Annotated in this window: 110 protein-coding genes and 1 pseudogene (2 of these 111 running past the window's edge); 57 read left to right on the top strand and 54 right to left on the bottom strand. The window is 64.3% G+C overall.

Annotation, left to right across the window (positions count from 1 at the left end):
* Together B4393_RS09095 and B4393_RS09090 are read left to right on the top strand one after the other, a co-directional pair.
* Positions 1-2634, top strand: partial view of a bifunctional cytochrome P450/NADPH--P450 reductase gene (locus B4393_RS09095; RefSeq protein WP_078333828.1) — the 3' portion only. Its footprint begins 552 nt before the window's first position; the window shows 2634 of its 3186 coding nt (coding positions 553-3186); its start codon lies off the left edge, out of view; it ends in the stop codon at positions 2632-2634.
* Positions 2635-2722: 88 nt separating this feature from the next.
* Entirely contained in the window at positions 2723-3451 is a 729-nt protein-coding gene (locus B4393_RS09090) for an isochorismatase family protein (RefSeq protein ID WP_078333827.1), read from the top strand.
* 59 nt (positions 3452-3510) lie between these two features.
* Here the strand turns inward: B4393_RS09090 and B4393_RS09085 are convergent, their stop codons facing one another.
* Both B4393_RS09085 and B4393_RS09080 read right to left on the bottom strand, forming a co-directional pair.
* Positions 3511-4038: a carboxymuconolactone decarboxylase family protein gene (locus tag B4393_RS09085; RefSeq protein ID WP_078333826.1), complete on the bottom strand. Its 528-nt coding sequence runs from the start codon at positions 4036-4038 to the stop codon at positions 3511-3513.
* 1 nt (position 4039) lies between these two features.
* Positions 4040-4627, bottom strand: coding sequence for a peroxiredoxin (locus tag B4393_RS09080; protein WP_070938088.1), 588 nt, complete (start codon positions 4625-4627; stop codon positions 4040-4042).
* A gap of 108 nt (positions 4628-4735) precedes the next feature.
* On the opposite strand from B4393_RS09080, the gene B4393_RS09075 reads away from it, so the two are divergent.
* Complete coding sequence (locus B4393_RS09075) at positions 4736-5674, top strand: hydrogen peroxide-inducible genes activator (RefSeq protein ID WP_078333825.1); 939 nt, start codon at positions 4736-4738, stop codon at positions 5672-5674.
* On the opposite strand, the gene B4393_RS09070 is transcribed toward B4393_RS09075, so the two are convergent.
* Genes B4393_RS09070 through B4393_RS09055 form a run of 4 tightly spaced genes read right to left on the bottom strand, consistent with a single transcriptional unit; the run spans position 5671 to position 8633 of the window.
* On the bottom strand, positions 5671-6426 hold the full coding sequence (locus B4393_RS09070; RefSeq protein WP_078333824.1) for an isocitrate lyase/PEP mutase family protein: 756 nt from the start codon (positions 6424-6426) through the stop codon (positions 5671-5673). The genes B4393_RS09075 and B4393_RS09070 overlap by 4 nt on opposite strands.
* Before the next feature lie 29 nt (positions 6427-6455).
* A complete protein-coding gene (locus B4393_RS09065; RefSeq protein ID WP_078333823.1) occupies positions 6456-7148 on the bottom strand; it encodes a GntR family transcriptional regulator in 693 nt (230 codons plus the stop codon).
* Complete coding sequence (locus tag B4393_RS09060) at positions 7129-7878, bottom strand: maleate cis-trans isomerase family protein (protein ID WP_078333822.1); 750 nt, start codon at positions 7876-7878, stop codon at positions 7129-7131. The genes B4393_RS09065 and B4393_RS09060 overlap by 20 nt, the downstream gene beginning before the upstream one ends.
* Entirely contained in the window at positions 7878-8633 is a 756-nt protein-coding gene (locus B4393_RS09055; RefSeq protein ID WP_070938083.1) for a maleate cis-trans isomerase family protein, read from the bottom strand. Before B4393_RS09055 ends, B4393_RS09060 begins: the two co-directional genes overlap by 1 nt.
* A gap of 186 nt (positions 8634-8819) precedes the next feature.
* Between B4393_RS09055 and B4393_RS09050 the strand changes: the two genes are divergently transcribed.
* Positions 8820-9764: a D-2-hydroxyacid dehydrogenase gene (locus B4393_RS09050; protein WP_078333821.1), complete on the top strand. Its 945-nt coding sequence runs from the start codon at positions 8820-8822 to the stop codon at positions 9762-9764.
* Positions 9757-11148, top strand: a complete 1392-nt coding sequence (locus B4393_RS09045; protein ID WP_078333820.1) for an amidase — start codon at positions 9757-9759, stop codon at positions 11146-11148. The genes B4393_RS09050 and B4393_RS09045 overlap by 8 nt, the downstream gene beginning before the upstream one ends.
* Here the strand turns inward: B4393_RS09045 and B4393_RS09040 are convergent.
* Together B4393_RS09040 and B4393_RS09035 are read right to left on the bottom strand one after the other, a co-directional pair.
* Entirely contained in the window at positions 11145-11639 is a 495-nt protein-coding gene (locus tag B4393_RS09040) for a DUF3830 family protein (protein WP_070938080.1), read from the bottom strand. The two genes, B4393_RS09045 and B4393_RS09040, sit on opposite strands and share 4 nt — an antisense overlap.
* The gene (locus B4393_RS09035) at positions 11639-12916 is read right to left on the bottom strand and encodes an aspartate aminotransferase family protein (RefSeq protein WP_078333819.1); all 1278 of its coding nucleotides are present in this window, start codon (positions 12914-12916) and stop codon (positions 11639-11641) included. The genes B4393_RS09040 and B4393_RS09035 overlap by 1 nt, the downstream gene beginning before the upstream one ends.
* Positions 12917-13026: 110 nt before the next feature.
* On the opposite strand from B4393_RS09035, the gene B4393_RS09030 reads away from it, so the two are divergent.
* The 11 genes from B4393_RS09030 to B4393_RS08985 all read left to right on the top strand — a co-directional run bounded on the left by B4393_RS09030 (position 13027) and on the right by B4393_RS08985 (position 21782).
* A complete protein-coding gene (locus B4393_RS09030) occupies positions 13027-14442 on the top strand; it encodes an NAD-dependent succinate-semialdehyde dehydrogenase (RefSeq protein ID WP_191988860.1) in 1416 nt (471 codons plus the stop codon).
* The gene (locus tag B4393_RS09025) at positions 14439-15491 is read left to right on the top strand and encodes an isocitrate/isopropylmalate dehydrogenase family protein (RefSeq protein ID WP_078333817.1); all 1053 of its coding nucleotides are present in this window, start codon (positions 14439-14441) and stop codon (positions 15489-15491) included. Before B4393_RS09030 ends, B4393_RS09025 begins: the two co-directional genes overlap by 4 nt.
* Before the next feature lie 110 nt (positions 15492-15601).
* Positions 15602-15874: a hypothetical protein gene (locus B4393_RS09020; RefSeq protein ID WP_078281168.1), complete on the top strand. Its 273-nt coding sequence runs from the start codon at positions 15602-15604 to the stop codon at positions 15872-15874.
* A complete protein-coding gene (locus B4393_RS09015; protein ID WP_070938076.1) occupies positions 15871-16680 on the top strand; it encodes a hypothetical protein in 810 nt (269 codons plus the stop codon). Before B4393_RS09020 ends, B4393_RS09015 begins: the two co-directional genes overlap by 4 nt.
* A 45-nt stretch (positions 16681-16725) precedes the next feature.
* Entirely contained in the window at positions 16726-18651 is a 1926-nt protein-coding gene (locus B4393_RS09010; RefSeq protein WP_078333816.1) for a fumarate reductase/succinate dehydrogenase flavoprotein subunit, read from the top strand.
* A gap of 1 nt (position 18652) precedes the next feature.
* Positions 18653-19399 carry a succinate dehydrogenase/fumarate reductase iron-sulfur subunit gene (locus B4393_RS09005; protein ID WP_078333815.1) on the top strand — a complete coding sequence of 249 codons (747 nt, stop codon included), beginning with the start codon at positions 18653-18655 and terminating at the stop codon, positions 19397-19399.
* A 13-nt stretch (positions 19400-19412) separates the two neighbouring features.
* Positions 19413-20021, top strand: coding sequence for an SRPBCC family protein (locus B4393_RS09000; RefSeq protein ID WP_078333814.1), 609 nt, complete (start codon positions 19413-19415; stop codon positions 20019-20021).
* Between the two features lie 74 nt (positions 20022-20095).
* Complete coding sequence (locus B4393_RS27170) at positions 20096-20251, top strand: hypothetical protein (protein ID WP_109420726.1); 156 nt, start codon at positions 20096-20098, stop codon at positions 20249-20251.
* Positions 20252-20332: 81 nt separating this feature from the next.
* Positions 20333-20665: an ArsR/SmtB family transcription factor gene (locus B4393_RS08995; protein WP_070938070.1), complete on the top strand. Its 333-nt coding sequence runs from the start codon at positions 20333-20335 to the stop codon at positions 20663-20665.
* Entirely contained in the window at positions 20662-21168 is a 507-nt protein-coding gene (locus B4393_RS08990; protein ID WP_078333813.1) for an SRPBCC family protein, read from the top strand. Before B4393_RS08995 ends, B4393_RS08990 begins: the two co-directional genes overlap by 4 nt.
* 11 nt (positions 21169-21179) lie before the next feature.
* Positions 21180-21782, top strand: a complete 603-nt coding sequence (locus B4393_RS08985; RefSeq protein WP_109558272.1) for a flavodoxin family protein — start codon at positions 21180-21182, stop codon at positions 21780-21782.
* On the opposite strand, the gene B4393_RS08980 is transcribed toward B4393_RS08985, so the two are convergent.
* Entirely contained in the window at positions 21779-22246 is a 468-nt protein-coding gene (locus B4393_RS08980; RefSeq protein ID WP_078281161.1) for a winged helix-turn-helix transcriptional regulator, read from the bottom strand. The genes B4393_RS08985 and B4393_RS08980 overlap by 4 nt on opposite strands.
* Before the next feature lie 89 nt (positions 22247-22335).
* Here B4393_RS08980 and B4393_RS08975 point away from each other — a divergent pair, with 89 nt between their 5' ends.
* Positions 22336-23031: an SDR family oxidoreductase gene (locus tag B4393_RS08975; RefSeq protein WP_078333812.1), complete on the top strand. Its 696-nt coding sequence runs from the start codon at positions 22336-22338 to the stop codon at positions 23029-23031.
* 34 nt (positions 23032-23065) lie between these two features.
* A complete protein-coding gene (locus tag B4393_RS08970; protein WP_078333811.1) occupies positions 23066-23500 on the top strand; it encodes a tautomerase family protein in 435 nt (144 codons plus the stop codon).
* On the opposite strand, the gene B4393_RS08965 is transcribed toward B4393_RS08970, so the two are convergent.
* The gene (locus B4393_RS08965; protein ID WP_078333810.1) at positions 23497-23985 is read right to left on the bottom strand and encodes a flavin reductase family protein; all 489 of its coding nucleotides are present in this window, start codon (positions 23983-23985) and stop codon (positions 23497-23499) included. The genes B4393_RS08970 and B4393_RS08965 overlap by 4 nt on opposite strands.
* Before the next feature lie 28 nt (positions 23986-24013).
* Here B4393_RS08965 and B4393_RS08960 point away from each other — a divergent pair, with 28 nt between their 5' ends.
* Positions 24014-24811 (top strand): crotonase/enoyl-CoA hydratase family protein, encoded by a 798-nt coding sequence (locus tag B4393_RS08960; protein ID WP_078333809.1) that lies wholly within the window; start codon positions 24014-24016, stop codon positions 24809-24811.
* Between the two features lie 92 nt (positions 24812-24903).
* On the opposite strand, the gene B4393_RS08955 is transcribed toward B4393_RS08960, so the two are convergent.
* Positions 24904-25215, bottom strand: coding sequence for a hypothetical protein (locus tag B4393_RS08955; protein WP_078333808.1), 312 nt, complete (start codon positions 25213-25215; stop codon positions 24904-24906).
* A gap of 87 nt (positions 25216-25302) precedes the next feature.
* Entirely contained in the window at positions 25303-26268 is a 966-nt protein-coding gene (locus B4393_RS08950; RefSeq protein WP_078333990.1) for an isopenicillin N synthase family dioxygenase, read from the bottom strand.
* Between the two features lie 108 nt (positions 26269-26376).
* Here B4393_RS08950 and B4393_RS08945 point away from each other — a divergent pair, with 108 nt between their 5' ends.
* Entirely contained in the window at positions 26377-28155 is a 1779-nt protein-coding gene (locus B4393_RS08945; protein ID WP_078333807.1) for a serine/threonine-protein kinase, read from the top strand.
* Here B4393_RS08945 and B4393_RS08940 read toward each other — a convergent pair.
* Positions 28152-28724 (bottom strand): DinB family protein, encoded by a 573-nt coding sequence (locus B4393_RS08940; RefSeq protein WP_078333806.1) that lies wholly within the window; start codon positions 28722-28724, stop codon positions 28152-28154. The genes B4393_RS08945 and B4393_RS08940 overlap by 4 nt on opposite strands.
* A 250-nt stretch (positions 28725-28974) precedes the next feature.
* Here B4393_RS08940 and B4393_RS08935 point away from each other — a divergent pair, with 250 nt between their 5' ends.
* From B4393_RS08935 to B4393_RS08920, 4 genes are all read left to right on the top strand, one after another.
* On the top strand, positions 28975-30810 hold the full coding sequence (locus tag B4393_RS08935; RefSeq protein WP_078333989.1) for an acyl-CoA dehydrogenase: 1836 nt from the start codon (positions 28975-28977) through the stop codon (positions 30808-30810).
* Between the two features lie 68 nt (positions 30811-30878).
* Positions 30879-31517: a DUF1361 domain-containing protein gene (locus B4393_RS08930; RefSeq protein ID WP_078333805.1), complete on the top strand. Its 639-nt coding sequence runs from the start codon at positions 30879-30881 to the stop codon at positions 31515-31517.
* Between the two features lie 94 nt (positions 31518-31611).
* Positions 31612-32565, top strand: coding sequence for an alpha/beta hydrolase (locus B4393_RS08925; RefSeq protein ID WP_078333804.1), 954 nt, complete (start codon positions 31612-31614; stop codon positions 32563-32565).
* A 32-nt stretch (positions 32566-32597) separates the two neighbouring features.
* Positions 32598-33281, top strand: a complete 684-nt coding sequence (locus tag B4393_RS08920; protein WP_078333803.1) for a DUF1361 domain-containing protein — start codon at positions 32598-32600, stop codon at positions 33279-33281.
* Between the two features lie 3 nt (positions 33282-33284).
* On the opposite strand, the gene B4393_RS08915 is transcribed toward B4393_RS08920, so the two are convergent.
* Positions 33285-33734, bottom strand: coding sequence for an AAA family ATPase (locus tag B4393_RS08915; RefSeq protein ID WP_078333802.1), 450 nt, complete (start codon positions 33732-33734; stop codon positions 33285-33287).
* Between the two features lie 67 nt (positions 33735-33801).
* On the opposite strand from B4393_RS08915, the gene B4393_RS08910 reads away from it, so the two are divergent.
* The gene (locus tag B4393_RS08910; RefSeq protein WP_078333988.1) at positions 33802-35295 is read left to right on the top strand and encodes a molybdopterin-dependent oxidoreductase; all 1494 of its coding nucleotides are present in this window, start codon (positions 33802-33804) and stop codon (positions 35293-35295) included.
* Positions 35296-35500: 205 nt separating this feature from the next.
* Here B4393_RS08910 and B4393_RS08905 read toward each other — a convergent pair whose 3' ends face one another.
* Positions 35501-36832, bottom strand: coding sequence for an acetyl-CoA C-acetyltransferase (locus B4393_RS08905; RefSeq protein ID WP_078333801.1), 1332 nt, complete (start codon positions 36830-36832; stop codon positions 35501-35503).
* A 122-nt stretch (positions 36833-36954) separates the two neighbouring features.
* On the opposite strand from B4393_RS08905, the gene B4393_RS08900 reads away from it, so the two are divergent.
* From B4393_RS08900 to B4393_RS08880, 5 genes are all read left to right on the top strand, one after another.
* Positions 36955-38313: a 3-oxoacyl-ACP reductase gene (locus B4393_RS08900; RefSeq protein ID WP_078333800.1), complete on the top strand. Its 1359-nt coding sequence runs from the start codon at positions 36955-36957 to the stop codon at positions 38311-38313.
* Between the two features lies 1 nt (position 38314).
* Positions 38315-39157, top strand: a complete 843-nt coding sequence (locus B4393_RS08895; protein ID WP_078281150.1) for a MaoC/PaaZ C-terminal domain-containing protein — start codon at positions 38315-38317, stop codon at positions 39155-39157.
* Positions 39158-39407: 250 nt separating this feature from the next.
* Positions 39408-39974, top strand: coding sequence for a TIGR03086 family metal-binding protein (locus B4393_RS08890; protein WP_078333799.1), 567 nt, complete (start codon positions 39408-39410; stop codon positions 39972-39974).
* 97 nt (positions 39975-40071) lie between these two features.
* On the top strand, positions 40072-41190 hold the full coding sequence (locus tag B4393_RS08885) for a sulfate ABC transporter substrate-binding protein (protein WP_078333798.1): 1119 nt from the start codon (positions 40072-40074) through the stop codon (positions 41188-41190).
* Complete coding sequence (locus B4393_RS08880) at positions 41191-42963, top strand: SulP family inorganic anion transporter (RefSeq protein WP_078333797.1); 1773 nt, start codon at positions 41191-41193, stop codon at positions 42961-42963. It abuts the gene before it with no gap.
* Between the two features lie 4 nt (positions 42964-42967).
* Here the strand turns inward: B4393_RS08880 and B4393_RS08875 are convergent, their stop codons facing one another.
* The gene (locus B4393_RS08875; RefSeq protein WP_070938050.1) at positions 42968-43585 is read right to left on the bottom strand and encodes a TetR/AcrR family transcriptional regulator; all 618 of its coding nucleotides are present in this window, start codon (positions 43583-43585) and stop codon (positions 42968-42970) included.
* Positions 43586-43770: 185 nt separating this feature from the next.
* On the opposite strand from B4393_RS08875, the gene B4393_RS08870 reads away from it, so the two are divergent.
* Complete coding sequence (locus B4393_RS08870) at positions 43771-44658, top strand: TerC family protein (RefSeq protein WP_078333987.1); 888 nt, start codon at positions 43771-43773, stop codon at positions 44656-44658.
* On the opposite strand, the gene B4393_RS08865 is transcribed toward B4393_RS08870, so the two are convergent.
* Positions 44655-45950 (bottom strand): cytochrome P450, encoded by a 1296-nt coding sequence (locus tag B4393_RS08865; RefSeq protein WP_236743135.1) that lies wholly within the window; start codon positions 45948-45950, stop codon positions 44655-44657. The two genes, B4393_RS08870 and B4393_RS08865, sit on opposite strands and share 4 nt — an antisense overlap.
* Positions 45947-46837: a metal-dependent hydrolase gene (locus tag B4393_RS08860; RefSeq protein ID WP_078333796.1), complete on the bottom strand. Its 891-nt coding sequence runs from the start codon at positions 46835-46837 to the stop codon at positions 45947-45949. The genes B4393_RS08865 and B4393_RS08860 overlap by 4 nt, the downstream gene beginning before the upstream one ends.
* An 80-nt stretch (positions 46838-46917) precedes the next feature.
* Here B4393_RS08860 and B4393_RS08855 point away from each other — a divergent pair, with 80 nt between their 5' ends.
* Complete coding sequence (locus tag B4393_RS08855; protein ID WP_078333795.1) at positions 46918-47658, top strand: MerR family transcriptional regulator; 741 nt, start codon at positions 46918-46920, stop codon at positions 47656-47658.
* Positions 47659-47660: 2 nt separating this feature from the next.
* On the opposite strand, the gene B4393_RS08850 is transcribed toward B4393_RS08855, so the two are convergent.
* The 3 genes from B4393_RS08850 to B4393_RS08840 form a co-directional block, all read right to left on the bottom strand.
* Positions 47661-48023, bottom strand: a complete 363-nt coding sequence (locus B4393_RS08850) for a YciI family protein (RefSeq protein ID WP_078333794.1) — start codon at positions 48021-48023, stop codon at positions 47661-47663.
* A 1-nt stretch (position 48024) separates the two neighbouring features.
* Positions 48025-48381, bottom strand: coding sequence for a YciI family protein (locus B4393_RS08845; protein ID WP_070938045.1), 357 nt, complete (start codon positions 48379-48381; stop codon positions 48025-48027).
* Positions 48382-48506: 125 nt separating this feature from the next.
* Positions 48507-50342: a fatty acyl-AMP ligase gene (locus tag B4393_RS08840; RefSeq protein WP_078333793.1), complete on the bottom strand. Its 1836-nt coding sequence runs from the start codon at positions 50340-50342 to the stop codon at positions 48507-48509.
* A gap of 302 nt (positions 50343-50644) precedes the next feature.
* On the opposite strand from B4393_RS08840, the gene B4393_RS08835 reads away from it, so the two are divergent.
* Together B4393_RS08835 and B4393_RS08830 are read left to right on the top strand one after the other, a co-directional pair.
* Complete coding sequence (locus B4393_RS08835) at positions 50645-51985, top strand: cytochrome P450 (protein ID WP_078333792.1); 1341 nt, start codon at positions 50645-50647, stop codon at positions 51983-51985.
* Positions 51986-52042: 57 nt separating this feature from the next.
* Positions 52043-53329: a cytochrome P450 gene (locus B4393_RS08830; protein WP_078333791.1), complete on the top strand. Its 1287-nt coding sequence runs from the start codon at positions 52043-52045 to the stop codon at positions 53327-53329.
* On the opposite strand, the gene B4393_RS08825 is transcribed toward B4393_RS08830, so the two are convergent.
* Together B4393_RS08825 and B4393_RS08820 are read right to left on the bottom strand one after the other, a co-directional pair.
* Entirely contained in the window at positions 53326-54456 is a 1131-nt protein-coding gene (locus tag B4393_RS08825; RefSeq protein ID WP_078333790.1) for a glycoside hydrolase family 3 N-terminal domain-containing protein, read from the bottom strand. The two genes, B4393_RS08830 and B4393_RS08825, sit on opposite strands and share 4 nt — an antisense overlap.
* Positions 54457-54474: 18 nt before the next feature.
* A complete protein-coding gene (locus tag B4393_RS08820) occupies positions 54475-55701 on the bottom strand; it encodes an RNA polymerase sigma factor (RefSeq protein WP_078333789.1) in 1227 nt (408 codons plus the stop codon).
* Between the two features lie 87 nt (positions 55702-55788).
* Between B4393_RS08820 and B4393_RS08815 the strand changes: the two genes are divergently transcribed.
* A complete protein-coding gene (locus tag B4393_RS08815) occupies positions 55789-56121 on the top strand; it encodes a TfoX/Sxy family protein (protein WP_078333788.1) in 333 nt (110 codons plus the stop codon).
* Between the two features lie 79 nt (positions 56122-56200).
* On the opposite strand, the gene B4393_RS08810 is transcribed toward B4393_RS08815, so the two are convergent.
* Together B4393_RS08810 and B4393_RS08805 are read right to left on the bottom strand one after the other, a co-directional pair.
* Positions 56201-57877, bottom strand: a complete 1677-nt coding sequence (locus tag B4393_RS08810) for a sulfatase-like hydrolase/transferase (RefSeq protein ID WP_078333787.1) — start codon at positions 57875-57877, stop codon at positions 56201-56203.
* Positions 57878-57943: 66 nt separating this feature from the next.
* Positions 57944-58975, bottom strand: coding sequence for an NADase-type glycan-binding domain-containing protein (locus tag B4393_RS08805; protein WP_078333786.1), 1032 nt, complete (start codon positions 58973-58975; stop codon positions 57944-57946).
* Positions 58976-59217: 242 nt separating this feature from the next.
* Between B4393_RS08805 and B4393_RS08800 the strand changes: the two genes are divergently transcribed.
* Both B4393_RS08800 and B4393_RS08795 read left to right on the top strand, forming a co-directional pair.
* A complete protein-coding gene (locus tag B4393_RS08800) occupies positions 59218-59391 on the top strand; it encodes a DUF2613 domain-containing protein (RefSeq protein WP_005063958.1) in 174 nt (57 codons plus the stop codon).
* Between the two features lie 43 nt (positions 59392-59434).
* Positions 59435-63667, top strand: a complete 4233-nt coding sequence (locus B4393_RS08795; protein ID WP_078333785.1) for an alpha-(1->3)-arabinofuranosyltransferase domain-containing protein — start codon at positions 59435-59437, stop codon at positions 63665-63667.
* On the opposite strand, the gene B4393_RS08790 is transcribed toward B4393_RS08795, so the two are convergent.
* On the bottom strand, positions 63550-64671 hold the full coding sequence (locus B4393_RS08790; protein ID WP_236743147.1) for an acyltransferase family protein: 1122 nt from the start codon (positions 64669-64671) through the stop codon (positions 63550-63552). The two genes, B4393_RS08795 and B4393_RS08790, sit on opposite strands and share 118 nt — an antisense overlap.
* A gap of 267 nt (positions 64672-64938) precedes the next feature.
* On the opposite strand from B4393_RS08790, the gene B4393_RS08785 reads away from it, so the two are divergent.
* Both B4393_RS08785 and B4393_RS08780 read left to right on the top strand, forming a co-directional pair.
* Entirely contained in the window at positions 64939-66120 is a 1182-nt protein-coding gene (locus tag B4393_RS08785) for a PorA family protein (protein WP_070938036.1), read from the top strand.
* Positions 66121-66172: 52 nt separating this feature from the next.
* Complete coding sequence (locus B4393_RS08780) at positions 66173-67858, top strand: hypothetical protein (protein ID WP_078333784.1); 1686 nt, start codon at positions 66173-66175, stop codon at positions 67856-67858.
* Positions 67859-68065: 207 nt separating this feature from the next.
* Here B4393_RS08780 and B4393_RS08775 read toward each other — a convergent pair whose 3' ends face one another.
* From B4393_RS08775 to B4393_RS08765, 3 genes are read right to left on the bottom strand one after another with little or no spacing between them, the layout of a single operon-like run.
* Positions 68066-69553, bottom strand: a complete 1488-nt coding sequence (locus tag B4393_RS08775) for a flavin-containing monooxygenase (RefSeq protein WP_078333783.1) — start codon at positions 69551-69553, stop codon at positions 68066-68068.
* A complete protein-coding gene (locus B4393_RS08770) occupies positions 69550-70473 on the bottom strand; it encodes a ferritin-like domain-containing protein (RefSeq protein ID WP_070938033.1) in 924 nt (307 codons plus the stop codon). Before B4393_RS08770 ends, B4393_RS08775 begins: the two co-directional genes overlap by 4 nt.
* 16 nt (positions 70474-70489) lie before the next feature.
* Positions 70490-71329: an SDR family NAD(P)-dependent oxidoreductase gene (locus B4393_RS08765; protein ID WP_078333985.1), complete on the bottom strand. Its 840-nt coding sequence runs from the start codon at positions 71327-71329 to the stop codon at positions 70490-70492.
* A gap of 98 nt (positions 71330-71427) precedes the next feature.
* Here B4393_RS08765 and B4393_RS08760 point away from each other — a divergent pair, with 98 nt between their 5' ends.
* Entirely contained in the window at positions 71428-72060 is a 633-nt protein-coding gene (locus B4393_RS08760; RefSeq protein WP_078333782.1) for a TetR/AcrR family transcriptional regulator, read from the top strand.
* 4 nt (positions 72061-72064) lie between these two features.
* On the opposite strand, the gene B4393_RS08755 is transcribed toward B4393_RS08760, so the two are convergent.
* Positions 72065-73246, bottom strand: coding sequence for a glycosyltransferase family 4 protein (locus B4393_RS08755; protein WP_078333781.1), 1182 nt, complete (start codon positions 73244-73246; stop codon positions 72065-72067).
* A 128-nt stretch (positions 73247-73374) separates the two neighbouring features.
* On the opposite strand from B4393_RS08755, the gene B4393_RS08750 reads away from it, so the two are divergent.
* The 6 genes from B4393_RS08750 to mmsB all read left to right on the top strand — a co-directional run bounded on the left by B4393_RS08750 (position 73375) and on the right by mmsB (position 80374).
* Entirely contained in the window at positions 73375-74154 is a 780-nt protein-coding gene (locus B4393_RS08750; protein ID WP_078333780.1) for a class I SAM-dependent methyltransferase, read from the top strand.
* Positions 74155-74249: 95 nt separating this feature from the next.
* Complete coding sequence (locus B4393_RS08745) at positions 74250-75398, top strand: phosphotransferase family protein (protein WP_078333779.1); 1149 nt, start codon at positions 74250-74252, stop codon at positions 75396-75398.
* Positions 75395-76531, top strand: a complete 1137-nt coding sequence (locus tag B4393_RS08740; protein WP_078333778.1) for a hypothetical protein — start codon at positions 75395-75397, stop codon at positions 76529-76531. The genes B4393_RS08745 and B4393_RS08740 overlap by 4 nt, the downstream gene beginning before the upstream one ends.
* Positions 76528-77994, top strand: coding sequence for an aldehyde dehydrogenase (locus B4393_RS08735; RefSeq protein ID WP_078333777.1), 1467 nt, complete (start codon positions 76528-76530; stop codon positions 77992-77994). The genes B4393_RS08740 and B4393_RS08735 overlap by 4 nt, the downstream gene beginning before the upstream one ends.
* Positions 77995-78070: 76 nt before the next feature.
* Entirely contained in the window at positions 78071-79447 is a 1377-nt protein-coding gene (locus B4393_RS08730) for an MFS transporter (RefSeq protein ID WP_078333776.1), read from the top strand.
* Between the two features lie 15 nt (positions 79448-79462).
* Positions 79463-80374, top strand: a complete 912-nt coding sequence (gene mmsB, locus B4393_RS08725) for a 3-hydroxyisobutyrate dehydrogenase (protein ID WP_078333775.1) — start codon at positions 79463-79465, stop codon at positions 80372-80374.
* On the opposite strand, the gene B4393_RS08720 is transcribed toward mmsB, so the two are convergent.
* Positions 80362-81330, bottom strand: coding sequence for a cytochrome c oxidase assembly protein (locus B4393_RS08720; RefSeq protein ID WP_078333774.1), 969 nt, complete (start codon positions 81328-81330; stop codon positions 80362-80364). The genes mmsB and B4393_RS08720 overlap by 13 nt on opposite strands.
* Positions 81331-81483: 153 nt before the next feature.
* Between B4393_RS08720 and B4393_RS08715 the strand changes: the two genes are divergently transcribed.
* Positions 81484-81708: a hypothetical protein gene (locus B4393_RS08715; protein WP_043076265.1), complete on the top strand. Its 225-nt coding sequence runs from the start codon at positions 81484-81486 to the stop codon at positions 81706-81708.
* Positions 81709-81759: 51 nt separating this feature from the next.
* On the opposite strand, the gene B4393_RS08710 is transcribed toward B4393_RS08715, so the two are convergent.
* Both B4393_RS08710 and B4393_RS28055 read right to left on the bottom strand, forming a co-directional pair.
* On the bottom strand, positions 81760-82593 hold the full coding sequence (locus B4393_RS08710; protein WP_070938022.1) for an LLM class F420-dependent oxidoreductase: 834 nt from the start codon (positions 82591-82593) through the stop codon (positions 81760-81762).
* A gap of 9 nt (positions 82594-82602) precedes the next feature.
* A complete protein-coding gene (locus tag B4393_RS28055; protein ID WP_236743150.1) occupies positions 82603-82770 on the bottom strand; it encodes a hypothetical protein in 168 nt (55 codons plus the stop codon).
* Between B4393_RS28055 and B4393_RS08705 the strand changes: the two genes are divergently transcribed.
* On the top strand, positions 82727-83035 hold the full coding sequence (locus B4393_RS08705; protein ID WP_236743146.1) for a hypothetical protein: 309 nt from the start codon (positions 82727-82729) through the stop codon (positions 83033-83035). The two genes, B4393_RS28055 and B4393_RS08705, sit on opposite strands and share 44 nt — an antisense overlap.
* A gap of 30 nt (positions 83036-83065) precedes the next feature.
* On the opposite strand, the gene B4393_RS08700 is transcribed toward B4393_RS08705, so the two are convergent.
* Positions 83066-83719: a response regulator transcription factor gene (locus B4393_RS08700; protein WP_078333772.1), complete on the bottom strand. Its 654-nt coding sequence runs from the start codon at positions 83717-83719 to the stop codon at positions 83066-83068.
* A gap of 157 nt (positions 83720-83876) precedes the next feature.
* Here B4393_RS08700 and B4393_RS08695 point away from each other — a divergent pair, with 157 nt between their 5' ends.
* Positions 83877-85370 (top strand): ATP-binding protein, encoded by a 1494-nt coding sequence (locus tag B4393_RS08695; protein WP_236743134.1) that lies wholly within the window; start codon positions 83877-83879, stop codon positions 85368-85370.
* Positions 85371-85392: 22 nt separating this feature from the next.
* Here B4393_RS08695 and B4393_RS08690 read toward each other — a convergent pair.
* Positions 85393-85786: pseudogene (locus B4393_RS08690) on the bottom strand (WhiB family transcriptional regulator).
* A 461-nt stretch (positions 85787-86247) separates the two neighbouring features.
* Here B4393_RS08690 and B4393_RS08685 point away from each other — a divergent pair.
* Complete coding sequence (locus B4393_RS08685; protein WP_413816141.1) at positions 86248-87636, top strand: MFS transporter; 1389 nt, start codon at positions 86248-86250, stop codon at positions 87634-87636.
* Here B4393_RS08685 and B4393_RS08680 read toward each other — a convergent pair.
* The 6 genes from B4393_RS08680 to B4393_RS08655 form a co-directional block, all read right to left on the bottom strand.
* Positions 87633-87971: a hypothetical protein gene (locus tag B4393_RS08680; RefSeq protein WP_413816136.1), complete on the bottom strand. Its 339-nt coding sequence runs from the start codon at positions 87969-87971 to the stop codon at positions 87633-87635. The two genes, B4393_RS08685 and B4393_RS08680, sit on opposite strands and share 4 nt — an antisense overlap.
* Before the next feature lie 213 nt (positions 87972-88184).
* Positions 88185-90008 (bottom strand): phosphoenolpyruvate carboxykinase (GTP), encoded by a 1824-nt coding sequence (locus tag B4393_RS08675; protein ID WP_078333983.1) that lies wholly within the window; start codon positions 90006-90008, stop codon positions 88185-88187.
* Between the two features lie 121 nt (positions 90009-90129).
* A complete protein-coding gene (locus B4393_RS27785; RefSeq protein ID WP_078333768.1) occupies positions 90130-90675 on the bottom strand; it encodes a DUF6199 family natural product biosynthesis protein in 546 nt (181 codons plus the stop codon).
* A 3-nt stretch (positions 90676-90678) separates the two neighbouring features.
* Positions 90679-91029 carry a DUF6802 family protein gene (locus tag B4393_RS08665; RefSeq protein WP_078333767.1) on the bottom strand — a complete coding sequence of 117 codons (351 nt, stop codon included), beginning with the start codon at positions 91027-91029 and terminating at the stop codon, positions 90679-90681.
* Positions 91026-92471 carry a hypothetical protein gene (locus B4393_RS08660; protein WP_078333982.1) on the bottom strand — a complete coding sequence of 482 codons (1446 nt, stop codon included), beginning with the start codon at positions 92469-92471 and terminating at the stop codon, positions 91026-91028. Before B4393_RS08660 ends, B4393_RS08665 begins: the two co-directional genes overlap by 4 nt.
* Complete coding sequence (locus B4393_RS08655; protein WP_078333766.1) at positions 92468-93544, bottom strand: ERA-like protein 1; 1077 nt, start codon at positions 93542-93544, stop codon at positions 92468-92470. The genes B4393_RS08660 and B4393_RS08655 overlap by 4 nt, the downstream gene beginning before the upstream one ends.
* 133 nt (positions 93545-93677) lie before the next feature.
* On the opposite strand from B4393_RS08655, the gene trmB reads away from it, so the two are divergent.
* From trmB to B4393_RS08620, 7 genes are all read left to right on the top strand, one after another.
* Positions 93678-94481, top strand: a complete 804-nt coding sequence (gene trmB, locus B4393_RS08650) for a tRNA (guanosine(46)-N7)-methyltransferase TrmB (RefSeq protein WP_078333765.1) — start codon at positions 93678-93680, stop codon at positions 94479-94481.
* Between the two features lie 110 nt (positions 94482-94591).
* The gene (locus tag B4393_RS08645; protein WP_165758458.1) at positions 94592-95170 is read left to right on the top strand and encodes an NYN domain-containing protein; all 579 of its coding nucleotides are present in this window, start codon (positions 94592-94594) and stop codon (positions 95168-95170) included.
* A gap of 47 nt (positions 95171-95217) precedes the next feature.
* On the top strand, positions 95218-98223 hold the full coding sequence (gene mmpL3 / locus B4393_RS08640; RefSeq protein WP_078333764.1) for a trehalose monomycolate exporter MmpL3: 3006 nt from the start codon (positions 95218-95220) through the stop codon (positions 98221-98223).
* 166 nt (positions 98224-98389) lie between these two features.
* Complete coding sequence (locus B4393_RS08635) at positions 98390-98692, top strand: WXG100 family type VII secretion target (RefSeq protein WP_078333763.1); 303 nt, start codon at positions 98390-98392, stop codon at positions 98690-98692.
* Positions 98689-98979 (top strand): WXG100 family type VII secretion target, encoded by a 291-nt coding sequence (locus B4393_RS08630; protein ID WP_078333762.1) that lies wholly within the window; start codon positions 98689-98691, stop codon positions 98977-98979. Before B4393_RS08635 ends, B4393_RS08630 begins: the two co-directional genes overlap by 4 nt.
* Positions 98979-100283, top strand: a complete 1305-nt coding sequence (locus tag B4393_RS08625) for a colicin D domain-containing protein (protein ID WP_078333761.1) — start codon at positions 98979-98981, stop codon at positions 100281-100283. Before B4393_RS08630 ends, B4393_RS08625 begins: the two co-directional genes overlap by 1 nt.
* A gap of 1 nt (position 100284) precedes the next feature.
* Positions 100285-100917 carry a hypothetical protein gene (locus B4393_RS08620; protein WP_078333760.1) on the top strand — a complete coding sequence of 211 codons (633 nt, stop codon included), beginning with the start codon at positions 100285-100287 and terminating at the stop codon, positions 100915-100917.
* Positions 100918-100972: 55 nt separating this feature from the next.
* Here the strand turns inward: B4393_RS08620 and B4393_RS08615 are convergent, their stop codons facing one another.
* From B4393_RS08615 to B4393_RS08555, 13 genes are all read right to left on the bottom strand, one after another.
* Positions 100973-102775, bottom strand: a complete 1803-nt coding sequence (locus tag B4393_RS08615; RefSeq protein ID WP_078333759.1) for a DUF2339 domain-containing protein — start codon at positions 102773-102775, stop codon at positions 100973-100975.
* Between the two features lie 86 nt (positions 102776-102861).
* Entirely contained in the window at positions 102862-103521 is a 660-nt protein-coding gene (locus B4393_RS08610; protein WP_078333758.1) for a TetR/AcrR family transcriptional regulator, read from the bottom strand.
* Positions 103522-103546: 25 nt separating this feature from the next.
* Positions 103547-104797, bottom strand: a complete 1251-nt coding sequence (locus B4393_RS08605; RefSeq protein WP_078333757.1) for an MlaD family protein — start codon at positions 104795-104797, stop codon at positions 103547-103549.
* The gene (locus tag B4393_RS08600; protein WP_078333756.1) at positions 104794-105999 is read right to left on the bottom strand and encodes an MlaD family protein; all 1206 of its coding nucleotides are present in this window, start codon (positions 105997-105999) and stop codon (positions 104794-104796) included. The genes B4393_RS08605 and B4393_RS08600 overlap by 4 nt, the downstream gene beginning before the upstream one ends.
* Positions 105999-107123: an MlaD family protein gene (locus B4393_RS08595; protein ID WP_078333980.1), complete on the bottom strand. Its 1125-nt coding sequence runs from the start codon at positions 107121-107123 to the stop codon at positions 105999-106001. The genes B4393_RS08600 and B4393_RS08595 overlap by 1 nt, the downstream gene beginning before the upstream one ends.
* Positions 107123-108169 carry an MlaD family protein gene (locus B4393_RS08590; protein ID WP_078333755.1) on the bottom strand — a complete coding sequence of 349 codons (1047 nt, stop codon included), beginning with the start codon at positions 108167-108169 and terminating at the stop codon, positions 107123-107125. The genes B4393_RS08595 and B4393_RS08590 overlap by 1 nt, the downstream gene beginning before the upstream one ends.
* On the bottom strand, positions 108162-109229 hold the full coding sequence (locus tag B4393_RS08585) for an MlaD family protein (protein ID WP_078333754.1): 1068 nt from the start codon (positions 109227-109229) through the stop codon (positions 108162-108164). The genes B4393_RS08590 and B4393_RS08585 overlap by 8 nt, the downstream gene beginning before the upstream one ends.
* Positions 109226-110797 carry an MlaD family protein gene (locus B4393_RS08580; RefSeq protein WP_078333753.1) on the bottom strand — a complete coding sequence of 524 codons (1572 nt, stop codon included), beginning with the start codon at positions 110795-110797 and terminating at the stop codon, positions 109226-109228. The genes B4393_RS08585 and B4393_RS08580 overlap by 4 nt, the downstream gene beginning before the upstream one ends.
* A complete protein-coding gene (locus B4393_RS08575) occupies positions 110798-111655 on the bottom strand; it encodes an MlaE family ABC transporter permease (RefSeq protein ID WP_078333752.1) in 858 nt (285 codons plus the stop codon).
* 1 nt (position 111656) lies between these two features.
* The gene (locus B4393_RS08570; protein WP_078333751.1) at positions 111657-112514 is read right to left on the bottom strand and encodes an MlaE family ABC transporter permease; all 858 of its coding nucleotides are present in this window, start codon (positions 112512-112514) and stop codon (positions 111657-111659) included.
* Positions 112515-112964: 450 nt separating this feature from the next.
* On the bottom strand, positions 112965-113597 hold the full coding sequence (locus B4393_RS08565) for a response regulator (protein ID WP_078333979.1): 633 nt from the start codon (positions 113595-113597) through the stop codon (positions 112965-112967).
* 32 nt (positions 113598-113629) lie between these two features.
* Positions 113630-114805, bottom strand: a complete 1176-nt coding sequence (gene macS / locus B4393_RS08560; RefSeq protein ID WP_078333750.1) for a MacS family sensor histidine kinase — start codon at positions 114803-114805, stop codon at positions 113630-113632.
* A gap of 9 nt (positions 114806-114814) precedes the next feature.
* Positions 114815-115011, bottom strand: the 3' end of a protein-coding gene (locus tag B4393_RS08555; RefSeq protein ID WP_078333749.1) for an AI-2E family transporter. Its footprint extends 1003 nt past the window's final position; only the last 197 of its 1200 coding nucleotides appear in the window; its start codon lies beyond the right edge, outside the window — the gene reads right to left on this strand; the stop codon is at positions 114815-114817.

The following is a 115011-nucleotide window of genomic DNA, read 5'->3' as shown; positions in this document are numbered from 1 at the left end:
CGAGAGGGGCTCGCGCCGGTCCCGCTGAGCTTCGCCCTTGCGCTGCAACAGATGCTGGCCCCGCGAGGCGGCGACCAGGATCTGTTCGCGGCGGAACAGCAGAAACTACATACCTTCATCGACGAGCTCATCGCCCAGCACGGCGACGGTGCCGCCGAGCATGAAAATCTGCTGGGGCTCATGCTCGCACCTGGTTCTGAGACAGGACCGGCACTGGAACTGAGCAGCATTCACTCTCAGGTCCTCACATTCTTGATCGCCGGGCAGGACACCACGTCCACCGTGATGCCCACCGCGCTCTACAGCCTGGTCAAGAACCCTGCCGTGCTTTATCGGGCCCAGGCGGAGGTTGACGGCCTTTTCGGGCCGGACGATGAACACACGCCCACGTTCGACGAGATTGGCAAGCTTCGCTACATCCGCCAAATCGTGGACGAGACGTTGAGGCTCTCGCCACCGGTCCGCGAATTCGACCGCATGGCCACGGAAGACACCATGCTCGCGGGGCGTTATCCGGTGCGGCAGGGCGAGGTTGTCACCGTCCTCACCACCTCGTTGCACCGGCAGCCGCAATGGGGTGACAACGTGGAGATCTTCGATCCTGACCGGTTCTCACCGGAAAGATCGGCCGGGCGGCCGGTAAACCTGTTCAAACCCTTCGGCACCGGAGCCCGGTCCTGTATCGGACGGCAGTTCGCACTGCACGAGGCGACCATGGCGATCGCCACACTGGTACACCGATACCGCTTCATCGACTCCGAGCATTACCAGCTGCGCACCCACAGCGATCTCATTCGGAAACCCGTCGGCTTCCGAGTTGGCTTGGCGCGACGCACTTCCCAGGACCGCCGGCATGAGTCAGCCGCCGCCGCTACCGTCGCACCGCACGAGACGCGCCAACCGACGGCCACCGCCGCGCCGGGATCGACACTGACCGTCTTCCATGGCTCAAATCTCGGCACCTGCCGGGCACTGGCACACCAACTGGCCGAGGAAGCCTCCGATCTTGGATACCGGACGACCGTCGCTCCCCTGGATGACGCGGTAGAAGCCCTACCCACCGAGGGCGCGATGGTCGTGGTCGCCGCGTCCTACAACGGTCAACCGACCGACGACGCCCGGCAGTTTCTCGCCTGGCTCGATAGCGTAAAACCTCACCCGGACAACGGGTTGCGCTACGCAGTCCTCGGAATCGGCGACCGGAACTGGGCTGAGACCTACCAAGCAATACCCAGGAGGATCGACGAAGGTCTCGCCGCATACGGCGGCGCACCGATCCTCCCTCGAGGTGAAGCAGACACTTCCGGCGATTTCGCGGGCACCGTCGAGGCATTTTCGCAAGCCCTGTGGACTTCGTTGGGCGGTGTCACCGGCGCGGATGCCTCCACCGTCCCGCTCGAGGCGCCCCTTTACGAACTGCGCGCCATCGACGGGCCCGTGACGGCGGCGATCGATGCCCGGTTCGAGGTGGTGCCGATGACCGTCCTGGACAACCGTGAATTAGTCAGCGCCGACAATTCTCTGGGGCAGGCGAAGCGGCTGGTACGTATCGCACTGCCCGCCGACATCGATTACCGCACAGGCGATCATCTCACCGTCCTCGCGGACAACCAGCCCGAGTTAGTGGACAAGGCCGCTGAACTCCTCGGTCTCGTACTCGACCGGCGGATATCGGTCAATGCCCGGCGCAGCACCCGTCGGGCCATCGCCCTGGATCGCGAGGTCAGCGTGCGGGAGTTACTGACCCATTTCCTGGAGCTACGCAAACCGGCCACGAGAACTCAACTGCTTCGACTGGCGGCGGCGAACCCTTGCCCACCGGAACGGGCCGCGCTGGAGGCGCTCGCCGCTCATCCGGAAACTCGCTCGCTCGGCATCGCAGGGTGTCTGCTGGAGTTCCCCGCCACCAAGTTGTCACGGGCCGAGCTGCTTGAACTGTTCGAACCGATGACCCCACGGCACTATTCGATAGCCTCCTCAAACCGGCAAAGTCCGAGAGTCGTCGAGCTGGTCGTCAGCGTGCTCGACGCCCCAGCGAGATCAGGGTTCGGAGATTTCCAGGGGGTCGCCTCCAACTATCTGGCCAACGTCTTACCGGGACAACATATCCGGGCCCGGGTTGACCAAGCCCGACAAGCGTTCCGGGCAGGGGCCGCCCCCTCCCGGAATGTCATCCTCGTCAGCGCCGGTACCGGGGTCGCACCGTTCCGTGGCTTTGTCGGTGACCGGCTGGCGGCGCTGGACGCCGGTGAGCCGTTCGCCCCGGCACTGTGCTTCTTCGGCATTCGACACCCCGAGGTGGACTATCTCTTCCGCGAGGAGTTCGAGGCCGCGGAGCGGTCCGGTGCGGTCCAGATGCGCCCGGCGTTCTCCCGCGTATCCGAGAACGGCGTCAAGTACGTACAAGACCGGATTGCCGCCGACGCGGACGACATCTGGGATCTGCTCGGCGATCCCGCCAAACAGACGCATGTATATGTCTGTGGCGATGGCGGCAAGATGGCCCCCGCCGTCCGAGATGCGTTCTTACACATCTACCGGGAACACACCGGCGCGGACGAGTCCCAGGCCCGAGACTGGCTCATCGAACTCGTCGAAGCCGATCGCTATGTCGAGGATGTCTGGACAGAGTGAGGCGTACGCCGGTCTCCTAGCCTCGCCCCGACCCGTCGTGTGTTCCTTGCCATTCCCACTACCCGCGTTCAAGTGGGAGAGTAGCCCGATGCGTAGACGCACCTTCCTTCGTTCGAGCTCTGTGGCATTACCGGCCGCAGCACTGGCTCTCGCCGTGCCCGGGAGCGCACATGCCGACGTCCGGCCTACCGGGTCAATCACATACCCGTTCAGCGCAATCCACGTGCCGGCCACCAGCGCGCCCTGGACGCTCGAACCGGATCGCGCAGTGCTGCTGGTCCACGACATGCAGCACTACTTCATCAAGGCGTATGCGCCGCAGTCTGATCCCATCGCGACAGTGCTCGAGAACATCAAGAGCCTGCTCGATACCGCGCATGCGCACCAGGTACCGGTGTACTACTCAGCACAACCCGGGGGCATGACGAAAGAGCAACGCGGGCTCTTCGGCCAGCTCTACGGTCCCGGCATGCCGGACGATGACGCCGAGCGGGCCATCGTCGATCCGCTCGGACCGACGGCCGCCGATACCGTTCTTACCAAATGGAAGTACAGCGAGTTCTTCCGTTCCGATCTCCTGGAGATCCTGCGCAACACCGACCGGGACCAACTGATCATCGTGGGCGTCTACGCCTTTTCGGGGATCACCGCTACGTCCACCGATGCCGTCCAGAACGACATCCAGGCATTCATCGTCTCCGACGCCGTCGCGGACTACACCTCCACGGGACACGACCAGGCGCTGGCCTGGTGCGCGGAGCGCACGGCGAGAATCCTGACCACACAGTCAGCGCTGAGTGCACTGAACAATTCGTAACCATCCCGGTACGACAAAGGCCGCCTGCACACTCATGCAGGCGGCCTTTGTGACGTTACTTAGACGAGCGCGGGCACCGTGGCCAGCGCCTGTGCGACACCGGCAACAATCGCCGCGATCTTGAGGGCCTCGAGCACCTGCTCGCGGGTCAGTCCGGCCTCACGCAGCACCTTCTCGTGCGAACCGACGCAGAAGTGGCAGCCGTTGATGGTCGACACCGCGAAGGACCACAGCTCGAACTCGGCCTTGTCAACACCGGGGTTACCGATAATGTTCATCCGCAGCCCCGGGCGCAGGTCGTCATAGGCGCCATCGAGGAAACCACGACCGCGGTAGAACACGTTGGTCATCGCCATGATGGACGCGGCGCCCAACGCCGCATCAAGGGCCTCGGGGGCCAGGATGCCCGCTGCCTCGTCGCGAATCTCCTTGAACACCTGCTCGTTCCGGGTGGCAGCCGCCGTGGCGACGAGGGTGCCCCAGAGCTGGCTCGGGGACAGCACGGTGCCACGGGCGACCGTACCCAGGTTGAGCTTGAGGTCCTTGGCGTACTCCGGCAGCGCTTCCTTCAGGTTGTCAATACCCATGTCAGACGCCCGCGCTCATCAGCTCGCCCGCATCGATGGTCGGGTCACCCTTGCGCCAGTTGCAGGCGCACAGCTCGTCGGACTGCAGTGCGTCCAGCACACGGAGTACCTCTTCGACATTGCGGCCCACAGAACCGGCTGTGACAGAGACGAACTGGATGATGTTGTCGGGGTCGACAATGAAGGTGGCGCGGTCGGCGACACCATCGGAGTTCAGCACGCCCGCGGCCTCGGCCAGCTCGCGCTTGAGGTCGCTGAGCATCGGGAACGGGAGCGTCTTGAGGTCTTCGTGCTGAGCGCGCCACTGGAAGTGCACGAACTCGTTGTCCACGGAGGCGCCCAGCACCTGGGTGTCGCGGTCGGCGAACTCGTCGTTCAGACGGCCGAACGCGGCGATCTCGGTGGGGCACACAAAGGTGAAGTCCTTGGGCCAGAAGAAGATCACACGCCACTTGCCGGGGTGGTCGTCGCTGGTGACAGTGGTGAAGTAGTCGTCGGGCTGCTGCGCGTTCACCTTCGACAGATCGCCGCCGATGACCGCAGTCAGGTTGTAGGCCGGGAATTCATCGCCGATGGTCCGCAGAGTCACGATTCTCCTTCATGTGTTCCGTCAAATATTCACTGAATGCTTACTGGCACCATCGTGCCGGAAACTCGTCCAAAACAAAACGTGATTGTTGGCACTATATTAATAGGTATGTCCGATCGTAGTTATCAGCCGACAGTGGTCGGTCTGCGCGCTTTTGTGGCTATCGCACGTAAACGCCATTTCGGCAGCGCGGCCGCCGAGCTTGGCGTGAGCCAGCCCTCGCTTTCGCAGGCCCTGTCCATGCTCGAAGAAGGGCTCGGCGTGCGGCTTGTTGAACGCAACACCCGCAAGGTGCTGCTCACCCCCGAGGGCGAGGCGCTCCTGGAGAAGGCCATCGCCGCGCTGACCGCGGTGGACGAATTCACCTCTGCGGCAAGCGGCGTGCGCGACCCTTTTGCGCAGACGCTGCGACTGGGCCTGATCCCCACAGTGGCGCCCTACGTGCTGCCCATGATGCTCAGCGGTCTGGCCCGCGAGTTCCCCGAGATGTCACTGCGGGTCACCGAGGACCAGACCGGACGGCTACTGCGATCCCTGGCCGACGGGTCACTGGACGTCGCGGTCATGGCCTTGCCCGCGCAAACTCCCGGGATGGCGGAGATTCCCATGTACCGGGAGGACTTCGTCCTCGCCCTGCCGTCCGGACATCCACTCGCAGGCAGCCGCGCCGTCGATCCCGCGGTGCTTGCCGACATGCCGTTGTTGTTGCTGGACGAGGGCCATTGTCTACGCGATCAGGCCCTGGAGGTGTGCCAGCTTGCCGGTGTGCGCCCCGATCTCGGCCACACGCGCGCCGCCTCCCTGGCCACTGCCGTGCAATGTGTCGAGGGCGGTCTCGGGGTCACCCTGATCCCCGGCACCGCCGTCACGGCGGAAACCGCGAGCGGCGGACTGGCCACGGCCACCTTCGCAGATCCGGTGCCTGGCCGCCGGATCGGTTTGGTGTACCGGGCGACCAGTGGGCGCGAAGACGCCTATCATCGCCTCGCGGAACTGCTCACACAGTTGGTCTCGGCGGTACACCCGGTGACGGCCGATATGGCCTAACGCCAGCGTCCGAGGATCTCCTCGGCCCGCGTCGACAGCGCTCGCTGAAGGAACGGTCCGAAGCTGATCCGGCCGACGCCCAGCGGGCCAAACGACGCCGGATCGTCAACGTCCGGGAGCGCGATGGCGTTCACCGGAAGAGGCAGTTCAGATGTCAAGCGCCGCTGCACATCCGGCTCATGGCGACCCACCGGATACAGGGAGTCGGCGCCCGCCTCAGCGGCCAGCTTCAGTCGCGCGATGGCCCGATCCACCCGATCCGACTCGTCGCCGATCTGCCGAAGGAGGATGTCGGTGCGCGCATTGATCACCACCGGGACACCCGCCTGGTCGGCCGCAACCCGAAGCGCGGCAACAAGATCCGCATGCTCTTGGGGCTCACGAATCCGTCCGCCCTCGCTGTGCACGGAGTCCTCGATGTTCAGGCCGACGGCGCCCGCTTCGATCAGTCCTTCGATGAGACGCTGCGGCGTCTGCGCATAGCCGGACTCGATATCCACCGACACCGGCAGATCCACCGCCGCCGTGATCTGCGAGACCCGCGCCACCACATCGTCGAACGACATGCCCTCCGCATCCGGCTTGCCCACGGAATCGGCCAGCGGATGCGAGCCCACCGTCAACGCAGCGAATCCGGCATCCGCGGCCAGCTTGGCCGACCACGCATCCCACACCGTCGGCAGAAATACCGGATCACCGGGAACATGCAGAGACTTCAGCAGGGCGGCCTTGGCAGCGAGATCGTTGGACATGCCTACATCCAACCTCGCCCGGCTCGGATTTACTCCACCGATCCGCTCGCGGAGCCGCGGCGTGCCATGAGATGCACGACCGCATCGCGCATGTGCTCCTCGATCAGCCGATAGGCGGCGGGTGCGTCCCCGGCACCGATCGCCGCGCAGAGCACCTCGTGCTCGCGAACCTGCTCGCCGAGGTCCGCATAGGTGCCCTGTAGCTCACCCAGCAGCATCCGCGTCTCCAACAGCAACGTGCGCATGGCGCGGCGCAGCCGCGGGCTCCCCGAGCAGTCCACCAGGACCTCGTGAAACTCCTGATCGGCGTCCGTGACGGCGACGACATCGCCACGAGCGGCGGCCTCGGTCATCACAGCCACCGGCACGAGCAGACGCCGGTACGCGGTGACGGTATCGCCGGACATAATGCACTCCAGCGCCGCGCGCTCGATAGCGGCCCGCGACCGGTAGACGTCGTGCACGTCTTCGTCGGTGAGCTCGATGACAAAGATGCCGCGATTGCGTTCACTGCGCAACAAACCCTCGGACACCAAGCGCTGCATCGCTTCGCGTAGCGGCCCACGAGACACCGCGAACTGCGCCGCCAGTGATGCCTCGCCTAATTGCGCGCCCGGCGCCAGGACACCGCGCATGATCGCGATCCGCAACCGCTCCGCGATCAGCTCCGCGGTCGACTGCCGTTCCAGGGGTGCGAACTCCTCAGGTACCAGCGTCGTCATGTCGTCTCCTGAAAAGCCGCCCCAAACCCGGGAAATCGGGCACCTCTTTGATTAATCGCAAACCTTCCCACACCGTCACCTGGTTCGCGGTCAATACCGCCTTGCCCAGCCGCGACTCGAGCCGCTCGACATGCGCGATGGTGTGCATGGCGGTGTCCGGGATCAGCAGCGCCTCCGCATCTGAATGATCGTTGGCATCGGCCAGCCCATCGACCTGGTCGGAGGTAAGCCGGCCCACCTCCGCGGCGGTGTCGATGCCCGCCTCGCCCATCGACACCACCTCGATATCGTGCGCGGCCAGAAATGCGACGAACAACTCGGCGATATCGCGCGGATAGCTCGCGGCCACAGCCACCCTCGAAACACCCAGCGCAGCTGCAGCATTGACAAAAGCAAAGGACGTGCTGGACGCCGGAGTGCCGCTGCACTCCGACAGACCCGCGACCTGCTCGGCCGCGCCTCGCGGGCCGTAGACAAAGCTTCCCGAGGTGCAGGCCCACACGACGGCGCCCGGATCGTGGGGGCGTAGCAACCGAGCCCCCTCGGCGAGCTTCTCGGGGCTACCCAGGTCGAGCAACTCGGGAACCGCGTGCAAATCGGTGCCATAGATGTGCACAACAGGGAAGTTCATATCGAGCTGCCGCGCCACCAGCGGGTAATCCGACTCGGCCGCGTGATCCGGATAGATGAACCCCACCGTCGGCGCGAGTGGCCGTCCCTCGGACAACATCAGGTACCTCCTCCGAATACGTCGCGGAGCCATCGTCCCGGCCCCATCATGGGAAGACTCATCCGGTCCAGACAGGCCCAGATGGTCAGTTGGTTGGCGGTCAGTACCGGCTTGCCCAGCAGCCGCTCCAGCGGATCGATCACGTCGTAGGTGCGCAGATTGGTACAGCTGACGAAGATCGCTTCGGCATCGGCGGTGTCGGCGGCCAGAATCCGTTCGGCAACGGTGCGATAGTTGACCTTCCAGATGCCCCCGCCCAAACCCAAATGGTCTGTGCGCACCACCGTTACTCCTAACTCCCCCAGGAACTTCGCCAGCAGTTCGGTCAGCTCTGCGTCATACGGGGTAATGACGCTGATCCTGTTGATGTTCAGCGCGGTCACCGCTTCGGCCAGCGCCCCCGAGGTGGTGACGGCGGACTTGGCACCCGCCGCCATGATGGCCTGGACCAGCTCACGCTCGTGCTCGACACCGCGGATGAAACTTCCCGAGGTGCACAGGTAGGCAACAACTTCGGGCTCCACATGCAATACATCGCGGGTGGCCGCCTGCAGGTGGGAGGTGTTCGACACCAGCTCGGCCATGGCGCGGCTCACCGGTACCGGCTCGTACGGCGTCCGGGCCAGGTGTAGTGACACCTCTGCCGGAACCCATCGCCACAGCTCACGTTCCAGTGCGAGATCGAAGGGGGCGATGATGCCGATACCGCGCTGATCAGCCGACTCCGCGAAGTCGGGAAGAGACGAGAAATCCACCGGCAGGACCTAACACTCGCAGCATCGCTCTACGCCTGAGCCAGACCTGGTCATTTCCGACGCTCTTCGCGTAAGCAGCTCATCGCAACTCAGATTGTTGACAATCATACGATATCTTCATACCGTGTCAACGTGAGCGCCCGACGGATTGTCGCGGATGAGCAGCTTGCGCGAAGACAGACAGCCATGGATGACCAGCCTGCGCATAAACCAGTAACAGCCGTGCAGTACGCCCCGAATTCGATTCCGGATCGTCTCGCACCCGTGGCCGAGGCCGCTGAGCTACGGCTGGTGGAATCCGACCATTTGGCGACGGCGCTCCCCGGCGCCGAGATTCTCTTCGTGTACGACTTCCGCTCGACCGCACTACGCGAAACATGGTCCGCCGCCGATTCACTGCGCTGGGTACACATCGCCTCGACAGGCGTCGATCCGGTGCTGTTCGATGAGCTCGTCGAAAGCGACGTGGTGCTCACCAATTCACGTGGCCTCTTCGAGCGCCCCATCGCCGAATACGTGCTGGCACAAATTCTGGCCTTCGCCAAGGATATTCGCCGTTCCACCCGAGCGCAGGCGGCACTGAGCTGGCGGCACTTCGGGTCGGAGTCCATCGACAGTGTACCGGTGGCGGTGCTCGGCACGGGACCGATCGGCCAGGCGATCGCCACACTCCTGACCTCCGTGGGAATGCAGGTCACGGTGCTCGGCCGCACCGAATCCGCCGACTTGCCTTCACATGTGGGCGATGTCGAATACCTGGTGCTTGCCGCACCCCTCACCACCCAAACACATGCCGTCGTCAACGCCCGCGTGCTCTCGGCGATGCGACCGACCGCCCGGCTGATCAACGTGGGCCGCGGTGAGCTGGTGGGTACCTGGGATCTGGTGTCCGCACTGAACCGGGGCACCATCGCCGGAGCCGCCCTGGATGTCACCGATCCTGAACCACTGCCGGTGGGACATCCGTTGTGGCGCACGCCGAACACCCACATCACCCCGCATAACAGTGGTGATGTCCACGGTTGGTCCGACCGCCTGCAGGACCAATTCGTCACCAACTTCGAGCGCTATCTCCGGGGCGAAAAACTTCTGAATATCGTCGACAAGAACAGGATGCGCGGCAATGCATAAACCGACCGACCCCACCGAGATGACGGCCCTGGAGCTGGTGGCCGCGTACACCTCGGGAGAGCTGTCTCCGGTGGAGGCCACGGCGGCGGTACTGTCCAAAATCGCCCAAACCGACAGCACCATCAATGCGTACTGCCTCGTTGACGAGGAAGCTGCCCTGGCGGCGGCCACCGAATCCGAGGAACGGTGGCGGGGCCACTACACCCGCGGCCTACTCGACGGTGTGCCGATTTCCATCAAGGACGTCTTTCTCACCCGGCGCTGGCCCACCCTGCGCGGCTCCGGGCTGATCGATCCGGCCGGGCCGTGGGATGTGGATAGCCCCGCGGTAGAACGTATCCGGGCCGACGGCATGGTCATGGTCGGCAAGACCACCACTCCCGAGTTCGCCTGGAAGGGCGTCACCGACAGCCATCAGCGCGGGGTCACCCACAATCCGGCAGATCCGCGCCGCACAGCCGGCGGCTCTTCCGGCGGCAGCGCGGCGGCGGTGGCCGCCGGCATGGCACCGATGTCCATCGGCACCGACGGCGGAGGCAGCGTCCGGATACCCGCCAGCTTCTGCGGTGTGGTGGGCTTCAAGCCCACCCACGGTCGCATCCCGATGTATCCGATCAGCCCGTTCGGTCCGCTCGCTCACGGTGGCCCGATTACCCGAACGGTGGAAGACGCTGCGCTGCTTATGGACATCATCAGCCTGCCCGACCATCGCGACCCCACGTCACTGTCGCCGACCCTCACCACCTACCGCTCACAGGTATATCGCGACATGACCGGTCTGGATATCGCCTACTCCCCCACACTCGGTTACGTCGATGTCGACCCCGAGGTCGCCGACCTGGTGGAGAACGCGGTGAACGCACTCGACGAGGCGGGCCTGCCGGTCACGCGCGCAGACCCGGGCTTCAGCGATCCGATCGATGAATTCGAAACCCTCTGGGCCGCAGGCGCGGCAGCCAGTCTGAATAACTATGGCGCCCTTGATGACGTGCGTGCGGATATCGACCCCGGGCTGGCTCAGATGTGGGACACCGGAACCGGCGCCTCGGCCACCGAGTACCTGGCAGCGCGTAACACGTGTGTGCAATTGGGTGTCACCATGGGCGCATTCCATGAAATGCACAATGTGCTGATCACCCCGACGGTGCCGATTCCCGCGTTCCCGCTGGGTGCCGACGTCCCGCCGAACTCCGGAATGCGCTGGTGGGCGCAGTGGACACCATTCACCTACCCGTTCAACATGACTCAGCAACCCGCCTTGTCGATTCCGGTCGGCAAAACCTCGCAGGGGCTACCGGTCGGCATGCAGATCGTAGGCCCGCGGCACAGCGACGACCTGGTGCTGGCGGTGGGCCATTTCGCCGAACGGGTGCTCGCGGGCTAGGCCCGCGCAAAGGCCAGCTGCTCGCCCTGAACTCCGGTCAGCCACAGATCCTGGCAGGCCGCGGCGATATCGCCCAGCCCCTCTTCGATGGTCGCGAAGACGTTTCCGGGCACCCAGCCGGCATCACCGTTGATCAGCAAGTTGTTCCGGCCGTAAAAGATCGCCAGATCCGTGGCGCCCTGTGCCGAATGAGCTTCCGATCCAGGCTCGTATCCGTAGGCCGGGTTGCCGATTTCCCACGGCTCGAAACCGAAGAAGCACACGTCACCGGGTATCGGCGTGATGGTCGGGTTTTCCCGTCCGGGTGCCGGGAGTAGCGGCGGCAGCAGCGTGTACACCTCGTTGCGCGCATACTTGGCGTGATAGGCCTGCCCCACGGCCGGGAGCGAATTCCACACCGTTTCACAGGTTCTCGGGGCCTCGGCGTCCAGCAGCCGGGCACGGCAGGTGACACCCCGCTTGGTCAGCGTGATGGAGATGTAGCGATCCATCACAGCCCCGCCACCACGGTGTTCCAGATGCCGAGTGCATCGGATATCTGGTCGGCCGTGACCACCAGCGGCGGAATCATCCGCACCACATTCATATGCGGACCGCACATGAGCAGCAGCAAGCCGTTTTCAGCGGCCGCTGCCTGCGCCCGCGCCGCGAGGTGTGGCGCCGGCCGGCCATCCTGGCTGAACTCCACACCGACCATCAATCCGAGTCCACGCACATCGCCGTCGATTCCCCTGTCAGCGGCAATCTTTCGCGCGCCGTCGAGAAGTTCCTGACCGCGCGCCCGCGCATTCTCGACAAGCCGTTCCTCCTCGATCACATCGAGGGTCGCCAGCGCAGCCGCACACGCGACGGCATTGGCTCCGTAGGTACCGCCCTGTGAACCGGGCCAGGCGCGCCCCATCAACTCGGCGGAGGCCGCGATGCCTGAGATGGGGAAACCGCTCGCGATTCCCTTGGCCATCACCAGAATGTCTGGGGTGACACCGAAATGCTGATGTCCGAAATACGCTCCGGTACGTCCGAATCCGGTTTGCACCTCATCGAGCACCACGAGGATGCCGTGCTCACGCGCCCGCTCGGCAATGCCGGTGAGGAACTCGGTGTTGGCGGGAATGTACCCGCCCTCGCCGAGTACCGGCTCGATGACCATCGCCGCCACCTGATTGGGGGCTGTAGCTGTCGCGAAGAGGTAGTCGAGCTCTTGCAATGCGAATCGAGTGGCCTCTGCCTCGCTCCAGCCGTAGCGGTACGCCGTCGGGAACGGGGCGCTGTAAACACCCGCCATCAGCGGGCCAATACCCGAGGAGAATCGCGGGCCCGACGTGGTCATGGTGGCGGCGGCAAGTGTGCGCCCGTGAAATCCACCCTGGAATACCACGATATTGGGGCGGCCAGTGGCTTGTCGTGCCAACCGCACGGCGGCCTCGATGGCCTCACTGCCGGAGTTGGCGAAGAACAGCGAGTCCAGGTTCGGGGGCAGTACATCGCCAAGGCGCCGCACCAGATTCTGCAGCGGGCGGTGCATCACGGTCGTGTATTGCCCGTGGATGAGCGTGGCCACCTGCCGCTGCGCGGCCTCGACCACCCGCGGATGACAGTGACCGGTGCTCACCACGCCGATACCCGCGGTGAAATCCAGGTATTCGCGGTCTCTTTCGTCGTACAGATAGCAACCCTGGCCTCGCGCTGCGACCACCGGGGTGGCCTGCTTGAGAACGGGCGATAACGCGGTTGCGGATGAGCCCCTTGCGCGAAGACCGACAGTCACGGCATCCCTCCATCGATACACTCGGAACTATTGTCGATTGTTGACAATCTCCCTAGCATGGTGGCATGCATCCCGGCGCAGTGTCTACCCCCCTGTCGGCCAGCTCTTCGGTGGTCGCCAATGCCCTTACCCACCAGGACGGCCACGGCCCCACGTTCCCCGTCGTGGATCCCGCTACCGAGGAAGTGCTGGCCGACGTCGCCGATATGAATGGCTCCGCAGCACTCAACGCACTGGACAATGCCGTTGCCGCCCAACAAACCTGGTCCGCCACCACACCGCAGCAGCGTTCCGATGTGCTGATGCGCGCGTACACCCTGATGATCCAGCGCACCGAAGACCTGGCCCTGCTCATGACCCTGGAAATGGGCAAGCCACTGGCCGAATCGCGCGGTGAGGTCGCCTACGCGGCAGAGTTCTTCCGCTGGTTCGCCGGCGAAGCCGTGCGCCTGGACGGCGGCGTGATGCTGGCACCCGACGGCCAGTCACGGTTGATCGTGACGCACCGCCCGGTAGGACCAAGCCTGCTGATCACCCCGTGGAATTTCCCACTGGCCATGGGGACCCGCAAGATCGGCCCCGCATTGGCCGCGGGCTGCACGTGCCTGGTCAAGCCGGCCGAGCAGACACCACTATCGATGCTCGCCCTCCTGGGCATCCTGCGCGAGGCCGGCGTACCCGAGGGGGTGGTCTCGGTCATCACCACCGCCGACCCCGGCACGACCATGGCGCCGCTGCTCGCCGATCCGCGGGTCCGCAAGCTCTCGTTCACCGGGTCCACCGAGGTGGGCCGCTATCTGCTCGCGCAGTGTGCCGCTACCGTCAGACGCACCTCGATGGAGCTGGGCGGAAACGCGCCCTTCATCGTCTTTGACGACGCCGACCCGGACGAGGCTGCCGCCGGCGCGCTGATCGCGAAGATGCGCAATATCGGGCAGGCCTGTACCGCCGCCAACCGCATTTACGTGCAGCGCGGTATCGCCGGGCCGTTCACCGAAGCGCTCACCGCGAGGATGTCGGCCCTGCGCATGGGTCGCGGTACCGAGCAGGGCGTGGAGGTGGGCCCGCTCATCGACCCCGATGCCGTGTCCAAGGCCGGTCGGCTGGTCACTGACGCCCGCAAGCGTGGTGCCACAGTGAGATTGGGCGGCGAGGCGCCCGGTGGTACCGGGTACTTCTATCCGCCGTCGGTATTGACCGATGTGCCCGATGACAGCGACATGATGCGCACGGAGATCTTCGCCCCCGTCGCCGCGATAGCGAGCTTCGATACCGAGGAGGAAGTGATCGCACGCGCCAACGATTCCGAATTTGGCTTAGTGGCATACCTTTACACCAATGACACCCGGCGCGGATGGCGCGTGTCCGAGGCACTGGAGACCGGTATGGTGGGTCTGAACCGACCCGTCGTGTCCACTCCTGCCGCACCGTTCGGGGGTGTGAAACAGTCCGGAATAGGACGCGAAGGGGGATTCGCGGGAATCGAGGAGTTCATGGAGACCAAATACATCGGCGCGGCCGTATGAGCGGCCGGATGCGAGTAGCCACCATCCCGGGCGACGGCATCGGCGTCGATGTCACCCGGGAGGCGGTCAAGGTGATGGATGCCGCCACCGGCGGCAGAATCGAATGGACCGAATTCGACTACTCCTGTGAGCGATACGCCAAGACCGGGGCGATGATGCCGGCCGACGCTCCGGCGACGCTGGCCTCGTTCGACGCGATTCTACTTGGCGCCGTGGGATACCCGGGCGTCCCCGATGACGTGTCATTGTGGGGCCTGCTGATCCCGCTGCGGCGCGCGTTCAACCAATACGTGAACCTGCGGCCAGTACGCCTACTGCCCGGAATCGCCTCGCCCCTGGCCGGAGTTTCCGCGGACGCCCTCTCGATGGTCATCGTCCGCGAGAACTCCGAGGGGGAATACTCCACCATCGGTGGAGTACACAATCGCGGCAATCAACACGAATTCGCTTTGCAGGAATCGGTTTTCACCCGCATCGGATGCGAGCGAATCATCCGGTACGCATTCGAACTGGCCGCCTCGGCGGGGTTCCGAGTCTGCTCGGCGACCAAGTCGAACGGCATCATTCATTCAATGCCATACTGGGACAGCATCTTCAATCAGATAGCCGCCGAGTATCCGCAGGTACCGTCCATGTCGATGCACGTCGACGCCCTCGCCGCGCGCATGGTGAGCGACCCCGGAAGCCTGGATGTCATCGTCGCGTCAAACCTCTTTGGCGATATCTTGTCTGATCTGGCGGCAGCGGTCACCGGAGGACTCGGGCTCGCGGCATCCGGAAACATCAACCCGGAACGCACGGCCATCTCCATGTTCGAATCGGTGCACGGCTCGGCCCCCGATATTGCCGGGCAAGGCATCGCGAATCCCGTCGCGCAGATACTCGCCGGCGCAATGCTCCTGGATCATCTCAACGAGTCCGGCACCGCCAACAAGATCCGCCGGGCCGTCGACCAGGTACTGGCAGAAGGTCGCGTCCGTACCCCCGATCTCGGCGGTACCGCCACCACCGAACAGCTCGGCACAGCAATCGCGGAATCCGCCCGGTGATCTTGAATTAACCAAAGACATCAGTGACTTGTGTCACTTCCCGTTCGGATGTCCTGGCAAGATGGGTGTCGTAGCCTGTGATCCACGACACCTTCAGCCCAAGGAGTCCGATGTCGACGAAGACGGAGCTCACCGAGCTCAACCAAGCACTTGGCAGCCTGCGCCGCTGCGTCCATTCCCTGGAGTCTCGGTACGGCGACCTGCCGGCCGTACGCCGCATCGTCAATGACGTAGAGCGGCTGGACATCGACGCCGCGGACCTGGACCTCTCGCCGCATGAACACCGCCATGGCAGCAACGAGAAGATTCAGATCCCCGACACCGAGTACGACCGGGAGTTCTGGGGCGATATCGACGACGAAGGAGTTGGTGGCTACAGATGAGTCAAGCCACCGGGGTCTTCTCGCCTTCGCGTGCCCACATTCCGGAGCGCACCCTGCGCACCGACAAATGGTGGCTCGCACCATTACTCACCAACCTCGGCCTGGCGACCTTCGTCATCTACGCCACCGTGCGGGCCTTCTGGGGCAGCGCGTACTGGGTGCCGCAGTACCACTACCTGACGCCGTTCTATTCGCCATGCGTCAGCACCGCCTGCGCGCCCGGGGCCAGCCATTTCGGCCATTGGGTGGGTGAGCTGCCGTGGTTCATCCCCATGGCGTTCATCTCGCTGCCGTTCCTGCTGGCCTTCCGGCTGACCTGCTATTACTACCGCAAGGCGTACTACCGGTCGGTCTGGCAGTCCCCGACAGCCTGCGCGGTCGCCGAACCTCACGCGAAGTACTCCGGTGAGACCAAGTTGCCGCTCATCATGCAGAACATCCACCGGTACTTCTTCTACGCCGCCGCGCTCATCTCCCTCGTCAACACCTACGACGCCATCGTCGCCTTTCATTCCGAGAAGACCGGCGGCTTCGGATTCGGCTTGGGCAACGTGATTCTGGTGACCAACGTCGTCCTGCTGTGGGTGTACACGGTGTCCTGCCACTCTTGCCGGCATGTCACTGGCGGCCGGCTCAAGCACTTCTCCAAACACCCTGTCCGATATTGGGTCTGGACACAGGTCAGCAAGCTCAACACCAGGCACATGTTGTTCGCCTGGATCACGCTGGGCACGCTGATCCTCACCGACCTGTACATCATGCTGGTGTCCAGCGGAACCATCTCGGACCTGAGATTCATTGGTTAGCAGCAAAATTCACATCCATACTCGTAAACAACCTGGGGTTAATTAATGGCTGAACTCGAACGGCACCAATACGACGTGGTCGTGATCGGTGCCGGTGGCGCCGGCCTGCGCGCCGTCATCGAGGCACGCGAACAGGGCTTCAAGGTCGCGGTGATCTGCAAGTCCTTGTTCGGCAAGGCGCACACCGTGATGGCCGAGGGCGGTTGCGCGGCATCGATGGGGAACGCCAACGACAAGGACAGCTGGCAGGTGCATTTCGGCGACACCATGCGCGGCGGCAAGTTCCTGAACAACTGGCGGATGGCAGAGCTGCACGCCAAGGAAGCACCGGATCGGGTCTGGGAGCTGGAAACCTACGGCGCGTTGTTCGACCGGACCAAGGACGGGCGCATCAGCCAGCGCAACTTCGGCGGCCACACCTATCCGCGACTGGCGCACGTCGGCGACCGCACCGGCCTGGAGATCATCCGCACCATGCAGCAGAAGATCGTCTCGCTGCAGCAGGAGGATTTCGCCGAGACCGGTGACTACGAGGCGCGTATCAAGATATTCGCCGAATGCACCATCACCGATCTGCTCTTGGACAGCACCGAAGGCGTTTCCAGAATCGCCGGCGCGTTCGGGTACTGGCGCGAGAGCGGCCGATTCATCCTGTTCGAAGCTCCCGCAGTGGTTTTGGCGACGGGCGGAATCGGCAAGTCATTCAAGGTCTCGTCGAACTCCTGGGAGTACACCGGCGATGGCCACGCGTTGGCGCTGCGCGCCGGCGGAACACTGATCAACATGGAGTTCATCCAGTTTCACCCGACCGGCATGGTCTGGCCGCCCTCGGTCAAGGGCATCCTGGTCACCGAGGGCGTGCGCGGCGATGGCGGCGTGCTGAAGAACTCCGAGGGCAAGCGCTTCATGTTCGACTACATCCCTTCGGTGTTCAAGGGGCAATACGCCGAAACCGAAGAAGAAGCCGATCAGTGGCTCAAGGACAACGACTCGGCACGGCGCACTCCTGACCTGCTGCCCCGCGACGAGGTCGCCCGGGCGATCAATGCCGAGGTCAAGTCCGGCCGCGGCACCCCGCACGGCGGCGTGTACCTGGACATCGCCTCGCGTATTCCCACCGAGGAGATCAAGAAGCGGCTGCCGTCGATGTATCACCAGTTCAAGGAGCTGGCCGAGGTCGACATCACCAAAGACGACATGGAAGTCGGACCGACCTGTCACTACGTGATGGGCGGTATCGAGGTCGATCCCGACAGCGGGGCCGCCACGGTGCCGGGCCTCTTCGCGGCCGGTGAATGTTCCGGCGGCATGCATGGCTCAAACCGGTTGGGCGGCAACTCCCTTTCCGACCTGCTGGTGTTCGGTCGGCGCGCCGGCCTCGGGGCCGCCGAGTACGTCAAGGGCATCACGTCTCGCCCACACATCACCGAGGCCGACGTCGACAGGGCCGCCACCCTGGCATTGGCACCCTTCGGCGATCCGGCAGCCCCAGGTGCGGAGAACCCGTACACCCTGCACACCGACTTGCAGCAGGCGATGAACGACCTGGTCGGCATCATCCGCAAGGAGGAGGAAGTCGAGCAGGCCCTGGTCAAGCTGAACGAACTCAAAGAACGCTTCAAACACGTTGCGGTGGAGGGTCATCGGCAGTTCAACCCGGGCTGGCACCTGGCGATCGATATGCGCAACATGCTGCTGGTGAGCGAATGCGTGGCCAAGGCGGCGCTGCTGCGCACCGAGAGCCGCGGCGGGCACACCCGCGACGACCACCCGAACATGGACGCCACCTGGCGCAAGACGCTGCTGGTGTGCAGCACCACCGGCGGCGATCCGGCCGTTCCCGACGTGCTCGTCACCCCCGAGCCGCAAACCCCCTTGCGCCCAGATCTTTTGGAGCTGTTCGAGATCGGGGAGCTGGAGAAGTACTTCACACCGGAAGAACTGGCAGAACATTCGGGAAGGAAATCCTGACGTGAGCTACGACGCACAACTCCGGGTCTGGCGAGGCGACGATGACGGCGGTGAGCTCGTCGACTACACCGTTTCGGTGAGCGAAGGCGAGGTGGTGCTCGACATCATCCATCGCATCCAGGCCACTCAGGCCTCGGACCTGGCGGTGCGCTGGAACTGCAAGGCCGGCAAGTGCGGCTCCTGCTCGGCCGAGATCAACGGCCGCCCCCGGCTGATGTGCATGACCCGGATGTCGACGTTCGACGAGTCCGAGACCGTCACGGTGACCCCCCTACGAGCCTTCCCGGTGATCCGCGACCTGGTCACCGATGTCTCGTTCAACTACCAAAAGGCCAGGGAAGTCCAGTCATTCACGCCGCCCAAAGGGCTGAAGCCCGGCGAATACCGGATGCAGCAGGAGGATGTGGAGCGGTCGCAGGAGTTCCGCAAGTGCATCGAATGCTTCCTGTGCCAAAACACCTGTCACGCGGTGCGTGACCACGAGGAGAACAAAAAAGCCTTCGCCGGGCCGCGTTATCTGATGCGCGTGGCCGAGCTCGAAATGCACCCGCTCGATGTCGCCGACCGCCGTGAGGCGGCGCAGGAGGAACTCGGCCTTGGCTATTGCAACATCACCAAGTGCTGCACCGAAGTGTGCCCGGAGGGCATCCACATCACCGACAACGCACTGATCCCCATGAAGGAACGCGTCGCCGACCGCAAGTACGATCCGATCGTGTGGTTGGGCAACAAGCTGTTCCGACGCTAGCGAGGTTGTGGCGATGGAAACCTGGCTGATCATCGTCATCGTGGTCGCGTGCCTGGCAGCCGCAGGTGCCGTCGCGGGCTTGATCCTGTTGGCGATTCTGGCCGCAGGCGGAATCTCGGCAGCCCGATTCAACCTCACCCCAGTCGCCGCCGATCAACTCCGCGAATATCTGCACTCCGAGGCATCTTTTGCGATTACCGTGCAGCGCGACTTCTTCTATCCGCCCGATCAGGTCTTCAAGGCCCTTCTCGACGAACGGTTCCTGAGCTGGACCCTCTTCACCAAGGGCGTGGACTACGCCGGCACCGCATTGCGCGACGTGGGAACCAAGCGCGCGTTGGTCAACACCTTCTGCGTACTGGCCGAACAGATCGTCGTCAACGAGCCCGGCCGTGTTCTGGGTGTCACCACCACCGCGTGTTCCGTTCCGTTGGTTCTCGATTCGGCCGCGGAGGTCTTTGAGGTGGCAGACAACGGCACCGGCGGCACTCGGCTGACCTGGCACCTCGGCGGCACACCCAAGTGGGTGGGCTGGCTACCGCTGCGTGTCGTCGCGCCCATCCTCCGACCCTTCGTGAAATGGCAGCTCGGCAAGCTCCGCTCGATCATCGGCCACCGCTGAGCTCCAAGTAGTCGGCCGGGACTTTGTGGCACCTCGCCAATGCCCATTGCTCGCGATGCGGGCAGCATCGGGATATGGGTGACACCGTGAGCGTCGCGGATCTTCGTACCGCGATCAAGGAACTCTCGCTACGTGCCGATCTCGCCGAGCGCGAAGGTCGGCCCGATGATGCCAGCGAGCTCCGTGATCGCGTCCGCGGCTACCAAGAAGAACTCGCCAAGCGTCCCTAGGCTGCCCCGCCCCGGGACGTCGTTGCCTCAGACGCCTTATATTCTATTGCGTCTATATAGATGGAATGCAATACTCGATGCATGGACGTCTTCGAAGCGGTCGCCGAGCCAAGCAGACGGATCCTGCTCGATGCCCTGGCGGGCGGCGAATGGACCGCCGGAGATCTCGTCGCAACACTGCCCGGCCTGACCCAACCCACCGTCTCGCGCCATCTTCGGGTGCTGCGCGACGTAGGACTGGTCGACGTCAGGCCGGATGCGCAACGCCGGATTTATGCGTTACGCGCGCACGGTCTGGCCGAGATCGACCAATGGATCGATCCGTACCGGCACTTCTGGAATGACCACCTGGACGCGCTGGAACGACACCTGGCCCGCACCCAGACCCGTCACGACATCAAGGACGCCGAATGAACGACCGCCTCGGTCGGCTCACCGTGCACGGTGACCGAGCCACCCTCACCTTCGAACGCCACCTGCCGTATCCCGTGGAGACGGTGTGGTCGGCCATCACCGACCCCGAACAACGCCGCGCGTGGATCGGTCGGACCACCCTGGAGTCCCGCGCAGGTGGGCAATTCGAGATGGTCCCGTCCGGCCCTCCACTGCCGCCGGAAGCAAAACGCGTGACCGGCCGCATCCTGGTCTGGGAGCCGCCACATGTTCTCGAGCACGAGTGGAAGCAGTCGATTGTCGACGACAGCGTGGTGCGGTATGAACTGAGTGCCGACGGCGCCGGAACCCTGCTTCGGTTCACCCACCGCGGCCTGAGCGTGCCGCACGCCAATGGTTTCCGGCCCGGTACCCACGCCATTCTCGACCGGCTCATCGCCTACCTTGCCGACCAGCCGATGCCGGAATGGGGGCAGCGCTACCAGGAAGTCGCTGACCTCATCGCTGCCACAAGCACGGACTGAGGGCAATCATCATGCCCCTCAATGGATTCAGCCCCCGTGTCATCATCGTGTACCACTCCGGTTTCGGACACACCGCCGCGTTGGCCCAGTCCGTCTTCGACGGGGCACGCGAAGGCGGCGCGGAGGTGACGGTGATTTCGGCCGCCGACATGACGGACGCCGATTGGGATGCCGTGGACAGCGCGGATGCCCTGGTCTTCGGCAGCGCCGTCTATATGGGCAATGTGGCGGCGGGCTTCCAGTCCTTCGCCGAGAAGACCGGAGCCCGTTGCATGGCCGGCACCTGGCGCGACAAGGTGGCCGCCGGATTCGTGAATTCCGGTGCGAAGTCGGGAGACAAGCTGCACGCGTTGAACTCACTGGCCATCTTCGCCGCTCAGCACCACATGCATTGGGTGAGCCTGGGCCTCACTGCCGGATGGATGAGCGCCGGCGGCAGCGAGCACGATCTGAACCGGCTCGGCTTCTGGCTGGGCGCCGGCGCGCAGACCGATGTGGACGCCGACCCCGACGACATTCACCCGGCCGATCTACGGACCTGCCGCCACCTCGGCCAGCGCGTGGCCACGGTGACGCGGCAGCTGGTCGCGGGACGGCTTGCGACGACAATCTAGGGACGCGCGCGGCGAATCTCGATTCCGTCAGCGGATACCGCCTGGCCGGGCCGCGATGTCACTTCCACCTCTATTTCCCGCCCAGTCTTCTTGTCGATCAACGTCAGTGGCTTGTGCCCGTCCTGCAGATACTCGTCCCCCCATTTGAGCAGTGACAGCAGTACCGGGAGTAAATCCTTGCCCATCTGGGTCAGCACGTACCCGTCCCGCTCCCGCTGACCGGGTTCCCGGTAGGGCACCTTCTCGACGACGCCTGCCGCCTCCAGCTGTTTGAGTGCGCGCGATACCGCCGGCGCGGACACCCCGATGCGCTCGGAGAACTCGTCGAATCGAGTTGAGCCGTAGAAGCACTCGCGGACGATCAGGAAGGCTGTCTTGGTGCCCAGCAGATCCAGGGCCTTCCCGATCGAACACTCTTCGGTCTTCCACCGAGAGCGGTCCTGCAGTAGCCGCTCAAAGTCCATGCTCACCAGGCCATTGTAACTAACGCTTGCGTTATTCAGCTAGCCCGGCTAGCGTTCTGACTAATGCAATCGTTAGTTAGGAGATGGGAATGATCGAAAACAAGGTCGTACTGGTCACCGGTGGTCGCCGCGGGCTGGGGGCTGCCCTCGTCGATGAGGTGCTGCGCCGCGGTGCGCGCAAGGTGTACAGCACCGCCCGCGAATCATTCGAGGACCCGCGCGAGCAGGTAGTCACCAAACAACTCGAAGTCACCTCCGAGGACTCGGTGGCGGCGCTGGCCCGCGAGCTCACGGATGTGGAGATCGTGGTCAACAACGCCGGTGTGCTGCATCCCGATTCGCTGCTCACCGGGGATTTCGACCGCATCGATGCGACATTCCAGACCAACGTGTTCGGCCCACTACGAGTCATCAGGGCATTCGCGCCCATCCTGAAGACCCACGGCGGCGGCGCGATCGTCAACATCCACTCGGTGCTCTCGTGGCTCGGCGGAGCCGGAGCCTACGGGGCATCGAAGGCAGCCATCTGGTCGGTCACCAACACCCTGCGCCTGGAGCTCGAAGCGCAGAACACCCAGGTACTCGGCGTCCACGCCGGTTTCATCGACACCGACATGGTGTCGGCATTGCCTGTCGCCAAGACGCCGCCCGCGGTGATCGCGGCACGCATCATCGACGCGCTGGAAAAGGGCGACAACGAGGTACTCACCGATGACCTCACCGTCCAGATCAAGTCCCAACTGGCCGGCCCCGTCGAGAACCTGGCCTACCGCCCCGGCCACTGACGCCCACCAATACACCGAACCCAAGGAGCCCGACATGCCGCTGTGGACGATCTATCACACGCCAAATGTCTTTTCCGACAAGGAGAAATCCGAACTCGCCAAGAGCATCACCGAGGTATACGTCGCTGTGGGGCTTCCCCGGTTCTACGTGGTCACGGTGTTCAAGGAGATTGAGCCGGTTGACTTGTATGTGGGTGGTGAACAGGCGGACACCGCCGTGCGGGTCGTCGTCGATCACATTGCCCGCACCCAGCCCGACACGGCCGCACGCGAGCGCGTCACCCGGCGCCTGGGCAACGTGCTCAGGCCGTATCTGGACAGACCGGGGCTGCACTGGGAGTTCCACGTCGACGAGACCAGCGAGGAGCTCTGGATGATCAATGGGCAGGTACCGCCGCCGATGCACTCGGACGCAGAACGTGAATGGGCGCGGACCAATCGGTCCAGCCCGTACACCGCCGCGGTCTAACCCAGCAGCTTGCGGAACTTACTGCGGTGGAACACGATCGGCGCGACCGATGAATGCACCGTCAGCCCGTGAATGTTCAGGATGACGATCGCGTGATCACCGGCCGGCACCTCGGACTCGATGGACGTCTCAATCCAGGCCGTGGTGCCGCCGATGAACACGGCACCGGTTTCCGTGGTCGAGGTATCCAGCCCGGCGAAGCGGTCACCGGTCTTGGCCGCCAGTGTCCGCGCGGCATCGTCGTGCGATTCCCCCAGCACGCTGATGCCCAGGCGCGGAGCCGCCCGCAGATTGGGCCATGTGGTCGAGGAATTCTGCACGCAGAACGCCACCAGCGGCGGATCCAATGACACCGGAACAAACGTGCTGGCCGCCAATCCGGTTCGCGTCCCACCGATCTCGGCGGCAATCGCCACCACACCGGTCGGGAAGTGCCCGAACGCTTCCCGCAGCGTCGCCGCGTCCAAGCTGGTATCGCTCGTCATAACTGGATGTCACCTCTAGTCTTGCTTCATGACGTCACATGTGACCCTACGCGTCGACGGACAGGTAGCTCGCGTCACCTTGTCTCGGCCCGAGAAGCTCAACGGACTCACCATCGACATGCTGGGCGGGCTGACCGCCGCCGCCCGCCATATTGCCTCGGACAACTCGATCCGGGTGGTGGTGCTGTCCGGTGAGGGGGACACATTTTCCACCGGGCTGGATTTCGCGGCCGCCGGGAAAGATCCGGCACGCGTTGTCGCGAACTTCATTCCACTCCCCTGGCTGGGTACCAACGGTTTCCAAGAGGCCTGCTGGGCGTGGCGCCGGCTCCGTGTTCCGGTGATCGCCGTCATTCAAGGTCGTTGCTACGGCGGTGGGCTGCAGCTGGCGCTGGCCGCCGACTTCCGGTTCACCACGCCCGACGCCGAGTTCTCCATTCTCGAAGCCAAATGGGGCCTGATCCCCGATATGTCCGGAAGCGTCACGCTGAGTCAATTGATCGGAATCGACACCGCCAAGCGCCTCACCATGACCGGTGAGATGTTCGACGGCTTCTACGCGAAGGAAATCGGACTTGTCACCCAGGTGAGCGCCGACCCCGAAGCCGACGCGGCCGAGCTCATCGATCAGATCCTGTCGCGCTCCCCCGATTCGGTGGCGGCCACCAAGACCCTCTTCGACAAGGCGTGGTCGATGGTGCCGCGGCGCGCCTTCGGACTGGAGCGTCGCCTTCAGCTGCGACTCATGCGCGGAGCCAACTTCGCCATCGCACGTAAGGCCGGGATCGAGAAGACCGAACCGCAGTTCCAGGCCCGCAGCATGTAACGCGTGCGCGATCGGAGCACGACCGAGCGGGTTCCGACCGGCACTAAAGCATTGCCTGCGCGGCCCGCCCTCAAGTGATCTTGTTTCGCTCGTTACGCCGCAGGCACGCAGTCACGAAGCTCGGGCGCCATGCCGTACGGGCCCCACATCTGTCGCTCGGCGTCTTGGCGTGCTTCACCCTCGTTACTTCCGCGACCAATAACCGTGCCCGCCCATTGCTTCATGCCGAAGCCCATTCCGGGCATGCTTCCCGGGCCAAATCCCGGCGGTCCGAAGTTGTTATCGGCATAGACCTGGCATTGGACCGCAACGGGGCCCTCTCCGGGTGCTGCCGACACTATGGGCGCAGCGAACACAGATATCGCCAAACCGAACCCCGCCGCCATCGAACAAATCGTCCGCATGGTTCTCCTCCTCAGTATGTGGCATTAGTTTGCCACAACCTGAGTATTACGCGCACCACCGGTTCGCGGCGCAGATTTGCACGATCGCTACCTGCCGAGGTGACCATGCGCGGCGGCCACATCAGGATGGGCCCGCAGTCGGCTCTTCCAGGCGTTCTCGCCGTAGGTCGAGTGAATCGGATCGCCCGGATCGGCACTGACGCCGCGCGCCCGGTCCCGCAGTTCCAGCGGCAGCTCCAGCGCCGGGATGTGCGCGTCCAACCTCGGATTGAAGAAGTACGCGACCGACATGCGCGGCGTACCCGTCAGCGTCACCCGATGGCGCGTGGCACGCAGATACCCGCCACTGGCCCGCTCCAGCAGCTCACCGATGTTCACGATGAATGCTCCTGTGCGCCCGGGTGCCTCCAGCCACGTCCCGTCCACCTCGACCTGCAGGCCCCCGACATCCGGCTCGGCCAGCAGCAAGGTCAGCACACCCGAGTCGCGATGCGCGCCCACTCCCTGTTCGGTGGTCCCACTGGCCGGATAACGGATGACCTTGATCAGGGTCGCCGGTTCGGCACCAAATGCCTCGTCGAAGACTCCCCCCGCCGAACCAAGGGCAATAGCCCACTCCCTCAGAAGTTTTCGCCCCACACTCGCCAGAGCCGCGTCCCAGCTTTCGAGTGCCGCCCTCAATTCCGGGACCGCCTCCGGCCACTGATTGGGCCCCTGCAACCACATGTAGTCGCGGCCCTGTCCCGTCAGGCTGGCTGTGCGTTCCGGCCCGACGTCGATCTGCTCACGCCAGTCGGTGAATCCACCGGTCAGCTCTCCGCCCAACCGGGTGAATCCACGAAAATGCGGGCTTCGCACCATCGCGATGGCGTCCTTGTCAGCCTCGGGAAGGGCAAAGAGCTTGCGGGCCGCCGACAGCACCCTGTCGATCAGCAGCGGCGAAACACCGTGCCCGGTGAGGTAGAAGAACCCGACTTCGTGGGTGACCTCGCGCAGGGCCGTGCGTAGCTGTACCGGATCGCTGGACAGGTCGACGACGGGAAGCTCACCCACACCACCATGGTCCCCCGCATGCCTTACAGGGGCCACGGTCTTGACCGCCATGAGGAAATATCCCAAGTACGATGACCAAACCGTCGGGCGAGAGGGACGCACAGGGGAATGACGTCATCGGAGAGACCCCCACCGGATCCGGGTAGCCAGCAAGCCGGAGACCTGCCAGCGGGGACCGTCGTATCCGGATATCAGATCGAGCATGTTCTCGGCCGTGGCGGCATGGGAACCGTGTACCTGGCCGTGAATCCCAATCTGCAGCGCTCCGAGGCTCTGAAGATCCTCAGCGCCCAAGCCTCGCGGGACCCCGCGTTCCGGGCACGGTTCATGCGAGAAGCCTCGCTCGCCGCGTCCCTGGATCACCCGAACATCGTCACGGTGCACAACCGTGGCGAGACACCGGCCGGCGATCTATGGATCGCGATGCAGTACGTGCAGGGCAGCGATGCGCACTCGGAATCCGTCAACGGCCATATGTCCTTGACCCGCGCCATTCACATCATCAGTGAGGTCGCCAAGGCACTCGACTATCTACACGCCCGCGGCCTGGTACACCGCGATGTGAAGCCTGCCAACATCCTGTTGTCTGTGGGCGATCGACGAATCATGCTGGGCGACTTCGGTGTAACCCGGGCACTTGACGACAGCAACTCCGTCACCTCGGCAGGCAACGTGACCGCCACCATCGCGTATGCCGCACCGGAGGTCCTGTCCGGCGCAGCCGTCGATGGCCGCGCCGACGTGTATGCCCTGGGCTGCACGCTCTTTCGCATGGTGGCGGGCCAACCGCCATTCGGATCCGGGAATTCATTGCCGGCAATCATCAACGCACACCTTTCGGCACCTCCGCCCCGGATCTCCCAATTCGCTTCGGTACCTGAATCAATGGACGCGGTGATTGCCAAGGCGATGGCCAAGAATCCCGCAGACCGCTATCAAAGCGCCGGAGAGTTCGCGTTGGCCGCGCAGCAGATCCTCGCCGACCCGGCCCAGCATCGGCAGACCGTCACTCAACCCGTGCCGACCGTGACACCGCAGTCCGCTCCGGCCCCGCATCTTGTGCAAACCGTCGCGCCTCCCATCATCACCGACACGGGGCGAACCATGATCAAACACAAGCGAATTGCGGCCATCGCAGGCGCCGTCGTGCTCGTGATCGCATCGACCGTCGTCGGGGTCGTGATCTGGCCGCGGCATCACGACGGAACCAACCCCCGCACCACATCCGTTCCCGGCGCCACCAACGTGAAGCCGGGCGAATCGCTGGCCGGGCAACCCAACACGATTCTCGATACCTTGCTGCCCGGGCAATTCGACTATCCCGAAGGGTGGGAGAAGAATCCGTCGCCCACCTTCACATCGGGCGAGTTCAATCCCGCTGTTCCGCCCGGCTCAGCCACCAACCTGGGTGGAACGCCGGCGGGCTGCAACACCATTGACCCCATCTGGGCATTGCGATCCAAGGGCCGCGAGACATCGACGCTGTACCTACGCGATCGCAAGAAGCCCGAGCGCGAGATCCTGATCCGCGTCGTCCCGGCTGCGGACGCGCTGTCCACCGACGGTGCTTCCGATGCACTCAAGAGGTGCGATGCGATTGCCTACATCATCCCCGGTGGGAGCACCACGTGGCGATGCTCGTTCGAATTCGACGAACCGAATCCCGTCCAGAATGACCAAAAGGAGCTCACGACAACGGAATCGTGCTTCATGTTTCCGTCAGGGGCGAACAGCGTCCGACAGCACGTGTCGTTCAATATCGTGCGCGGGCTACTCGTGTACATCCTGGCCAGCGGCGCCTCCAATCGGAACGACGCGGCCGGATCCCTCAGCGCGACCGCGCTGAGCTTCGCGACCACCATGAAGATCCTGCGCTACGGACGCTAGCCCTTCGGGGACCACGGCTTGAGCCAGTCTGTTGGCTCCCAGCCCTCAGCGGCGGCAAGCAGCTCGTACATCGTTGCGCCGTCGATGGATTCGCGAATGATGTCGGCATGACCGGCATGGCGGGCCATTTCCTCGACCAGGTGTAGCGCCACCCAACGCACGTTCCACGCATCGATGTCCTTGGGGAACCATGGCGCCGACCGCGGCACGGGCACCGGGGTGTCCAGCCCCTTCTCCGTGATGGCGGCACGTGTCACAGCACTCTGCGCGGCGAGAGCCGCCAACGCTCCGGCCAGCGTCTCGTCCGCGCGCAAGATGAATTCGTCATCGGCCCACTGCCGGTCGGGTCCAGGTCCAGGTGCCGCGGCAATCTTTTCCGTCCAGCCGGCCTGCATGTTGGTGACATGTTTGATGAGCCCACCGATCGACAGCGTGCCCGCCGTCGGCGTCAGGCGAGCCTGTTCGTCGGTCAGCCCGAAGGCCGCGATCCGAAAAGCATCCTGCTGTTGAGCTATGTACTCGACCAGGCCGTCCAGCTCGGTCGGAACGGGTGGGGGCATAGCAGGCATGGGACGTTCCTCTCATGGGCTGTGAGCTGGCACCCATAACCCAACACCAGGCCACCGACATCACTCTGTCAAAACGTCCAAAAACCCAACTTGACCTGCGATATCGAATTGTGATTACAACCACAAAGCCTGGACTTTTGTCCTGCGCTACTCAGCGGTATAGTTCAGTTGTTACCGGTGGGTAACTTAATCAGAAGTAAGAACCCAACCGAATATCAGAACAGCCCCACGAGAAAAGGCAATGACGCACATGGGCCACTACAAGTCGAACGTCCGCGACCTGGAGTTCAACCTCTTCGAGCTCTTCAACATCCAGCAAGTATTCGGCGGCGAAGAATTCCCCGAGCTGGACGAAGACACCGCTCGTACCTTCCTTGCCGAGATGCGCACCCTCGCCGAAGGGCCGCTGGCCGATTCGTTCGCCGAGGGCGACCGCAACCCACCGGTCTTCGATCCGGAGACCCACTCGGTGGCCATCCCCGAGGCCTTCAAGAAGTCTGTCAAGGCAATCACCGACGCCGGATGGGATCGCCTCGGCCTGATCGAGGAACTCGGCGGCAGCCCGGTTCCGCGCTCGCTGATGTGGGCCGTTCAGGAGATGATCCTGGGTGCCAACCCCGCAGTCTGGATGTACAGCGGCGGTGCCGGTTTCGCGCAGATCTTCTACAACGTGGCCACCGACGAGCAGAAGAAGTGGGCCGAGTTCGTCGCCGAGCGCGGCTGGGGCGCCACCATGGTGCTCACCGAGCCTGACGCCGGTTCGGACGTCGGCGCCGGACGCACCAAGGCGGTCAAGCAGGAGGACGGTTCCTGGCACATCGACGGTGTGAAGCGCTTCATCACCTCGGCCGACTCCGATGACATGTTCGAGAACATCATGCATCTGGTGCTGGCCCGCCCCGAGGGTGCCGGCCCCGGCACCAAGGGTCTGTCGCTGTTCTTCGTGCCCAAGTTCATCCCCAACTTCGAGACCGGCGAGCCGGGCGAGCGCAACGGCGTCTTCGTCACCAACGTCGAGCACAAGATGGGCCTGAAGGTTTCGGCCACCTGTGAGCTGAGCCTGGGCCAGCACGGCGTTCCCGCCAAGGGCTGGCTCGTCGGTGAGGTGCACAACGGCATCGCGCAGATGTTCGACGTCATCGAGCAGGCCCGCATGATGGTGGGTACCAAGGCCATCGCAACCCTGTCGACCGGTTACCTGAACGCGCTGGAGTACGCCAAGACCCGCGTACAGGGTGCGGACATGACGCAGCTGACCGACAAGACCGCTCCCCGCGTCACCATCACGCACCACCCGGACGTGCGTCGCTCGTTGATGACCCAGAAGGCTTACGCCGAGGGCCTGCGCGCGCTGTACCTCTACGCCACCACCTTCCAGGACGCCGTGGCCGCCAAGGCCATCAACGGTGTGGAGGCCGAGGAAGCGGTGCGGCTCAACGATCTACTGCTGCCGATCATCAAGGGTGTTGGCTCCGAGCGTGCCTACGAGAAGCTCACCGAAAGCCTGCAGACCTTCGGTGGATCCGGCTTCCTGCAGGACTACCCGATCGAGCAGTACATCCGTGACGCCAAGATCGACTCGCTCTACGAGGGCACCACGGCAATCCAGGCCCAGGACTTCTTCTTCCGCAAGATCGTCAAGGACCAGGGCAAGTCGCTGGCCTTCGTCTCCGGTCAGATCGAAGAGTTCGTCAAGAGCGAGACCGGCAACGGTCGCCTGAAGGCCGAGCGTGCGCTGCTCGCAACGGCTTTGGAGGACGTGCAGGGCATGGCAGCGACCATGACCGCCAACCTGATGGCCGCCCAGCAGGAGATCACCCAGGTCTACAAGGTCGGAACGGCCTCCGTGCGCTTCCTGATGAGCGTCGGCGACCTGCTGATCGGCTGGCTGCTGCAGCGTCAGGCCGCCGTGGCCATCGAGGCTCTGGATGCGGGCGCTACCGGCGCCGAGAAGTCCTTCTACGAGGGCAAGATCGCGGTTGCCTCGTTCTTCGCCAAGAACATGCTGCCTCAGCTGACCTCGACCCGGGCCATCCTGGAGAACGTCGACAACGACATCATGGAGCTCGACGAAGCCGCCTTCTGATTCAGTTCGACGAACGAGGCCTCACCTTCCGGTGGGGCCTCGTTCGTTTTTCATGGCAAACTGTCAAGATGTCCAACGACCGCCTTAGAGTGGTTATATATGCACTCGCGGCAACCAGCGTCGCGAGTGTGGTGCTGGGCTTGGCCGATCCGCCGTCTCCCCAATGGCTGCTTGGGAATCTGTTACGGGCCTGGATTCCGCTGGCGCTCGCCCTGGTGTTCCTGCGAGTCCGTGGCGAACGTTGGCAATGGGTGTCAGGGGTGCTCTGGCTTGTTTTCCTGCCGAACGCGCCCTATCTCGTTGCCGACCTTGCGTACATCAACCACGGCAGTATCGTGTGGCCACACATCTTCCAACTCGGCATGGCCGCATGGACCGGCATCATGTTGGCGGTGCTCTCGCTGCGCCTGGTGCATGAACGTATAGAAAAAGAGCGCGGCACTCGCGCCGGTTGGATCGTCGTCGGAGTTTCGATCGTCCTATCGGCAATCGGCGTGGTCATCGGCGGCTTTCAGGCCAAGAATTCCTGGGACCTGTTGACCGGCCCGGGACAGATCATCCAGGACACTCTTCAGTGGCTCTTCGCCCCGATGACTCACCTCATACAGACACAGATCGCTTTGAGCACAGCGGTTTTCGTGGGTCTCGCCTACCTGACGCTGTGGTGCTGGGAGCAGAAACCCGACGGCGACGCACCCACGCAATAGCCCACCGTCGCACTTCGCCAGCCCAGTACCAAACGCGGGCGTTTGCACCTCCGACCTTCACCAGGAACCGTCTGGGCGCATAGGGTTACCACTTATGGCCCGTTACTACCGTGACCAGCAGGCGTGGAAAGACCTTCAGCAGTTCCTTCCCGAACGGCTGCGGCTCGATGAGTCGACAGTCCCGCAGGAGGAATTCTGGGACTGGCACGGTAACCAGGTGCATCTGGACCGATACTCCAACCCGGCCGCACCGGTGAAGGTGGTGTTGCTCCACGGAGTCGGCACCAACGGACGCCAGATGTCACTGATCCTGGGTGCCCCGTTGGCGCGCAGGGGTTTCGAGACCATCGCGATCGACAACTTGGGCTATGGCCTCACCGATGTGGCACCGGGCACGGTGCCGGGGTACGGCGACTGGGTGGACCTGGTGGTCGACTATCTCGAATACGAGCGGCGCCGCGATGTGCGCCCCATTGTGCTGTACGGGCTCAGCGCCGGCGGCATGCTTGCCTACCACGTTGCGGCCAAGGCACCGCGCGACACGGTGCGCGGGATCATCGGGATGACGTTCCTGGATCAGCGGGTGCGCGAGGTCGCCGACGGTACCGCGCATGACCTGCTGACCGCGCGGGTCGGTGTGCCATTCCTTCGGCTGGCCGCCAAGACGCCGGCGCGGCGGGTCCGCTATCCCATGTGGCTGGCCGCGAAGATGAGCACACTCGCGAACAGCCGCGCGGCGATGAAGGTCTTCATGAAGGACCGCACCTCCGCCGCCAACTGGGTCAGCGTGAAGTTCCTGGCCGAGTACATGAGCTACGCACCCGCCGTCGAGCCCGCCGATTTCGATGTGTGTCCGATCATCCTCACCCAGCCCGACGAGGATCAGTGGACGCCCTATGAGTTCAGCAAGCCGGTACTCGACCCCATCAGCAAGGTGCCGGTGACGGTGGTGCCGCTGGAGGGTGCAGGGCATTACCCCCTGGAGGATCCCGGACTGCAACAGCTGGAAGAAGCGGCCGTCGGGTTCATCCGGGCCGTCACCGGCTGACGTCTACGGCCACCTTCGGGCAAACTTGACGGATGACCGAAGCCCGACGTGCCGTGCTGGTTCTTTCGCTGGTCGCAACCAGCCTGCTGACCTTCCTGCTAGGCGTCACCGACCCGGCCGCCCCCATGTTCTATCCGACGCGCTTCCTCATCTGGAATCTGTTCCTGGCGTGGCTGCCGGTCTTCGCCGCGCTGGCCTTTTCGGCGGTCCGGCACAAGATCTGGCTGATTCCGATCGGGCTGGTGTGGCTCGCCTTCTTGCCCAACGCGCCGTACCTCATCACCGACCTGGTGCACCTGATCGACGGCATCGCGTTCTGGCGTCACGTCCTGCAGTACGGTGTGGCGGCCTGGACCGGAATCATTCTCGGGGTCGTGTCACTGCGGTTGGTGCACAGGCGAATTCAGCGCGACTTCGGAGTCGTCACCGGGTGGGTGGTCGTCGTCGTCTCGGTGGGCCTGTGCGCCGTGGGTGTGGTGATCGGACGCTTCCAGCGCTGGAACTCGTGGGACCTGATCCACCGCCCCGGCGCTGTCGCGGCCAGCACCCTGGAGTGGGTCAGCTCCCCGTTCGCGTTTGTCGCACATACCGGAGTGGCGGTCGCCGTCGCCGCCTTCTTCGGGCTGGCCTACCTCACCATCTGGTCGGTCTCGCCGTCCGACACCGGCCCCGAGATGACCTCCGGGCCGGAAAACCTCGCGAAAGTGCCCGCGTAGCCGTCATCTCGGCTGCCGGGCCAGCGCCTCGACACGATCCGCCAGCTCGGACACGGGCAGACGCCCATCCAATTCCAGGGTGGCGCTCTCGCGTAGCAGTGGTTCGATCTCCCGCGTGTTCTGCGCTATCTCATCCCGCTGGGCCTCCGTGCGGCCGTACGGGTTGTCAGTGCGAGAGCCCACACGCGCGATTGCCACCCCCAGCGGCACGCTGAGCAGTACCACGTCGCCGAACCTGTCGTAGAAGTGCACCTGGTTGTCCACAGCGCCGGACACGACGACATCCGAATGCTCATCCAGCAGCGCCGCCATCCGAGCCGCATCCCAGCTGCCGTCCGACAGCGTCCAGCCGTCGTAGTCGGTGTCGACGGTGCGAAGGCCGCGGCGGGCCAGCTCCTGTAACAGCGTGGTCTTCCCCGTCCCCGACATGCCGGTCACCAGCACCCGTGCCATATCTGAACCATATGCGGTGGCGGCTCGTTGACAGCAGGAGAAGAGTGAAACCCAACGGGAGGTGACGATGGAGCACGCAGCACGACGGATCATCGCGGGACTGATCGCTGCGGGAGCAGCGCTCGCCGCCGGACAACTAGCTGCCGCCGCCATCGCACCGGATTCCGCGCCCTTCTACGCGGTCGGGAACACCGTTGTCGACCACACCCCTGCCGCCGTGCGCGAATGGGTCATCGGCGTCTTCGGCACCTCAGACAAGGCCGTCTTGTTCACGTGTTTGTCTGCGTTCATCGCCCTGCTTGCCGCAACGGCGGGTCTGGTCGAGGGCAAGCGGCGATACGGCTCAATACTCATCGGGATGCTCGGCGTTTTCGGAGCCTTCGCCGCGGCAACCCGCCCGACGGGAGAGTTCACCTGGATCTGGCCCTCGGTCATAGCGGCCGCGGCGGGCGTTCTGGTACTGCGCGCACTGGTCAACCGCGCTGGGGATCAGGATGCACCGGACCGGCGCACATTCTTCGGGGCAGCAGCGCTTTTCGCGATCGGATCGGCGGGGGTCTATTGGCTCGGCAGTCGCTGGAGCAAGGGCACCGTGGTCGCCGAGGAACGTCGAGAAGCCACGGTTCCCGCACCCGTGGCACCCGCCCCTCCCGTGCCCGACGGCATCAACGTCAAGGGAGCGGTTCCCTACATCACGAGCAATGCGGACTTCTACCGAATCGACACGGCGCTGCGGGTGCCCCAGGTGACCACCGCCGAATGGCAGCTCAACATTCACGGCATGGTCGATCGTCCACGCACGCTGACGTGGGCCGACCTGAACGCCATGGCGGCGACCGAACGCGCCGTCACCCTGACTTGTGTCTCCAACGAGATCGGCGGAGACCTCATCGGCAACGCGATGTGGACCGGCTTCCCCATCAAGCCAATTCTGGAATCCGTTGGCGTTCATGCCGACGCCGACATGTTGTTGTCCAAGAGTGCCGATGGTTGGACGGCCGGAACCCCGCTCGAAGTGCTCACCGACGGCCGCGACGCCATACTCGCCATCGCGATGAACGGCACACCACTACCCGTCGAGCACGGCTACCCCGTCCGCCAAGTGGTGCCCGGGCTGTATGGCTATGTGTCCGCCACCAAGTGGGTCGTCGACTGGGAGATCACGCGATTCGACAAGGCAGACGCGTACTGGACCGTCCGCGGATGGTCGGCTCGCGGCCCCATCAAGACCGGCTGCCGCATCGACACACCCCAGACCGGTCGACGCCTGGACACGGGCACGCAGATCGTGGCGGGGACGGCATGGGCGCAGCATCGCGGCATCACGAAGGTGGAGGTGCGAGTCGACGACGGTCCGTGGCAGCCCGCTCGCCTGGCTCCGGAATACTCCGTGGATACCTGGCGTCAATGGTGGTTCGGCTGGCAGGCAACACCGGGTGAACACGTCATCACCGCACGGGCCACCGACGGTACCGGGTCGGTACAGACCGATCAGATCGCCTCGCCGGTGCCCGACGGAGCGACCGGATATCCGAAACGGCTGGTGACCGTGGGGGCCTGAAAAATTAGGTAGCCTCGCGCCGCCGTCGGGTCGGGGGGTCGGACGGTGGCACGAGGCTACCCATGTATCGACACCCACTCCGGGAGCGTTACACCCTGCCCAGAAAATCTTGAAACTTTTTTTCGCGATGCCTCAGGAACGTCAAAACCCCCGGTCACAGGCTTGACGCCGAGGACCGGGGGTCTGGACTAGCGGTCTAGAACACTCAGGCTTCCAGGATGGCGGTCACACCCTGACCACCCGCGGCGCACACCGAGATCAGGCCGCGGTAGGTACCGGTCCCGCCGTTCTGAGCTTTCTTCTCGGCGAGCTGCTTGGCCAGCTGCGCCACGATGCGGCCACCGGTGGCCGCGAACGGGTGCCCGGCCGCCAGCGAGGAGCCGTTGACGTTGAGCTTGCTCCGATCGATGGCGCCCAGCGGCTTATCCAGGCCGAGGCGCTCCTTGCAGTAGTCCGCCGACTCCCAGGCCTGCAGCGTTGCGAGCACCACCGAGGCGAAGGCCTCGTGGATCTCGTAGAAATCAAAGTCCTGCAGGGTAAGACCGTTGCGGGCCAGCAGACGCGGCACCGCGTAGGTCGGGGCCATCAGCAGACCGTCGGGACCGTTGATGTAGTCCACGGCCGCGGTCTCACCGTCGACAAAGTAGGCCAGCACCGGCAGACCGCGCTCGGCCGCCCACTCCTCGCTGGACAGCAGCGCCACCGAGGCACCGTCGGTCAGCGGGGTGGAGTTACCCGCGGTCATGGTGGCGTCGCCGTGCTTCACGCCGAATACTGGCTTCAGCGTGGCCAACTTCTCCACACTCGAATTCGGGCGCAGGTTGTCGTCGCGGTACAGCCCCAGGAACGGGCTGATCAGGTCGTCAAAGAAGCCGCGGTCGTAGGCAGCGGCCATCTTCTGGTGGCTGGCGGCGGCCAGCGCATCCTGGTCGGTGCGCTTGACGCCCGTCTGCTTGGCGGTGATGGCGGCGTGCTCACCCATGGACAGGCCGGTGCGCGGCTCGCCGTTCTGCGGGATATCGACCCCCAGGGCGGCCGGCAGCTTGCCGAGCAGCTTGAGCCGAGTGACGTTGTCCTTGGCGCGACGGATCGCCAGCAGAGTGTGGCGAAGGTCATCACCGAAGTTGATGGGCGCATCGGAGGTGGTGTCGACACCACCGGCCAGCACCGACTCGTAACGGCCCAGCGCGATGCCGTCGGCGCCCACGATGGCCGCCTGCAGACCCGTGCCGCAGGCCTGCTGCAGGTCGAAGGCCTGGGTGTACGGCGACAGCGGGCTGCCCAGCACCGATTCACGGGTGAGATTGAAATCACGGCTCAGCTTGAGGACGGCGCCCGCGATGACGGCGCCCAGACGCTCGCCCTTGAGGTTGAAGCGATCGGATGCCCCAGTGATGGCGGCGGTCAACATGTCCTGGTTGGAGGCGTTTGCGTACGCGCCGTCCGAACGTGCGAAGGGTATGCGGTTACCACCGAGAACCGCGACGCGGCGGCGACCTTGCGAAGCGTCTGACTTGCGAGCCGAGCTAGTTGCCACTTGTCTCTCCACTGTTGAGGGGGCAGGATTACCGAGCATTCTTACTCTGGAGTAAGTTCTTTGTCGAATTCACCCTAGACCAATCACGGACAACCACTCGCTCAACCATTAAGGAATGGCACATGTCCCCCAAGCTCACTGACGACCTCTACGCGCTGCTGGTCAACTCCGGGCCCGGCAACCTGCTCGCCGGCCGCCTGGGTATCCCGCAGCCCGAGAAGTTGCGCCGCTACAAGAAGGGTCAGCCCGCGCTGGCCGGCCCCGTGCTGATCGGCGGCGAGGGCCGCCTCGCCGAGCCGCTGCGCGCCGCCTTGGCCGACGACTACGAGCTGGTCTCCAACAACCTCGGCGGTCGCTGGGCCGACAAGTTCGGTGCCCTGGTGTTCGACGCCACCGGCATCACCACCCCGGTAGAGCTCAAGCAATTGCACGAGTTCTTCACGCCGCTGCTGCGCAATGTCGGCAAGTCGGGTCGCCTGCTGGTCATCGGTACCACTCCGGACAAGGCCGGCACCACCGATGAGCGCATCGCCCAGCGTGCCCTGGAGGGCTTCACCCGCTCGCTGGCCAAGGAGTTCGGTAACGGCGCCACCGTGCAGCTGGTGTACGTGCACCCCGATGCCAAGACCGCCGCCACCGGCCTGGAGTCGACCGTCCGTTTCATCCTGTCGGCCAAGTCCACCTACGTGGACGGACAGGTGTTCTACGTGGGCGCGGACGACTCCACCCCGCCCGCCGATTGGGACAAGCCGCTGGCCGGCAAGGTCGCCATCGTGACCGGTGCCGCCCGCGGTATCGGTGAGACCATCGCCGAGGTGTTCGCCCGTGACGGCGCCGCCGTTGTCGCGATCGACATGCCCTCGGACGACCTGACCGCTGTCGCCCAGAAGGTCGGCGGAACGTCGTTGGCGTTGGACGTCACCGCAGCCGATGCCATCGACCAGATCACCGCACATCTCAAGGAACACCACGGCGGCAAGGCCGACATCCTGGTCAACAACGCCGGTATCACCCGCGACAAGCTGCTGGCCAACATGGACGATGCGCGCTGGGACTCCGTCATCGCCGTGAACCTGCTCGCACCGCAACGCTTGACCGAGGGGCTCATCGAGAACGGCACCATCGGTGACGGCGGACGCATCATCGGCCTGGCCTCCATCGCAGGCATCGCCGGTAACCGCGGCCAGACCAACTACGGCGCCACCAAGGCCGGCATGATCGGCATCACCCAGGCGCTGGCCCCGTCACTGGCCGAAAAGGGCATCACCATCAACGCCGTCGCGCCGGGCTTCATCGAGACCAAGATGACCGCCGCCATCCCGCTGGCCAACCGTGAGGTGGGTCGCCGCATCAACTCGCTGAACCAGGGTGGCGAGCCGGTGGATGTCGCCGAGACCATCGCCTACTTTGCCAGCCCCGCTTCGAATGCGGTGACCGGCAACGTGGTTCGGGTCTGCGGCCAGTCTTGGCTGGGGGCCTGACATGGCTCAGCCGTCCGGGCTTCAGAACATGGTGATGGCGGCAGTGGGTGCACTGCCGTTCATCCCACGTCCCTCTACCCTCCCCACCCGCGTGGTGCGCACCCAGGGCGTGAAGATCGACCCCGCGAATGTGGCCGCCTACGCACAGGTGACCGGTCTGACCTTCTCCGACAAGGTGCCGGTGACCTATCCGTTCACCCTGCAGTTCCCGTCGGTGATGTCGCTGGTAGCGAGCCTGGACTTCCCGTTCCCGGCAATCGGCACAGTGCACCTGGAGAACCACATCACCCAGCACCGCGCCATCACCGCGACCGACATCGTCGACATCGAGGTGCGGGCCGAGAACCTGCGCGAGCATCGCAAGGGTCTGCTGGTCGATGTCCAGACCGACATCACCATCGGGACCGACACGGTATGGCAGCAGACCATGACATTCCTGCGCCAGCAGCGCACCAGCCTCTCGGGCGGGCCGAAGCCCGAGCCGCCGAAGGCCGTCAAGCTGCCGCCACCGAACTCGACGCTACGGATCAGCGGTGGCCAGATTCGCCGCTACGCGTCGGTGGGCGGGGACCACAACCCGATCCACACCTCGTCGATCGGCGCCAAGGTGCTCGGCTTCCCGAAGGCGATAGCTCACGGAATGTTCACCGCTGCAGCAGTTCTCGGTAACATCCAGGGCGAGATTCCCGACGCCGTGCGCTATGACGTGAAGTTCGGCAAGCCGGTCCTGCTACCCGCCGCGGTGGGCGTGTGGATCGAGAAGGATGGAAACGGCTGGGATATCGCCGTCCGCAATCCGCGCAACGGTGATCCCCACGTGACCGGGAGCATCACCCCGCTCTGATCAAGCATCTTCCGAGGGCCCGCGACCGCAATCAGGTCGCGGGCCTTCTGCGTTCCGGCGCGGAAGCACACCTACGGCGTGCCCACCTCTATGCGACAACCGGGACACCCCCGTGCGGGTTGTCGCATAGAGGTGGGCCGGAGGGCTATATCCCTCGAGAACGCGTCCCACTCCGATGCGATGAGTTGTCGGATCCGGGGCGGTCTCTTCGTCATAGAGGTAGAGATCCCCCTCTGACATAGGAGCCCTCATGACCACAGCACTCAGCCCCCTCGAGACCGTCGCTAACGCCCGCGCGGCCCTACACGAGGTCGTCAGCCGACTCACCGAAGCAGACAACGACAAGCAGACACCCAACGCCAAGTTCACCGTCGCCCAGCTCACCGAGCATCTGCAGAACTCCATCACGCTGCTCGGCAGCGGGGCCGGTGCCGACATCGCCGTCACCACTGAGGGTTCCGCGGCCGACCGACTCCTACCCCAGTCACAGGCGGCGGTAGACGCCTGGCAGCGGCGCGGCATCGAGGGAACGGTGACCCTGCCGATCGGCGAGTACCCCGCCGAAGTCGCCGTGTGCATCCTGAGCTCGGAGTTCCTGGTCCACGCCTGGGATTACGCCGCCGCCACCGGTCAGGAGTTCGATCCGATGGACGAACTCACCGACAGCGTCCTGGAATCGGCGCGCATGATCATCCAGCCGGAGCGCCGCGACGGGGACTTCTTCGCCGACGAGGTACAGGTATCCGACGACTCCTCGAACCTCGTGAAGCTCATCGCCTTCACCGGCCGCAACCCCCAATGGTCACCGGCAAGCTAACCCGAGTAATACTCACGCTGATCACGACGGCTGTACTTCGGCGAACCGATCGTTACGATCGCTCGTCACTTCCTGCAGCAAATTCAAGGAGTACGTCGTGCCGGCAGACGAGGATCACCCCGAAGCGCCACCCGTCGACTGGCGGGCGCTGCTGCAGCGGCTCCCCCTGTTGAACATCCTCGGCGTGGTCGCCGTCCTTGTGGCGGCGACCCTGGTGGTGGTCAAGAATCTGCCCGACCACCGCACCGATCAACTGCTCAACGTCTCGTATGACCCGACGCGCGAGCTCTACAACGTTCTCGACGGCACCTTCACCAAGCGGTACAAGGACAAGACCGGCAAGACGATCGAGATCAAGCGCACCAACGGTGGCTCGGCCCGGCAGGCCCGCAGTGTGCTGGACGGCAGTCAGCACGCGGACGTGGTGTCGCTGGCGTCCGTCAGCGACGTGGACACGCTGAGCCTGCGCGGGCTGATCGCGCCGAACTGGCGGCAGCGGCTGCCCAACAACTCCGTCCCGTACACCTCGACCATCGTCTTCGTCGTCCGCAAGGGCAATCCGCGTGGCATCCATGACTGGCCGGATCTCGTCAAGGAAAACGTCTCCGTCATCACGCCGAATCCCCGCACCTCGGGCAATGGACAACTCTCCGTGCTGGCCGCCTGGGGATCGGTCGTGACACGAGGCGGGACGGAGACCGATGCGCGTGCCTATCTCGCCGCGCTGTTCCGGAACGTCGCAGCCCTCGACAGCGGAGCGCGCGGAGCCACCAACACGTTCTCGGTTCAGCGGCTCGGCGATGTGCACCTGACGTGGGAGAACGAGGCGATCAACGAGGTCGACGCCAACAAGAACGAACTCGAGATCGTCTATCCGCCGGTGAGTATTCGCGCCGAACCGGCGGTCGCCTGGGTGGACGCCAATCTGGGCGATACCAAGCGGGCCGCAATAGCCAAGGCCTATCTGGAGTATCTCTTCACCGACGAGGCACAGGAGGTCGCCGCTCAGCGCGGCTATCGCCCGTTCAAGCCCGAAATCCTTGCCCGCCACAGCAATACGCTGCCCGCGATCACCCTGTTCCCCATCACTGCGATCGCGTCCAGCTGGGACGACGCGCGTCAGAAATTCTTCTCCGACAACGGAATCTACGAGACGATCCCGCGCAACACCGATCGCGGCACCACGACCTTCGCCTCCGACAGACAGGGGCGTTAGATGCCTTCGACACTGGGACTATTCGAGAACTACGACGCGCTCAAGGCCCGTCGTGACATCGTCGCCGGTCTGACCGTGGCGGCGATTTCACTGCCTCAGGCCATGGCCTACGCACTGATCGCCGGGGTCGACCCCAAGTACGGCGTCTACTCCGCGATCGTGGTCACCACCATCGCTTCGATATTCGGCTCCTCGTCGCACCTCATCAACGGACCGACCAGCGCAATCTCGCTGCTGGTGTTCAGCTCGCTGGCCTTCTTGGATCCGGAGAACCGCACCGGCCTATTCGAGGCGCTGTTCCTCCTGGGCGTCCTGGTGGGCACGATCCAGATTCTCATCGCCGTCTTCAAGCTCGGCGATCTCACCCGGTACATCTCCGAGTCCGTCGTCATCGGATTCATGGCAAGTGCCGCCCTGCTGCTCGCCATCGGCCAATTGGCCAACGCAATCGGCGTGCGCGACAAGGGAGATGGGCACATGCAGGTGCTGCAGCGCGCCTGGCTCACCTTGTTCCACGGCGATGCGGTGAACTACCGGGCGCTGGTCTTGAGCGTCTCGGCGGTGGTGTTGGCGGTGCTGCTGCGCCGGCTGGTCCAGCGCTACGGACTACCGCAGATCGACATGCTGCTGGTGCTGATCGTCACCGCCGTCATCGCCTACGCCTACGGCTGGACGGTCCCCGATGGGACTGGGCACACCGATGTGAAGATCTCCGGCAAGATCCCGGCCAGCCTCCCGGAGTTCCATATCCCCGACGTACAGGTGAGCACCCTTGGCGAGCTGTCGCATGGCGCGCTGGCCATCGCGTTCATCGGCCTGATCGAGGCGTTGTCCATCGCCAAGGCCATCGCGCACCACACCGGGCAGCAGATCGACTACAACCGGCAGATCCTCGCCGAAGGTCTGGCCAACTTGACCGGCGGCTTCTTCCAGAGCCTGCCCGGCTCGGGCTCACTGTCCCGTTCCGCGATCAACTACCAATCGGGTGCTGCCACCAGGTTTTCCGGAATCATCAGTGCGGCAACGGTAACCATCGCGCTGCTGCTCTTCGCTCCCCTGCTCCGCTATATCCCACAGGCCGCCCTCGCAGGCCTGCTGCTGGTCACCGCCGTGCGGTTGGTGGACTTCCGGCGGCTCGCCTACGCCGTGAAAGCGTCACGATACGACGCCGGCCTGGTCATCATCACGGCGCTGGTTGGTGTGGCCGTCAACCTGGACACCGCGGTGCTGGTCGGCGTGGTGCTCTCGATCCTGTTGTTCGTGCCCCGCGCGGCCAAGCTGAAGGCGGCCGAACTCGTCGTGACCGACGAGGGTGTCATCCGCGAGCGGACCCCGCAGGACGGCACCGCCGGTGCGGCGTCACCCGTCATCTACGACCTGGAGGGTGAGCTGTTCTTCGGTGCGGCACCAGAACTCGATCGCTATCTGGACGCTCTACACACCCGGATCCGCGACGAAAATCTCAAGGTGGTCATCCTGAGACTGAAACGGGTGCGCCACCCCGACGTCGTCTGCATCGAACGTCTCGAACACTTCATCAGGGAGCAACAGGAGCGCGGGGTGACCGTCCTACTGGCCGGGGTTCGCCCGGATTCGCTTGCGCTGCTTAAGAATGTCGGATTCACCCAATGGCTGCCGGCCGAGCAGGTGTTCCCCGAGGAGGACAAGGAGTTCTCGGCGACACTGCGGGCCGTCAGGTACGCGCAAACGCGGTTGGAGGAGACAGCCTCGGACGCGACGACGCACCAGGACAAGCTCTACTACCTGGTGTGACGCCTTAGGCGCGCTTGGCCACGGGTTCATCGCGTGGACGACCGCGCAGACCGCGCCAACCCAGGTTGAGCAACGTGTCCTTGGCACTCTCGACCTTGATATCGCCCGTGGCCACTCGCGATGCGACGGCCTCACCACCGCCGACAAGCGCCACCGCCATGGCGTCGTAATCGGTGTCGGGGTCGATCTCCGGGGAGGCGGCCTTGATCAGCCTGGCCACCAATTCGATGATCCTGTCCCGACCCTCACGCACCTGCTTGGCGAAAAGCTGTGTACTGGTGGCCTGTCCGTAGATCACGATCCACGAAGCCCGGTGGGTATCGACGTAGTCGAGAAACGACACAACCGTGGTGCTCAACACATCTCGAGGCGATTGGGTCAGATCGATATCGCCACGCACCGCTTCCACGAATCGGCCGAGTTCACGACGCAAGCAGGCTACGAAGAGATCTTCCTTGGAGCCGTAATACAGGTAGAGCATCGGCTTGGAGATCTTGGCCGCCGCGGCGATGGCATCCATCGAAGTATCCCGGAAACCGTTGAGCGCGAACTCCTGCACCGCGGCATCCAGCATCTGCTGCTCCCGAACAGCACGGGGCAGCCGCTTGGTACCACCGGCCATTGCTGCCTCCGAGCTTCGGGCGTGAACGCGAACTTACTCCAGAGTAAGCTACTGGGTAGTTCGACTATTACATACGTCCCACTGGAGCGGGCTGACTCTGCCCAAACGGAGTGTTTTTCTCTCCGCCTCTAGGGTAGCGCGCAAACGTCATCCTCCGGATACCCCCACCCCGTACTATGCGCCGCGTGGACTTCACCCTCGCACTAACCCCAGACCTGGTGGCCGTCTTCCTCACCCTGTTTGTGCTGGAGGTGGTGCTGGGTATCGACAATGTCATCTTCATCTCGATCCTCGCCAGCAAGCTGCCCGCCGGCGAGCAGGCGCGGGCGCGCAATCTAGGACTCACGCTGGCAATGGTCATGCGGGTCGGCCTGGTCTTCCTGGCGGGCTGGATCATCACCCTCAAAGAAGACGTTCTCGAACTGTTCGGCCATGGCTTCTCGATCAAGGACTTCATCCTGATCGCCGGTGGGCTGTTCCTGGTCTACAAGGCCGTCCACGAGATACACCTCAAGCTCGAAGGTGCCACAGACGAGAGCGAATCATCCACCGGAGGAACCACATTTAAGTCCGTATTGGTGCAAATCCTGCTGTTGGACCTGGTGTTCTCACTCGACTCGGTCATCACGGCGGTCGGCATGACAAGCAACATGATCATCATCGTCACCGTCGTGGTGCTCTCCTTCGCGATCATGCTGTTCGCCTCCCGGTTCGTCTTCGCCTTCGTCAATCGGCATCCGACGGTCAAGATGCTCGCACTGTCCTTCCTGCTACTGATCGGGGTGTTCCTCATCGCCGACGGATTCGGCATCAAGATCGACAAAGCCATGATCTACGGCCCGATGGCGTTTGCGATTCTCGTCGAGGCGCTCAACCTACTGGCCGCAGCACGAAAAGCCAAGCAACACAATACGACCCGTGAGCCCGTTGCCCTAAGGCCCAGCTATCCGGGTGTCAACGAGTCCGTGGCGATCGCGGCGGCCACATCGGCCAGCCCCGACGCGGGTTCGGTCGGCCTGTCCCGAAGACCAGTCGACGGCGCCGGGGGTGATGCGCGCGCGGGTCTGGGCTAGCGGGGCACGGCACGCACGCGCAGCTCCTCGAGACCGCGCAACGAACTGTTGGTAGTCCATCGCGGCTCGTCGGTGATCTCGATGCGTTCCACCCGATTGACGAGCTCACGCAACACGGCCTGTCCCTCCATGCGGGCCAGCCCCGCGCCCAGACACAGGTGCACACCCGAGCCGAACGCCACATGCTGACTGACGGGCCGGGCGGCGAGAAAGCGATCAGGGTCCTCGAACTCGCGTGGGTCGCGGTTGGCCGCACCCCACAATAGGGCGACGCGCGACCCCGCCGGAATCACCGCGTCACCTACGCAATAGTCCTGTGCCGCAGTTCGATAGAAGTTCTGAATCGGCGAGGAGTAGCGCAGCTGCTCCTCCACCGCTCCGGCAAGAAGCTGCGGGTCGGACCTGACGAGCTCGAACTGGTCCGGGTTCTCCGACATGGTCAGAAACATGGTGCTCAACAAATTCGTGGTGGTCTCGTTGCCCGCCAACAGGAGCAGCAGCGTGAAGTAGAACAGCTCGTCGTGGCTGATCTGACCTTCACCTGCATCGGCAACCAGCTTGCCCAACATGGTGTCTGACCCCAGCAGATTGCCCTTGCCGAGCTGGGTCATGAAGTAGTCGTGCAGATGCCGGACTCCGTTGAGAGTCCCCGGAACCTGACCAACACCCTTGAGGGAGAACTGCACATCGGCGACGCGGACCGACTCGTTGGACCAGTGGCGGAAAAACGCCTCATCTTCGGGTGGTATGCCCAGAATGTGCGCGATCATCCGCATCGGCAAGGGAACCGCAAGATGTTCAACGACATCCCAACCAGGATTGTCGAGCAGGTCGGTCACCAGCTCGGCGGCCAGCTGGTCCACGGTGGGCGCCCAGCCCTCCAGGGCACCGCGAGTAAACCCGGGCAGCGCCCTACGCCGCAGTTCGGTATGTCGTGGCCGGTCCATATTCAACAGGACGGGCACATCAAACCGGGCCCGCACCACTCCATCCCGATTCGACAGCAGCGCGTCGTTACGGGCGGCCGCCCGCACATCCTCGTAACGGCACAAGATGAAGATGTTGCGCTTGCGGTTGTAGTGCACGCGGCCGCCGGCCAGCAGTGCCCGATAGCCGACGTGAGGATTGGCTGCGGTCTGCGGATCCATGGGATCGAAGGTGGTCTCCTGCACGCCGGGGAACACGCGGCGGCGCACCTTGGCACGCAGTTCATTCGACGCATTCGTCACGATGGACCGCACCACCGGGCTTGTGGTGGTGCGCACCAGCCGCATGTCGTGTTTGAGCGTCATTTCAGGTGATCCACAAGCTCCCCATTGGTACCGAAGAGCCTTTCTTGCCATTCGACCAGGAGGGCGTTGGTGTCGATGTCATCGGGATGAAATCCCCTGCGCGTGAATGGCTTCATCTCCCGATAGAAGCCGCGCAGCAGGGGACCCCGGACCACACCAACGGTTTCGCGCAGCACACGCCATGGCTGCTTTCGGCCGACAGGATCGGTGGTCAGGATCGAAACCCAGGAAGAGAGCACGCCGACCGGTATCACGATATTGGCCAGCACCCGCATCATGTTGATACGTAACGTTTCTGACCCACCGATGGTGCGGTAGACATCGAAGGCAACCGACTTGTGCTCCAGCTCCTCGATGGCGTGCCAGTTGAGCAGATTCTTGATTTCGGGATCGGTCATCATGTGCTGCAGTTCCGGACGACTCAGCACGTTCTCGGCCAGCACCGCGGTGAAGTGCTCGGCGCCGACAGTGAACGCCAACAGCAGGTGCCGGAACCTGCGGCACCTGTCCGGGTCGGGGTATTGCTCGTCGAGAAACTTCTCCAGCCGTTCGGTGCTGTTCAGGATGTACTCGAACCACGCGGTCGGATAGCCCATTTCAGCGAGTTGCTTGTTGAGATCGCGGTGATGCAGCCCATGTGTCATTTCCTGGCCGATAAACCCGGCCACCCGCTTCTTCAGATCGGGATCGGTGATCTTGTCGCGATACCGTCGCACCGAGCGGACGAAGATGTCCTCCCCTGGCGGAAAAACTGCCGACAGGAACGCCACCGTATGACTGAACGCGATGTCGTTGTTCGCGAAATACCTTTGTGCAGAATCTGGCTCATCGAACCGGAATGCAATCCGTCGGGTCTTCGGGTAACTCGCCTGGGCAGCGACGGTCATGGGGATCCTCTCCGTTGACGTTCCAGATATAAACATAACGGAAACTTCCGTAACGGACAATGGGGTAATCTTTAGACCTGATGGACCTGACTATCGACCAGCTGGCACAGCGGGTGGCCATGACGGCGCGCAACATCCGCGAGTGTCAGACACTCGGACTGGTACCCCCTCCCGAGAAGCGGGGCCGCGTCGGCATCTACTCCGACGAGCACGTCGCGATCATCAACCACGTCAAAAACCTGAAATCCCAGGGCTTTCCGCTCGATGTCATCCGCCGGGTCATCGATTCCGGCGGCGGCTCCGAAGACAGCGTCCGCAAGATGGTCGCCGAGGCCCTGAGCCCCTTCGCCACCGGCGCGCCCGTGGTGATGCCGCGTGCCGAGCTGATCAAACGCCTCGGCGTGGGTGCCGATGCGATGCTCGCCGAGGCGGGCCTGGTGTCCGATATCGACAAGAAGACGGTATCGGTTCGAGACCCGGAGACTCTCGACACCGTCGACCTACTGGTGACGGCGGGCATGTCGTTGACTCGTATATCCGAGACCCTGCGCGAGGTAGACCGGCTCCAGCATCAGATCGCACAGCTGCTCTTGGGTGCGTACGTGGCCGACGTGTGGCAGCCCTTCGTCGAGTCCGGCTACACCTCCGGCGATTGGGAGAATATTGCCGAAAATGCCTCGCGAGCAAAGCAATTGACGGTCACGCTGGCCTCGCGCCTGTTAGCACGGGCCCTCGATGACACCGTCGACCCGATCCTGCTGCAACAGGCCGACGAAGCCGAGGCGGTACTGGAGCGCGACCGCCCGGCCTCGTCTGCCTGATCTCAGTCGACCTCGCCGCAGCCCCGGTCCAGGCCGCGCACCTCAATGGGGCACCACACCGCACGGGATACCTCGGCCGCCCACTGCTGTGCCTCGGCCAGCGTCGGCACATCGATGATGCTGAATCCCCCAAGCTGTTCCTTGGTTTCGGTGTACGGCCCGTCGGTGGTGGTGTGGCCGGATGCGCCGGCGACGACCATCGTGGCGGTGTCGGCAGGCTGCAGACCGGCCGCGAACAGCCACACCCCCGCTTCCTGCATGCGACGGGTGAGCGCCTGTACATCGGCGCCAATGGTTTCCAGCGCCGACTCGTCGGGCTGGAGCGCACCGGGCGCGTAGACGATCGACAACATGTAGCGGCTCATGTCAGGCCTCCTGGTCCTGGAAGGGACGCACCTCGACAGGCTCCTCGCAGGCCGCCGATCCTTCGGCAGCCCATTTCAGGGCCGCGTCGAGGTCGGGGGCGTTGATGATCCAGAAGCCGCCGAGATGTTCCTTGGTCTCCAGGTACGGGCCGTCGGTAGCGGTGACCTTGCCGCCCACGCTGCGGACCACCGTCGCATCCGACGGTTCGGTCAGCCCGTTCGCGAAGACCCAGACACCGGCCTCCTTCATCTTCTCGTTGACCGCGCCGGTCTGGGCGTACAGCCGTTCCATGTCCGCGTCACTCACGTTGACGGCGTTGTTGGCGTAGCTGTGAACCGAGAGCAGGTACTGCTTCATGGTCGTCCCTTCCTATCCGTATCTGGCGATCGGGCGCCCTATCGGCTTCCCTTCAACCTCACCACGAATAGACCTCCCCGGAATCGACACCTCATCGAAAAATCTTCAGGAGATCGCAGAAGATCTCACGATTGGTCGGTGAGGTACTGCTGACGACAGGCTCGGCGCGCGATTTTTCCGCTGCTGGTGCGCGGGATGGCACCGGCCTGAACCAGCCGGACATCGGCGACCGGCAGGGTGTGCCGACGGGAGACGGCGGCCCGGATCGCATCGACGATGGGGCCGGGTTCCGCCCGTCCGGCTCCTGCGGCCCGTTCGGCGACGATGACCAACCTCTCGCCGGCACCATCGCCCTCGTCGACACCCGCGGGCAGTTCGTTGGCCGGCACAGAGAAGGCTGCCACGAACCCGCGCCGCACCACCGGCGAGGCATCTTCGACAGTGGCCTCGATGTCGTGGGGGTAATGGTTGCGGCCGTCCACGATCACCAGGTCTTTGACCCGGCCGGTGATGTACAGCTCGCCGTCCAGATAGACACCGAGGTCGCCCGTGCGGAACCAGATGGCGCCCGGTTCGGTGCCGGTCGCGTGGCTGCCCTCATCCAGGCGCGCCTGCAGTTTGTTATGGAAGGAAAGGTTGGTCTCCTCCGACCGGCCCCAGTACCCGCGACCAATGTTGTTGCCGTGTAACCAGATCTCGCCAATCTGGCCATCGGGCAGCTCCGCCTCTGCGTTGGGGTTGACGATGACGGCCCACTGGCTGCGAGCGATCTGTCCGCAGGACACCTGCGGCATCGCGTTCTCGTGCGCGGCGTTCACCCGGGTGGCGTACCCAGCACCCAACTGCTCACGATCCACGTAGATGACAGACGGCTCCGCATCAGGGGCGATGGAGGAGACGAACAGCGTCGCCTCTGCCATCCCGTAGGACGGCTTGATCGCGGTGTGCGGCAGCCCATATGGACCGAAGGCTTCGTTGAACTTGCGGATCGACGCGATGCTGACCGGCTCGGAGCCATTGATCAGTCCGGCGACATTGCTGAGGTCCAGGGTTTCGCCGTCCTTCGGCAGGCCCCGCTCGGCGGCAAGCTCGAAGGCGAAATTGGGGGCGGCACCGAAGGTGCGTCCGGCGTGGGACGCGGCGGCTAATTCTTTGATCCAGCGGCCGGGTCTGCGCACGAAAGACATCGGAGACATCAGCGTCATGCGGCCGCCGCAGAGCGGGAACATCAGCATCAGCAGGCCCATGTCGTGGTACAGCGGCAGCCAACTTGCTCCCCGCACATCCACATCCAGGCCGACCGAGATGACCATCTGCAGCACGTTGGTCATCACCGCACGATGGGTGATCTCCACACCGGCGGGCACGCGCGTCGAGCCCGACGTGTACTGCAGGTAGGCGATGTCATCGGTATCCGGGGTCACCCGTGCGTACGTCGCACCCACCGAGTCCGGCACGCCATCGACCGCCAAGACCCGGGGGCGACGTTCACGCGGCAGCCTTCGGATGAAGCTGCCGACGGATTCCGCGGCCGCCTGGTTGGTCAGCACGACCGTCGGGTGGGCGTCGGCAAGGACCGCGTCGAGCCGTTCGGCGTGTCCGGGGAGTTCCGGGGCGAACAGGGGCACGGCGATGTTCCCGGCCTCGATGGCGGCGAAGAAGCCGATGACGTAGTCCAGGCTCTGCGGGGCCAGGATCGCGACCCGATCACCGGGTTTGGTCACCTGCTGAAGCCTCGCCGCCACCGCGCGTGAACGCGCGCGGAGCTGCGGCCAGGTCAGGTCAGCGGGCACACCATCGGGATCGCTGCTGAAGTCCATGTAGCGGTAGGCAAAAGTGTCGTGCGGTCCGTCGACCGCGCATTCCAGGTAGTGGTTGACGGTATAGCCGTCCGGAAGCGAGATTGCACCCGTCTCATCGAGGTACTCCTCGACCCGCAACCCTGACACAACTGAGTTCATCGCAGCCTCCGCATAGCCGTAACTACGACAGCCGGTGAACGAGCAGCAATGAACGAGCCATCACGCTTTTGCTACGGTCCCGACCGAACGTAGATGGTACGTGACGTACCAGTTGCAAACGGTACTCGATGTCTCACTAAGACGCCGTGTCTAAAAAGGCCCGAGAGCACATTGTTCACTGTGCGCTTTAACACCCAGGCATGGTGATGTGACGGGTACGACCGCTGCGGCCGTTTCGGCATTCCCTTCCGGCCGGGACGCTATTAGACTCGTGCCAAATAGCATCCAGCGTTGGAGGCACTATGCGAACCAGGGATCAGCTCAAGTACTGGTCGCGGTGGGCCACCATGCATGGCATCAGCCGCGCAGCGCTACTGACTCAGGTACGCAAGATGCCCCTGGCGGCCTTGCTCCTCGGTCCCGACCGCGCCGAGAAGCACTACCAATACATCGAAGAGATCCGCGCACAAGGACCGATCGCTCCCACCCGTGCGACCGGCCTGGTGTTCACCGGACTGGACATGACGCGCGAGATCCTGCGGGACAGCCGCTTCATCACGGCCTCACCGAACAACCTTCCCTCCCCCGTGCTCCCGCCCGGCCTCTCGCGGTGGATATACGCACGAACCGAACCCGGCCTGCCCAACCCGGTCGAGCCGCCCGCCATGCTGGCCGTGGATCCACCAGAGCACACCCGGTTCCGCAAGCTGGTGTCCAGGGCCTTCACACCGCGCGCCGTGGGCAAGTTGGAGGATCGAATCCGCGAGGTCACCGTTGAACTGCTCGACAACCTGGAGAAGGGCGAGCGCGCCGATCTGCTCGAGGATTACGCCTCTCAACTTCCGGTGGCCATCATCGCCGAGATGCTCGGCGTACCGCGTGCCGACGCCCCCTTCTTGCTGGCCTGGGGCAATCACGGCGCCACTCTGCTCGATATCGGAATGCCTTGGGCCGCATACCGAGAAGCTACTCGAGCACTGACCGAGATCGACTACTACTTCGACGCCCACCTGATCCGGCTGCGCAAGGAACTCGCACAGGACCCCACCATCGACGGCATCCTGGCCAGCATCGTGCGCGACGGCGGCCTGAACGACCGAGAACTCAAGGCCACCATGGCGCTACTGCTGGGCGCAGGATTTGAGACGACGGTCAACTTGATCGGGAACGGCATCGTGGCCTTGCTTCGCCACCCCGAGCAGCTCTCCCATCTGCGGGAGAACCCGGAGGGCTGGCCCAACGCCGTCGAGGAGATCCTGCGGTACGACTCGCCGGTGCAGCTCACCGCGCGGGTGGCCACCGAGGCCGTCGAATTCCCCGGGCACACCCTCCAGGCCGGCGCGATGGCGGTACTTCTTCTCGGCGGAGCCAACCGCGACCCGTCGGTTTTTGACGAGCCCAATGCCTTCGATGTACGCCGCGCCAACGCGCGTGAGCATGTGGCCTTCGGCAGCGGTGTCCATGTCTGCCTCGGAGCAAGCCTGGCCCGAATGGAAGGCGTGGTGGCGCTGCAGTCGCTCTTCGAGCGCTTCCCCGACCTCGCCCTGGCTGCCGATCCCACCCCCGGTGAGCACGTCAATCTGCATGGCTTCGGAAATCTGCCCGTGAACCTCGGCCGTGCCCACGTGCGATCGAACAGCTAATCTCGATGTTGCTCGTGTCCATCCGGCATCGAGCGAGCCGACACGGGGATCGGATGGATGCAGGACCGGATCAAACAGCGCACGCATTGGTTGGTGACACACGGCATAGCTCGCGCGTACCTGAAAAGGCTTGCTCGCAAAGGAGAACCCGTTGCACAGCTGGGCATCGACACCGCCCACGCCGCCGACATCTACAGCTTCATCGACAAAATCCGGGCCCGCGGGCGGATGTCGAAATTCGGAGACGGTTGGTTTACCGCGGACGCTCAGATCGTTCGAACCATCTTCCGCGACAATCGGTTCGTCACCTTCAAACCCGAGCATCGGTCCGGCTCCCCGATAATTCAACGTCTGGCCGCGTGGAGCGATCCGCAGCTGCTCAATCCCGCCGAACCACCCTCGATTCTGATCACCGATCCCCCGGATCACGGGCGACTGCGGCGTCTCGTCGCCGCCCCGTTCACCCCGCGTGCGATCGAAAGCCTCCGCGGCCGCATCAAGGAGGTGACCAACGGCCACCTGGATGCGCTGCAGCAGCGCCAGAATCCGGATCTGATCGCCGACTTCACCGCGAAGATCCCGATCGCCGTCATCGGCGAGATGATCGCCGTTCCGCCGCAGGACTACTCGCGGCTGTACACGGCGATGAACCGCGCGATCCAGCTGATCGCAACCACCGCACCGTCTTGGCGCGAGTATCAGGACGGCACCGCGGCCCTGCGCGAGATCGACGCATACCTCGAGAAACACGTCACCCGGCTGCGCCGGGATGGCACCGAAAGTGAGCTGGCCACAGCACTTCTCGATAGTGATCTGAGCCACTTCGAGCTCAAGATGTTCTTCGCGGTGTTCCTGGGAGCAGGATTCGTCACCACCACACACCTGATGGGCAAGGCGATCGTCACGCTGCTGCGTCACCCCGACCAGCTGGCCGCGCTGCACGCCGATCCAGAGTTGTGGCCCAACGCCGTCGAGGAGCTCATGCGCTACGACACCTCGAATCAATGGTCGGCCCGCGTCGCCACCGAAACGGTCGAGATCGACGGGCACACCATCGAGGCAGGTCAGTCGGCACTGCTGCTTCTCGGTGGGGCCAATCGCGACCCGGCGGCGTTCGAGAACCCCGACGTCTTCGACATCACCCGGACCAATGCGCGCGAAAACATCACGCTGGGCACGGGAATTCACGTCTGCCTGGGCCAGGTACTAGCACGCGTCGAGCTGCACACGGCGTTGCAGTCCCTCTTCGAACGCTTTCCCCGGCTATCGCTCGCCGGCGAGCCGGAGTACTACGCCGGGATGGGCATCCACGGCCTGCGCCGCCTCCCCGTCTCGCTGGGCTAGCCGCAGGCCGGCACGCCCTTGAACGCCAGCACCCGGCGCACCGAGGCATTGATGGCGTCACCGTTCAGTTCACCTGCGTTGTAGGCCGATTCGAGGCGATCCAGCACCGCACCAACCTTCTCGGTGCTCACCCACAGCGCCCAATCGACGCCCGCCTTGAGCGCCTTGAGCACCGCCTCTTCGATCGGGAAGCGGTCGGTGATCGCGGCCATCGAGGACAGGTCGTCGGTGAAGATGACCCCGTCGAAGGCCGGCGCGCCATATCCGGTTCCCTTGCGCAGCAGGTCGACTGCGGCCGGGCTCAGGCTTGCGGGGTCGTCGTCGGTGAGTCCGGGCACCTGCATGTGGCCGATCATCACGGCAGCACCGCTGGTGACCAGCGAGCGATACGGCAGCAGATCGTTGTCCTTCAGCTGCTCCAGCGGCGGGGTCACCACACCGTTGGTATGCGAATCACCCGAGGCGTGACCATGTCCCGGGAAGTGTTTGACCACGGCGCCCACACCGCCCGCCTGGTATCCGCGCACAGCCGCCTCGGCGTATTCGGCGACCTTCTGCGGGTCACCGCTGAAGGAACGGTCACCGATGGCGCCATCAGGATCACCATCGGTGACATCCGCGTCGGGCGCGAAGTCGATGGTGATTCCCAGGTCCTTCATCTTCTGGGCGCGTTCCTGGCTCAGCGCCTGCACCTGCTCCGTCGTCTGGGTTGCCGCCAGTTCCCGCGCGGAGGGAGACGGACCGATGAGGTCCTTGAGACGCGACACCCGGCCGCCCTCCTCGTCGACACTCACCGCGGCCGGGATCGGGCCCGCGGTGACGACGTCGTGCAGGGAGCCGTCGGTCAGCATCTCCTTCTTGGTCCAACTGCCGACGAAGATGCCGCCGACGTGGTGATCACGCACCAGCGCTCGGGCATCGTCGGCATCCTTGACGCCCACCATGAGCAACTGTGCCAACCTGTCGCGTGTACTCAGGCAGGCCAGATCACCGGCGGGCGCCGCCGTGACCGGCGCCTTCGGTGTCGCTGAGGACTCGGCGGTGTTCTTCGACGGCTCCGATGTGTTGCCACCACAGGCGGTAAGCGCCGCGACGACGAGACCGGTCAGTACGGTGCCTGCACGCATTCTCATGAGGCCATGGTGTCATGCGCGGGGTTCGAGCCGGGCCAGCCGGTCGCCGAGGTAGTTGCGAAACACTTCGTTGTCCGTGAGTTCCAAGGCTTTTCGATATGCGTCGGCCGCCTCGACGTCCCGATGAAGTCGTGTGAGTAGATCGGCCCGTGCCGCGTGCAACGGGTAGTAGCCGTCAAGATCGGCCCGCAGGGGCTCGATGGCATCCAGCCCGGCCTGTGCGCCATCGCGTTCCGCGACGGCTACCGCGCGGTTGAGGGCGACGACGGTCATGGGGCAGTGCTGCATCAGCTGGTCGTACAGGGTCACGATCTGCCCCCAGTCGGTGAGCGCTGCCGAGGGTGCATCGTCATGAACGGCGTTGATAGCCGCCTGGATCTGATACGGCCCCGGGGCGTTGCGGCGCAGGCAGCGGCGCACCAACTCATGTCCCTCGGTGATCATCGGCCTGTTCCACCGGGTGCGGTCCTGATCGGCGAGCAATACCAGCGCTCCGCTGTCATCGGTGCGGGCGGGACGGCGTGCTTCGGTCAGCAGGACCAGCGCCAGCAGGCCCCACGCCTCGGGCTCATCGGGCATCAGCTCCACCAGCACCCGTGAGAGCCTGATCGCTTCCCCAGAGAGATCCGTGCGCGTGAGCTCCGTGCCCGACGAGGCCGCGTACCCCTCGTTGTAGATCAGATAGAGCGCGGCCAGCACCGACGAGAGCCGGTCCGGCAGATCGTGGTCCGCGGGCACTCGATACGGAATACCCGCCGAGGCGATCTTCTTCTTGGCGCGCGTGATGCGCGCGGCCATGGTCGATTCGGACACCAGATACGCGCTGGCGATCTCCGGGGTGGTGAGCCCGCCGAGCAGCCGCAGGGTCAGCGCGACCTGCGCCTCCGGCGACAAAGCCGGATGGCAGCACGTGAAGATGAGTCGCAGGCGATCATCGTGCACCGGACCCACCTCCCGTGGCTCCGGCGGTGGCTCCTCGAAAGCAATTGCCTCCCGCGATAATTCGTCGCGCCGCTGGTCGCGACGCAACTTGTCGATGCCACGGTTGCGTGCGGTTGTGGTGATCCAGGCACCGGGGTTGGGTGGGATGCCATCGTGTGGCCACTTGACGATGGCCACCTCGAACGCCTCCTGCACGGCGTCTTCGGCGATGTCGATGCTGCCGAAGTAGCGGATCAACGTCGCCACGGTGTGGCCGTACTCTTCGCGAAAGATGCGGCCGATCTCCTGTTGCGCCACGGGTCAATGGTGCCTCTCTGAGGTCGTGTGTCCTGGAAGAACCACGAACGAGCAGTGCGGAAATCGACAGCGCGCCACAATTGACCCATGGCCTACGACGAAGACCTGGTTGAGCGCATCCGTGAGGTGATCGCCACCACCAAGGGCGTCACCGAGAAGCGGATGTTCGGTGGGCTGGTGTTTCTGGTCAACGGTCACATGACGGTCGCCGCGAAACGCGGTGACGGACTGCTGGCCCGTTGCGATCCTCAGGACACCGAAGCGTTGGTCGCCAAGGCACATGTGAACCGGATGGTGATGGGTGGGCGCGAGATGGATGGCTGGCTGAGCGTCGATGCCGAGGGGGTGCGCACCAAGCGGCAGCTGGAACCGTGGGTGAAACGCGCGCTGGCCTACGCCGGCTCGCTGCCACCCAAGTAGCCGTGCCGAGTGTGAAGTTGCTGCGGGAAATCGCCGGAATTTCCTCAACAACTTCACGCTCGACGAAAAGGCTTGAGGTTCAACCCCCGCGCAGCACCATCAGCTTCTGCATATCGGCCAGCCCCTGCTCCTGGGCCTGGCCCAGAAAGGTGGGCAGCGGCGCCTGTACCTCGGGCAGCACCTCGTGGTCAATGAGGGCCTGCAGCTCCGCTTGCTTGGCACTGTCACCGGCCTGGTTCTCGGACTCCTGCTGGCCGGAAGGCGTTGAATAGTCGTAGAACTCGCGATCCGACGGTCGCGATGTGTCGATCTGCATGCCGACGGGTTTCCAGTACGAATAGTTGGCCAGCTTGGCCTCGGCGGTACGCACCGCGACGATATGACTCGGCGCGGAGGTCGGGATCTCGGTGGGCGCGTTCTCGCCCATCACCGCACGGATACGGGGATCCTTGAGCAGGGTCGCCATCTCCTCCACCGACATGTCATCGGTGACGTGGGCAATCCACTTACGCCCTGCTGCATTGTTTTTCGCGATATCGGCAATATCGGCGCGCGCCGCAAGATACGAGAAACGCGGATCCGAACGCCACCCGTTGCCGCCGGATCCGATGGTGAGCAGCAGGGGCGCCAGGTCAACGCTGGAGGTGAGCTGGGTGCGTGTCTCCCCCGGTTTCGGGGTGAGCACACCATGCGGATCGCGGATATACAGCGGAACCCGGATGGCTTCCTCGTAGGCCGTCGCCCCCTTGCCGCGCAACCCATGTGAGCCCGCGTACTCCCCGTGATCGGAGGTGAAGATGACGACGGTGTTGCCGTCGATCTCCGGACGTGACGCCAGTTTGTCGAGCACCCGGCCGATCTGGGCATCCACCTGTTGTTGCAGCCACAAGTACATGTCCAGGCAACGGGCCCATTGGCGGGCCATGTCCGGGCCCGAGTAGGTGACCGAGCCCGTCATGATCGGCGACATGAAGTTGGCGTAGTCGATCTGCAATTGCGGTTTGCGGTGCTGCCGCAGCTCATCAGGAGTCTGGAAGTTGACGGGCACCCCATCAAACCAGTGTGGAACATCCTCCGGCAGAGGATTTTTCGGCCACCAGCAGATGTCATGTGGATTCACCAGTGAGACGGTGGTGCACCACGGCCCCTTGCCCGCCTCCGCGTCGAACCATCCCGCGAACTGGTCGACGATCCCCGGGTCCTTCTGCAGTCCCTGGTTCGGCATGCCGTTCGGCGAGGGGAAGGTTCCACCTGAGAAGCCGTGAGCATCAAGACCTTCAGGGTTGTTGTCGCTCCAGTCACCCAGATGCCATTTACCCCACCACCACGTCCGGTACCCCTGCTGACGCAACATGGTGCCCCAGGTGGGGAACTGTGGGGCCAGGCTCGATTCGCTCGGTCCCTCCCCGGTGTACAGACATCCGGTCTGGTGTGAATACAGCCCGGTCGTCATGGCGCCCCGCGACGGCGTACACATGTTCGACGCGGTGTAGTGGGACCCGAAAGATACACTGTCCCTTTGTAACCGACTGAGGTTCGGCAAGAGGTTGGTGAGTTTCTGGACGTCGGGGAACCACTGCGGCGCCCTCATCTGATCCACGACGATCACCAAGATGTTCGGCTTGTTCCCATCGGATGCCGACGAATCGCCGTGCCTCGGTGTGCGGAGGAGTTCGTACCCCCCGAACCCGACGGCGGCGGCACCGGCCGCGATCGCCCCGGTAGTAAGCACGGTCCTGCGGTTGAGCTCAGCCATGGATCCAACGTAACCGCAATTCGGCGGCAATGAACTCTGACGAGCTCAGCTGGTTTTGTACGCCCGTTACGGTCGCGCCGGAGCAGGCACGGCAGGTGCCGGCGGCGCCTGTCCTGGCGTCGGCATCGGAGGCGGGGCGCCCACCGGAGGTGCTGGCGGCGTGGCGGGTGCCGGTGCCGGTCCCTCGGAGGCCGTGGGCTGCGTGCCCATGATCTCGATCTCGCTCACCGACACCAGTCCGTTGAAGGCGTCCTGACGCTGCCCGCTCTTGTTCACGATCGATACGCCGGGTTCGGTGGCCTCGATGACCATGGTTACCGAATCGGTCACCACATTCACCTTGATACTGGCCAGCGCGCGGCTCACCGGTACCTGCTGCTTGACCGAGCTACCGTCACTGAATTCCCAACGCACCCTGGTGATCTTGCGGTTCTGAGCGAAGCGGTCCGAGCCGTCGATATCGGTCTTGGCGTATCCCGGAATCAGACCGACCGAGGTGACGAGCATCGGGTGATCGAACTTGGCCGTGATCGACTGCCCGTCCTGTTCCTTCCACTGGCAACGCCACGCGGTCAGTGGATCGGTGTCGAAGGCCTTGGCGGGGTCGTAGACGTACTTCGCCCCATTGCTATCGGTGCCGTCCTCGGCCTGAACGCAATTGGTAGACACGTCCACCGGCTTGATCGGGCTCGAGGCCACCGGCGGCGGCGCGGTAGTGGTCGCGACGGCGCTGCTGCTGGGGGTCTTCGCGTCGTTCGGCGGGAGCATCCCATGTGTCTGCGGAGTGGTTCCGTCGCCGTGCACCGCCATGTACCCGACGTATCCGAGCCCGACGATCACGAGCACACCGGCCAGCATCGCGAAGGCCATGACCACCCCGCGGTGCGACCGCGCGTTGGGATCCCGCCACGGATCAGAGAACTGCACCTGGGCGGCCAGGCTGGGCGGGCACGCGGGCAGCTGCGCCAGGGCCTCACGCAGATCGGGCCGCGCCTGCCACAGTCGCAATAGCTGATCCTGCGGTAGCGCCGGATTGTGCGCGGCGGCGAACTCCGCGTCATAGTCCGGCGCCGGTCCGTAGTTGTATGGACCGGTCATGGGCGGCCATTATTCCGCACGGACGCGCACGAGTAGCCACACCCGACCGCTCGCCATACCGGTCTATTCACGGTTCAACATATTCCTCGCTCATCCGAACTGGCCCGCTGCCCACCCCCTACCTCGCCCGCGGGGTCCAGCTGATGGTCGCACTATTGCGACGGCTTGTCCGCCGGAGAATCGTTGCTGATCGAGAACGTGCTAGTTTGGCCGCTGTATCTGCATGACCTAGAGGAGCTCCGATGACCAGATTTGTGGTGCCGGCCGCCGCGAGCGTGCTGATCGGGCTGCTGCTGGGCGCCGCCGCGGTCTTCGGCCTGACGCTTTCGGTCGAGCAGGACAAGAAGCCGGTCGTCACCGGCATCGATCCGTCGACGGCAATCCTCAACCGGCCCGACTACGGCAACCGGAGCTGACATCTCGCGGCTCCCGACCGCGCCGCGCCGCCCTTCCTGACCCGTGACGCACCGCCTCGACTCTTCACCGCTGCGCCGGCGGTGGCTCGTGGTTGCCTCCGCACTCGCCCTGCTGCTGACCTTCTCTCAATCACCCGGGCAGATTTCTCCGGATACCAAGCTGGATCTGGCGATCAATCCGCTGCGCTTCGCGGCGCGTGCGCTCAATCTTTGGAGCAGTGACCTGCCCTTCGGGCAGGCACAGAATCAGGCGTACGGATATCTCTTTCCCCACGGTGCCTTCTTCTCGCTGGGCCATCTACTCGGTGTGCCCGCCTGGGTGACCCAACGGCTGTGGTGGGCGTTGCTCGTGGTGGCCGGGTTCTGGGGCGTCATCCGTGTTGCCGAGGCGCTGGGTATCGGTACCCGCGGCTCCCGGATCTTCGCGGCGATCGCGTTCGCGCTGTCTCCCCGGGTGCTGACGACTCTCGGCGCCATCTCCTCGGAGACGCTGCCGATGATGCTGGCCCCGTGGGTGCTGTTCCCGATCATTCTGACGTTCCAGGGCCGCATGTCGCCGCGCCGGGCGGCGGCGTGGTCGGCAGTGGCGGTTGCCTTGATGGGTGCGGTCAACGCCGTGGCCACCGCCCTCGCGTGTGGGGTCGCCGTCATCTGGTGGCTGGCTCACCGACCCAACCGGACGTGGTGGCGCTTCACCGTCTGGTGGATTCCCTGCCTGGCGCTGGCCACCAGTTGGTGGATTGCGGCTCTGCTCATCTTCGGCAAGATCAGCCCAAAGTTCCTCGACTTCATAGAATCCTCCGGCGTCACCACCCAATGGACCTCGCTGACCGAGGTGTTGCGCGGAACCGACAGTTGGACGCCGTTCGTGGCCCCGACGGCGACGGCGGGTTCCTCGCTGGTCACCCAGTCGGCCATGGTCATCGCCACCACGATGATCACCGCCGCAGGCATGGCGGGGCTGGCCATGCGGGGCATGCCGGCGCGCGGGCGACTTGTCGCCATACTTCTGGTCGGCTTGGTACTGCTGACGGCCGGGTACACCGGCGCACTCGGATCACCGGTGGGTCAACAGATTCAGTTCTTCCTGGACGACGGCGGCACCCCGTTGCGCAATGTGCACAAGCTGGAGCCGTTGATCCGTCTACCGTTGATTCTCGGCTTGGCGCACGCGTTGTCACGGATCCCACTGCCCGCCAGCATGCCCGCGCGGGAATGGCTTTCGGCACTGGCACGACCGGAACGCAATCGAGCCGTCGCCTTCTCGATCGCACTGTTCGTGGCGCTCGCCGCCAGCACATCGCTCGCGTGGACGGGCCGGCTGGTACCCCGCGGCGGCTTCGATGCGATCCCGGAATACTGGAGCGATACGGCGCACTGGCTCGCCGATCATGACGACGGCGGGCGTGCACTCGTGGTGCCGGGCGCTCCGTTCGCCATCCAAACCTGGGGTCTCACCCGCGACGAGCCGCTGCAAGTATTGGGACAAACCCCTTGGGGAGTACGTGATTCCATCCCCTTGACACCTCCGGAAACCATCCGGGCCATCGATTCCGTGCAGCAACTGTTCGCCGCGGGCCGCCCCTCGGACGGACTGGCCGACACCTTGGCGCAGCAGGGCATCTCCTACCTGGTGGTGCGCAATGATCTGGATCCCGACACCTCGCGTTCCGCACGCCCGATCCTGGTGCACCACACCATCGAGGCGTCTCCGGGGCTGACCAAGGTGGCACAGTTCGGCGACCCCATCGGGGCCGGAACGCTGGAGGGCTTTGTCGCGGACAGCGACCTGCGGCCTCAGTATCCCGCGGTCGAGATCTACGCGGTGGGTCCGCAAAAGCACAACGGCGACCCGTATTTCGCGGATATCGACAGCATGCCCAGGGTGGCGGGCGGGCCCGAGGCGCTGCTGCGGCTGGGCGAGCGGCGCCGCCAGCTGAACGAGCAGCCGCTGGGCCCGTCTCTGTTGGCCACGGATGCCGCTCAAGCCGGTCTGCGCCCCGGCCCCGCGATGGTCACGGACACACCGCTGGCTCGCGAGACCGACTACGGGCGGGTAGACGATCATTCTTCGGCCATCCGCGCGCCCGGCGACAAACGTCGCACCTTCAATAGAGTCCCCGACTACCCGGCCACCGGTGTTCCTCTCGTCAACGGAAGTTGGACGGGCGGAACCATCTCCGCCTCCAGCTCCGCATCGGATTCCACCGCGCTGCCCAATGTGGCACCGGGCACCAGCACGGCGGCCGCGATCGATCGCGACAACGGGACAAGCTGGGTCAGCAGCTCCTTGGAAGCTGCTCTCGGACAATGGATTCGTGTCGATCTGGATCGGCCGATCACCAATGCGATTCTCACCGTCACGCCGAGCGCAACCGCCTTGGGCGCGCAGGTGCGGCGGCTGGAGGTCGAGACCGACAACGGTACGACGTCGGTGCGATTCGACGAACCGGGCAAACCCCTGGATATCGCGCTACGGCCCGGGGAAACCAACTGGGTCAAGGTAACCGCAACCGGAACCGACGACGGCACCTCCGGCGTCCAGTTCGGAGTCACCGAATTGTCGCTGACTCAATACGATGCCGCCGGATTCGCCCACTCCGTCGATCTGCGCCACAGCGCGACGATCCCCGCGCCTCCGGCCGGTGACAACCCGCTCGGCTGGGATTTGGGCTCCTCCCTGGAGGGCCGATCCGGTTGCGCCCCTTCCTCACAACGCTTGCGGTGTGCCGCGACGCTGTCCCTGGCACCCGAAGAACCCGGCACATTCATCCGAACATTGACAGTCCCCCAACCTATTTCGCTCACGCCGAAGTTGTGGGTACGCGCACGTCCGGGCCCGCAGCTGCACGATTTGATCCAACAACCGGGCACCACCGTCGCGACCGGAAGCTCCGACGTGATCGATCCCAGGGGCTCGTCGTACGCGGCCACCGACGGCGATCCGGGCACGGTCTGGACCGCGCCGCAGGATTCGGTGCAACGCCAACATCTGCCGTCCCTCGTCATCAAACTCCCCAAGCCCACCGCCGTCGGCGGAATTCGGTTGCGCCCCAGCCGCACCGAGGTGCCGGCACACCCCAGGCAGGTCGCGATCAATCTTGGCGACGGTCCGCAAGTGCGGTCCATCGACACCAAGGCCGATGTCACCGAGCTGGCCCTGCACCCGTTCGTCACCGATACCATCACGCTCACGGTGACCGACTGGACCGACATCATCGACCGCACCGCATTGGGATTCGATCAACTCAAGCCGCCCGGCCTCGCCGAGGTCGTCGCACTGGACGCGGACCACCGGCCCATTGCCCCGGCCGACGATGTGGCGAACAGCAAGCGCACGATCACCATCGGATGCGATCGCGGACCGATCCTCGCTCTGGCCGGACGCTTTGTGCCCATGTCCATCACGGCCACGGTGCGTGACCTGTTGGACGGCAAAGTTATTCAGGCGACGCCCTGTGACACCAATCCGATTGCCACCGGTTCCGGGGCGCAGGACGTGACCGTCAATCCGAGCCAGCAGTTCATCGTTGATGGGGTACAGCTGACCGCACCCGGTACAACACCGGCCGCCGCGACGGCGACGATCGCCGCCAAGGGCACCTGGGGACCGGATCGGCGCGAGGTCACCGCCGAGCCTGCACGCCGCGATCGGATACTTGTGGTGCCTGAAAGCATCAACCCCGGATGGGTGGCACGCGATGCGCAGGGGCACACGCTTGCCCCGGTACGCGTCAACGGATGGCAGCAGGGCTGGGTGCTGCCATCCGGCGACGGCGGAAAGATCACGCTGACATTCGGCCTCAATACCTGGTACCGAGCGGGCCTCTTCGGCGGGCTGGCGCTGCTTCCGGTCCTCGCACTCTTGGCCCTGCTGCCGGTGCGACGGAAAACCACGCTGCCGCGCGTGGTTCCCTGGCGCTCTGGCCCGGCCGCGGGTGTCGCGGTCTTGGCGGCTCTCACCGCGATCAGTGGCATCGCCGGGGCGGTGGTGGGCGTGACAGCCCTGGTGTTCAAGGTGTGGACCCGTTGGCCGCTGCGCGCACTCACCGTCGCAGGCTCGTACATCGCGGGCGGCTCACTACTACTGGCCGGTGCGGCTCTCTCACGGCATCCGTGGCGATCGGTGGGCGGCTACACCGGTCACTCGTGGTGGATTCAGCTGCTGGCGCTGATCTCGGTGGCCACCGTGGCCCTGGCCGCGGTCCGGCTCCCATCACGACGCTTCTGGAAGCGGCGCAGTGCCTCCCGTGACGGGGATTCGACCAGCGCATAACTCACCGCGGCCATCGCGAAGCCGAAGATCAGCGTGAGAATCAGCACCGACGGGAAATGCCCACTGAACGGAAATCGTCCGATGACGGTGAAGACCATGTTCAGCGCGGCCAGGTGCCAGATGAACAGGCCATAGGACCAACGCCCCAATGTCACCATGAGCGGGCTGCCCAACACCCGATGCGGAGTACCCGGGGCGTCCAAGGTCAGCGGCATGAGCAGCGCCCAGGCCAGCGTCGCTCCCATAGCGATCTTGACCGCGTACTGGTGCGGGGGTGCCTGGATCAGCCCCTCCGGCCCCGCCAGCGGCGATGCCGCCACGGCGAACGCGATGAGGGCCACGACGGCCAGTACGACCCGGCGGCGGGCCAGGCGCAGCGTCCAGGCGGGCGGGGCCGCACTCCATTCGGCCAGCAGCATCCCCGCGACGAACCATGAGAAGAAGGCGGGAGGCCACGTCAGCGGATTGATACCGGCGGGACTGTGAAACGGGATGAACGACCACCCCAAGCTGACCACCCCGGCCGCCAGCAGCAGCGAGGCCCGCCACCGAACCGGCGACCGCCGCATGATGAGCGCGATGACGGGCAGCGCGATGTAGAACGCGACCTCCACCGCCAGGCTCCACATCTGCGTCAGACCCGCCGTCAAAGTTAGCGGGATGTACAGCTGAGTGAGCGTCAGGTTGGCCAGCCAGACGATCCAACGGGCTCCTGCCGCATCCGGCAACAGCAACAGCACCACGAAGACGGCGGCCAGGTAGGCCGGGACGATGCGCACGAACCGCGACGCGAAGTAGCGCCCGGTGCTCACCGGAGGCGGTCCCTGTGCCGCTGGCTGGGCGGCTAGCGCATGCGGTCGCCACAACAGAAATCCCGATAGCGCGAAGAACACGGCCACCGCCAGGTCGAAGCGGCCCAGGATACGGCCGTCGACACCACCGTTATGGCCGGTCTGGAACGCGGTGTGGGTGACGACAACCCCCATCGCGGCGCAAGCGCGCATGCCCTCCAGTGCGGGTACGAAGCCCCGCGCATGGACGGCAGGGGCTGCTGGAGCCGAGGGCCGCGCTGTGGTCACCCCGCCGAGGGTACGGTTCTGAGCCGATCCGAGGACATTCGACCAGAACCAAGACCTGCGGACCGTACGATCGCCGAATGACCACCTAACGGCCGCGGCTGTTAGGGTCAGACAGATTTGCCCTGGGCATGCTGTGTCATCCGGCTGCCGCCGGAACCAGGGCTACCGCACGTTAAGGAGGGTTCGTCCACAGTGAACCGCGGGGTCATGATGCGTATCGCAGCGTGCGGGCTGCTGGGGCTCGGTTCGGCGCTCATTATCGCTGCACTGTTGCTCAGCACGTACACCAGCAACCGGCTTGCGAAGATTCCGCTCGACTGGGACGCCACATTGGTGAGCGAGGGCAAGGGCCGCGCGCTGGACCCGGTGTCGCTGTCCGGCCAGAAGTTCATTGCCGACCCGGACAAGCCGGTCATGCTGCAGGAGCAGATCACCACCGTCAGCCCCGCCGACGCCACCAAGGTCGGCCTGCAGGCGGGCATCACCATTCGGCGGACCGACAAGCAGGGCGATGCCGGGTTGGTCCTCGCCACCGTCGACACCGTCACCGTGGACCGGCACTCCGCCGAGGCGATCTCCAGCGATGACAACCCGGGCGGCAGTGTGCAGAAGCCGCGGGCCATCGAAGACGAGACACCGCCGACCACGATTGCGCTCAAGCACGAAGGGTTGAGCTACCGGTTCCCCTTCGACACCGAGAAGAAGACCTACCAGTACTTCGACGTGGTGGCACAGCGCGCCTTCGACGCCAACTACACCGGCGAAGAGGACGTCAACGGGCTCACCGCCTACCACTTCACCCAGAACGTCGGCTACGACGCCAACGGCAAGCTGGTGGAACCCGTCGCGTACCCCTCGTTGTACGACAAGGACGAAGACTCCAAGGTGACGGCCCGCGCCCAGCAGTGGGGCGTGGAAGCCGAGCACGAGGACGAAGAGATCACCATGACCCGCTACTACGCGGCGCAGCGCGAGTTCTGGGTCGACCCGGTCAGCGGCATCATCGTCAAGAGCAAAGAGCATGCGCTGCACTACTACTCGCGTGACGCGCTCAAGCCCGAGGTCCCGATGGTGGACTACACCGTGCAGTCCAATGACGAGACCGTGGAGAAGCAGGTGAAGGCGGCCCGCGATACCCGCGACAGCCTCTCCATCTGGTCGAACATCCTGCCGATCACCTTCGCGGCCCTCGGCGTGGTGGCGCTGGTCGGTGGCGGTCTGCTGGGTTCGTTCAGCCTGCGGGCCGAGTCCGCACTGATCGATCCCGGCCTGGACACCGTCGATCACGGCTTCTTCGGTCGTCGCGGGCCGGAGAAACCGCCCGCCAGCGAGGCCGACACCGATAAGTTCCCGTCGCCTCGAAACCACCTCTAGCCAGGACGTCTTGCGCCGCATAGGCCTTATCGCCCCGCTTTACGCACTGGTCTTGACGGCGGCTATCACCGCACCCCTGGCCGCCCCCGGCTACCTGCTGATCCGTGACGCCGTCTCCACACCGCGGTCATACCTGACCGATGCGGCGCTCGGGGCCGGCGAAGCGGCTCCGCGCGCCGTCCCGCAGGACTTCTTCATCGCGGTCATGACGGTGCTTGTCGACGGCGGAATCCTCGTCAAGATCCTTCTTGCGCTGGGCTTATGGCTCGCAGGATGGGGCGCGGCGCGTGTTGCCGCCCACCTGGTTCCGGCTGCCGGAGTTCCTGGAGAGCTGGTGGCAGCCACCATCGCGATCTGGAATCCGTATGTGGCCGAACGCCTTTTGCAGGGGCACTGGAGTCTCCTGGTCGGCTACGGCTGCCTGCCCTGGATCGCGTTGACGGTTATCCGCCTGCGCACGGCGACGGGGATCGGCGCCTGGTGCCCGCTCGCGTTCTGGATCGCCGTGGCCGGATTGACCCCAACCGGAACGGTGCTGGCACTGATCGTCGGGCTTGCCGTGGCCACGGATCGACGGTCACGACTTGGCGTGCTGTCGATCTCGGTGCTGGCCGCGATGCCATGGCTCGTGGCATCGGGGTTGGGAACGGTCGTGCCTGCCGGAGACGAGGCGGGAGTCCACGCCTTCGCCGCCCGGGCCGAACCAGGGCTGGGCACGCTCGGCAGCCTGGCCTCATTGGGGGGCATATGGAATGCCTCGGCGGTGCCCGCCTCGCGTACGACGCTGTTCGCGCTGGTGTTCTCGGCGGTGCTGCTCATCGTGGTGGCAGTGGGCGTCGTGGTACTGTGGCGCACCCGTAGCGCACTCGGGCTGCTCGGCATTGCCGTTGCCGCGGTGATCATTCCGGCACTGTTGGCGACGGGCCCGGGGTTGACGCTGACGACCTGGCTCATCACCGAGGTGCCGGGACTCGGCATCCTGCGCGACGGCCAGAAATGGTTGGCATTGGCCATGCCCGGGTACGCGGTGGCCGGCGCCGCTGCCGTCACCACGGGGCGCGAACGTTCCTCACAGTACCTGGCGGCCGGGTTGGCCTGCGCGGCATTGGTATTCACGCTGCCCGACCTGGCGTGGGGTGTCGGCGGCAGAGTTGTGCCGGTGACCTATCCGGCCGGATGGACCGCCGTGGCAGCCGACATCAATGCCGAGCCACACCCGGTGGCGGTGTTACCACCGGAGACCATGCGGCAGTATCCCTGGGGACCATCGTCCATACCGGTACTGGATCCCTTCCCGCGCTGGATCCGCGCCGACACGGTGAGCAGCGGTGACCTCCGGGTCGACGGACAGGATGTGCGTGGGGACGGCACCCGTGGGCGCCGCGTCGAGGAGCTGTTGCGTAACGGTGCCACGCCTGACGAGCTCGCGGCGCAAGGCATTGGCTGGGTCGTCGTACAGGCAAATACCCCGGGACAACAAGAGATTTCGTCGTCATCGCTGGCACGACTCGAGTCGGTGTACCGCGACGGCGATATTGCGCTCTACCGGGTACCCGGCCCATGGACCCCCATCGGGGCGTCGTCGGGCCGTCGCGCCACGGTCATCGCGGCGCATCTCATCTGGGTTGCGCTCCTTGCCGCGGGTGTGGTGGCGGCGTGCCGCCGCTACCAGACGCGACACGCGGGGCCGGGAGGCACCCACGATGCCAGCATCGCCGCACCGGATTCGGACAGCTGAGCCACATCTAGCGCAACCAAAAGCGGTTCGGCCACAGCCCAATCGCCCCGCACGTGTCCGGACAGGCAGCCCGGCGTCCGCCAACGTCAGGCAAAGCGCACCGTTTACCGGCACGGCCTTGAGACCAACCTCCGCCAGCGCGCCCATCAACAGCTCGACTGCGTCGTCCCCGACGGGACATATGGTTTCGAGTGTGGATGGATATGACTACGCGGAGGTTGACGCCGAGGCCGCCGCGGCAGCCGCACCGGACATGAAGCTGTAGTCATCCAGCTCCACCGTCCGCAATTGCCGCGCGAACTGTGTGGCGAATCCCGGAAACATCGTGGTGTTCTTGCCGTCTTCGGTCAGGTACCAGCTCTGGCAGCCCGAATTCCACGTCGTCTTGCTCAGCCGCCGCTGAATATCGTCGTTGAACTGGTTCTGCCGGTCCTGGCGTACGTCCAAGGTCAACAGGTCCTTGTCGCGAACGATGCCGATTGCCTGCACGATGTAGTCGATCTGCGCCTCCATGTAGACCAGCGCGGAGTTATGCCCGGGTCCCGAATTGGGGCCGAATGTGAAAAACAGATTGGGGTAGCCCGAGACGTTGACGCTCTTGTAGGCGTACGCGCCGCCGGACCATTCGTCGGCGAGTTTCCTGCTGTCGCGCCCCGCGATCGGGAAGGGTGTGCCTGCCTTGCACACGTCGAATCCGGTGGCGAAGACGATGCAGTCGACATCGTGTTCGATACCGTCGGCGGTACGAATTCCGTTGGGAGACAACGTAGCGATAGGCCACGTGATCAGCTTGCAGTTGTCCTTCTCGAGGGCCGCGTAGTAGTCGCTGGTCATCAGCATCCGCTTGCACCCCGCACGGAAATCTGGGGTCAACTGGCGACGGGTCCAGGGATCACTGATCTGCCGGCGCAGGTTCGCCTTGGCGATCCATTGGATGAGCGAGGTCACCGGGGTGTCCCAGACCATTCCCACCGCGGCGGCCTCGTGCGTCCAATACCAGGCCTGCCGGGCCAGGCTCTGAACCGCCGGGTTGCTGCCGAAGATCCTCTGTGCCCACGCGGGATGCTGGAAGTCCAAGCGCGGCAACACCCAACCGGGCGTGCGCTGAAAGACCTTGACCCGGGCGGCGGTCTTGACCAACTCCGGAATAATCTGCACGGCACTGGCTCCGGTGCCGATCACCGCGACATGTTTACCCTCCATGTCGTAGTCGTGGTCCCATCGAGCGCTGTGAATCTTGTGTCCGGTGTAGCTGTCCAGTCCCCGGATATCGGGCCAGCTGGCATTGGCCAGCGGTCCCGCCGCCATGACAGCGCACCGGCCGGTGAAGATCTCGCCGGAGGCGGTGTCCGCCGTCCAGATCCCCGTGCTCTCATCGAATGTCAGCCCCGTGACGTTCACGCCGAACTTGATGAAGCGCCGCAGATCGTGCTTGTCCACCATGCGCTGGATGTACCGCAGGATCTCCGGACCACCCGAGTATGCCTTGGACCAGTCCGGATTCTGCTCGAAGGAATACGAGTACAACAGTGATGGGATATCGCACGCCGCACCGGGATAGGAGTTGTCGCGCCAGGTTCCGCCGACATCATCGCCCCGCTCGAGAATCGTGAAGTCGTCGATTCCCTGCTCCAGCAGACTGATAGCGGTGCCCAGGCCTGCGAAGCCGGCACCGATGATCAGCACCTCGCTCATCGTGACACCGGCTCATAGGTGAGTTCCTGGGACCAGGTCGGCGTCTTACCCAGCACCCGGATCGGGAACAGATCGATTGCCTTGCCCATGGACTCGGAGACGAACTGGAACGGCTGGGTCTGATTGATGGCGATTCGTGCGTGGTACTTGATGAGGTGATACGCGGGCAGCCGACGCGTGTTCTCGCTGCGCTCGCCGACGTTCTCGTACCTCTTGATCGCGTTGTACAGCTTCTCTTCCGAGAGGCCCATCGCAGAGATATTGGTGACCATCCGGGTGAGCAGGGGCGAGTAGACCAGCAGCCCCAGCATCACCGACGGTTTGATGAAGGTACCCACGGTTTCGACGATGAGCTGACGCATGGAACTGGCCCCGAGCATGTCCAAGACCTGGAAACCGACTGCAAGGTGACGGGACTCGTCACTATTGATATGGCGGAACACCTCATGGCACACCGGGTCGTCGACCTCGTCGAGTAGGAACTTGACCAGCGCGCCGTCCAGGGCGGTCTCCAAAGACGGGATCACCGTGCCCAGGGACGCCAACGACAGACTGTCGCTATAGCGATCGAGCCATTCGATGACCAACCGAATGTTCTTGTTGGGCACCGGCATTTCGCCCTCTTCGATCATCCCCCAGCGGCGCATCAACGCCAATTCGGCGTTGGCATGCCGCTGTTCCTCGGCGTGGAAGTAGGTGTAGATCTGCTTCAGATCCTCATCCGGCGCCTTCGTCGCCAGCGCGGCGAACCCTCGCGCGCCCACGTTCTCGATCCACACCAGATCGGACATGAATTCCTTGAGCGCCGGACGCTGTTCATCGGTGACCTGTTCCGCACCCGGTGCGTCCCAGTCGATATCGGCCAGTGCCCACTGCTTGTCCTTGATGGTCGCGAGGATGCTGTCGAGTGCGATTGCCATCGTGTTTCCTTCCTGGTCAGTTTCCGCGCTGGCGGGAGAATCGTTCCGCGATGCCCAGCGCCTTGGTGTAGGTATCGGGGGCAAGGCGCTTGGCCTGCCAGATGAATCGCGCATCGAATTGCGGGAGCACATAGAGCTGGCCACGGTCGTGCGCGTCGAGGCAGCCGCGTGCCACCGAATCCGCGGAAACACCGGTCCATTTCATGGCGGTGACCGCCAGCCTGGCGGCCGACTCCTCGATGATTCCGCTGTCGACGATGTTGGTCTTGACGAAGGTGGGGCATAGCACCGTGACGGCCACTCCGGTGCCGCTGAGTTCGGCGGCAAGGGTCTCGGAGAGCGCCAACACCCCCGCCTTGCTGACGTTGTAGGCACCCATGCGCGGCGCGGCCGCGAAGCTCGCCGCCGAGGCCACGTTGATGATGCCGCCACGGCCCAGTGCCCGCAGGCGGGGTGCGAACACATGGGACCCGTGGATAACGCCCCACAGGTTCACCCCGAGTGTCTTCTGCCAATCCGCGAGCGGGGCGGCGCCGACAACCTGACCGCCCGCACCGATGCCCGCGTTATTGATCACCAGGTCGGCCGGTTTTCCGAACCACTCCTCGGCGATATCGGCGAGCGCTTCCACCTCGTCGAACACCGACACGTCGCAGGCCGCCTCGATCGCGCGATCCCCGATCAGCGCGGCCGTCTCCTTCGCACCGGGCAAGTCCACATCGGCACACACCACCCGTCCCCCGCGACGAGCCAGTTCCAGGGCGAATGCCCGGCCGATACCGCTGGCCGCGCCGGTCACCACCGCATCGGCCTTGCGAGTGCGGCGTTCGCCACGTCCGAACCCCAAAAGGCTCACCACCACGCCACCACAGCACACTTTGGTGGCACCCGCCATAACTGACTGCACATGCCACCACTTTGACCTACCGTGCACGGGACTGTCAACATGGGGCGATGGCGGCATCACCGGGTCTATGGGGCGGGCGTACCGCGGCTGAGCGTCGCGCCGAACGCCGCGAGCGGCTCGTCACGGCCGCACAGGAGATCTGGATCGAGCAGGGGTGGGCCGCGGTCACCATGCGGGGCGTCTGCGCACGGACCTCACTGAACGACCGGTACTTCTATGAAGACTTCGGCGACCGCGAGGATCTGCTGGCCGCGGTCTGGGACGGCGTGCGCGAGGAACTGATCGCCCAGATCTCCGCCATTGTCGGAGAGGACCCGAACCGCCCTCCGCTGGACACTCTCCGCAAGACCATTGCCCTTGTGGTTCAACGTGTTTCCGCAGATCCCGGCTGGGCAGACATCATATTTGTCCGGCATGTCGGCAGCGCGGTGCTCGAGCAGCGGCGGACAGATCTCTTACATCAGGCCACCGCGGTCCTGATCGCCGCGGCCGAACCCTACCTGGTACCGAACGTCGACCGAACCGGGTTCCGAATGGACACCCTGGTAGGCATCGGCGGGTTCAGTGAACTGGTCAACGCCTGGCGCTCTGGGCTTCTCGACGTGGGCGCCGACGAGCTGATCGAACACAGCACCCGGATCGGGGCCACGCTCGCCTCCCGATACCTCAACGCCGGCTGAGCGATCAGGCGGGAATCTCGACCTGCGGAGCCACGACCGGTTCGGCACCGATGATCCCCGAAACCGGGACCCCGGCTACCGCCGCCTTGAGTACGGTCGTCACCCCGGCAGCGCTGCGCTGCCACGAAAGATCGGCGCAACGAGCCCGTCCCGCTTCACCCATGCGATAGCGAAGCTTGTTGTCCGCCAACAGAGTCGCGGCATGGCGGACGAATTCATCCTGATCGCGGGCCAGCAGGCCGGTGATGCCATCGGTGACCGAATCCATGAGTCCACCGGACGACCGGTAGCCAACGGTCGGCACACCATGTTGCGCGGCCTCGGTGACGGCCAGGCCCCAGCCCTCCTTGCGAGACGGCATCAAGTGCACCCACGCGCGCTGCAGCACGCGGTGCTTGGTTTCCTCGTCAAGGTATCCATGGAAGGTCACCGCATCGGAAATCCCAAGCCGGGCAGCATGGTCCACCAGCGGGTCCATCCACCAACCATCTCCGATGATGTCAAGATGCACGTCGGCCACATGGTCACGCAGGAGTGCCAGAGTGGTCAGTGCGTGCTCTATCTGCTTGTGCGGCACCAGACGTGACAGGACCACCGCGCGCGGCGTCTCGCTTCGCACGTCCATCGCATCGCCGGAGATATAGGCGTCAATCTGGTCGACACCATTGCGCACCACCGCGATCCGTCCAGGATCCACACCGAGGGCAACCAGATCCGAGGCAGACGGCTGCGAGACAGTCAGGTACTGGTTACGCCGGTGTATCCGCGGAGACAACCGCGATTCCAGCCACCAGCCGAGCCGGCCGATCAGCGGTCCCGCTACCGGCCACTGTTCCCGATGGCAGTGGTGCACCAGCACCACCACGGGTGCGGGGGCAACGGTGCCGGCGAAGAAGGGGATGCCGTTCTGGGTGTCGATGACAACGTCGGGACGCACATCACGCAGCGCACCCAGGCCCAGACGCCCCGCCAACAGCGACAGCAGCGCACGCGGATACACCGTGAAGCGCCCACCGGCACGTGAGATCTGCACTCCGTCCACCACCTCACGGCGGGGAACGCCTGGGTAGGCGGCGCATCGCAAGGTCACCTTGACCCCGGATGCGGCCAGCTCGGCGCCGATACGCTGCAGGTATGCCTCGCTGCCACCGCCCTGCGGATGGCCGGTATCGCGCCAGCACAGCATAAGGACCTCCCGCGGGAGGTCCGGCTGATCTGACAGTTCGCTAAGCACCGCTAAGCACCCTAGGCCGTTAGGGTGGGCCTCCAGAAATTTCCGTCATCATTAGAGGAAATCAAGCAGGACGAGAGCCCGTGCCGAACATTACAGATCTGTTTGCCCAACGAGCTACGCTTCGGCGTTCAGCCAGCCTATTGGCATCTTTTCGATATGAGCAGAGTGCGCCAGAGCGGTTCTATGGGACGGTCGCGCACGACACTGTTCACCTGGTCACAGACTTGTGGCGACAGGCAACGGGCGCTGGATTGCAGGACCACACGGTGCTGGATGTCGGCGGCGGCCCAGGTTATTTCGCGTCAGCCTTCGCCAGTGCGGGGGCCCGATATATCGGCGTCGAACCCGACCCCCGGGAAATGCATTCGGCCCCCGCGGGAACCTCCGGCATCCACGATCCCCGCGCGGCATATCTGCGCGCATCCGGAATGGCCCTGCCGTTCGCCGACGACGCCGTGGACATCTGCCTGTCGTCGAATGTCGCCGAGCATGTGCCGGAACCGTGGCGCCTCGGCGAGGAGATGCTGCGGGTCACCCGCCCGGGCGGGCTCGCGATCTTGTCCTACACCGTCTGGCTGGGCCCGTTCGGCGGCCACGAAATGGGCCTGACGCACTACTTCGGGGGTGCCCGCGCGGCCCGCTGGTACACCCGCAAGCATGGCCATCCACCCAAGAACAACTACGGGTCGTCACTTTTCCCGGTATCGGTGCGCGACGGGCTTGCCTGGGCCCACGGAACCGGCACGCTGGTTGCCGCATTTCCCCGCTACCACCCGAAATGGGCATGGCGGATCACCAGAGTTCCCGCTGTCCGGGAGGTTCTGGTGAGCAATTTGGTGCTTGTCCTGCGCCCCCACTGAATACAGAATTGCAACAGGTTCCACTTCTACTGACTGCCCGGTAGTGTTGCGTACGTCACGCAACGAGGCGGACATGAAACGGAAGTCACGACACCTTGACTGAGCAGATAGCGACGCACGAGGACGTTGCACGTCCCGCGGAATCCCAACGGGACCCCGAAACTTTGCGTGGCGCGCTCGCCGACTGGATATCCGCCCAGCTGCCGGCCGACGCCGCCTTCAGCGTGGACCATGCCGAGCTGCCGAGTGCCAACGGCATGTCCAGCGAGACGATCCTGGCCGATGCGCAGTGGACCGAGAACGGCCAGCGTGCCGCCCACCGCCTGGTCATCAGGACCGCACCTCAGCCCGATTCGAGTCCGGTGTTCCCGACCTATGACATGCGCCGCCAGTTCGATGTCATGGACGCCCTCGGACAGCACTCCTCGGCCGTGGTTCCGCCGGTCCGCTGGTACTGCGACGACACCACGGTGCTCGGCGGTGAGTTCTTTGTGATGGATCGGGTGGATGGCGACGTGCCGCCCGACCGCATGCCCTACACCTTCGGCTCCTGGGTGACCGAGGCCGCCGAGGCCGACCGCCACAAGATGCAGCGACTCACCGTGGATCAACTCGCCCGCATTCATGCCGCACCGACGGAGAACTTCGCATTCCTCGACGACGCGCGTGAAGGCGAGACCGGCCTGGACGCCCACGTGCGCCGCACCCACGAGTTCTACGAGTGGGTGCGCGGTGACGGGCCCACGATCCCGCTGATCGATCGCGGTTTCGAGTGGTTGCGCGAGAATTGGCCCGAGGAGTCCCTACGAGCCAACGATGTTGTCAGCTGGGGTGATTCACGTCCCGGCAATGTCATCTATCGCAACTTCGAACCCGTCGCACTGCTGGACTGGGAAATGGCGAGCATCGGACCGCGTGAACTAGACTTGGGCTGGATCATCTTCCTGCACAGGTTTTTCCAGGACTTAGCCGAAGTAGCGACGCTGCCCGGCCTACCGGATTTCTGCAAGCGCGCGGACATCGCCGCGGAGTACGCCGCCCTCACCGGTCACCACGCCGCAGACCTGGATTTCTACACCGCGTACGCGGCACTGCAGCACGCCGTCATCATGGTGCGGATCCAGATGCGCGCCATGGCCTTCGGACAGGCACAGATGCCGAACGACCCCGATGATCTGATTCTGCACCGGCTCACACTGGAGAAGATGCTGAACGGAACCTACTGGGCGGGGGTACCGGCATGAGCCTGTCGCCTTTCGACGACTACCCGATCCATCAGATCGCCGATGTGGTCCGTCACGTCGGCACCTCGGACCGAAACTTCTATGACCGCTATTACTTTGGCTGCCATGGCGGCCGCGCCGACCTGCCATATCTGATCACCGGATTAGGCGTCTATCCGAATCTGGGTGTCACCGATGCATTCGCATCTGTCCGCAACGGCGACGACATCCTGGTGTTCCGCGCCTCGCGCGCGCTGGGCGACGACCGCGCCGATCTGACCGTAGGGCCGTACCGCGTCGAGGTCGTCGAAGGCCTCAAGAAGATACGGGTGATCCTGGAACCCGGTTGGAAGGATGCCGCCTACGACATCAGCTTTGATCTGACCTACACCGGTGAGATACCGGCATCCCTGGAACCGGGCCACTATCAGCGCCAGATGGGCCGCGTCATGTTCGATACCGCACGGTTCGCTCAAACCGGCACCTGGACAGGTCAATTGACTGTTGACGGCACCACTCACGAACTGGACGGCATCAACTGGTCGGGTAACCGGGATCGCTCCTGGGGCATCCGTCCCGTGGGCGAGGGCGAACCCGCCGGACGGCGGGCCACCCTGGCCGGCGGCTTCTTCTGGCTCTACAACGTGATCTCGTTCCCCGAGTATTCGATAGTTTTCATCAACCAAGAGGACGAGCACGGCAACAAGGTGGTCAGTGGCGCGCGCCGGGTGTGGCGTGATCCGTCCAAGGGGATCGACGAGCTCGGCCCCATCACGCACGACATCACCCTGGTTCCGGGTACGCGCGAGGCCAGCTCCGCGGTAATCACGCTGGGCGACATCACCATCAAGGCCGATATCGTGCTGCCGCACTACTTCGGCTTCGGCACCGGATACGGCCTGGACCCCGACTGGCGCCACGGCATGTGGCAGGGCGATCTCGTCGTACAGGGCAAGCGGTACAAGACCGCCGAGCTGGACGCGACGCTCAAGCTGCTGTGCCCTGTAGACAATCTCGCATCCTTCACGGCGATCGAGAACGGTGTCGAAACCCACGGCAGTGGACTGTTCGAGTTCGGCCCCATCGGCCCCCACAAACCCTCCGGCTTCACCGGGTTCGTTGATACACATCAGGAAAGAGACAGCGATTCATGACGAATGGGAACAACTTTGACAAGCTCTTCATCGGCGGCGTCTGGACCGAACCGGCCACCGACCAGGTGATCGAGGTCATCTCCCCCGCGACCGGCCAGAAGGTGGGTCAGTGTCCGCTGGCCTCCCCCGCTGACGTCGAGGCCGCGGTGAGCGCGGCCCGTCGTGCCTTCGACGACGGTCCGTGGCCCAAGCTCACCCCCCATGAGCGGCAGGCGGTGCTGCAGAAGGCTGTCGCCGGCCTAGAAGCCCGCAAGGACGAGATCTGCAAGGCCATCGCCGACGAGACCGGCGCTCCCCCCATGGTGATCGAAACGCTGCAGTGGATGGGCGGCTTCGGCGCCATCCAGTACTACGCCAACGCGGCGGACGCGGTGAAGTGGAAGGAACTGCGTAACGGCGCCTACGGCCAGACCGTGGTGACCCGGGAGCCTGCCGGTGTGGTGGCCGCCATCGCGGCCTGGAACGTGCCGCTGTTCCTGGCGCTCAACAAGATCGGCCCGGCGTTCCTCGCGGGCTGCACCGTGGTGCTCAAGCCCGCCGCCGAGACTCCCCTGTCGAGCTTCATCCTGGCCGAGGTGTTCGCCGAGGCGGGAGTGCCCGAGGGCGTGCTGTCGGTGGTGCCCGGTGGCGCCGAGACCGGCCGGGCGCTGACCAATAACCCCGGTGTCGACGTGTTCAGCTTCACCGGCAGCACCGCGGTCGGTAAGGAGATCGCCGGGATAGCGGCGAAGAACCTCAAAAAGGTCACCCTGGAGCTGGGCGGCAAGTCCGCCGCCATCGTGCTGGAGGACGCGGATTTGGCTGCGGCGCTGCCCATGCTGGTGTTCTCGGGGCTGATGAACGCCGGGCAGGGCTGCGTCAACCAGACCCGGGTACTGGCGCCGCGGTCGCGGTACGACGAGGTGGTGGACGGCATCGTCGGCATGGTCTCGCTGATGGGCGTCGGGCTGCCCGACGATCCGGCCACCCAGGTCGGCCCGCTGATCACCGAAAAGCAGCGCGCCCGCGTCGAGGGCTACATCGCCAAGGGCATCGAGGAGGGCGCACGCCTTGCCTACGGCGGCAAGCGTCCCGAGGGTCTGGACGGCGGATACTTCGTGCAGCCAACGATTTTCGCTGATGTCGATAACTCGATGACCATCGCGCAGGAGGAGATCTTCGGCCCGGTGCTGTCGATCATCGCCTACGACTCGGTAGACGAGGCCATCAAGATCGCCAACGACTCCAACTACGGACTGGCCGGCAGCGTCTGGACCACCGATGTGCCGAAGGGCCTGGAGGTGGCCGCGCAGATTCGCACCGGCACCTACGGCATCAACTGGTACGCGTTCGATCCCAGCTGCCCGTTCGGCGGCTACAAGCAATCGGGTATCGGCCGCGAGAACGGGCCAGAGGGCATCGAAGAGTACTGCGAGCTCAAGAGTGTGCTGCTCCCCATGGGCTACAGCCTCGAATCCATCTGATCATCGAGTGCGAGCCTCATCCGGAATTCTTGCCTGAAAACCGCGTGAGGCTCGCACTCGACGTTAGGGTTCGGCTGTGTCCATCACCGCCGAGGCCGCCACTCCAACGGGTCTGCGCAAAGTGGTCGCGGCATCCATGGCGGGCACCGTCGTCGAGTGGTACGAGTTCTTTCTCTACGCCACCGCCGCCACCCTCGTCTTCAACAAGGTCTTCTTCCCGGCGGTGCAGGCCGGCGGAAATGACCTCGACAACATCATCAAGGCATTCCTCACCTACGCGGTCGGGTTCATCGCCCGCCCCATCGGTGGAATCGTGTTCGGGCACTTCGGCGATCGCTACGGGCGCAAGCACCTGTTGCAGATCGCGATCGTGCTGGTCGGCATCGCCACCTTCCTCATGGGCTGTCTGCCGACGTTTGCGCAGGTCGGCTACGCCGCCCCGATTCTGCTGGTGATCCTGCGGTTCCTCCAGGGATTCGCGGTGGGCGGTGAATGGGGCGGCGCTGTGCTGTTGGTGGCCGAGCATTCGCCCGACGCGCAACGCGGATTCTGGGCGAGCTGGCCGCAGGCGGCGGTGCCACTGGGCAACCTGCTCGCCACCATGGTGCTGCTCACCTTGTCCTCGACCCTCTCCGATTCCGCCTTCCTGGCGTGGGGCTGGCGGGTCGGCTTCTGGTTGTCGGCCGTCATCGTCGCGATCGGGTACTACATCCGCACCCGGATATCCGATGCGCCGATCTTCACCGAGGCCCGCAAGGAGATCGAGGACAACCGCGCGCTACCGAATTCTCTTCGCGCAAGCGGCTCATCGACCTCATACGGCGTCGTCGAGGTGTTCCGCCGGTATCCGCGCGGAGTGTTCACCGCCATGGGCCTGCGGGTAGCCGAGAACATCCTCTACTACATGGTGGTCACCTTCTCCATCACCTATCTCAAGACCCAGTTGCATATGGATACCAAGCGAATCCTGCTGCTGCTCTTGATCGCTCACGCGGTTCAGGCGATCGCACTGCCGATTGTCGGCCGATGCACCGACATCGTGGGACGGCGTGCGCCGTACGCGCTCGGGGCCGCGCTGTCCGCGGGCTGGGGCTTCATCGCGTTCCCGATGTTCAACACCCGCGACGAGTGGGTGATCCTGTCCGCGATTGTCATCGGACTGCTGGTGCACTCGCTGATGTTCGCCGGGCAGCCGGCCATCATGGCCGAGATGTTCCCCACCCGAATGCGCTATTCCGGAGTGTCGGTCGGCTACCAGGTGACCTCGATTTTCGCCGGATCGCTGGCTCCGGTCATCGGTACCGCGCTGCTGAGCAGGTACCACAGCTGGGTACCGGTGGCGATCTATCTCGCGGCGGTCGCACCCATCACGCTGATCGCCGTGTGGACGCTGCCGGAAACCAAAGGCAGCTCGCTGCACGAGCTGGATGCTGCCGACAGAGCGCGCGCCTAACGCTAGGTTGGTCTGATGGCGACCTACGGCTGGATCGGTTTGGGAAACATGGGCGGCCCGATGGCCGCCAATCTGGTGGCGGCCGGGCACACGGTGCGCGGTTTCGATCTCTCGGGTGACGCGCTGACCACGGCGGAAGCCAACGGTGTGACCGCGGTGGAGGAAATCGCCGAGGTGCTGGCCGGCGCCGAGGTCGTCTTCACCATGTTGCCCAAGGGTGAGCATGTCCGCTCGGTGTTCGAGGGGCCCTATGGGATCTGGGAAAACGCTTCGCCATCAACGCTTCTGGTGGACAGTTCCACCGTTGACATCGAAACCTCTCGCTACTGTCACGCCGAGTCGGCACGCCGGGGTTTCCGCTTCGTCGACGCGCCGGTGTCCGGCGGTATCAGCGGCGCGCAGGCCGGCACGCTGTGCTTCATGCTCGGTGGTGACCTGGAAAGCGCTGGAACGGCAACCGATTACATCAAGCCGATGGCTGGACGCGTGATCCATGCGGGCGATGGCGGGGCCGGTGTCGCCGCGAAGATCTGCAACAACATGATGCTGTTCATCGACATGATGGCCAATTCCGAAGGCTCCCAGCTGGCCGAACGACTCGGACTGGACCCCAAGGTGTTCTGGGAGATCTGCTCGGTTTCCTCGGCGCGGTCCTGGGCGCAGCAGACGTGGTACCCGGTGCCGGACATCATCGAATCCGCCGCCGCCAATCGCAATTTCGATGCCACCTTCACCGTCGATCTGGCGCACAAGGACGCCCGCCTGGCGCTGGCCGCGGGAGAAGCCACCGGCGTCAAGCTGCCCGCCGCGACCATGGTCACCGAGCAGTTCCAGCAGCTCATCGACGAGGGCCTAGGCGGCAAGGACTGCTCGCTGATCGTCAAGTACGCCACACCCGACGGGTCGGCGCGCGGCTACACGCCCTGATCCGGCCCCTCTCCCTGCAGTTGCCGTAAAAACCGGTTGTACGAGGCTAATTCGTCTTCCTGCCGGGCATCGTCGGCCTCCCGCTCCTCGGTTTCGACCTGTTCCTCGCGCCGCCATCGCATGGCGAAGATCAAGGTGGTCGCGAGCGCGATCGGCTCACCGTAGGACCAGGCCAGCGCGCCCGCCACCGCCTGGTCCTTCACCGGGTCGACGGCCCAGGCGGCGGGCGGGTTGGCGAAGATGCCGATCAGCGGCCTGGGCGCCATCATGAGGATGACGCCGATAAACACGTGTAGCGGCATCTCCACGAAGATGTCGAACATCCGGCCAAGGTTGGTCTGTCGGATCGGTAACGGGTCGGTGGACAAAATCGGGATCACGAACAGCAGGCCCGAGAGCAGGAAGAACACTTCTAATGCGGTGTGCCCCAACCATGTCACGGCAATGCTGTCGAACAGCTGCGATAGGTACAGACCGTAGTAGCTGAACAGGAACAACGGGATCGTGACGGCCGGGTGCAGCAGGAACGCGCCGGCACGGCTGCGCAGGCCGGCCAGCGCGGCAGCCAATACCCAACGGCCCGGGCCCCGGTGTGGGGTCGACCGCAGGAGCAACCGCCCCGGTGAACCCAGCACCAGCAGCGGTGGCACCAGGATCGACAGGGTCAGCTGCTGGAACATGAATGCGCTGAACAAACGAAACCCGTAGCGCTCGATCGACAGCCCCATGACCGCGCCCAGGATCAGACATCCGGACAGGAAGCACGCCGTCGACCACCACGGCCAGGTGCGGCCCATCCGGCGCAGCCGGATGACACTCAACACGTACCAACCGGCGAGCAGGACGGCCACGACCGGCAGCACCGGAATGGTCGGCGGGTTCCACCCCCATAGCGACCAGGCGGACGGTGGCTCGGCCGGGATGCTGGTTAACCCCCGAAGAATGTCCTCGTTCATTAATTGCATTATGCGCATATTTGAATGAACTGGCCATTCGGGTGCCAACCCCCACGTTCACCTGCAATTTGGATCGCCGCTAGCCAAAGGGCTTTGGTTCACAGCTTCAGCCACTAGCGTGCGCCACGGGCGGGGCAAACCAGAGGAGGAATCATGGCCGTATCCGTGAATCTCGAAAAGGCCCTCGACAAGGCCTACGAGAACAAGGATCTCAAGGACGTTCTGGACGCGCCGCCGTCGGCCCTGGCCGGCCTGACCGAAAAACACGACGCGGCCCTGAAGGAAGCACTAAACATCTCGACCATCCGCGAGCTGGGAACCAACAAGTACATCGCGGTTGCCGCCGCGCTGGCGGCGCTGGAATCCAAGACGGGCTAAAGCGCTGGCCGAGAGGGCATCTACCGATCCTGGGAAGATGCCCTCTCGGCGTCAACCGCGCAGTGCCTCGGCCAACGGCTCCAGCACGGCTGGGTCGTACGGCGGCGGCAGATAGATGATGGCCAGATCAAGGCCCTCGGCACCCAAGGCTGCGGCCTCGTCGACAACCTTTGCGTAGTCGCGATCCTCACCAAGGCGAATATGGGCAGAGAGCGTGATCTCCTGGGGATCGCGCCCGATGTCCGCGCAATGCGCGGCCAGCACATCGCGCTTGCGGGCGAATTCCTCGGGCGGTCCGCCGACGAAGTTCCAATGCTGGGCGTACTTGGCGGTGATCCGCAGCGTTCGCTTCTCGCCACTGCCGCCGATACAGATCGGCGGGTGTGGCTTCTGCGGGCCCTTGGGCTCATTTCGGGCGTCCTTGAGCTGGTAAAACTTTCCGTCGAAGCTCGTCGTCTCCTGACTCAACAGTCCGGTGAGCACCTCACAGGCCTCTTCGAATCGATCGAAGCGCTCCTTGATACTGCCCAGCTCGATGCCGTAGGCGCCGGACTCCTCCTCGTTCCAGCCGGCGCCGATGCCCAGTTCCAGTCTGCCGCCGGACACGATGTCCAGTGCCGAAGCCATATTGGCCAGCACCGCCGGATGCCGGTAGTGGATGCCGGTCACGAGCACCCCGACACGTAGCCGCCGGGTGGCCTGTGCGAGCGCTGTCAGGGTTACCCAGCCCTCGAGGCAGGGCCCGGTGGAATCCGAAAAGATCGGATAGAAGTGGTCGAAGGTCCAGCCGGATTCGAAGACCTCGATATCGTCGGCCACCTTCCAGATGGCCAGCATGTCTTCCCAAGTGGTGTTCTGCGGGGATGTCTTGAATGCAAAGCGCATTGCATCACCCTATGCGTCGCCTACCTGGAGCGTCGACCAGGAATGTTCGGTCGCGCCATGGGGATCGCCCCCGATCGCAATGGCGGCCAGCATGGATGACAACTCCAAGAGCCAAAGATCAACCTTGAAGGTGATGGATGCTGTGCCGACCGAGGCAAGGAGAGAAAGGGCGAACATGCAAAGGCGCTACATCGTTTCCGGACTACTGATCAGCGGGGTGGCGTGCGCACTCGCCACCGCATCGCCGGCATTCGCCAACGGCGGCGGACAGAGCTGCATCACCGTGCCCAACGCCAACACCGTCTGCTCGTCACCCGGGAATGTCCAAATAACCAGTGCCACACCCATATATGACGGTCCGCCGCCATCGATATACCCCCCGTACTATCCCTTCGGAGTCGGCGGATACCTGGGCACACATGGACACAGCAGCAGCGAATAGTACTGCACTGTAACGCGATTCACACTAAAATCATCGATGGGTGAGGAACGCCAGCACCGCGAGTACCCGGCGGTGATATTGGTCGGCGTGCCCCAGATCCAATCTGCGCATGACGCTGTGGACATGCTTCTCCACGGTGCTCTCGGTGATCCACAACTTTCCCGCGATACCGGAATTCGACAACCCCTGGGCCATCAACTCGAGCACCTCGAGCTCACGGTGAGACAGGGCCGATAGTGGATCATCTTTGCGCCGCGCGGACAACAACTCACGCACCAGCTCTGGATCGACGATCGAACCACCACCGGCGATGCGCGTGCAGGCATCCGCGAACTCGGCGACGTCCCCCACCCTGCTCTTCAACAGATAGCCCACCCCGTCACCCGAGGTAATCAACTCGGCCGCGTATTCGACCTCGACGTGTGCCGACAACACCAGCACACCAATGCCGGGGTATTCACCCCTGATCTTTTGAGCCGCCTCCAGTCCCTCGGTGGTGTGGGTCGGTGGCATCCGGATATCGACGACGACGAGATCGGGATGCTCGGCTCGAACCAACTCCAAGAGCGCCGCCGCATCACCCGCGCGACCCACCACCTCGAAGCCGGCCTTTTCCAGCACGCTCGCTACGCCCTCGCGCAGCAACGTGTCGTCATCGGCCACCAGAACCCGTATCGCGGACATCTCGCCAGGTTACCGCCGCCACGCGGGCCCGGAATCGTCCTCACCGCCGATACTATGGATTTGTGAACGGGCCGCACGGCGGTTCGCAGGCAGTGAGTAGACGTAGATACATATGCAGCAAGCACCACAGGCATCGTTGCCGCGGGCGGGTCAACTGATGCCGAGTAGATGGCAGCCGGACGAGGCTTCTCATACCGGCTGGTGGCCCTACATTTCCGGATGGCGCACACAGCTATTCGGATCCACACCCCCCTCCGCCTACGCCGGTATTGCGACATGCGTGGTGTTACTGGTCGCCGAGTCGATACTCACGATCTTCCTGCGCACGATCGCACCCGCCGAACACCTCGCCGCGATCTACCTGATGGGCATCCTCGTCATCTCGGTGATCTGGCGGCTCCGGCTGGCATTGGCGATGTCCATAGCCAGTGCCGCCGTCTTCGACTGCATTCGCAACTGGCCCATGGCCCACCCGCTGTCCACGGAGAGCCACAACATCGTCACGCATCTGAGCTTCCTGGCGGTGACGCTGACGGCGAGCGCTCTCTCTGCGCTCGCGCGCGCCGGCACCATCGAGGCCGACCGCCGCAGGCGCGAGGCCGCCGCCATCGCGCAACAGCAGGCCGCCCTGAGGCATACCGCCACGTTGGTCGCGAGCAACGTCGCGCCCACCGAGCTCTACGCGAAGGTAGTCCAGGAAGCCGCACTCTGTTTCAGTTCACCGACCGCGGTGCTGGTTCAACTGATGCCGGGCGACGAAGGAATCGTGGTGGCCGGCCACGGCAGAACAGGACCCCGAACACCACTACCGGGCAAGCGTTTTCCCCTGCTCGATGCCAATAACGTCGCGCGGGAACTACGCTTGACCCCTGCCGTCTCCGCCCCCATACTCGTCGACGCCAAACTGTGGGGAACGCTCGTCGTCGGTACCGACGCATCGACGGTGTCCGACACGGATATCCGCGCCGGGGTGCGCGACTTCGCCGATCTGGTGGCGACCGCTGTCGCCAACGCCGCCACCCGACAAGAGCTCGCCGCCTCCCGCGCCCGCATCGTATCCGCTGCCGACACCGCACGCCGCAGGCTCGAACGCGACCTCCATGACGGAGCCCAGCAGCGGCTGGCGTACCTACGACTGAAACTCGGCATGGTCAGATCCGCTGTACCACCGGAGGATGCCGAACTCACGCGGGAACTCAACGACCTCGACGCCGACCTCACCGCGGTCACCCGCGAGCTCCAAGAGTTCTCACGGGGTTTGCACCCCGCCATCTTGTCGAAGGGCCTGGCCCCCGCCTTGCGCACACTGGCCCGGCGCTCGCTCATCCCCGTTCGAACCGAGCTCGAACTCGGCCAGAAGTACCTCGAATCCATCGAGATCGCCGCCTACTACGTGGTCGCCGAAGCTCTCGCCAACACCGCCAAACACTCCCAAGCCAGCGAGATTCTCATCCACGCTCACGAGACCGCCGAGCAGATTCAGATAACCATCAGCGACGACGGCGTCGGTGGGGCCAAACCTCGCAAGGGCACCGGGCTCATCGGACTAACCGACCGGGTCGCGGCCCTCGGAGGTCGTCTGGATATCCACAGCGCCGCGGGCCGTGGCACGTCAATGACGGTGACCATTCCGCTGCTTCAGTCCGAATAGAACTGCACAGCTCCGGTTCTCGTCACGCGCCCGCGGCCAGCGCTTCCTCAATACCGAGCAGAACACGGCGCTCGGCACGCTCCATCGGCGTCAAGGCACCCCATACCCCGTGGCGCTCACCCGCACTCACGGCGTAGGCGCCACATTGCCGCAGCACCGGGCAGGACTGACAGACCCGCTTCGCCCGCTTCTCGCGGACCAGTCGCGAACGCCCTCGATCACCGTCCGGGACAAAGAACATCTCCGTCGGCAGACCGCGGCAGCGAGCCTGGCTCCACCATTCGCCCACGTCGCCAACCGCGCCGGCGCCTGCCGCTGCGATCTCGCGTCCCGCGACCGGTACAAATTCTCTACCCATCATCACGTCGCCCTCCGGTCACATTCCATCGGTTCCTCGCCGAACCGATGCGGACGATACCCAGGCGACGGTTAACGGCAACCCCGTCCGTGGTTAACGGAGAACTAATCCAATTACATTGTCCAACAACATAATAAAAAACTGCGGTTACCTTCAATTCCTTCCTGCGGAATTCCTCCATCGACGAATGGAGGCCAGCCTCCATGCTCAGATCACGCGGCACCGACAGCTATCCGGCCGCCCTTAACGGTCCCGCCGGTGGGGGTTTACCGCCAACGGCGATGGGCACCAACCCCGACGACAAGGCCGCCGCGCTCCGCGACCCTTGTACGAGAACAACTCACCGTAGAGCTCTGGCTGCGCCGGCGAATTGCCCGGCACCCCAAGACATCATCGCGCGATCCCGTGCGCAGGACAGATAGGCGATACGACGTGCATCCTGACCCGCGCACCATGCCATCACCACCTCGTAACGGGCGGGACCGTTGGCTGGCACTCGCCGTTGCCTGCCTCATCGAAATGCTGCTGGTAATCAACAGCAGCATCATTGCCGCAGCGCTTCCCGCCACCCAGGCCGATCTGCGGTTCGGCAACAGCGATCGGCAGTGGTTGATCACGGCGTATGTACTGGCCCTGGGTGGACTACTGCTATTGGGCGGTCGGGTCGCCGATATGGTGGGGTTGCGTCGCGCGCTGGTCATCGGGTTGGTCGGCTTCGCCACCGCATCGTTCATCGGTGGCTCCGCCACCAATTTTGGCGAGCTGGTCACATCGCGCGTCGCTCAGGGAGTATTCGGCGCCCTGCTCGCTCCCGCGGCGATGTCTTTGGTGGTCAATAGCTTCCGCGAATCCGAGGAAGAACGGCACGCATTCGGCATCTTCGGCGCCGTGATCGGAGCCGCCAGCACCGCCGGGTTATTGGTGGGCGGGGTCCTCACTCAGCTGCTTACCTGGCGATGGGTCATGTACGTCAGCGTGCTCATGACGATACTCGCCCTGATCGGCACCCTGGCCTTCGTCAGGAAGTACCCGGCAGGGCACCGTCGCCAACTCGATCTGTTCGGCTCGCTGACGGTCACGCTGGGGCTTTTCGCCATCGTGTTCGGCTTCTCCCGTGTCGAGATTCGAGGATGGACCGCAGGCACCACCCTCGTGTCCTTCTGCGCCGGGCTGACACTGATCGGCGTGTTCATCGGGCATCAGCACCGCAGCAAGAATCCGCTACTGCCCTTGCGGGTCATCTATGACCGCACTCGCGGTGCGGCGTTTCTTGCCATGTTCTTCGCCAGCGCAGGGCTTTTCGGCGTGGTGTTATCCCTGCTCTACTACCTGCAACGGTGTCTACACCTGGCGCCATTGTGGGCAGGGGTGGCCTTCCTGCCCTTCTCCGCGATGGTTGTCGTTGCCTCGACCCTCGGCAATACCTTCATATTGCCGCGTCTCAACGGCCGCATCGTACTCATTGTCGGTGGCGTCACGGCCGCGTTCGGTCTGCTGATTCTGAGCCACATCGACTCGCACGCAGACTATTACACAGCGATACTGCCCGGGCTCATCATCGGCGGACTCGGCAAGGGGCTCATCTTCGGAGCGTCCACCCATGGTGCTGCCACCGGCATCCATCCCGACGAATCTGGAATTGCCTCCGCCACAGTCAATGTCATGCATCACGTGGGCGGTTCCATGGGTGCCGCGCTGCTCAGCAGTGTCGTGGCATCGACGGCCACGTTCTTTCTTGCCCGCCACGCATCGAGCGATCAAGCGGCTGCCGCCGGCTACTCGGCGGCATTCTGGGTGTCGGCCGCCAGCTGCCTAGCGGCCGCCGCGATCGCGCTCATTGTCAGCCCGGCGCGGCCCAGCGCCACGAAGCGGGAGCCATCCGAAAGCTATTACACAACACGTCACTAGGACGCGGTGCTGCCACAGATCACGCCCGGGTTCTCGCATTCGGCGCCGGTCTGGTCGGGCATCTGAACCCATTCGGACCGCCCGCCTTCGTCTTGGCTGCCCTGCCGTTGCAGATTGTCGGGGTACCAGATTCCGGTATCGCACACGACACCCCGGTCCATGCATTGCGCACCAGTGGCTCCGCGGTGTTCCACCCAGCCTCCGGAATCGTCCCGGGGCTGTTGCGCCTCGGACGGCGCATTACCCCCACCCAGCAGCTGCCCAATGTGGTCACCCGGGCCTGGCGACGGTGCGACCGGGGAGGCGTTCGCGGCGGCGGGAGGCAACAGCACCATGGCCGCACCAACTGCTCCGAGAACGACTGCTCGGCGGATTGATCGTGTTCGCAACACCTTTGACTGCCTCTCGTCACACCGAGGGCTCCGCTCGGAGCCGGGCGCTTAGCGCTATCCACATGGTGCGGCTTACTCGAGGCAGAAGCATCGGTGCGAACATCCAAGTGGCCATGGCGGAAAACCGCCATGGCCACTTGGATGAGAAGTCTTGTCTTAGGAGTTGAGGCGCTGCTTCAGGGCTTCGAACTCGTCCTTGACGCCGGTCGGCAGCTTGTCGCCGATGAACTCGAACCACTCTTCGATGAGCGGCAGCTCTGCCTGCCACTCATCGTTGTTCACCGCCAGTGCCTCCGCCACGTCAGCTGCCTCGACGTCCAGACCCGTCAGATCCAGATCATCGACACCCGGGACGGTGCCGATCGGGGTGGACACACCGTTGGCGCGGTGCTCGATCCGGTCGACGATCCACTTGAGCACCCGGCTGTTCTCGCCGAATCCCGGCCACAGGAACCGGCCGTCATCACCGCGACGGAACCAGTTGACGAAGAACACCTTCGGCAGCTTGGATTCGTCCGCCTGCTTGCCGACGTTGATCCAGTGGTTCAGGTAGTCGCCCACGTGATAGCCCATGAACGGCAGCATCGCCATCGGGTCGCGCCGCACGGTGCCGACCTTGCCTTCAGCGGCCGCAGTCTGCTCCGAACCCAGTGTGCCGCCGATGAACACGCCGTGCTGCCAGTCCCGGGCCTCGGTCACCAGCGGCACCGTCGTCTTGCGCCGACCACCGAACAGGATCGCCGAGATCGGCACACCCTGCGGATCATCCCATTCGGGAGCCAGGATGGGGCACTGCGACATCGGGGTGCAGTAGCGCGAATTCGGGTGCGCCGCTTTGGTCTCGGTCTCCCGCAGGATCCAGTCCTGACCCTTCCAGTCGATCAGGTGCTCCGGCTCGCCCTCCAGGCCTTCCCACCACACGTCGTTGTCGTCGGTGCGCGCGACATTGGTGAAGACGGTGTTGCCGGCCGCAATGGTCTTCATGGCGTTGGGGTTCGAGCTCCAGTTGGTGCCCGGTGCCACACCGAAGAATCCGAATTCCGGGTTGACGGCGTACAGACGGCCGTCCTTGCCGAAGCGCATCCAGGCGATGTCATCGCCCAATGTCTCTGCCCGCCAACCGGGAATGGTCGGCTGGATCATGGCGAGGTTCGTCTTACCGCAGGCCGACGGGAACGCCGCGGCAACGTAGTACGCCTTGTTCTCCGGCGAGATGAGCTTGAGGATCAGCATGTGCTCGGCCAGCCAGCCCTCGTCGTGGGCCATCGCCGAGGCGATACGCAGCGAGTAGCACTTCTTGCCCAGCAGCGCGTTACCGCCGTAACCCGACCCGTAGGACCAGATTTCGCGACTCTCGGGGAAGTGCGTGATGTACTTCGTGTCATTGCACGGCCACGGAACGTCGTCCTGGCCGGGCTCCAGCGGCGCACCGATCGAGTGCAGCGCCTTGACGAAGAATCCGTCGCCACCCAGCTTCTCCAGCGCGGCAGCACCCATCCGGGTCATCACGCGCATGGAGGCGACCACGTACTCCGAGTCGGTGATCTCCACGCCCAGCTTGGGGTCGTCGGCACCGAGGGGGCCCATGCAGAACGGCACCACCCACATGGTGCGTCCGCGCATGCTGCCGCGGTACAGCTCGGTCATGGTCGCCCGCATCTCGGCGGGGTCCACCCAGTTGTTGGTGGGGCCGGCGTCCTCTTCGCGCTCCGAGCAGATGTAGGTCCGCGATTCCACGCGCGCGACATCCGACGGGTCCGACAGGGCCAGGAACGAGTTGGGGTGCCTCTCAGGGTTCAGGCGCTGGAAGGTGCCCGCGTCCACCAGCTGCTGAGAAACTCGCGCGAACTCCTCATCCGAACCGTCAGCAAACACGACTCGATCGGGTTGTGTCAGCTCAGCGACCTCACGAACCCACGCAAGCAATCCCGCATGTTTCGTCGGAGCGTTGTCAAGACCGGGTATGGTCGCTGCTGTCATCGAGAGCATCTCCTCTGTGGGGTACACAGGGCCACACGGGCACTGGTCGGCACCTAGATATATGAGGTTAGCGCTGGTGTCGTTCAGCGTGAAACGGGGTCATGGACAGTCCGTCATAGCCCTAGTAACAGCGGTCCAAACCCCAACTCCGCGACTCGGGCAGATACTGCCCGGACAGCGAAAAGATCACCTGGGAGTTGCCCGGTTTCTTGGGATCCGAGACCCGGATGTCGTCGTACTCGATAGATGCCTTTCTCAGCACTGACCAATCCCTCCCCCGGTTGATCTGTACGTCGACATTCAGCTCTCTGCCCAGCGCCCTGACATCGTCCGGGTTCGCCACCACTGTGCCGTTCCATCGGACGGTCTGCTGGAAGCGCGGCAGCACCTCGTTTTCGCACTTCTCCTTGGAGGTGGCGGTGGCCGCCGTCTCGTCGCCAGTCCTTTTCTCGTCCACATGCATGCTGATGGCCCCGATGCCCACACCTACCAGCAGTATCGCTCCGACAATCCGGCCGATCCCATTGATTCCGACGTACGCATCCGAGGGTTCGACCTTGTCCTTGAACTTCCAGCCCTCGTCGAGGTAGAAGGCCTCTTTCGGCTTGAACGCGAAGTAGAGGGAAATCGCTGCGCCCAGGAAGCACAGAATCCCAAGAAGGATCACGTATTACTTACCGCCGACGCGGCCGTGTTCGATGAGCTCCCAGTGTGCACCCGATCCCCGCACCCAGGTTTCGTACGTGCCGTCCGCACCGAACGTGGTCACCTTGTCGGCGATACCGTCCTCGTGGCTACTGGAGACGATCTCAAGTCCCCCGTCGGGCTCATGCACCACGACGGTGTCACCGATGCCGTCGTGGTCGGTATCGATGAGATTCGTGCCCAGGTCCACCAGCCCGCCGTCGGTTGGCAGATACATGTGGTGATCGAGATACATGTCGGGGCTCAGGGCGTGTCCCGGTTCGGGCACACCCTCACCCAGGCCGCCAGGGATTCCCTGGTCAAAACCTTCGATCATGAGGTCCTATTCTCGTCGCTCCCGGCGAGAACGTCCAGCCGTTCGGCGACTTTGGTTAGCGCCTTGTGCACCGACGGCAGGTCACGGTTGCGCAGGGCCGTTGCCCGCGCGGTGTTCATAGCGGCCTCGCGCAGCTCGGAGTCAATTTGCCCCACCCGGGCGGCGAGTTTGTCGTTCTCGCGTTCGTCTATTTCCACCAGGTCGGCGTTGAGTCTGGTCTCCACCTCGAGCACGCGAGCGGCCACCCACTGCTCCAGGTATGCGCGCAGCTCCCCCATGGTGTCGCCCAACCAGCGGTCCAGCACGGTCCGGTCGTGCAGGAGCCCCCGCACCGCCACCAACCACACCGCGATCACGGCACCGGCCAGCAGACCCGCCGCCAAACCCACGGGCGCCAGCCCCGGACGTGCGTACGCCACCAGACGCGACACCGTCAATGCCGCACCCAAACCGAAGAACACCCCGAACAGCGCCATCATCCGGGTCTCCAGACGGCGTGACCGCACCGGAGGATCACCCGCTTGCGGTGGCACCGGACGATTCGAGCTGGGGCGCGGCGCAACCCAGCGCTCGGTCACCTCGGCGGAAATCTCGGCAAGGTGTTCCTCGGTGCCCTGCTCCACTTCGGCGACCACCTCGGCCATGCGGCTTCGTACCCGGTCGCCGAAACCGGCGACGTCGCGTCGCTTCAGTTCGGCGATGTCCTCACGAAGTTCACCGCCCACCGAGCCGACCCGTTTGCGCGAGAAGTACAGCAGCGTCATCCGGGCCTGAGCGATGCGATTGCGCAGCGCCAGCGTCCGTTCGGACTTGCCCGAGCGTGTGCGCCGCACCGCCGCCTGCCGTTGATTGCGCAACTCGTCCGCGCGCGCCCCCTCCCCGGCCTCCGGCGGCACATTCAACATTCCCTGTAAACGAGTTACCCAGGCGCGCAACCGGTTCCGCTCATCCAGGGCGGGCTCCTCGCGGACCTTACGCACGGCTCGCGCCAGCTCATCGAGTCCCGGCGCCGCACCGCGCGTCGACACACCCAGCCAGCTGATCCCGCTGAACCGGGAATCGTGCTGGGCCAGGATCTCGCGGTTTCGTTCCATGACCTCGCGCCAGGACTGGTGCACGTCGATTTTGGAGACCACCGCGATGAGCGCATCGGTGTTGGCGGCGGCCAACTGGATCAGCCCGCAGTCCGATGGGGTCAACGGTGCAGTCCCGCTGCACACGAAAACCACCGCCACCGGTGCCTGCCCGTGCCGCAGGTCCTCGGGTTCGACAATGCGCACCCCCGACATGCGTGACTTCAGCTCGGCAGCCAAGGTGCTCGCGCCGGCCAACCAACTGCCGGTCACCATCACGGCATCGTTCAGCTCCACACCCAGCGGACCGAGCGCCGGATCCACCGCCAGCACCAGCTCATCGACACGTTTGTCTGCCGAAGTGTTCACGCCCGTCCTCCGGCCCGGCGCCACAGGCGCAGCGACCCGCGCGCGATGTCGGTCCCCATCGCGGCATAGGTGGCGTTCACCGGTCCGGCGGCGAACCGCTGCCAGCGCTCGGCACGGTAGCGGTGATCTTCTGGGTGGTCACTGAGCTCCACCGCGATGCCCGCGGCCGTGACGGCGTCCACCGCGCACTGCATCGCGGCCACCACCACGTCGTCACTGTTCACGAAGGAATCGATCTGCATCGGCAGCACACCCGTCACCCCGATCTTGCGGAGATCGGAGAGCACCGCGCGCATCCGGCGGTACCAGCCCTGCGCGATGGCCGCGCGAATGGCGTTGACCACCGCGTCGATGCCGGACAGATCGCGCAGCAGCGAGCTGAGTCCCGGGGCCGCCAGGGTGGGAACCTGCCGCAGCGCCCCGATGGCGCATCCCATCGGGTACAGGTCCAGTTCATGCAGAATGCGCCGCCGCATCGCGACCGGCACTTCATGTGTGCACGTGACGAAGGCGTCGACGGAGCTGGTGTCGGCCGGGTTCTCGACCATCAGCTTGAGCGCCTCGACCATGCTGTCATCGAGACTGACCAATGGGACATGCGCGGACAGCGGCAGGGTTGGAACCCGAGTCTCGGCGCGATACTGGGCGCAACGCGATACGGCTGCGCTCCAGGGCCCGCGTGCGGCGCCCGGATCAGTCAGATCCGCCTTGTTGAGAATCAGCACCTTGGGCGCGGTGGAGGCCTCCAAGACCACACGATCCTCGGGCTTGAGCGCCTCCGCGAAAACCACGATGTCCACGTCGGCCACAAGGGGGTCTGCCGAGTCGTCTTCGGGGATCGGCACCTCCATGAGCGCGTGCCCCGGCCCGTCCTCGGCCGGCAAGGTGCGTCCCAGCGCGCCGATGACACTGGTGACCCCCACCCCGGCGCGGCCCCGGACGGTGACCCGCAGCGGATCCCCGGACCGCACCACGACATCGTGAATGCGCTGGCCACCGTGCACCTGGCGAATCTCGGGACGCGTCGCGAACCGGTCGAGTGTCGCCCGGAAGACCTCAAACCCCCGCGTCATTGTCGCTTTTCCAGACCCAATCTCATCGTTCGTACGGAAATGCTCACATTGTCACCTGATCTGGTAGACGGTTCCACCCTGGTAGGCAACTGTTGAGTATCAATACGCGCTGGGATTATGGGATCTGCCACCTATGGGTGACCATGGGGATATGCGTTATGACGGCCACGAACGGGGCTGTGCGGTAGCTGGATCAGCCACCGACGAGCTCCCGGGAGCTGTCAGCGCCGATTCCGGGGATCAGAACCGCCATCCACGTCGGGTTTCCAGCTTCAGGTCGCGCGGTTCGTCGCTCACCGAAGGCCAGCAGAAGGCCTGGGACAAGTCGTGGCCCACGTACGGTCGCGTCGCCCGGGAAGCCGACGGCTCCTGCCCGCCGCTGGACCCCACCTCATGGTTCGGGCGTACCGCCCCCCTTATTCTCGAAATTGGTTGTGGCACAGGGACATCTACCGCCGCAATGGCGCTCGAAGAACCCGATTTCGACGTACTGGCGGTGGAGGTCTACCGCAAGGGCCTGGCCCAGCTGCTGTCGGCGATCGACCGCGAGGGCATCGAGAACATTCGGCTGATCCGCGGCGATGCGTTGGACGTGCTGGAGCACCTGCTGCCGTCGGGATCGCTGACCGCGGCCCGGGTTTTCTTCCCGGACCCGTGGCCCAAGTCCCGTCACCACAAGCGCCGGCTGCTGCAGGCAGGCACCGTCGCCCTGATTTCCGACCGGCTCCGCCCAGGCGGCACCCTGCACGTGGCCACCGATCATGCGAACTACGCCGAGCACATCGCCCAGGTCGGAGACTCGGAACCAACCTTGCGCCGCCTCGACCTTCACCATCCCCGCATTCCGGTCTCGGTGCGCCGCCCCACGACCAAATTCGAGGGGAAAGCGCACACCGTCGGGAGCGCCATCAATGACTTCGTCTGGGAGCGATTGTGAGCCTGGACGTGGACGACACGGAAGACACGGAAGACACCGTGCGCACCGCCGACTCGACGCGCCGCCGGGTGCTACGGGTACTGCTGGTGTGGGACGCACCAAACCTCGACATGGGGCTGGGCGCCATCATCGGAGGCCGCCCCTCCGCGGAGAACCGGCCGCGGTTCGACGCGCTCGGCCGTTGGCTGCTGGAGCGCACCGCCGCCTACTCGGCAGATCATCCCGATTGCCTCGTTGAACCCGAGGCCACCGTCTTCACCAACATCGCGCCGGGGAGTGCCGAAGTGGTGCGCCCGTGGGTCGAGGCGCTGCGCAATGTTGGGTTTGCGGTATTCGCCAAACCCAAGATCGACGAAGACAGCGACGTCGACGCCGACATGCTTGCTCATATCGAGCTGCGGTCCGCCGAAGGCCTGGCTGGGGTGCTCGTGGCCTCGGCAGATGGTCAGGCTTTCCGCGAACCGCTGGAAATAATCGCCGGTGACGGGGTACCCGTCAGTGTGCTGGGATTTCGCGAACATGCGAGTTGGGCGCTAACCTCGGATATTCTGGAGTTCGTCGATCTCGAGGACATACCCGGAGTTTTCCCCCGAGCCTTGCCGCGGGTGGGTCTAGATTCGCTCCCCGACGAAGGCGCCTGGTTGCAGCCGTTCCGGCCGTTGTCGGCGTTGCTTACGTCGAGGACATGAAATGACATGAGGACCCAGCGCGTGAGAGACGCTAGTTAGGAGATTCTGTGTTCGCCTGGTGGGGCCGAATGGTGTACCGGTATCGGTTCATCGTCGTTGCCGCGTTCGTCACGGTCTGCCTGGGTTCCGGGCTTTTCGGGATCACGCTCGGCGACCACGTGACGCAGAGCGGTTTCTTCGCCGACAACAGCGAGTCGGTCAAGGCCTCTGTCATGGCCGACGACGCGCTGGGGCGTGACCGAACCACCCACGTGGTGGCCGTCATCGCCGCGCCCGACGGCAAGACGGTCGACGATCCCGCCTTCCAGAAGAAGGTCATCGACCACTTCGATCAGCTGCAGAAGGACAACCCCGACCAGATCTACGGCTGGGCCGGCTGGCTACGCGCCCCCACCACCACCGACCCCACCGTCAAGCGGATGGTGACCGACGACCGGAAGCACACCTTCGTCTCGATCAGCCTCAAGGGCGACGACGACGACACCATCCTCAACAACTACAAGGCCCTGTCGAACCCCGACAAGGACGATGACCCCGCCAAGAACAAGTTCCTGATGGACGGCGTGGACATCCAGTTGGCCGGTCTGCAGCCCGTGGCCAGCGAGCTGACCGGAACCATCGGCAAGGACCAGCAGCGCATGGAGGTCCTGTCGCTGCCCGTCATGGCCGTCGTGCTTTTCTTCGTCTTCGGCGGTGTGATCGCCGCCGGCCTGCCTCTGATGGTCGGCGGTCTGACCATCGCCGGCGCCCTGGGCATCATGCGACTGATCACGCTCTTCGCTCCGGTGCACTTCTTCGCCCAGCCGGTGGTCACGCTGATCGGCCTGGGTATCGCCATCGACTACTCGCTGTTCATCGTGAGCCGGTTCCGAGAAGAGATCGCGGAGGGTTACGACACCGAGACCGCGGTCCGCCGCACCGTCATCACCTCAGGTCGTACCGTCATTTTCTCCGCGACGCTGATCGCGGCGGCCCTGATGCCGATGCTGATCGTGCCCCAGCAGTTCCTGAGGTCCCTGACCTACGCGGGTATCGCCTCGGTGCTGCTCGCCGCGATTCTGGCGGTCACGGTGCTGCCGGCCTGCCTCGGTGTTCTCGGGCGCCACGTCGACGCATTGAGCATCAAGCGGTTCAGCCGCACCAAGTCTCGCGAGGAGCTGGAGAACGGCTTCTGGGGACGCACCGTTGTCTTCGTGATGCAACGGCCGTTGGTGTTCGCCGTGCCGATCGTCATCGTGATGCTGCTGCTGATCATCCCGCTGGGCAATCTGAAGCTCGGCGGATTCAGCGAAAAGTACCTGCCGCCAACGAATTCCGTTCGTATGGCGCAGGAGGACTTCGATAAGCTCTTCCCCGGCTTCCGCACCGAGACCATCACCATCGTCACCAAGGGCGCGACCGATTCGCAGCTCAATCAGATTCGTGCCGACGCCATGAAGGTCCCGGGGTTCGTTGAGCCCGGCGGGGACAAGACCCAGATGTGGCAGCGCCGTCAGTCCGTCAAGACCGACGGGGACACCAGCGTCAAGGTCATCCAGAATGCCTTGATCAATCGCGATACCGCCGGGGCCAAGGTCAAAGAGCTCCGGGCGATATCCGTGCCCAAGGGCGTCACGATGTATGTCGGTGGCACGCCAGCGCTTGAGCAAGACTCCATCGACACCGTCTTCGACAAGCTCCCGTTTGTCATCGTGATTTTGATCAGCGTCACCACGATCCTGATGTTCCTGGCCTTCGGCTCGCTGGTGTTGCCTATCAAGGCCGCCGTGATGAGCGCCCTCGGCCTGGGCTCCACGATGGGCATCCTGACGTGGATATTCGTCGACGGGCACTTCTCCAAGTGGCTGAACTTCACCCCGACACCGCTGACAGCGCCGGTCATCGTGTTGATCATCGTCGTCATCTACGGCCTGTCCAGTGACTACGAGGTCTTCTTGATGTCGCGCATGATCGAGGCGCGCCATCAAGGGCTATCGACCACCGAAGCCGTGCGGGTGGGTACCGCCAACACCGGACGCATCATCACCGCCGCCGCCCTGATTCTGATCGTCGTGGCGGGCGGTTTCGCCTTCTCCGATCTGGTGATGATGAAGTACCTGGCATTCGGCCTCATCGCCGCGCTCATCCTGGACGCCACCGTGGTCCGCATGCTGCTCATCCCGGCCGTCATGAAGCTGCTCGGGGACGACTGCTGGTGGGCTCCGGCGTGGATGAAGCGGATCCAGGTCAAGCTCGGCCTGGGCGAGGTCACCCTGCCCGACGAGCGCAAGCGTCCGACCGGCCGCGAACAGGCCATCGCCGCGGCCTCGTCTCCGGTCGGCTCCAACGCCCGCACCACCAAGCTGCCGATCGCCTCCGAGCGCACCCGGCTGCCCTCCACACCCACGCCGCGTCAGCACGATCCGTCTGCTCCGGTGCGGCCGACTCCGCCCCCCGCCGCTCCCCCGACCACACCGGTCAACCTGGCGGGCACCGACAGTGGAGACGCACCCGCAACGACGCGGATGACGTTGCCCGGCAAGAACGTTGCTCCCACCGATGCGCCCACCACCGCTGTACCAGGTGGCAACCCGGCCGGCCCGGATGCACCGACCACCCGCAGCAGCATCGCCGGGACGCACCGCCCGGACCGTCGCAATGCCGACCGCGAGATCGAATCCTGGCTCGGCGAGCTGCGCGGGCCCAAGCAGCCCGGATCCGCGCCGTCCGCCGAGGCGGGCGACGCGACCACCGCGATCCCGGTGTCCAAGCCTGCGTCAAAGCCTCAGCCGGCGCAGCCGAACCGCGCCAGCGGCACACCGGCTGAAGACGCGACGACGGCCATGCCCATCGCCACCCCGGATGCCCAGCGACAGGGCCCGCCGCGGGCTCAGCGTCCCCAGACCGAACAACAGCCTGCTGCGCCGTCTGCCGATGCGACAGAGGCGCTGCCAGCACCCGGGCAGACTCGCACACCGCAACAGCAGCAGGAGGCCGACGAGGCCACTCGCCGCAGCCGTGGTGGCAGTGTCAGTGCCCAGGACCTGCTACGCCGCGAGGGGCGCCGCATTTAGCGACGCCCCTGCGGGGTTCTTCGTGCGCTCTCGCCATACCTGCCGAGATGGCATTCAGGTACGGCAGTACTCGGCTTTGGCGTTCGTACATGTCATCCCGGCACGGGTGGCGATCTTGGTTTGCCCCGGTTAGGGTTTCGCCATATCCAGGGGAGGCTGACGAATCGTGCTCATTGATAGTGATGACCTGCACATCACCGCGTCGGTTGTCCGCGCGATGGCGGATGCCTCCAAGAAGGGGTGGCAAGCGCTCGATAGCGCGGCATCCGTCCTGAAGGAGGGGTGGCTGGGTAATCGCGCCGACGAGTTCGATGACCAGTACGAGGCTCTGGTATCGCAGGCAGAGAAGATCTTGAAGCACCTGGACGAGATACCTCAGAAGATCATCAACAACGTCGAGGCCTACCTCGCGCAAGAACAGGCAACTGCCACAGGCATTTCTGGCGTCGAAGGGCAGACCAGCACATGATCGACAGACTCGTGTTTGACAGAGAGCACATCGACAACACATCGAGGACTCTGACCGAGTATTCAGATCAAGTCGCCGAGGCAGTGCATAAGGTTACGGCGGAGGTCGACAGATCTGAACAATCTTTTCAGGGTGTGGCCGGCGATCAGTTCCGCGAGAACACACGGGAATGGCTGAAAGCCGCGTCAGAACTGAAGGACGTACTCGGCGAGATGTCGAAATGGCTGACCGGAGTCGGGCAGGCTTATGACGACGCGCGTGCGATCAACAGATCGATGTTTGACTGATGCCTACCGAGATCGTCTATCGCAACTATTTCAGCATCGCCCGCGACGCTGACGATGCCTCAAAATTTCTGGCCCAAGGCGCCAGCGCCCTCACCCTTGCCCTCGAAGGCACCGATTCGATGGCCGGCAGCGATATCGCCGGAAAGCAGTGGGGCGCTGAGTACGACGAAGCCGCCAAAGGCATCATCGAGGGCATCAACAGCACCACCGCAGCACTTGTCAGCTTTTCCGCCCGGCTAAAGCAAACCGCCTACAACTGGGGCGAGTCCGACGGGCTCAAGGGAACTCTTCCGGGTGAAGAACGTGCCGATGAAGGGCAACCGACCACAGTACAGGCGGCCGCACCACCGTCAGCGATCGGCGATTCGGGGGCAGGGCTCCAAGGCGTCATCGATCTCGTTGGTGAAGTCGGTATTCCGATTCCCAATGGGGATACAGGGAAGCTCGAAACCGCTCAATCCGCCTGGAAGAGCTTTGCCAACAACGATTTACACGCGGCAATCGATGTGTTGGCTGCAGGACGAGACACCATCGTCGAAGACAAAAGCCCAGAGATCGATCTCATCGAAGCTGAGTACGGCGAGATCCAAAACTCTGTCATCGAGATAGGCAAGGCAGTAGACGCCATTGGTCCGAGCTGCGGGGACTTCAAGGCAACACTGGACAAACTACGTCAAGACATCAAGGACGCCGTTGAGCAGATGCTCATTGAGCAAGCTGCTTCCGTAGCGATAGGAATAGCTCTATCGTTCGTCACTGCCGGCATCGCCAGTGCGGCGGGCGCTGGCGTTGCCGCTTGGCGCATCACAAAGACCGCCGAGAAGATCAAGAAGTTTATTGAGGCAGTTGCCACCGCGGCCAAACTCTCCAAGACGGGCCGAAGGATCACCGAAGGGGTCACCAAACTCAAAGGGACGATGGAGGAGTTGGCGGCCAAACTCCCCAAGGCCTTGCGCCCGGGCAAGACCAAAACGCCGGAACCTCCCAAACTCCAAGTCACATACAAGAAGAGCAACCTAGACAAAAAATTTGATTCACATGCCAAGGACATGTTTGGAATCGAAGGAAACCGAAACAAAGAGAACCTGGAAAAATTTCAGAAATCAATTGAGGGATTCCTTGGTGATCCTGCGAATAAGAGGATCAGCGTGCCCGACTACCATGGACAAGGGCCAGCAGTGGTTACCTACAACCCAGTCACGCGAAAGATGGTCATGCAGAGGCCGAATGGCGAGTTTTGGTCGTGCTGGGAAATGACCCCCCAGCAATACCAGGGATTACTTAGCGGCGGAAGGTTTTGGTGACATGACGCATGAGGCTCACCACACCGAGGAAACCACCTTTTTTGCCGCGCTAGGGAAACTGATCGGGCAGTATCTCGGCGGAACGATTACTGCGAGAATCTATACCCGAAACTTCATGTCGCTGCGATCCAGATTCATTACCGGTGCGGCCGTGGACGACCCGACGGTACGCGACATGTTCACGGATCTCGAAGACTACGTACCTGCGTACCAACCCACCGATCCCGCCGAAACGCACGTGATCTCCGAGGCGGAGATGCGGCGGCGTTTGATCGAAGAACGAATTCCCCTCCTTGAGGAGCGCTACGGCAAGCTTATCGAGCTTGGCTCACCAGACCCTGAATACCTCACCAAACAAGCCGATTTAGCACGCAGGATCCGCGATCTGTCGTCCGCATACGCACAAGGCACGCTCTCTGCGGAGGATTTCATCGCCGGCATCTACTCCGTCCAAGACGTAGGTGACCAATGGCAGGTCTTCCACGACCTCTTGGATACCTCTTACGCCGACGCCGCAGAACTCGAAATGGGTTCCCCTGACGTTGGCAGCGATGCGTATGGACGGGATGCACGATTACTGGCGGCAGAGCGAACAAGGTCCCTCGAAAGCACCTTTGGCTTAGCCACCGACTGAGCGTGGTCTCGGTGCAGAGGGTGGGATACACACCTCCGCACCGAGATCGGGTCGCTTAGCTATCGCCGCGGGTTGCGTACTCACGCGCATAGAGCGTGCCGCCGCCCAGCAGTAACAGTCCGGTGACGATGAACGCGCCGATCCGGGCGATACCGTCGAGGGTCGCGAGGTCGAACAGGAAAAGCTTGGCCACCGCCATCGCGGCGAGCACGAATCCTGCTCGGGTAAACCAGCTCTGGTCGCGGTAGCGGCGCAGACCGGCGAGCAGCAGAGTCACCGAGACAACCATCCAGGACACCGTCGCCAGGCCGTGGCCCAGCAGGAACCCGTCATTGTTGCCCAGCAGCGCGGTCCCCGAGAGCACGATCGCCGCCGTGCCGGAGTACAACATCGACGCTCCGGCCAGCACACCGTACGTCGGCGCAGACGGTGGGCTCACCCAACCAACCCGGTGCATGGCCGCCAACACCAGGCCAACCGTGACCGCCATGAGCACGCTGGCGACGACCAGCAGCGGACCCGCCTGCCGTACCGCGGCGGACGAGTCGGTGAGCAGCGCCGGCGGTACGTACGCGAGGTAGACCGCGCCGCCCAGCGCACCGAACACCTGTCCCAGTACCAGCGAGACACGATCCCGCACTTGGTATCCGATGGCGCAGAAGGACAGTGCAATCGCCAGCAATACCACCGCCAGCACGCCGCCCCGAGCTCCGTCGACCGACGCCTGCAGCAGGGCCAGTCCCGCCACCGCAGCCATGACGATGCGCGCGTGCGCCGGAAGCCCACCGACCAACAGCAACACCGCACCCATCATCGCGGCGACACCAACAGGCACCAGCACACCCAGCGGCCACGCCGAAAATGACAGGGCGCCATAGAGAACCGGCGCAGAGGCGACGGCGATCATCACCGATGCGGTGAGGTCATCGTAATCACCGGTAAGCAACCACAACGAGCCCACCAGGGTGACCAGCAGCGCCAGTACCGCCATCACGAGCAGGGCGCGCGATGCTCCGTGGCACCCGTAAACCGCCGCCAGCAGCGTCAGCGTCACACTCACCGTCCGGAAAGCATGCAGGACAGGCCAATTCCGCCCAATCTGGGCGGGCAGGCTCGCGATCAACAGCACCAACGCGAAGGCGGCGAGTTCCACTGTGAACCCCTCGGTCAGGAACGGGGCCAGCACCGCGATCGCGGCGACCACACCCACGGCGAAGGCCTGAGAGTTCCATTGCCGGGCCAGCACCAGGCCTGCACCCGCGATGGTCAGCCCGAGGACCAGGCCCGCCACCACCGGAATCTTGTCGTAGATCACCGTGAGTGCCAACACGTCGAAGAACGCCGCCGCAAATCCTGTTGCCGCCGTGGCAATACCGCCGGTTCGGCCACCGGGCCGCGAGTACACCCGAATTCCCAGGCCCACCAGCCCACCGGCGAGAACGGCACCGGACGCCATGCGCGGTATCGGACCGAAATACCCGCTCTTGGCGGCCAGCACCAGCAGCATGACCACCCCGGCCAGTGTCACCACCGCGCCCGCGAAGGCCATCGCCTTACTCGCGAATCCTTCGCGCATCCACACGGGTTCCCGCTGGGACGGCATGGCCCGAGTCGGGCCCGTCGCCACCGGCACCCGTACAGGCGGCACAGGGGCTGCCGCGGGAACGGGCACGACGGGCGACGCGGCCCCCTGGGTGCGCCGGTAGTCATCCCAATACTGCTGTGCCTTCACGTATTCGGCTTGGGTCCATTCGACCATCCGGCCACGCAACGCGTCGAGCTCGGTGCGCAACGCACGTTCGCGCCCGTCGAGTTCGTCCAGTGTCGCGGTCATCTGCTGCAACTGTGGATCTGTCATGCCTCTTAGCGTGCTGGCCGCGCAATACGAGATGAAGACGTAGACCTACCGCCGCGCGTAGGGGTTTCTCACGGCACTAAGTAGCTCTACTCATCACCGCTGTCCGCGCGGGGCGGGACCTCTGCCAGTGCATATCCGAGATAGGCGGCGCGCAGGGTTCGGGACGCGAACACTTCCTGCTCGCCCCACGGTAGGTGCGGCCTCGTCACCAGCAGCGAGGCGACACCGTGCGTGGTGGCCCATAGCTGCAGCGCCGATCCCAGGGTATTACCCCGGGGAAATCTCTCTTCGTCTACGAGTTCCTGAACAACACCGCGTAGATGCAGAAAAGCTGAGCTGCTGAGTATCTCGTCGGATTCGGCACCGAGACGCGGAGGGCTTGCGGTCGCGAACCGATACAACAGCGGATGCTCCGCGGCGTACCGCACGTAGGCCAGGCCCAGCGCCTGCAGCCGCTCCAATGCCGTGGAGATGTTGAGGGTCGCGCGCTGCAGCACCTCTCCAAGCTGTTCGAAGTACCGTGCGGACAAGGCGTCCGCCAATTCGTCGGTGCTCGAAAAGTGTCGGTACAGCGAGGGCGCCGTGATTCCCAGGGCACGCGTCAATTCGCGCGCCGACGGGGCACGTGCCTCCCCGGACCTGAGGATGAGATCCATTGCTGTGTCGATGATCTGCTGGCGCAGCTGCCAGCCCTGCCCCCTGGGCAGGCGCTTTCGCGCTGCGGTCGCGTCGTTTTCGTCACCCATGTGTCGCTCCCACCGCGTGTCTCGATCACCGCGGAGGTTCGATGGGCAGCGTCGGGCCGCCCGGGGGAGTCGGGATGGTGAACCTGCCCTTGGGGGTGGGATCGGTGGTCTTTCCGAGGTCTGCTCCCGCGGGCGGACCAGCGGTATCGTCTCCCGCAGGCCGCGGGGCATTCTTGGCGCCGCGAATCAGCACCGCCGGATCATCATCGGCGCAGTAGGTATGCACGGGCGGTTCGGGGAAATCAGCCGAAGACGGCGGGACCCTCGGGGTGCCGTAGTCACAGGCATACCGCGGATACAGATCGGCGGTCACCCAGATACCGTTGTCGCGCATGGTATCCGCGATTGCGCCGAAGGTAGATCCCCGGTAGTTGGGGAAGAACGCATTGATGGCAGGTGTACGCACGTAGAGCATCTGTGATGTCGAGGCCAGGCTCGCGAGCAGCTGCACCATGGTGTCGGAGTTGTCGTTGAAGAGGTTATCGACGGCGCTCAGGGTTTTCGGCGTTTGGTCGATCAGGGTGCGGTATCCGTTCTGCATCTTCTCCACACCGCGCAGCGTCCGTCCCAGGCTGTCCGCAGTTGCCTTGATCCCCGCACTCTTGTCTGCGGCCAGGGTCAGCACCACGCGGCTGGTCTTGAGCAGGCTGGTGGTCTCCGGTAGCACCGAGTCCAGGGTGCTCAGCAGGAACGTGCCACCGTCGATGATCTCGGTGAGCTTGCGCGGCCCCTCCTTGCTCAGGCTCAGTTCCTTCTTGATGAGCTCAAGCTTCTTCGGGTCCACCTGCGCCAGCAGACCGTCCGCATCGGCCAACAGCTTGGCCAGCGTGACCGGAACCTGCACGCCGTCGGCAATCACACTGCCGTCCTGGAGATACGGGCCTTGCTGGCCCGGCTTACCTTCGAAGTTGAGGTACTGCTCGCCGGCGGCGGAAAGGCCGGTGACGCGCACCTTGGCTGCGGCCGGGATCTTGTACTTCGACAGAATTTCGGCCGTCGCTTCAACCCCCCGCGGGGTGATCTGCAGCGACCGTACGGTGCCGATCTTGACGCCGCGCAGCGCGACATCCTGACGCGGCAGCAGACCACCCGATTCACTCAGTTTCACCGTGACTTGGTACGTCGACGCAAAGGGGTTGGCGCGCAATGCCCCGACGCACAGATACGTCACTGCCAGCACCAAGGTCAACGCCAGCGCCACTGTCGACAGCGCCGACTTCCGGCGGTGACCGGCGCGCACCGCACCGACCACGGCATTCGCGACGGCGTTGATCATCGCCCTGTTCCCGGGGTAGGCGCCGCGGGCGGGACCGTTTCGATGACTCCCGGTTCGGTGGGACTGGGACGCACCGGAATGTCTTGGCCGAAGGCGCCCTTGCCGACGACGCGTTCCTGCAGGCGCCACAACGTGTACTTGACCGAGCCTGCCAGCTGCGCCCAGTTATAGCGCTTGGGCCCGTGTGTTCCGATATCGGCGTAGGAGCCCGCGTCAGGTATCGAACCGAGTACCAGCTGGTCAATAGCCGCATTCAGTGAAAGCGAGTTTCCCGCAGTCGCTTTGATGGCCGAGGGAAAAATTCGGTTGAATGCCGCCAGGCTGGTATCGGGGTCAAGTGCCACGTCATTCCAGGCCTTGGCGACCGTGTTCGCGTCGGCGATGATGCTACGGCCGCTGGTATCGGTACCGGCGATCGACGGGAACTTCTGCAGCTGACGCGTGGTGTCACCCATCATCAGCAGTAGTTCGGACAGTTGTGCGGTGTTGGCCGCCAGCGTCTCCGTCGCCGGCCCGGCCGCCCTCACGATGTCGGTGACCACCTGATTCTTGGCATCTAACTGGTCCGCCAATTGCGATGTCTGCGTGAGGGCCTCGGAGATCTGCGCCGAGCGCGAGTTCAGCGTTACCAGTAGCTGATTAGAGTCGTTGATCAGATCTCCGAAGGCTCGGCCCTGATCACCGGTGGCCTTACCGAAGCCATTGACAACGTTGGTCAGGTTCCGCACCGCACCGCCATTGGAGGCCAACGCGGCCGAGCTGAGCACCGACTCCACGGTCGCGGCGGCGGTCGTGGAGTCCAGACCGATCGTGTCCCCGTCTTTGAGTAACGGACCGTCGGTGGATGCACCCGCAGGGGGCCGGATCGACACGAAGACATCGCCGAGCGGTGTGGCCGAACGTAATTCAGCGCTACTTCCCTTGGGCAGTCGCACACCATCGAGAATCCGGAGCGTGGCGACGGCGGTGAAGTTGCGCACGTGCATCTCGTCGACCTGCCCCACATCGGCACCGGCCAGTTTGACCTTGGCGCTGCCGGGCAGATTCAGGACATTGGAAAACAGCGCGGTGAGGCGGTAACCCCCACCGCCGATACCGGGTGCCGGCAACGGCAGGTCGCCCAGGCCGTTGGTGGCGCATCCGCTGAGCACGGCGGCAGTCATCAACATTGCCACTGCTATCCGTGCCGTCCGCGCCGCCATCACTTCTGCCCCATCGCCGCGAGTCCATCCAGCACATAGGTCAAACCGAAATCTGGCCCATAGTCCTGTAATGTTCCTGTGCTGCAACCTAACTGGCGCAGCCCCATCATGTTGCAGATCTCCTTGTCCATCTGACTCTCGAACAGCAGCCGGTCCGTCATGAACCGGACACGTAGCCGCTTGTTGTCCTGGTCGACGGCGTTGTACATGTTGTCCCACGCCAATGGTTGGACATCGATCCACTCCGAGATCTCACGCCGGTTGTCGACGACCGCCTTGAGCGCGGTGTTCGAATTCAGGATGGTCTGTTTGAGGTGGTCGCGATTTGCCTCGACGATGTCACCGGCCTGCTTGACCAGTTCGTTGAACCTGCGGCCGCTTGAGCCGGTGCCCAACGCCTCCTCGTCCAGGATCTGGCTCAGTTGATGCACGGTGGAGGCGAATTCACGCAGCTTGCCATCGTTGGCTGCTGCCGCGTCGAATAGTGAACTGACGTTCTTGATGATCGCCGTCAGCTGCTCGCGGGTTGTCGTTCCCCCCTCTGCGCTCAGACGCAGGGCCTTTGACAGCTCACCAAGCCCAGCCTTGATTTTCTCCCCATTGCCGTCGGCCATCCGCGCGGCGGGGTCGATGATGTCGGCAACCGGTCCCTGCCCCTTGCCATCTCCCTTGAGGGACAAGGAGAGCCGGTCCAGCATGCCCAACACGCGGTCGAACTCCACCGGGGTCTTGGTGTGGTCCAACCCGATGGTGTCGCCGTCCTTCAGCGTGGGACCGCCGCGGTACGGAGGTGACAGCTCCACCTGACGGTCGGTCAGGATCGACGTCGACAATGTGACGGCCTGCGCATCGACGGGCACCTGCACGTTCTTGTCGACGGTGAACTGCACCTCCACGTAGCCCGGCATGGGAGTGATCTTGGTGACCTTGCCCACCGGCATACCGAGCACGGCAACCACATTGGATTCGTAAAGACCCGAAGCGCTCTCGAACTGAGCGGTCAAGGTGATGTGATCCGTCGCCGACTTCACCCAGTACGCGCCCGCACCGACAATCGCTGCGGCCAGTACCGCCAATGTGCCGACGATCGCAATCAGCCGAGTTTTGCTGCCGTCCTTGCTTATCACTTGCAGTCCTTGAAGTACGGGATCATTCCGAATTGCTTGGCGCGCCCGCTGATCGCGCACATCCACGAATCGACCAGGAGGCCGTTCGTCAGATTGATGTCGATGGCGTTCCCGGTGCCGCTGGAATTGGCGATACCGCGTATCAAGACCGGCGCAATCGGGTACAGGCTACGCAGCAGGTCGTCGTGCTTACCCAGCATGTCGGAGAGCTCGTGCGCCGTCTTGAGCATCGCCTCGAGCTGCGGCCGGTCCTTGACGACAACCTTGCTCAGCTGTTCCACCAGGTTGGTGAATGACTGCAGCATCGCATGAAAGGTGTTGCGGCGCGTCACGATTTCTTCAAGGACGTCCTGCCCTTGATTGATCAGGACTCCGATTCCGGACTGCTGCCGCCGCAGTGTGCTGGTCACCTTCTCGGTGCTCTTGAGCAATGTGCCCAGTTGATCGCGCCGATCCGCGATGACCGAAGACAGCGATTGGATGTTTTCCATCGCACGCGGAACGACATCGGGCAATCCCTGCAGCTGCGTGCCCAGCACGCTGAGGGACTGCGCCACCTTGTCGAAATCGACCTGATCGAAGGTGTTGGTTGCCCCTGCCAGCGCAGCCTGCAGATCGTAGGGAACGTCGGTGTGCGCCAGATCAATTGTTTTGCCCGGCAGCGATCCTGCCCCTCTGGGACGCAGATCCAAGTAGCGCGATCCCAAGATGGTGGTGACCCTGATCGAAGCCTTGGTGTCCTTGCCGAGACGAATATCGTCGCGGACCTTCAGCCCGGCCTCGACATGATCACCCATCAGCTTCATGCTCGTGATGTTCCCGACGGGGATGCCCGCCACGGTGATCGGCTGACCCGGTCGTAGCGAGGCGGCCTGGACGAACTCGGCGGTGTAGCTCATGTAGCCCAGGCCCAGTGCCTTCACCAGCAGCATCGCGCCGATAAGACTTGCGATCACCGCGATCGCGATGAATCCTAGCCAGGTCTTGTTGTAGGTCTCGACCGGCCGGTTTCTGATCTTCTGCCACCTGGATCGCTCAGCCATTGGCCATGTTCCTGCATCGTGGGCTGTACTGGGCCACGTTTCCGGGGGTCGCCGCGTTGACGATGATCGGTATCACGTCATTCAGGCCGGGGAAGAATCCGGTGATGTTCAGATCGCACATGTAAACGTTGATGAACGCGCCCTCGGAGTAGAAGCGGGACAGGCCCTTCAGCACGATCGGCAGGTTGTCCCCGAGGAACGCGTACTGCGGTTCAATGCCCACCACGTGATTGGTGAATCCCGGCTGCCGGGTAATCATCTCGTCCAGCGACGGAAACACGTCATTGGTGATCTTCGACAGGCGGCGCATGGTCTGGGCCAGCGAGCCCGCCGAGGACACCAGCGCAGGACGCTTGCTATCCAAATCCGACACCATCTGACGCGTCTGGGTGAGCACCTTGTCCAGGCTGTCGTTCTGCCGCGCAAGATTTCCGGTTACGGTGTTCAGGCTGGTGATCGCATTGCCCAGCGCCTGGTCGCGGCCCGCGAATGTCTTTGTCAGCATGGATGTCTGGCTGACCAAAGTGACGATGGACGCGTTGTCCCCCTGCAGCGACTGAATGACGCCCTTGGTCAAGTTGTCGGCCTGCTCGGGCGAGAGCGTGCTGAACAGCGGCTCATAGCCATTGAGCAGGGTGGTGACGTCGAAGGACGGGTCGGTGCGTTCCACTGGGATCGTCGCCCCCGCGGCCAGTACTGTGCTGCTGGCGGGGTCGCCGGACTTCCCAGGCGATAGGCCCAAATAGCGCTGGCCCACGATGTTTTGGTACGTCACCGAGGCAATCGTGTTGCCGTACAGCCTCTGATCATTCTGGACCACGAAACCGACCCGGGCCTGCTCGTTGTCAACCAGCTCGATCTTCTCGACACGACCGACCCGCACACCGGCCATGCGCACATCGTCGCCTTCGCGCAACCCGTACACGTCGGTGAAGAGCGCCGAATACGCTGTGGTGCTTCCTGAGACTTCGCGAAGCAGTGTGGCGTAGACCAACCAACCGAGCGTCAGGGCCACGGTCATAAAGACCGTAAGACCGATCAATGGACCACGGAATCTCATGAGGGCCCTTCCTTGACGAACGACACCGCACTCCCCCGGGCCACCGGGCCGAGTAGCAATTGAGTGGCGGAAGTCGCTGAGCCACCGGCGATCACACCGAGTTGATCCCGCTCACCGCGGCTACCAACGGGACCGACGTTTCCGCCGTACGAAGCGGGCGCCAGGGCAGGTCGAACGGCCCCGTTGACACCACCGGGAGCCACCGGCGCGGGCGGTATCGGTGGTACCGCCGGCGGCGGGGGTGGTTCCAGATCGTCGGGGTCATTCGTACCGGGTACCCGGGGCAGCGGGACTGGCTGCCACGGCGGTAGCGGTGGGTTGGGGTCGGTCAGGTTGGGTCCGCCCGGGGGGACGACTCGTGGCGGGCCGACCGCGACCAGATTTCCGTTGGGGCCGACCGCCGTTCCGGCGGGGGGAGCCAGGTCGGCCGGCGGCTTGTAGTTCTGCGGCAACAGCGTCTCGGGGAGATCTGGACGCACCACCTGCTCGGGGGCGGTGAAGCAGCTCGGGCCCTTCACCTCTCCGTACCGGGGGCAGTCGGCACGGGTGTAGGTGTAGCTCGGCGCCAGGGTGACGGCGATCGGCATGTGCGGGAGGTCCCGGTCTGCCATCCACATCTGCTCGAACCAGTTCCGGGACAACTTGTTGATGTTCCGAAAGATCGGGACGAACTTATCGGCGTTCTTGGCGAAGACACCGATGGGCGGGGTGAGTCCCGTGGTGATGCCGATGAGCTGGTCCGTGTGGTTGTCAAAAGCCTGCTTGTTGGTGCCCACGGTGGTGAGCCCGGCGTGCACCAGTGACGTCAGTTGCTCGCGCTTTTCGGCGAGGGTCTGCATGGGTTGCACGGCCTGGTGCAGCGAGTCGAGCAGGTCAGGGGCGCTGCGTTTGAGGCCCTCGGTGGCATCGAGAAGTGCCGAAACCGTCGACGGCCCGGTATCGGTGGCCACGATCGCGTTGAGCTGGGAGATGAGCCTGTTGAGCTGCGCGCCAGCGGTGAGCAGCTTGACCCGGCGGCTGTCAGTGGCGGCTCCCACCGCGGCCAGAATGCCCACCGAATTGTCATCGCGGCCACGGCCGGTGGCATTGAGGACGTCACGCAACTTGCTCACTGTGGTCTGGAAGAGCACCGTGGGCAGCTCTTGATCCTCGGCGATGTGGGCACCGGCGCGGATAGGTGCGCCGGTGCCGCGGTCCACGAGTTGCACCGAGGACACCGCGAATACGTTGCTAGGCACCACCCGGGCGGTGGCGGTCGACGGGATCGACTGGGCGTACTCGGGTTTCAGATTGATACGCACAAAGTTGGGTTTGTTGCCGGTGGCCGGGGTCACGTCGTCGACCTCGCCGACCAGCACACCGTGGTATTTCACATCCGACTTCTGCGGCAGCCCGTCACCGACATTCATCAGATCGGCGACCACCGGCACGTAATCATTAAGCCGTCCTGCAGATTTCAGCAGCATGGTGCCCGTGAGCGCCACGATCGCCGTCAGCGTGACAACGGACAGCGCCAACAGCTGATTACCGGACGGGCCACGCCCGTCGACCTCGAAGGGGTTCGGCATCTAGCCGCCTAGCCTGGCGCCGGCGTCCACGCTCCACAGCGCCATGGTCAGCAGCATGTTCACCATCACCACGACGGTGATGGCTGCGCGCATGGCATGCCCGGCGGCGATTCCCACGCCCTCCGGCCCGCCACTGGCATAGAAACCGTAGTAGCACTGAACCGTCGAGGCGATCCAGACGAAGACAACCGTCTTGATGATCGAATACACGATGTCGATGCCGCTGACACCGATGCCGAAGTAGTGCAGATACGACCCCACCGAGCCGCCACTGAGAATGCCCACCATGACCTGACAGGACACGTAGCTGATCGCGAGGCAGGCCAGATACAGCGGGATCACCGCGATGATCGCCGACATCAGCCGGGTGGTCACCAAAAACGGAATCGGCCGAATGGCAACCGAATCCATAGCGTCGATCTCCTCGGCGATCCGCATCGAGCCCAGCTGCGCGGTGAATCGGCAGCCCGCCTGCATCGCGAATGCCAGGGAGGCCATGATCGGCGCCAGCTCCCGGGTACTGGCCAGTGAGCTGATGATGCCGGTAGCGGGCCCCAGCCCGAGCAGGTCAAGGAAGTTGTACGACTCGATGGCTACCAGGGCACCCGCGGTAACACCCAGGACCAGCGCGACTCCCGCGGTTCCGCCGCCCACCACCAAGGAGCCATTTCCCCAAGCGATATCGGACAGATGACGCAGGAACTCCTTGGGGTATTGGCGCAGCACCACCGGGATGCCGCTGAGGGCGCGGAAGAAGAAGGCCACCATGTGGCCGAACCGCATCAGCGGGCGGCGAATCCTGTTGTAGACAAGGATGAATGGTCGACGTCCCGGCGCTAGATAGCTGGATACTGTCATCTCATAGCCCCGTCCGCGGGAACATCATGATGTACAGCTGACTGATGGCGACATTCACAACCATCAACAACAAGATCGACTCGACCACCGCGGCATTCACGGAGTTGGCCACACCGATGGGGCCGCCCTTGGTGGACAGGCCCTTCTGACACGACACCACGGCCACGATGGCGCCGTAGATGATGGCCTTCAGTACCGCCAACACCATGTCGTCGGGGGTCGCGAACGAGGCGAAGGTCGATACGAAGCTGCCGGGGGCGCCGCCCTGCCAGTAGACGTTAAACAGATAGGCGCCAAGGAATCCGACAAAGCACACCACGGCGGTCAGCGCCACCGCGATCATGATCGCCGCCGCGAACCGGGGCACCACCAGCCTGCGGATCACCGAAACACCCATCACCTCCATGGCGTCGGTCTCCTCACGCATGGTGCGCGAACCGAGGTCGGCCGTGATCGCCGAACCGACGGCCGAAGCCATGAGCACCGCGGCCACCAGGGATGCCGCCTGCCGGATGATTGCGATGCCGCTGGCCGCACCGGCCAGTGAGGTCGCGCCCACTTGTCCCGCGAGCAGGGCGAACTGGATCGACAGCGTGACGCCGATCGGCAGGGTCACCAAGATCACCGGCATCACGGCCGTCGCGGCCTGGAAGGCTCCCTGCCTGACGAATTCCTGCCACTGAAACTGCCCGGTGAAAAGGTCCACGAAGAACCACTGGATGGTGCGAACACCGAGCATGAACTGCTCGCCGACCGTGCTCAGGGATTCGAGAGGGTGACGCTTGACGTAACCGGTGGCCCAGTCCTGGATTGCCGCGGCACCGTCATCGGCCGCTACTCGTGCGCCGGGTGTGGTCACGAGGGACCCAAACACAGCGCACGACGCATTCCAGACTCCTCAGTGAACCGGCATTCGCTGGCGCACTAAGGGCTGCGGCGCCAATGAGCGTTGACGATAAATGATGAATCGTTAATTGAATAGTCGGTCATATTCTATATCACACCGATCGGTGTACTGTGTGCTGCGTCACAGGCATCCAAAAGTATCGCCGGTCCGGGATATCCCGTCGCCAATATCTGCCCCGAATCATGCGGTAAATAAGCGATTTTGGGAGCTATTACGCCATGCGACGTTGACCTAGGCCATCAGGGGCGAGTCATCTCATCCACGTTCCCGCAGATCGCCACCGGCAGCAGCCTCCCAGCCGCCGCCCAGCGCCCGGCGCGGAGACATGAGACTCCACGCCCGATTTACGTATCGGAACTGTTTGCTGCGGGAAGACGTGTGAGACAACCCGCGTGCGCAGGACTATTCGTCGAGACCGTGTTCTATGGCGTACCGGGTCAGCTCCACACGATTGCCCAATTGCAACTTACGCAGCGTCGACTGCACATGGTTTTCGACGGTCCGGTGGCTCAGCGATAGCCGAGTGGCAATCTGCTTGGCGCTCAACCCCTTTGCGACGAGTCGCAACACCTCGGTCTCCCGCTCGGAGAGCCGTGGCGTCTCATCGGAATCCGCGGCGGGCGCGCTCGACATGCGGCGGAATTCGCCGAGCACCAACCCGGCCAGGCCCGGCGTAAACACCGCCTGCCCCCTGGCGGTCGCCTTCACCGCCTCGATAAGTTCAGCGGCAGAGGCACTTTTGACCAGATACCCTGTCGCTCCGGCCTTCACCGCTTCCAGCACATCCTCGCGTTCCGCAGAAGCCGAGAGCACCAAGATATGACTATCCGGGGACGCTGCCAGCACCGCGGCGGTGGCCTGCGCGCCGTCGCCGTCGGTCAGTTGCATGTCCATCAACACCACATCGGGTTTCACCGTCGCCGCGATCCGGCCCGACGAGGCGACACCGTCGGCGGTGGCCACCACCCGCAGTCCTGCCGCTTGCAGGTCCCGGGACACCCCGTCGCGCCACATGGGATGGTCGTCGACCACCATCACCGAAATCAGCTCATCGCCAACGTTTTCTGTCACACCCCCACCTCCTGAGACTTCGGCACCGTGATCTCCCATTCGGTACCCGCGCCGGGCGCCGTCTCCAGCAGAACAGCCCCACCGAGGTCCGCAACCCGGCCCAGAATCGACCGGGACACCCCCATACGCCCTTCGCGTTCAGCCTGATCCAACCTGCCGTCGGCGATACCACTGCCGTCATCGCGCACCGTCACCACCACCGAGTCCTCCAGGTCCTCGACGAGCACGTACGCGTGCGCTTCCGACCCCGCGTGCAACGCGACGTTGGACAGCGCGCTACGCACTACGGCCGCTAGCTCACTGGCCATGTGCTGACCGATCAACACCGGTGAGCCCGGAGCGGAGACCGAGACAGCGGTGCTGGCCTGCGTGCGCAGCAACGGACGCAGATCGACCAACTCGTCGTCGGCGAACGTTGTCTGTGCCGCACCGGAGATGAGCTCCCGCAGCGCGACTTCCTGCTCCCCTGCGATGGCGGCCAATTCTGCCGTCGGGCCGCCGATCTCGGTACCCCGGCGCTTCACATATGACAAGACCTGCAACACCCCGTCATGGACCTGACGAGACAGCCGTTCGCGCTCGATCGCCGCCGCGGCCGCCCGTTCGGCGCGCCGCAGTTCATAGAAGGTGCGTTTCGCGGTGGTCGACGCCGCCCCGATTGCGAGCCCCACCACCACCAGTGCCGGCATGGTCGCATCGAGCCACAACGCGCTGACGGGAAGTCCGCGCGCCGCGATGCTGATCGCCGCGAGCACGAAACCGGATAAGACACCGGCGAGCTGACCACGCAACAGACCCATGGACACCACCGCATTGGCCACCCATAGCGTCGTCGGAAGCGCTTGATGTCCGCTGTACCAGTGCACATCGACAACCAGGCGCCCGGCGAGCATCAGCGCGATGACGATCACCTGATCGCACAACACCAGCTGCCAGCGACGGAACCAGTTGCGCGACAGCGCGACCGCCGCGAACCCGGTCCACATCGCCATGGCGGCATAGAGCGCCCAACTCAGTCCCTGCCGCTCATAGTGGGTGTAGGACGCCAGTTGCGAGGCCAGCAGGGCGTACCCAAAACTGGCCAATCGGAACACTTGCGCCGCACGCCAGAGCGACGCTGTCGGATCGTTGCCGCTCATCCATCGCGGGACGGTTCCGTTTCCGGATGCCATGTGAATTCGTCAGTCCTTGGGCGGAGCCGGGCCTAGTTCCGGCACTCCGTTACCGGGCTTGGCGCTGACCGCCGGCGGGCCGCCGTCGGGCACCATCTCCGGGTCGAGGATCACGGCTTCCTCTTCTCCTTCAAGCAGATACGGATCGTCGGAGTCTTCGGGCTCGATCAACGCGCGGATTGCGGTATTCAGCACGGCCACTGTGG

The organism is Mycobacteroides franklinii (genome assembly GCF_002013895.1).
GTDB lineage: Bacteria > Actinomycetota > Actinomycetes > Mycobacteriales > Mycobacteriaceae > Mycobacterium > Mycobacterium franklinii.
This window is presented reverse-complemented; position numbering and strand designations above follow the sequence as displayed.

Excerpts from the sequence above, each read along its gene's own strand:
- B4393_RS08930 (WP_078333805.1), top strand. The coding sequence starts at position 30,879 with ATGTCCAACGACCGCCTTAGAGTGGTTATATATGCACTCGCGGCAACC.
- B4393_RS08700 (WP_078333772.1), bottom strand. The coding sequence starts at position 83,719 with ATGTCCGCGATACGGGTTCTGGTGGCCGATGACGACACGTTGCTGCGC.
- B4393_RS08755 (WP_078333781.1), bottom strand. The coding sequence starts at position 73,246 with ATGCTGTGCTGGCGCGATACCGGCCATCCGCAGGGCGGTGGCAGCGAG.
- B4393_RS08585 (WP_078333754.1), bottom strand. The coding sequence starts at position 109,229 with ATGAGATTCCGTGGTCCATTGATCGGTCTTACGGTCTTTATGACCGTG.
- macS (WP_078333750.1), bottom strand. The coding sequence starts at position 114,805 with ATGGCATCCGGAAACGGAACCGTCCCGCGATGGATGAGCGGCAACGAT.
- B4393_RS08965 (WP_078333810.1), bottom strand. The coding sequence starts at position 23,985 with ATGACGAGCGATACCAGCTTGGACGCGGCGACGCTGCGGGAAGCGTTC.
- B4393_RS08995 (WP_070938070.1), top strand. The coding sequence starts at position 20,333 with ATGGACGTCTTCGAAGCGGTCGCCGAGCCAAGCAGACGGATCCTGCTC.
- mmsB (WP_078333775.1), top strand. The coding sequence starts at position 79,463 with ATGGCGACCTACGGCTGGATCGGTTTGGGAAACATGGGCGGCCCGATG.
- B4393_RS08645 (WP_165758458.1), top strand. The coding sequence starts at position 94,592 with ATGGGGCTGGGCGCCATCATCGGAGGCCGCCCCTCCGCGGAGAACCGG.
- B4393_RS08675 (WP_078333983.1), bottom strand. The coding sequence starts at position 90,008 with ATGACAGCAGCGACCATACCCGGTCTTGACAACGCTCCGACGAAACAT.
- B4393_RS08900 (WP_078333800.1), top strand. The coding sequence starts at position 36,955 with ATGTCCCCCAAGCTCACTGACGACCTCTACGCGCTGCTGGTCAACTCC.
- B4393_RS08840 (WP_078333793.1), bottom strand. The coding sequence starts at position 50,342 with ATGAACTCAGTTGTGTCAGGGTTGCGGGTCGAGGAGTACCTCGATGAG.
- B4393_RS08565 (WP_078333979.1), bottom strand. The coding sequence starts at position 113,597 with ATGGTGGTCGACGACCATCCCATGTGGCGCGACGGGGTGTCCCGGGAC.
- B4393_RS08920 (WP_078333803.1), top strand. The coding sequence starts at position 32,598 with ATGACCGAAGCCCGACGTGCCGTGCTGGTTCTTTCGCTGGTCGCAACC.
- B4393_RS08890 (WP_078333799.1), top strand. The coding sequence starts at position 39,408 with ATGACCACAGCACTCAGCCCCCTCGAGACCGTCGCTAACGCCCGCGCG.
- B4393_RS08760 (WP_078333782.1), top strand. The coding sequence starts at position 71,428 with ATGGCGGCATCACCGGGTCTATGGGGCGGGCGTACCGCGGCTGAGCGT.
- B4393_RS08855 (WP_078333795.1), top strand. The coding sequence starts at position 46,918 with ATGGACCTGACTATCGACCAGCTGGCACAGCGGGTGGCCATGACGGCG.
- B4393_RS08575 (WP_078333752.1), bottom strand. The coding sequence starts at position 111,655 with ATGACAGTATCCAGCTATCTAGCGCCGGGACGTCGACCATTCATCCTT.
- B4393_RS08735 (WP_078333777.1), top strand. The coding sequence starts at position 76,528 with ATGACGAATGGGAACAACTTTGACAAGCTCTTCATCGGCGGCGTCTGG.
- B4393_RS09090 (WP_078333827.1), top strand. The coding sequence starts at position 2,723 with ATGCGTAGACGCACCTTCCTTCGTTCGAGCTCTGTGGCATTACCGGCC.
- B4393_RS27170 (WP_109420726.1), top strand. The coding sequence starts at position 20,096 with ATGGGTGACACCGTGAGCGTCGCGGATCTTCGTACCGCGATCAAGGAA.
- B4393_RS08975 (WP_078333812.1), top strand. The coding sequence starts at position 22,336 with ATGATCGAAAACAAGGTCGTACTGGTCACCGGTGGTCGCCGCGGGCTG.
- B4393_RS08970 (WP_078333811.1), top strand. The coding sequence starts at position 23,066 with ATGCCGCTGTGGACGATCTATCACACGCCAAATGTCTTTTCCGACAAG.
- B4393_RS08625 (WP_078333761.1), top strand. The coding sequence starts at position 98,979 with ATGCCTACCGAGATCGTCTATCGCAACTATTTCAGCATCGCCCGCGAC.
- B4393_RS09010 (WP_078333816.1), top strand. The coding sequence starts at position 16,726 with ATGGCTGAACTCGAACGGCACCAATACGACGTGGTCGTGATCGGTGCC.
- B4393_RS08590 (WP_078333755.1), bottom strand. The coding sequence starts at position 108,169 with ATGGCTGAGCGATCCAGGTGGCAGAAGATCAGAAACCGGCCGGTCGAG.
- B4393_RS09075 (WP_078333825.1), top strand. The coding sequence starts at position 4,736 with ATGTCCGATCGTAGTTATCAGCCGACAGTGGTCGGTCTGCGCGCTTTT.
- B4393_RS08665 (WP_078333767.1), bottom strand. The coding sequence starts at position 91,029 with ATGATCGAAGGTTTTGACCAGGGAATCCCTGGCGGCCTGGGTGAGGGT.
- B4393_RS08850 (WP_078333794.1), bottom strand. The coding sequence starts at position 48,023 with ATGAGCCGCTACATGTTGTCGATCGTCTACGCGCCCGGTGCGCTCCAG.
- B4393_RS08630 (WP_078333762.1), top strand. The coding sequence starts at position 98,689 with ATGATCGACAGACTCGTGTTTGACAGAGAGCACATCGACAACACATCG.
- B4393_RS08790 (WP_236743147.1), bottom strand. The coding sequence starts at position 64,671 with ATGCGCGCTTGCGCCGCGATGGGGGTTGTCGTCACCCACACCGCGTTC.
- B4393_RS08865 (WP_236743135.1), bottom strand. The coding sequence starts at position 45,950 with ATGACGCTCAAACACGACATGCGGCTGGTGCGCACCACCACAAGCCCG.
- B4393_RS08695 (WP_236743134.1), top strand. The coding sequence starts at position 83,877 with ATGCCGAGTAGATGGCAGCCGGACGAGGCTTCTCATACCGGCTGGTGG.
- B4393_RS08915 (WP_078333802.1), bottom strand. The coding sequence starts at position 33,734 with ATGGCACGGGTGCTGGTGACCGGCATGTCGGGGACGGGGAAGACCACG.
- B4393_RS08875 (WP_070938050.1), bottom strand. The coding sequence starts at position 43,585 with ATGGCCGGTGGTACCAAGCGGCTGCCCCGTGCTGTTCGGGAGCAGCAG.
- B4393_RS09065 (WP_078333823.1), bottom strand. The coding sequence starts at position 7,148 with ATGACGACGCTGGTACCTGAGGAGTTCGCACCCCTGGAACGGCAGTCG.
- B4393_RS09020 (WP_078281168.1), top strand. The coding sequence starts at position 15,602 with ATGTCGACGAAGACGGAGCTCACCGAGCTCAACCAAGCACTTGGCAGC.
- B4393_RS08935 (WP_078333989.1), top strand. The coding sequence starts at position 28,975 with ATGGGCCACTACAAGTCGAACGTCCGCGACCTGGAGTTCAACCTCTTC.
- B4393_RS09045 (WP_078333820.1), top strand. The coding sequence starts at position 9,757 with ATGCATAAACCGACCGACCCCACCGAGATGACGGCCCTGGAGCTGGTG.
- B4393_RS08980 (WP_078281161.1), bottom strand. The coding sequence starts at position 22,246 with ATGGACTTTGAGCGGCTACTGCAGGACCGCTCTCGGTGGAAGACCGAA.
- B4393_RS08845 (WP_070938045.1), bottom strand. The coding sequence starts at position 48,381 with ATGAAGCAGTACCTGCTCTCGGTTCACAGCTACGCCAACAACGCCGTC.
- B4393_RS08655 (WP_078333766.1), bottom strand. The coding sequence starts at position 93,544 with ATGACGCGGGGGTTTGAGGTCTTCCGGGCGACACTCGACCGGTTCGCG.
- B4393_RS09085 (WP_078333826.1), bottom strand. The coding sequence starts at position 4,038 with ATGGGTATTGACAACCTGAAGGAAGCGCTGCCGGAGTACGCCAAGGAC.
- B4393_RS09015 (WP_070938076.1), top strand. The coding sequence starts at position 15,871 with ATGAGTCAAGCCACCGGGGTCTTCTCGCCTTCGCGTGCCCACATTCCG.
- B4393_RS08815 (WP_078333788.1), top strand. The coding sequence starts at position 55,789 with ATGGCCTACGACGAAGACCTGGTTGAGCGCATCCGTGAGGTGATCGCC.
- B4393_RS08615 (WP_078333759.1), bottom strand. The coding sequence starts at position 102,775 with ATGACAGATCCACAGTTGCAGCAGATGACCGCGACACTGGACGAACTC.
- B4393_RS08940 (WP_078333806.1), bottom strand. The coding sequence starts at position 28,724 with ATGCCTGCTATGCCCCCACCCGTTCCGACCGAGCTGGACGGCCTGGTC.
- B4393_RS08945 (WP_078333807.1), top strand. The coding sequence starts at position 26,377 with ATGACGTCATCGGAGAGACCCCCACCGGATCCGGGTAGCCAGCAAGCC.
- B4393_RS08955 (WP_078333808.1), bottom strand. The coding sequence starts at position 25,215 with ATGCGGACGATTTGTTCGATGGCGGCGGGGTTCGGTTTGGCGATATCT.
- B4393_RS08705 (WP_236743146.1), top strand. The coding sequence starts at position 82,727 with ATGGATGCTGTGCCGACCGAGGCAAGGAGAGAAAGGGCGAACATGCAA.
- B4393_RS08580 (WP_078333753.1), bottom strand. The coding sequence starts at position 110,797 with ATGCCGAACCCCTTCGAGGTCGACGGGCGTGGCCCGTCCGGTAATCAG.
- B4393_RS08610 (WP_078333758.1), bottom strand. The coding sequence starts at position 103,521 with ATGGGTGACGAAAACGACGCGACCGCAGCGCGAAAGCGCCTGCCCAGG.
- B4393_RS08880 (WP_078333797.1), top strand. The coding sequence starts at position 41,191 with ATGCCTTCGACACTGGGACTATTCGAGAACTACGACGCGCTCAAGGCC.
- B4393_RS08990 (WP_078333813.1), top strand. The coding sequence starts at position 20,662 with ATGAACGACCGCCTCGGTCGGCTCACCGTGCACGGTGACCGAGCCACC.
- B4393_RS09025 (WP_078333817.1), top strand. The coding sequence starts at position 14,439 with ATGAGCGGCCGGATGCGAGTAGCCACCATCCCGGGCGACGGCATCGGC.
- B4393_RS08605 (WP_078333757.1), bottom strand. The coding sequence starts at position 104,797 with ATGATCAACGCCGTCGCGAATGCCGTGGTCGGTGCGGTGCGCGCCGGT.
- B4393_RS08770 (WP_070938033.1), bottom strand. The coding sequence starts at position 70,473 with ATGGCAATCGCACTCGACAGCATCCTCGCGACCATCAAGGACAAGCAG.
- B4393_RS08860 (WP_078333796.1), bottom strand. The coding sequence starts at position 46,837 with ATGACCGTCGCTGCCCAGGCGAGTTACCCGAAGACCCGACGGATTGCA.
- B4393_RS08925 (WP_078333804.1), top strand. The coding sequence starts at position 31,612 with ATGGCCCGTTACTACCGTGACCAGCAGGCGTGGAAAGACCTTCAGCAG.
- B4393_RS08775 (WP_078333783.1), bottom strand. The coding sequence starts at position 69,553 with ATGAGCGAGGTGCTGATCATCGGTGCCGGCTTCGCAGGCCTGGGCACC.
- B4393_RS28055 (WP_236743150.1), bottom strand. The coding sequence starts at position 82,770 with ATGTTCGCCCTTTCTCTCCTTGCCTCGGTCGGCACAGCATCCATCACC.
- B4393_RS08600 (WP_078333756.1), bottom strand. The coding sequence starts at position 105,999 with ATGGCGGCGCGGACGGCACGGATAGCAGTGGCAATGTTGATGACTGCC.
- B4393_RS08740 (WP_078333778.1), top strand. The coding sequence starts at position 75,395 with ATGAGCCTGTCGCCTTTCGACGACTACCCGATCCATCAGATCGCCGAT.
- trmB (WP_078333765.1), top strand. The coding sequence starts at position 93,678 with ATGGGTGACCATGGGGATATGCGTTATGACGGCCACGAACGGGGCTGT.
- B4393_RS09060 (WP_078333822.1), bottom strand. The coding sequence starts at position 7,878 with ATGTTGTCCGAGGGACGGCCACTCGCGCCGACGGTGGGGTTCATCTAT.
- B4393_RS08910 (WP_078333988.1), top strand. The coding sequence starts at position 33,802 with ATGGAGCACGCAGCACGACGGATCATCGCGGGACTGATCGCTGCGGGA.
- B4393_RS08620 (WP_078333760.1), top strand. The coding sequence starts at position 100,285 with ATGACGCATGAGGCTCACCACACCGAGGAAACCACCTTTTTTGCCGCG.
- B4393_RS09040 (WP_070938080.1), bottom strand. The coding sequence starts at position 11,639 with ATGGATCGCTACATCTCCATCACGCTGACCAAGCGGGGTGTCACCTGC.
- B4393_RS08985 (WP_109558272.1), top strand. The coding sequence starts at position 21,180 with ATGCCCCTCAATGGATTCAGCCCCCGTGTCATCATCGTGTACCACTCC.
- B4393_RS09070 (WP_078333824.1), bottom strand. The coding sequence starts at position 6,426 with ATGTCCAACGATCTCGCTGCCAAGGCCGCCCTGCTGAAGTCTCTGCAT.
- B4393_RS08810 (WP_078333787.1), bottom strand. The coding sequence starts at position 57,877 with ATGGCTGAGCTCAACCGCAGGACCGTGCTTACTACCGGGGCGATCGCG.
- B4393_RS08685 (WP_413816141.1), top strand. The coding sequence starts at position 86,248 with ATGCTGCTGGTAATCAACAGCAGCATCATTGCCGCAGCGCTTCCCGCC.
- B4393_RS08960 (WP_078333809.1), top strand. The coding sequence starts at position 24,014 with ATGACGTCACATGTGACCCTACGCGTCGACGGACAGGTAGCTCGCGTC.
- B4393_RS08680 (WP_413816136.1), bottom strand. The coding sequence starts at position 87,971 with ATGGTGCTGTTGCCTCCCGCCGCCGCGAACGCCTCCCCGGTCGCACCG.
- B4393_RS08825 (WP_078333790.1), bottom strand. The coding sequence starts at position 54,456 with ATGCGTGCAGGCACCGTACTGACCGGTCTCGTCGTCGCGGCGCTTACC.
- B4393_RS08715 (WP_043076265.1), top strand. The coding sequence starts at position 81,484 with ATGGCCGTATCCGTGAATCTCGAAAAGGCCCTCGACAAGGCCTACGAG.
- B4393_RS09000 (WP_078333814.1), top strand. The coding sequence starts at position 19,413 with ATGGAAACCTGGCTGATCATCGTCATCGTGGTCGCGTGCCTGGCAGCC.
- B4393_RS08710 (WP_070938022.1), bottom strand. The coding sequence starts at position 82,593 with ATGCGCTTTGCATTCAAGACATCCCCGCAGAACACCACTTGGGAAGAC.
- B4393_RS08800 (WP_005063958.1), top strand. The coding sequence starts at position 59,218 with ATGACCAGATTTGTGGTGCCGGCCGCCGCGAGCGTGCTGATCGGGCTG.
- B4393_RS08830 (WP_078333791.1), top strand. The coding sequence starts at position 52,043 with ATGCAGGACCGGATCAAACAGCGCACGCATTGGTTGGTGACACACGGC.
- B4393_RS08895 (WP_078281150.1), top strand. The coding sequence starts at position 38,315 with ATGGCTCAGCCGTCCGGGCTTCAGAACATGGTGATGGCGGCAGTGGGT.
- B4393_RS08720 (WP_078333774.1), bottom strand. The coding sequence starts at position 81,330 with ATGAACGAGGACATTCTTCGGGGGTTAACCAGCATCCCGGCCGAGCCA.
- B4393_RS09050 (WP_078333821.1), top strand. The coding sequence starts at position 8,820 with ATGGATGACCAGCCTGCGCATAAACCAGTAACAGCCGTGCAGTACGCC.
- B4393_RS08835 (WP_078333792.1), top strand. The coding sequence starts at position 50,645 with ATGCGAACCAGGGATCAGCTCAAGTACTGGTCGCGGTGGGCCACCATG.
- B4393_RS08805 (WP_078333786.1), bottom strand. The coding sequence starts at position 58,975 with ATGACCGGTCCATACAACTACGGACCGGCGCCGGACTATGACGCGGAG.